The 114,934-nt window shown below is 69.9% G+C and carries 101 protein-coding genes (2 of these 101 running past the window's edge); 60 read left to right on the top strand and 41 right to left on the bottom strand.

Features of this window, described 5'->3' with window-relative positions; all coding sequences use genetic code 11:
* Positions 1–847 carry the 5' portion of an acyl-CoA carboxylase subunit beta gene (locus AB0I81_RS27810; RefSeq protein WP_360662204.1) on the bottom strand. 740 nt of this gene lie to the left of the window's left edge, so only the first 847 of its 1,587 coding nucleotides appear in the window; the start codon lies at positions 845–847; its stop codon lies off the left edge, out of view.
* 36 nt (positions 848–883) lie between these two features.
* Here AB0I81_RS27810 and AB0I81_RS27805 point away from each other — a divergent pair, with 36 nt between their 5' ends.
* The 5 genes from AB0I81_RS27805 (at position 884) to AB0I81_RS27785 (ending at position 8,031) form a co-directional block, all read left to right on the top strand.
* Positions 884–1,657, top strand: coding sequence for an ABC transporter ATP-binding protein (locus AB0I81_RS27805; RefSeq protein WP_360662201.1), 774 nt, complete (start codon positions 884–886; stop codon positions 1,655–1,657).
* Positions 1,654–3,222: a hypothetical protein gene (locus AB0I81_RS27800; RefSeq protein ID WP_360662198.1), complete on the top strand. Its 1,569-nt coding sequence runs from the start codon at positions 1,654–1,656 to the stop codon at positions 3,220–3,222. The genes AB0I81_RS27805 and AB0I81_RS27800 overlap by 4 nt, the downstream gene beginning before the upstream one ends.
* A 68-nt stretch (positions 3,223–3,290) precedes the next feature.
* Positions 3,291–5,912 (top strand): phosphoenolpyruvate carboxylase, encoded by a 2,622-nt coding sequence (locus AB0I81_RS27795; RefSeq protein WP_360662195.1) that lies wholly within the window; start codon positions 3,291–3,293, stop codon positions 5,910–5,912.
* An 89-nt stretch (positions 5,913–6,001) separates the two neighbouring features.
* Positions 6,002–7,276: an AAA family ATPase gene (locus AB0I81_RS27790; RefSeq protein WP_360662193.1), complete on the top strand. Its 1,275-nt coding sequence runs from the start codon at positions 6,002–6,004 to the stop codon at positions 7,274–7,276.
* Entirely contained in the window at positions 7,273–8,031 is a 759-nt protein-coding gene (locus tag AB0I81_RS27785; RefSeq protein ID WP_360662190.1) for an HNH endonuclease, read from the top strand. The genes AB0I81_RS27790 and AB0I81_RS27785 overlap by 4 nt, the downstream gene beginning before the upstream one ends.
* On the opposite strand, the gene AB0I81_RS27780 is transcribed toward AB0I81_RS27785, so the two are convergent.
* Complete coding sequence (locus AB0I81_RS27780) at positions 7,994–9,073, bottom strand: epoxide hydrolase family protein (RefSeq protein WP_360662187.1); 1,080 nt, start codon at positions 9,071–9,073, stop codon at positions 7,994–7,996. The genes AB0I81_RS27785 and AB0I81_RS27780 overlap by 38 nt on opposite strands.
* Positions 9,074–9,190: 117 nt before the next feature.
* On the opposite strand from AB0I81_RS27780, the gene AB0I81_RS27775 reads away from it, so the two are divergent.
* The 6 genes from AB0I81_RS27775 to bfr all read left to right on the top strand — a co-directional run bounded on the left by AB0I81_RS27775 (position 9,191) and on the right by bfr (position 13,181).
* Positions 9,191–10,012 (top strand): biotin--[acetyl-CoA-carboxylase] ligase, encoded by an 822-nt coding sequence (locus tag AB0I81_RS27775; RefSeq protein WP_360662184.1) that lies wholly within the window; start codon positions 9,191–9,193, stop codon positions 10,010–10,012.
* 60 nt (positions 10,013–10,072) lie between these two features.
* Positions 10,073–10,585: a PH domain-containing protein gene (locus tag AB0I81_RS27770; RefSeq protein WP_360662181.1), complete on the top strand. Its 513-nt coding sequence runs from the start codon at positions 10,073–10,075 to the stop codon at positions 10,583–10,585.
* A gap of 68 nt (positions 10,586–10,653) precedes the next feature.
* Positions 10,654–11,739, top strand: coding sequence for an S-(hydroxymethyl)mycothiol dehydrogenase (locus AB0I81_RS27765; RefSeq protein WP_360662178.1), 1,086 nt, complete (start codon positions 10,654–10,656; stop codon positions 11,737–11,739).
* Positions 11,736–12,356 carry an MBL fold metallo-hydrolase gene (locus AB0I81_RS27760; RefSeq protein WP_360662175.1) on the top strand — a complete coding sequence of 207 codons (621 nt, stop codon included), beginning with the start codon at positions 11,736–11,738 and terminating at the stop codon, positions 12,354–12,356. Before AB0I81_RS27765 ends, AB0I81_RS27760 begins: the two co-directional genes overlap by 4 nt.
* A gap of 101 nt (positions 12,357–12,457) precedes the next feature.
* Complete coding sequence (locus AB0I81_RS27755) at positions 12,458–12,670, top strand: (2Fe-2S)-binding protein (protein ID WP_360662172.1); 213 nt, start codon at positions 12,458–12,460, stop codon at positions 12,668–12,670.
* Between the two features lie 25 nt (positions 12,671–12,695).
* A complete protein-coding gene (gene bfr, locus AB0I81_RS27750) occupies positions 12,696–13,181 on the top strand; it encodes a bacterioferritin (RefSeq protein WP_360662170.1) in 486 nt (161 codons plus the stop codon).
* On the opposite strand, the gene AB0I81_RS27745 is transcribed toward bfr, so the two are convergent.
* On the bottom strand, positions 13,151–13,834 hold the full coding sequence (locus AB0I81_RS27745; RefSeq protein WP_360662168.1) for a GNAT family N-acetyltransferase: 684 nt from the start codon (positions 13,832–13,834) through the stop codon (positions 13,151–13,153). The two genes, bfr and AB0I81_RS27745, sit on opposite strands and share 31 nt — an antisense overlap.
* A gap of 312 nt (positions 13,835–14,146) precedes the next feature.
* Here AB0I81_RS27745 and AB0I81_RS27740 point away from each other — a divergent pair, with 312 nt between their 5' ends.
* Positions 14,147–14,815: a response regulator transcription factor gene (locus AB0I81_RS27740; RefSeq protein WP_043620820.1), complete on the top strand. Its 669-nt coding sequence runs from the start codon at positions 14,147–14,149 to the stop codon at positions 14,813–14,815.
* Positions 14,816–16,114 carry an ATP-binding protein gene (locus tag AB0I81_RS27735; RefSeq protein ID WP_360662164.1) on the top strand — a complete coding sequence of 433 codons (1,299 nt, stop codon included), beginning with the start codon at positions 14,816–14,818 and terminating at the stop codon, positions 16,112–16,114.
* On the opposite strand, the gene AB0I81_RS27730 is transcribed toward AB0I81_RS27735, so the two are convergent.
* Positions 16,098–16,580: a GtrA family protein gene (locus AB0I81_RS27730; RefSeq protein WP_360662161.1), complete on the bottom strand. Its 483-nt coding sequence runs from the start codon at positions 16,578–16,580 to the stop codon at positions 16,098–16,100. The two genes, AB0I81_RS27735 and AB0I81_RS27730, sit on opposite strands and share 17 nt — an antisense overlap.
* A gap of 300 nt (positions 16,581–16,880) precedes the next feature.
* On the opposite strand from AB0I81_RS27730, the gene AB0I81_RS27725 reads away from it, so the two are divergent.
* The 3 genes from AB0I81_RS27725 to AB0I81_RS27715 are packed head-to-tail and all read left to right on the top strand — an operon-like array spanning position 16,881 to position 19,458.
* A complete protein-coding gene (locus AB0I81_RS27725; protein WP_360662158.1) occupies positions 16,881–18,029 on the top strand; it encodes a 5-(carboxyamino)imidazole ribonucleotide synthase in 1,149 nt (382 codons plus the stop codon).
* Between the two features lie 14 nt (positions 18,030–18,043).
* A complete protein-coding gene (gene purE, locus AB0I81_RS27720; protein WP_360662787.1) occupies positions 18,044–18,520 on the top strand; it encodes a 5-(carboxyamino)imidazole ribonucleotide mutase in 477 nt (158 codons plus the stop codon).
* Between the two features lie 38 nt (positions 18,521–18,558).
* Complete coding sequence (locus tag AB0I81_RS27715) at positions 18,559–19,458, top strand: GNAT family N-acetyltransferase (protein ID WP_360662155.1); 900 nt, start codon at positions 18,559–18,561, stop codon at positions 19,456–19,458.
* Between the two features lie 181 nt (positions 19,459–19,639).
* On the opposite strand, the gene AB0I81_RS27710 is transcribed toward AB0I81_RS27715, so the two are convergent.
* On the bottom strand, positions 19,640–20,953 hold the full coding sequence (locus AB0I81_RS27710) for a UDP-glucose/GDP-mannose dehydrogenase family protein (RefSeq protein WP_360662152.1): 1,314 nt from the start codon (positions 20,951–20,953) through the stop codon (positions 19,640–19,642).
* Positions 20,954–21,078: 125 nt separating this feature from the next.
* Between AB0I81_RS27710 and AB0I81_RS27705 the strand changes: the two genes are divergently transcribed.
* A complete protein-coding gene (locus AB0I81_RS27705) occupies positions 21,079–22,242 on the top strand; it encodes an acyl-CoA dehydrogenase family protein (RefSeq protein WP_360662149.1) in 1,164 nt (387 codons plus the stop codon).
* A 1,050-nt stretch (positions 22,243–23,292) separates the two neighbouring features.
* Here the strand turns inward: AB0I81_RS27705 and AB0I81_RS27700 are convergent.
* Both AB0I81_RS27700 and AB0I81_RS27695 read right to left on the bottom strand, forming a co-directional pair.
* Positions 23,293–24,489, bottom strand: coding sequence for a helix-turn-helix transcriptional regulator (locus AB0I81_RS27700; protein WP_360662785.1), 1,197 nt, complete (start codon positions 24,487–24,489; stop codon positions 23,293–23,295).
* A 2-nt stretch (positions 24,490–24,491) separates the two neighbouring features.
* The gene (locus AB0I81_RS27695; RefSeq protein ID WP_360662146.1) at positions 24,492–24,800 is read right to left on the bottom strand and encodes an antibiotic biosynthesis monooxygenase; all 309 of its coding nucleotides are present in this window, start codon (positions 24,798–24,800) and stop codon (positions 24,492–24,494) included.
* A gap of 175 nt (positions 24,801–24,975) precedes the next feature.
* On the opposite strand from AB0I81_RS27695, the gene AB0I81_RS27690 reads away from it, so the two are divergent.
* Complete coding sequence (locus AB0I81_RS27690) at positions 24,976–25,395, top strand: ATP-binding protein (protein ID WP_360662143.1); 420 nt, start codon at positions 24,976–24,978, stop codon at positions 25,393–25,395.
* A 378-nt stretch (positions 25,396–25,773) separates the two neighbouring features.
* Here AB0I81_RS27690 and AB0I81_RS27685 read toward each other — a convergent pair whose 3' ends face one another.
* Both AB0I81_RS27685 and AB0I81_RS27680 read right to left on the bottom strand, forming a co-directional pair.
* A complete protein-coding gene (locus AB0I81_RS27685; RefSeq protein ID WP_360662140.1) occupies positions 25,774–26,388 on the bottom strand; it encodes a hypothetical protein in 615 nt (204 codons plus the stop codon).
* Between the two features lie 54 nt (positions 26,389–26,442).
* Positions 26,443–27,003, bottom strand: coding sequence for a cysteine hydrolase (locus AB0I81_RS27680; RefSeq protein WP_360662138.1), 561 nt, complete (start codon positions 27,001–27,003; stop codon positions 26,443–26,445).
* Positions 27,004–27,282: 279 nt separating this feature from the next.
* On the opposite strand from AB0I81_RS27680, the gene AB0I81_RS27675 reads away from it, so the two are divergent.
* The 3 genes from AB0I81_RS27675 (at position 27,283) to sigJ (ending at position 30,218) form a co-directional block, all read left to right on the top strand.
* A complete protein-coding gene (locus AB0I81_RS27675; protein WP_360662136.1) occupies positions 27,283–28,248 on the top strand; it encodes a haloalkane dehalogenase in 966 nt (321 codons plus the stop codon).
* A 103-nt stretch (positions 28,249–28,351) separates the two neighbouring features.
* A complete protein-coding gene (locus AB0I81_RS27670) occupies positions 28,352–29,299 on the top strand; it encodes an NAD(P)H-binding protein (protein WP_360662134.1) in 948 nt (315 codons plus the stop codon).
* A gap of 22 nt (positions 29,300–29,321) precedes the next feature.
* Positions 29,322–30,218: an RNA polymerase sigma factor SigJ gene (sigJ, locus tag AB0I81_RS27665; protein WP_360662131.1), complete on the top strand. Its 897-nt coding sequence runs from the start codon at positions 29,322–29,324 to the stop codon at positions 30,216–30,218.
* Between the two features lie 121 nt (positions 30,219–30,339).
* Here sigJ and AB0I81_RS27660 read toward each other — a convergent pair whose 3' ends face one another.
* Positions 30,340–32,415: a P-loop NTPase fold protein gene (locus tag AB0I81_RS27660; protein ID WP_360662128.1), complete on the bottom strand. Its 2,076-nt coding sequence runs from the start codon at positions 32,413–32,415 to the stop codon at positions 30,340–30,342.
* Positions 32,416–32,672: 257 nt separating this feature from the next.
* On the opposite strand from AB0I81_RS27660, the gene AB0I81_RS27655 reads away from it, so the two are divergent.
* Complete coding sequence (locus AB0I81_RS27655) at positions 32,673–34,673, top strand: hypothetical protein (RefSeq protein WP_360662125.1); 2,001 nt, start codon at positions 32,673–32,675, stop codon at positions 34,671–34,673.
* 52 nt (positions 34,674–34,725) lie between these two features.
* Here the strand turns inward: AB0I81_RS27655 and fxsA are convergent, their stop codons facing one another.
* A complete protein-coding gene (fxsA, locus tag AB0I81_RS27650) occupies positions 34,726–34,914 on the bottom strand; it encodes an FxSxx-COOH cyclophane-containing RiPP peptide (protein ID WP_360662122.1) in 189 nt (62 codons plus the stop codon).
* 258 nt (positions 34,915–35,172) lie between these two features.
* Between fxsA and fxsT the strand changes: the two genes are divergently transcribed.
* Positions 35,173–37,719, top strand: a complete 2,547-nt coding sequence (gene fxsT / locus AB0I81_RS27645) for an FxSxx-COOH system tetratricopeptide repeat protein (protein WP_360662119.1) — start codon at positions 35,173–35,175, stop codon at positions 37,717–37,719.
* A gap of 106 nt (positions 37,720–37,825) precedes the next feature.
* On the opposite strand, the gene AB0I81_RS27640 is transcribed toward fxsT, so the two are convergent.
* The gene (locus AB0I81_RS27640) at positions 37,826–39,151 is read right to left on the bottom strand and encodes an HEXXH motif domain-containing protein (protein ID WP_360662116.1); all 1,326 of its coding nucleotides are present in this window, start codon (positions 39,149–39,151) and stop codon (positions 37,826–37,828) included.
* Positions 39,148–40,434 carry an FxsB family cyclophane-forming radical SAM/SPASM peptide maturase gene (locus tag AB0I81_RS27635; protein ID WP_360662113.1) on the bottom strand — a complete coding sequence of 429 codons (1,287 nt, stop codon included), beginning with the start codon at positions 40,432–40,434 and terminating at the stop codon, positions 39,148–39,150. Before AB0I81_RS27635 ends, AB0I81_RS27640 begins: the two co-directional genes overlap by 4 nt.
* A 411-nt stretch (positions 40,435–40,845) precedes the next feature.
* Between AB0I81_RS27635 and AB0I81_RS27630 the strand changes: the two genes are divergently transcribed.
* Both AB0I81_RS27630 and AB0I81_RS27625 read left to right on the top strand, forming a co-directional pair.
* Complete coding sequence (locus AB0I81_RS27630; protein ID WP_360662110.1) at positions 40,846–41,895, top strand: PP2C family protein-serine/threonine phosphatase; 1,050 nt, start codon at positions 40,846–40,848, stop codon at positions 41,893–41,895.
* 134 nt (positions 41,896–42,029) lie between these two features.
* Positions 42,030–42,854, top strand: a complete 825-nt coding sequence (locus AB0I81_RS27625; protein ID WP_360662107.1) for a hypothetical protein — start codon at positions 42,030–42,032, stop codon at positions 42,852–42,854.
* 84 nt (positions 42,855–42,938) lie between these two features.
* Here the strand turns inward: AB0I81_RS27625 and AB0I81_RS27620 are convergent, their stop codons facing one another.
* The 5 genes from AB0I81_RS27620 to AB0I81_RS27600 form a co-directional block, all read right to left on the bottom strand.
* Positions 42,939–43,664 carry a DUF4097 family beta strand repeat-containing protein gene (locus AB0I81_RS27620; protein ID WP_360662104.1) on the bottom strand — a complete coding sequence of 242 codons (726 nt, stop codon included), beginning with the start codon at positions 43,662–43,664 and terminating at the stop codon, positions 42,939–42,941.
* Positions 43,665–43,753: 89 nt separating this feature from the next.
* The gene (locus AB0I81_RS27615) at positions 43,754–44,587 is read right to left on the bottom strand and encodes an LLM class flavin-dependent oxidoreductase (protein WP_360662101.1); all 834 of its coding nucleotides are present in this window, start codon (positions 44,585–44,587) and stop codon (positions 43,754–43,756) included.
* On the bottom strand, positions 44,584–45,414 hold the full coding sequence (locus AB0I81_RS27610; RefSeq protein ID WP_360662098.1) for a GNAT family N-acetyltransferase: 831 nt from the start codon (positions 45,412–45,414) through the stop codon (positions 44,584–44,586). Before AB0I81_RS27610 ends, AB0I81_RS27615 begins: the two co-directional genes overlap by 4 nt.
* Positions 45,415–45,540: 126 nt before the next feature.
* Positions 45,541–45,888, bottom strand: coding sequence for an STAS domain-containing protein (locus AB0I81_RS27605; RefSeq protein WP_360662095.1), 348 nt, complete (start codon positions 45,886–45,888; stop codon positions 45,541–45,543).
* Between the two features lie 34 nt (positions 45,889–45,922).
* Positions 45,923–47,365 carry an LCP family protein gene (locus tag AB0I81_RS27600; protein WP_360662093.1) on the bottom strand — a complete coding sequence of 481 codons (1,443 nt, stop codon included), beginning with the start codon at positions 47,363–47,365 and terminating at the stop codon, positions 45,923–45,925.
* An 80-nt stretch (positions 47,366–47,445) separates the two neighbouring features.
* Here AB0I81_RS27600 and AB0I81_RS27595 point away from each other — a divergent pair, with 80 nt between their 5' ends.
* Positions 47,446–48,465, top strand: coding sequence for a glycosyltransferase family 2 protein (locus tag AB0I81_RS27595; RefSeq protein WP_360662090.1), 1,020 nt, complete (start codon positions 47,446–47,448; stop codon positions 48,463–48,465).
* On the opposite strand, the gene AB0I81_RS27590 is transcribed toward AB0I81_RS27595, so the two are convergent.
* Both AB0I81_RS27590 and AB0I81_RS27585 read right to left on the bottom strand, forming a co-directional pair.
* Positions 48,459–50,198 carry a CDP-glycerol glycerophosphotransferase family protein gene (locus tag AB0I81_RS27590; RefSeq protein WP_360662087.1) on the bottom strand — a complete coding sequence of 580 codons (1,740 nt, stop codon included), beginning with the start codon at positions 50,196–50,198 and terminating at the stop codon, positions 48,459–48,461. The genes AB0I81_RS27595 and AB0I81_RS27590 overlap by 7 nt on opposite strands.
* A gap of 26 nt (positions 50,199–50,224) precedes the next feature.
* Positions 50,225–51,499 carry a bifunctional cytidylyltransferase/SDR family oxidoreductase gene (locus tag AB0I81_RS27585; RefSeq protein WP_360662084.1) on the bottom strand — a complete coding sequence of 425 codons (1,275 nt, stop codon included), beginning with the start codon at positions 51,497–51,499 and terminating at the stop codon, positions 50,225–50,227.
* 110 nt (positions 51,500–51,609) lie between these two features.
* On the opposite strand from AB0I81_RS27585, the gene AB0I81_RS27580 reads away from it, so the two are divergent.
* From AB0I81_RS27580 to AB0I81_RS27555, 6 genes are all read left to right on the top strand, one after another.
* Complete coding sequence (locus tag AB0I81_RS27580) at positions 51,610–53,028, top strand: CDP-alcohol phosphatidyltransferase family protein (protein WP_360662081.1); 1,419 nt, start codon at positions 51,610–51,612, stop codon at positions 53,026–53,028.
* Positions 53,029–53,039: 11 nt separating this feature from the next.
* Positions 53,040–53,648, top strand: a complete 609-nt coding sequence (locus tag AB0I81_RS27575) for a DUF5941 domain-containing protein (RefSeq protein ID WP_360662078.1) — start codon at positions 53,040–53,042, stop codon at positions 53,646–53,648.
* A 77-nt stretch (positions 53,649–53,725) separates the two neighbouring features.
* Positions 53,726–54,460: a phosphocholine cytidylyltransferase family protein gene (locus AB0I81_RS27570; RefSeq protein ID WP_360662076.1), complete on the top strand. Its 735-nt coding sequence runs from the start codon at positions 53,726–53,728 to the stop codon at positions 54,458–54,460.
* Between the two features lie 28 nt (positions 54,461–54,488).
* Complete coding sequence (locus tag AB0I81_RS27565) at positions 54,489–55,529, top strand: iron-containing alcohol dehydrogenase family protein (protein ID WP_360662783.1); 1,041 nt, start codon at positions 54,489–54,491, stop codon at positions 55,527–55,529.
* On the top strand, positions 55,507–56,274 hold the full coding sequence (locus AB0I81_RS27560) for a CDP-alcohol phosphatidyltransferase family protein (RefSeq protein WP_360662073.1): 768 nt from the start codon (positions 55,507–55,509) through the stop codon (positions 56,272–56,274). Before AB0I81_RS27565 ends, AB0I81_RS27560 begins: the two co-directional genes overlap by 23 nt.
* 184 nt (positions 56,275–56,458) lie before the next feature.
* The gene (locus tag AB0I81_RS27555) at positions 56,459–57,343 is read left to right on the top strand and encodes a glycosyltransferase (RefSeq protein WP_360662070.1); all 885 of its coding nucleotides are present in this window, start codon (positions 56,459–56,461) and stop codon (positions 57,341–57,343) included.
* Between the two features lie 3 nt (positions 57,344–57,346).
* On the opposite strand, the gene AB0I81_RS27550 is transcribed toward AB0I81_RS27555, so the two are convergent.
* The 5 genes from AB0I81_RS27550 to AB0I81_RS27530 all read right to left on the bottom strand — a co-directional run bounded on the left by AB0I81_RS27550 (position 57,347) and on the right by AB0I81_RS27530 (position 63,920).
* Positions 57,347–58,060, bottom strand: coding sequence for an acetoacetate decarboxylase family protein (locus AB0I81_RS27550; RefSeq protein ID WP_360662068.1), 714 nt, complete (start codon positions 58,058–58,060; stop codon positions 57,347–57,349).
* Positions 58,061–58,131: 71 nt separating this feature from the next.
* Positions 58,132–59,094: a glycosyltransferase gene (locus AB0I81_RS27545; RefSeq protein ID WP_360662065.1), complete on the bottom strand. Its 963-nt coding sequence runs from the start codon at positions 59,092–59,094 to the stop codon at positions 58,132–58,134.
* 56 nt (positions 59,095–59,150) lie between these two features.
* A complete protein-coding gene (locus tag AB0I81_RS27540) occupies positions 59,151–60,299 on the bottom strand; it encodes an acyltransferase family protein (RefSeq protein ID WP_360662062.1) in 1,149 nt (382 codons plus the stop codon).
* Positions 60,300–60,561: 262 nt separating this feature from the next.
* A complete protein-coding gene (locus AB0I81_RS27535; protein ID WP_360662060.1) occupies positions 60,562–62,136 on the bottom strand; it encodes an LCP family protein in 1,575 nt (524 codons plus the stop codon).
* A 257-nt stretch (positions 62,137–62,393) separates the two neighbouring features.
* The gene (locus AB0I81_RS27530; protein WP_360662057.1) at positions 62,394–63,920 is read right to left on the bottom strand and encodes a hypothetical protein; all 1,527 of its coding nucleotides are present in this window, start codon (positions 63,918–63,920) and stop codon (positions 62,394–62,396) included.
* A gap of 67 nt (positions 63,921–63,987) precedes the next feature.
* Here AB0I81_RS27530 and AB0I81_RS27525 point away from each other — a divergent pair, with 67 nt between their 5' ends.
* The 3 genes from AB0I81_RS27525 to AB0I81_RS27515 all read left to right on the top strand — a co-directional run bounded on the left by AB0I81_RS27525 (position 63,988) and on the right by AB0I81_RS27515 (position 68,097).
* A complete protein-coding gene (locus tag AB0I81_RS27525) occupies positions 63,988–66,009 on the top strand; it encodes a glycosyltransferase family 39 protein (RefSeq protein WP_360662054.1) in 2,022 nt (673 codons plus the stop codon).
* Between the two features lie 94 nt (positions 66,010–66,103).
* Complete coding sequence (locus tag AB0I81_RS27520; RefSeq protein ID WP_360662051.1) at positions 66,104–67,033, top strand: glycosyltransferase family 2 protein; 930 nt, start codon at positions 66,104–66,106, stop codon at positions 67,031–67,033.
* 2 nt (positions 67,034–67,035) lie between these two features.
* Complete coding sequence (locus AB0I81_RS27515) at positions 67,036–68,097, top strand: glycosyltransferase family 4 protein (RefSeq protein ID WP_360662048.1); 1,062 nt, start codon at positions 67,036–67,038, stop codon at positions 68,095–68,097.
* On the opposite strand, the gene AB0I81_RS27510 is transcribed toward AB0I81_RS27515, so the two are convergent.
* Genes AB0I81_RS27510 through AB0I81_RS27500 form a run of 3 tightly spaced genes read right to left on the bottom strand, consistent with a single transcriptional unit; the run spans position 67,998 to position 71,198 of the window.
* Positions 67,998–68,957, bottom strand: coding sequence for a lysylphosphatidylglycerol synthase transmembrane domain-containing protein (locus AB0I81_RS27510; protein WP_360662045.1), 960 nt, complete (start codon positions 68,955–68,957; stop codon positions 67,998–68,000). The two genes, AB0I81_RS27515 and AB0I81_RS27510, sit on opposite strands and share 100 nt — an antisense overlap.
* A gap of 9 nt (positions 68,958–68,966) precedes the next feature.
* The gene (locus tag AB0I81_RS27505) at positions 68,967–70,046 is read right to left on the bottom strand and encodes a hypothetical protein (RefSeq protein ID WP_360662042.1); all 1,080 of its coding nucleotides are present in this window, start codon (positions 70,044–70,046) and stop codon (positions 68,967–68,969) included.
* A 15-nt stretch (positions 70,047–70,061) separates the two neighbouring features.
* The gene (locus AB0I81_RS27500) at positions 70,062–71,198 is read right to left on the bottom strand and encodes an SPFH domain-containing protein (protein ID WP_360662040.1); all 1,137 of its coding nucleotides are present in this window, start codon (positions 71,196–71,198) and stop codon (positions 70,062–70,064) included.
* A gap of 94 nt (positions 71,199–71,292) precedes the next feature.
* Between AB0I81_RS27500 and AB0I81_RS27495 the strand changes: the two genes are divergently transcribed.
* The 7 genes from AB0I81_RS27495 (at position 71,293) to AB0I81_RS27465 (ending at position 80,850) form a co-directional block, all read left to right on the top strand.
* Positions 71,293–72,120, top strand: a complete 828-nt coding sequence (locus AB0I81_RS27495) for a methyltransferase domain-containing protein (protein ID WP_360662038.1) — start codon at positions 71,293–71,295, stop codon at positions 72,118–72,120.
* A 17-nt stretch (positions 72,121–72,137) separates the two neighbouring features.
* Complete coding sequence (locus AB0I81_RS27490) at positions 72,138–73,052, top strand: lysylphosphatidylglycerol synthase domain-containing protein (protein WP_360662036.1); 915 nt, start codon at positions 72,138–72,140, stop codon at positions 73,050–73,052.
* Between the two features lie 95 nt (positions 73,053–73,147).
* On the top strand, positions 73,148–74,263 hold the full coding sequence (locus AB0I81_RS27485) for a glycosyltransferase family 1 protein (RefSeq protein WP_360662034.1): 1,116 nt from the start codon (positions 73,148–73,150) through the stop codon (positions 74,261–74,263).
* Between the two features lie 20 nt (positions 74,264–74,283).
* The gene (locus AB0I81_RS27480) at positions 74,284–75,375 is read left to right on the top strand and encodes an NDP-sugar synthase (RefSeq protein WP_360662031.1); all 1,092 of its coding nucleotides are present in this window, start codon (positions 74,284–74,286) and stop codon (positions 75,373–75,375) included.
* Between the two features lie 152 nt (positions 75,376–75,527).
* The gene (locus tag AB0I81_RS27475) at positions 75,528–76,424 is read left to right on the top strand and encodes a DNA-3-methyladenine glycosylase 2 family protein (protein ID WP_360662028.1); all 897 of its coding nucleotides are present in this window, start codon (positions 75,528–75,530) and stop codon (positions 76,422–76,424) included.
* A gap of 48 nt (positions 76,425–76,472) precedes the next feature.
* Positions 76,473–79,019, top strand: a complete 2,547-nt coding sequence (locus tag AB0I81_RS27470) for a bifunctional FO biosynthesis protein CofGH (protein ID WP_360662026.1) — start codon at positions 76,473–76,475, stop codon at positions 79,017–79,019.
* Between the two features lie 82 nt (positions 79,020–79,101).
* Complete coding sequence (locus AB0I81_RS27465; protein WP_360662023.1) at positions 79,102–80,850, top strand: substrate-binding and VWA domain-containing protein; 1,749 nt, start codon at positions 79,102–79,104, stop codon at positions 80,848–80,850.
* Positions 80,851–80,884: 34 nt separating this feature from the next.
* On the opposite strand, the gene AB0I81_RS27460 is transcribed toward AB0I81_RS27465, so the two are convergent.
* The 3 genes from AB0I81_RS27460 to cofD form a co-directional block, all read right to left on the bottom strand.
* Entirely contained in the window at positions 80,885–81,604 is a 720-nt protein-coding gene (locus tag AB0I81_RS27460; protein WP_360662020.1) for a lytic polysaccharide monooxygenase, read from the bottom strand.
* 68 nt (positions 81,605–81,672) lie between these two features.
* Positions 81,673–83,055 (bottom strand): coenzyme F420-0:L-glutamate ligase, encoded by a 1,383-nt coding sequence (locus AB0I81_RS27455; protein ID WP_360662017.1) that lies wholly within the window; start codon positions 83,053–83,055, stop codon positions 81,673–81,675.
* A complete protein-coding gene (gene cofD, locus AB0I81_RS27450; RefSeq protein WP_360662014.1) occupies positions 83,052–83,990 on the bottom strand; it encodes a 2-phospho-L-lactate transferase in 939 nt (312 codons plus the stop codon). Before cofD ends, AB0I81_RS27455 begins: the two co-directional genes overlap by 4 nt.
* A gap of 181 nt (positions 83,991–84,171) precedes the next feature.
* Here cofD and AB0I81_RS27445 point away from each other — a divergent pair, with 181 nt between their 5' ends.
* From AB0I81_RS27445 to AB0I81_RS27430, 4 genes are all read left to right on the top strand, one after another.
* Positions 84,172–86,277, top strand: coding sequence for a hypothetical protein (locus AB0I81_RS27445; RefSeq protein WP_360662011.1), 2,106 nt, complete (start codon positions 84,172–84,174; stop codon positions 86,275–86,277).
* Positions 86,278–86,596: 319 nt separating this feature from the next.
* Positions 86,597–86,863 (top strand): WhiB family transcriptional regulator, encoded by a 267-nt coding sequence (locus AB0I81_RS27440; RefSeq protein WP_360662008.1) that lies wholly within the window; start codon positions 86,597–86,599, stop codon positions 86,861–86,863.
* A gap of 133 nt (positions 86,864–86,996) precedes the next feature.
* Positions 86,997–89,834, top strand: a complete 2,838-nt coding sequence (locus AB0I81_RS27435) for a glycosyltransferase family 2 protein (RefSeq protein ID WP_360662006.1) — start codon at positions 86,997–86,999, stop codon at positions 89,832–89,834.
* A 128-nt stretch (positions 89,835–89,962) separates the two neighbouring features.
* Positions 89,963–91,270 (top strand): DUF5719 family protein, encoded by a 1,308-nt coding sequence (locus AB0I81_RS27430; protein WP_360662003.1) that lies wholly within the window; start codon positions 89,963–89,965, stop codon positions 91,268–91,270.
* Positions 91,271–91,291: 21 nt separating this feature from the next.
* On the opposite strand, the gene AB0I81_RS27425 is transcribed toward AB0I81_RS27430, so the two are convergent.
* Positions 91,292–91,678, bottom strand: a complete 387-nt coding sequence (locus AB0I81_RS27425; protein ID WP_360662000.1) for a tautomerase family protein — start codon at positions 91,676–91,678, stop codon at positions 91,292–91,294.
* Between the two features lie 236 nt (positions 91,679–91,914).
* On the opposite strand from AB0I81_RS27425, the gene AB0I81_RS27420 reads away from it, so the two are divergent.
* Positions 91,915–92,262 carry a DoxX family protein gene (locus tag AB0I81_RS27420; protein WP_360661997.1) on the top strand — a complete coding sequence of 116 codons (348 nt, stop codon included), beginning with the start codon at positions 91,915–91,917 and terminating at the stop codon, positions 92,260–92,262.
* A gap of 353 nt (positions 92,263–92,615) precedes the next feature.
* Here the strand turns inward: AB0I81_RS27420 and AB0I81_RS27415 are convergent, their stop codons facing one another.
* On the bottom strand, positions 92,616–93,065 hold the full coding sequence (locus AB0I81_RS27415) for a metallopeptidase family protein (RefSeq protein ID WP_360662781.1): 450 nt from the start codon (positions 93,063–93,065) through the stop codon (positions 92,616–92,618).
* A gap of 257 nt (positions 93,066–93,322) precedes the next feature.
* Here AB0I81_RS27415 and AB0I81_RS27410 point away from each other — a divergent pair, with 257 nt between their 5' ends.
* From AB0I81_RS27410 to AB0I81_RS27390, 5 genes are read left to right on the top strand one after another with little or no spacing between them, the layout of a single operon-like run.
* On the top strand, positions 93,323–93,691 hold the full coding sequence (locus AB0I81_RS27410; protein WP_360661994.1) for a DUF3499 domain-containing protein: 369 nt from the start codon (positions 93,323–93,325) through the stop codon (positions 93,689–93,691).
* Positions 93,692–93,738: 47 nt separating this feature from the next.
* A complete protein-coding gene (locus AB0I81_RS27405) occupies positions 93,739–95,088 on the top strand; it encodes a phosphomannomutase/phosphoglucomutase (RefSeq protein ID WP_360661991.1) in 1,350 nt (449 codons plus the stop codon).
* Complete coding sequence (locus AB0I81_RS27400; protein WP_360661988.1) at positions 95,085–95,252, top strand: Trm112 family protein; 168 nt, start codon at positions 95,085–95,087, stop codon at positions 95,250–95,252. Before AB0I81_RS27405 ends, AB0I81_RS27400 begins: the two co-directional genes overlap by 4 nt.
* Positions 95,249–96,355 carry an SIS domain-containing protein gene (locus tag AB0I81_RS27395; protein ID WP_360661985.1) on the top strand — a complete coding sequence of 369 codons (1,107 nt, stop codon included), beginning with the start codon at positions 95,249–95,251 and terminating at the stop codon, positions 96,353–96,355. Before AB0I81_RS27400 ends, AB0I81_RS27395 begins: the two co-directional genes overlap by 4 nt.
* Positions 96,356–96,405: 50 nt before the next feature.
* Positions 96,406–97,332, top strand: coding sequence for a cation diffusion facilitator family transporter (locus AB0I81_RS27390; protein WP_360661982.1), 927 nt, complete (start codon positions 96,406–96,408; stop codon positions 97,330–97,332).
* A 12-nt stretch (positions 97,333–97,344) separates the two neighbouring features.
* Here the strand turns inward: AB0I81_RS27390 and AB0I81_RS27385 are convergent, their stop codons facing one another.
* Positions 97,345–97,677: a MerR family DNA-binding transcriptional regulator gene (locus AB0I81_RS27385; RefSeq protein WP_360661979.1), complete on the bottom strand. Its 333-nt coding sequence runs from the start codon at positions 97,675–97,677 to the stop codon at positions 97,345–97,347.
* Positions 97,678–97,781: 104 nt separating this feature from the next.
* Between AB0I81_RS27385 and ahcY the strand changes: the two genes are divergently transcribed.
* On the top strand, positions 97,782–99,209 hold the full coding sequence (gene ahcY / locus AB0I81_RS27380; RefSeq protein WP_360661976.1) for an adenosylhomocysteinase: 1,428 nt from the start codon (positions 97,782–97,784) through the stop codon (positions 99,207–99,209).
* A 146-nt stretch (positions 99,210–99,355) separates the two neighbouring features.
* Complete coding sequence (locus tag AB0I81_RS27375) at positions 99,356–100,591, top strand: adenosylhomocysteinase (protein ID WP_360661974.1); 1,236 nt, start codon at positions 99,356–99,358, stop codon at positions 100,589–100,591.
* Between the two features lie 126 nt (positions 100,592–100,717).
* On the opposite strand, the gene AB0I81_RS27370 is transcribed toward AB0I81_RS27375, so the two are convergent.
* A complete protein-coding gene (locus tag AB0I81_RS27370; protein WP_360661971.1) occupies positions 100,718–101,365 on the bottom strand; it encodes a DUF305 domain-containing protein in 648 nt (215 codons plus the stop codon).
* A gap of 167 nt (positions 101,366–101,532) precedes the next feature.
* Here AB0I81_RS27370 and AB0I81_RS27365 point away from each other — a divergent pair, with 167 nt between their 5' ends.
* Positions 101,533–102,936 carry a hypothetical protein gene (locus tag AB0I81_RS27365; protein WP_360661969.1) on the top strand — a complete coding sequence of 468 codons (1,404 nt, stop codon included), beginning with the start codon at positions 101,533–101,535 and terminating at the stop codon, positions 102,934–102,936.
* Between the two features lie 98 nt (positions 102,937–103,034).
* Positions 103,035–104,417, top strand: coding sequence for a hypothetical protein (locus AB0I81_RS27360; RefSeq protein WP_360661966.1), 1,383 nt, complete (start codon positions 103,035–103,037; stop codon positions 104,415–104,417).
* A gap of 45 nt (positions 104,418–104,462) precedes the next feature.
* Here the strand turns inward: AB0I81_RS27360 and AB0I81_RS27355 are convergent, their stop codons facing one another.
* Entirely contained in the window at positions 104,463–105,389 is a 927-nt protein-coding gene (locus AB0I81_RS27355; RefSeq protein WP_360661963.1) for an RDD family protein, read from the bottom strand.
* Positions 105,390–105,440: 51 nt separating this feature from the next.
* On the opposite strand from AB0I81_RS27355, the gene AB0I81_RS27350 reads away from it, so the two are divergent.
* The gene (locus AB0I81_RS27350; protein WP_360661961.1) at positions 105,441–106,433 is read left to right on the top strand and encodes a stage II sporulation protein M; all 993 of its coding nucleotides are present in this window, start codon (positions 105,441–105,443) and stop codon (positions 106,431–106,433) included.
* A gap of 73 nt (positions 106,434–106,506) precedes the next feature.
* On the opposite strand, the gene AB0I81_RS27345 is transcribed toward AB0I81_RS27350, so the two are convergent.
* The 5 genes from AB0I81_RS27345 to AB0I81_RS27325 all read right to left on the bottom strand — a co-directional run bounded on the left by AB0I81_RS27345 (position 106,507) and on the right by AB0I81_RS27325 (position 112,119).
* Positions 106,507–107,880, bottom strand: coding sequence for a DUF58 domain-containing protein (locus AB0I81_RS27345; protein ID WP_360661958.1), 1,374 nt, complete (start codon positions 107,878–107,880; stop codon positions 106,507–106,509).
* Positions 107,881–108,019: 139 nt separating this feature from the next.
* Positions 108,020–109,003 (bottom strand): MoxR family ATPase, encoded by a 984-nt coding sequence (locus AB0I81_RS27340; protein ID WP_360661955.1) that lies wholly within the window; start codon positions 109,001–109,003, stop codon positions 108,020–108,022.
* Positions 108,990–110,186 (bottom strand): DUF4350 domain-containing protein, encoded by a 1,197-nt coding sequence (locus AB0I81_RS27335; RefSeq protein WP_360661952.1) that lies wholly within the window; start codon positions 110,184–110,186, stop codon positions 108,990–108,992. Before AB0I81_RS27335 ends, AB0I81_RS27340 begins: the two co-directional genes overlap by 14 nt.
* Positions 110,183–110,854: a DUF4129 domain-containing protein gene (locus AB0I81_RS27330; RefSeq protein WP_360661949.1), complete on the bottom strand. Its 672-nt coding sequence runs from the start codon at positions 110,852–110,854 to the stop codon at positions 110,183–110,185. Before AB0I81_RS27330 ends, AB0I81_RS27335 begins: the two co-directional genes overlap by 4 nt.
* Positions 110,851–112,119 (bottom strand): glycerophosphoryl diester phosphodiesterase membrane domain-containing protein, encoded by a 1,269-nt coding sequence (locus AB0I81_RS27325; protein ID WP_360661947.1) that lies wholly within the window; start codon positions 112,117–112,119, stop codon positions 110,851–110,853. Before AB0I81_RS27325 ends, AB0I81_RS27330 begins: the two co-directional genes overlap by 4 nt.
* A 268-nt stretch (positions 112,120–112,387) precedes the next feature.
* Between AB0I81_RS27325 and mtrA the strand changes: the two genes are divergently transcribed.
* The 3 genes in view from mtrA to AB0I81_RS27310 are tightly spaced (at most 17 nt apart) and all read left to right on the top strand, a layout consistent with a single transcriptional unit that may run on beyond the window.
* On the top strand, positions 112,388–113,065 hold the full coding sequence (gene mtrA / locus AB0I81_RS27320) for an MtrAB system response regulator MtrA (RefSeq protein ID WP_106236674.1): 678 nt from the start codon (positions 112,388–112,390) through the stop codon (positions 113,063–113,065).
* A 17-nt stretch (positions 113,066–113,082) separates the two neighbouring features.
* Positions 113,083–114,855, top strand: a complete 1,773-nt coding sequence (gene mtrB, locus AB0I81_RS27315) for an MtrAB system histidine kinase MtrB (protein WP_360661943.1) — start codon at positions 113,083–113,085, stop codon at positions 114,853–114,855.
* Positions 114,842–114,934: the 5' portion of an LpqB family beta-propeller domain-containing protein gene (locus tag AB0I81_RS27310; RefSeq protein WP_360661941.1), read on the top strand. Its footprint extends 1,653 nt past the window's final position; 93 of the gene's 1,746 nt are visible here — the first part of the coding sequence; it begins with the start codon at positions 114,842–114,844; its stop codon lies off the right edge, out of view. Before mtrB ends, AB0I81_RS27310 begins: the two co-directional genes overlap by 14 nt.

The raw sequence follows: 114,934 nt of genomic DNA, 5'->3' as shown, positions 1-114,934 counted from the left end.
GCTCGGCGTCCGGCTCCAGGTCCGTGGCGGGCGCGTACACCGGGGCCTCGTCCAGGTTGTTCGACGGCAGGTAGGACAGCAGCGCCTTGACGTAGTCGAGCGCGTCGGTCTCGTCGGCGGCCTGGTAGTGCGCCACGCCGGACTTGGTGTTGTGCGCGTGCGCCCCGCCGAGCTCCTCGAACGTGACCTCCTCGCCGGTCACCGTCTTGATCACGTCCGGCCCGGTGATGAACATGTGCGAGGTCTGGTCCACCATCACCACGAAGTCGGTCAGCGCGGGGGAGTAGACGTGGCCCCCGGCCGCGGCACCCATGATCAACGAGATCTGCGGGATCACGCCCGAGGCGTGCACGTTGCGCTTGAAGATCTCCGCGTACAGGCCGAGCGCGACCACACCCTCCTGGATGCGCGCGCCGCCGCCCTCGTTGATGCCGATGATCGGGCAGCCGGTCTTGATCGCCAGGTCGAGCACCTTGACGATCTTCTCGCCGTACACCTCGCCGAGCGAGCCGCCGAACACCGTCACGTCCTGCGAGAACACGCACACCTGCCGGCCGTCCACCGTGCCGTGCCCGGTGATGACGCCGTCGCCGTACGGCCGCCGCTGCTCCAGCCCGAACATCGTGGAGCGGTGCCTGGCGAACTCGTCGAACTCCACGAACGAACCCTCGTCCAGCAGCGCCAGCACCCGCTCCCTGGCCGTCATCTTGCCTCTGGCATGCTGCTTGTCCACCGCCGCGGCCGAGCCCGCGTGCACGGCCTCGTCGAGTCGCCGCTCCAGATCGGCGATCTTCCCTGCGGTGGTGTGTATGTCCGGCTCTTCCGGCATCGCCTCGGCAGTGCTCATGCGCGCAAGGCTAGCCCCTCTGCCTAGAGTGGATCCATGACGGATGCGGTTCGCACCCAGGGTCTGCTCAAGCGATACGGACAGCAGGTCGCGGTCGCGGGAGTCGATCTCGTCGTCCCCGCGGGCAGCTTCGCGGGCCTGGTCGGCCCCAACGGCGCGGGCAAGACGACCACCCTCAGCATGATCACCGGATTGATCCGCCCGGACGGCGGCTCCGCCGAGGTGGACGGCTTCCACGTCTGGCGTGACCCCATCGAGGTCAAGGCGCGCATCGGCGTACTGCCCGAGGGGCTGCGGCTGTTCGAGCGGCTGTCGGGCCGCGAGCTGCTCATCTACAACGGACGGCTGCGCGGCATCCCCAAGGCCGACGTCGAGCGACGCGCGGGCGAACTGCTGGCCGTCATGGACCTGACCGCCGCCGCCGACAAGCTGGTCGTCGACTACTCCACCGGCATGCGCAAGAAGATCGGCCTGGCCGCCGCGCTGCTGCACAACCCGTCGGTGCTCTTCCTGGACGAGCCGTTCGAGGGCGTCGACCCGGTCAGCGCCAACACGCTGACCGAGGTGCTGCGCCGCTACACCGCCTCCGGCTCCACCGTCATCTTCTCCAGCCACGTGATGGACCTGGTCGAGCGGCTGTGTGACTGGGTGTCGGTGATGAGCGGGGGTCATATCGTGGCGCAGGGGCCATTAGCGGACGTACGCGGTGAGCGCAGCCTCAACCAGGCATTCCTCGACCTGGTCGGCCACTCCGCGGGCGGCGGCGACTCGGACCTGAGCTGGCTCGGCGCCAAAGCCAAGGATCAATGATGTCGACCGTCGCCCTGTTCGCGCAGCTCAAGCTGCGCCTGCTGGCCGGCAACCTGCGCGGTGACCTGGCCCGCAAGGCCGGCTTCATCCTCACCCTCGTCGCCGCCACCGGCCTGGCCGCCCTCGGCTTCTTCCTCATGAGCCTGCTCCGCCTGGCGCCGCAGGACATCACCTTCTCCCTCGTGACCGTCTTCTTCGCGGCCTTCTGGTTCGCCTGGATGGTCGTGCCGCTGATGGCGTTCGGCCTGGACGACACGCTCGACCCGGCCAAGCTGTCGCTCTTCCCGCTGAGCACGCGCCGCCTGGCGATCGGCATGTTCACCGCGTCCGTGACCGGCGTCTGGCCGGCGGCGATGCTGATCGTCACGTTCGGCGCCCTGGTCGGGCTGGCCTCCAACGCCGGTGGCTGGCTGCTCGGGGTGCCGGCCGTGCTGCTGCAGTTCGCGCTCTGCGTGGTGACCTCCCGGCTGATCACCACCTCGTTGTCCAGCGCGCTGCGCACCCGGCGCGGCCGTGACGTGCTGGCCGGGGCCGCGCTACTCGTCGTGCTGCTCACTCAGCTGCCCAACCTGGTCATGAACTCCGGCTTCGCCGACCCGACGGCCATGTTGCACCAGATGGCGGGCCTGCTGCGCTGGACCCCGCCCGGCATGATGGCCCACGCGATCTCCGAGGGCGGCCTGGCGGGCCTGGCCGAGGTGGTCTTCGTGGCGCTGCTCGTCGTGGCGCTGGCCTGGTTGTGGATCAAGGCGCTGAGCCGGGCCCTGGTCACGCCCGACTCCTCCACCCAGGCGGCCGACGTACGCAGGGAGAGCGGCCTGGTCGACAGGTACCTGCCGGACGGGCCGCTGGCGGCGGTGGTGACCAAGGAGCTGAAGTACTTCAGGCGCGAGCCCCGCTACCGGCTGGGCTGGTTCAGCGCCGTCCTGGTCACGGTCGTGTTGTCGTTCTCGCTGAGCAGGACGGTCGAGGGCGGCGGCGGGTTCGGGATACCGATCGTCCTGGCCGCGGCGGGCGCCCTGATGATCGCCCTGCAGTCCGGCAACGCGTTCGGCATCGACGGCCGCTCGGTCTGGATGAACGCCGTCGCCTTCGGCTCCCCGCGCGCCCTGGCCACCGACCTGGCCGGGCGTCACCTGGCCAACGCGCTGGTCGCCGTGCCGATGCTGGCCGTGATCGCCGTCGTGGCCGGGTTGGTGCTCGGTCAGCCGGGCGCGATCCTGCCCGCCATGCTGGTGGGCTGGGGCACGCTCGGGGTCGGGCTGGGCGTCGGGTCGGTGACGAGCGTGGTGCTGCCGTACACGGTGCCGGAACGCATGAACGCCTTCAGCGGCGCCGCGCCCGGCCAGGGCGGGCTGGCGCTGGCCTCGTCCATGGGGGCGATGGTGGGCGTCGGGCTGCTCGCCCTGCCGTTCCTCGTGCCGATGTTGTTCGGGCTCTACTGGATCACCGCGCTGGCGCCGTTCTACGGGCTGCTGGCGGAGGTGCTCGGGCGGCGGCTGGGCGCGGGCATCGGCTTCGCCCGTACGCCGGAGTTGCTCGCGGCGGTGTCAAAGCCCACTTGAGCAGTGGTCTAGTCCAATAACTGAGACCGGCCTGCGGCGTCATTTATCGACTCTGTACCCTTCAAAACATGATTGACCAGGGGCTCGAGCGTCGCAGTGTCGCCGTAACCGAGATGCCGGACGAGCTACGCCACGATGTGCGTATGCTCGGCAAACTGCTCGGCCAGGTGCTGGCCGAGCAGGGCGGAGAAGACCTGCTGGCCGACGTCGAACGGTTGCGCAAGGCGGTCATCGCCGCGCGCAGAAATGAGATCTCGGCCGACGTGATCACCGAGATGGTCGCCGAATGGGAGATCGAGCGGGCCGTGGCCGTGGCCCGCGCGTTCACCTGCTACTTCCACCTGGCCAACCTGGCCGAGGAGCACTACCGCATCCGCACGCTGCGGGAGCGGGACACCGAGGGCAGGGTCCAGCGCGAGTCGCTGGCGCAGGCCGTACACGAACTGGGGCATGAACGCGTCGGCGAGTTGCTGGAGGGCCTGGAGCTGCATCCGGTGCTCACCGCGCATCCCACCGAGGCGCGCAGGCGCGCGGTCGTCACCGCCATCCAGCGGGTCAGCGGCCAGCTCACCGAGTACAACGCGCCGGGCCGCGGCGCCTCCGAGCGCGCCGAGAGCAAGCGGCGCATGCTGGAGGAGATCGACCTGCTGTGGCGCACGGCCCAGCTCCGTTCCACCAAGCTCGACCCGCTCGACGAGGTGCGCACGGCCATGGCCGCCTTCGACGAGACGTTGTTCCGCATGGTTCCGCAGGTCTACCGCGCGCTGGACGCGGCGCTCGACGAGCGCACCGGCACCCGGCCGCCGCAGGCCAGACCCTTCATCCGGTACGGGAGCTGGATCGGCGGCGACCGCGACGGCAACCCGAACGTCACCTCCAAGATCACCCGCGAGACCATCCAGATCCAGTCCGAGCACGTGCTGACGGCCCTGGAGACCGCCTGCTCGCGCATCGCCCGCACGCTCACGTCCTCCGGCCAGTTCGTGCCCCCCTCCGACCGGCTGAGGTCGGCACTGGCGGCGGCCGTGGACGCCCACCCCGACGTCGTCTCCGAGCTGGCCACCCGCTCGCCGCGCGAGCCGCACCGCCAGTGGTTGCTGTTCGTCGCCGCGCGCATCGCCGCCACCCACCGCCGCGACCTCGACCTGGCCTACCGCTCGCCCGCCGAGCTGCTGGCCGACCTCCGGCTGGCGCAGGAGTCGCTGGCCGCCTCGGCGCCGCGGCAGGCGTACGGGGAACTGCAGCACCTCATCTGGCAGGTGGAGACGTTCGGCTTCCACCTGGCCGAGCTGGAGGTGCGCCAGCACTCCCAGGTGCACGCGGCGGCCCTGGAGGAGCTGCGGGCCGGCGGCGAGCCGTCCGAGCGCACCGAGGAGGTCCTGGCCACGATCCGGGTGATCGGCTGGATCCAGGAGCGCTTCGGCGTCACCGCCTGCTCCCGCTACGTGGTCTCCTTCACCCGCACCGCCGAGGACATCGCGGCCGTGTACGAGCTGGCCAGGCACGCACTCGGCGACCGCGCGCCGGTGCTCGACGTGGTGCCCCTGTTCGAGTCCGGCCAGGACCTGGCCAACTCGCCGCGGGTACTGGCCGGCATGCTCGACATCCCCGAGGTGCGGCGGCGTCTGGCGGACACCGGGCGGCGCATGGAGATCATGCTCGGCTACTCCGACTCGGCCAAGGAACTCGGCCCGGCCGCCGCCACGCTCCGGCTCTACGAGGCTCAGGAGGAGCTGACCGCCTGGGCCGCCGCGAACGACGTACAGCTGCGCATGTTCCACGGCCGCGGCGGCGCGCTCGGCCGCGGCGGCGGCCCGGCCAACCGCGCGGTGCTGGCGCAGGCCCCCGGCTCGGTCGCGGGCCGCTTCAAGGTCACCGAGCAGGGCGAGGTCATCTTCGCCCGCTACGGCCACATCGCCATCGCCCGCCGCCACCTGGAGCAGGTGGCCAACGCCGTCCTGCTGGCCTCCTCACCCACGGTCGGGGCCCGCACCGCGACCGCGGCCGAACGTTTCCGCGGCCTGGCCGAGCAGGTGGCCACCGCCTCGGAGCAGGCCTACCGCGGACTGACCGAGGCTCCGGGCTTCCCCGAGTGGTTCGGCCTGGTCAGCCCGCTGGAGGAGATCGGCTCCCTGCGCCTCGGCTCCCGCCCGGCCCGCCGCGGCCTCGGCGCCCCCCGCTCCCTCGACGACCTGCGCGCGATCCCGTGGGTCTTCGCCTGGGCCCAGACCCGGGTCAACCTGCCCGGCTGGTACGGCCTGGGCACCGGCCTGGCCGCGGTGGACTCCCTGGACGAGCTGCGGGCGGCGTACGCGGAGTGGCCGCTGTTCAACGTGATGCTGGACAACGCGGAGATGTCCCTGGCCAAGACCGACCGCTCGATCGCCAAGCGCTACCTGGCGCTGGGCGGCAGGGAGGACTTCGCCCGGCAGGTGCTGGAGGAGTACGACCGGACCAGGGAGCTGGTGCTGCGGGTCACGGGGCACACGCGGCTGCTGGAGAACCGCAAGGTCCTCTCGCGCGCCGTCCAGCTCCGGGACCCGTACGTGGACGCCCTGTCCCACCTCCAGCTCCGCGCGCTGCGCGCCCTGCGCACGGAAACCCTCTCGGACCAGGAACGCGACCGCCTCTCCACGTTGTTGCTGCTGTCGGTGAACGGCGTGGCAGCGGGCCTGCAGAACACCGGCTGAGGTTTGTCTTCGAGCGGGAGGCGACCATGCGGGGCCTCCCGCTCTTGGCATGATGGCTTCGGGTAAGACGGGCCGACTCGGAGGCATCCATGTACGTCAGCAGGATCCAGGTCTCCGGCATACGCGGATTTTTCGGGAAACGCGCAGTTGATCTGCGCTTGACCCGGCCGGACGGCTCGCATGCCGGATGGACCGTGCTGGCGGGACGCAACGGGTCCGGGAAGACGACGCTGTTGCGTGCGATCGCCTTGGCAGTGAGCGGGCCCGTCGTCGCTCAGAGTCTCATCTCAGGCTTGTCTGGCTGGCTCTCCGCCGGCGCGGAGGAAGGGCGCGTAGAAGCGGAAGTGCTCTCCGACCCGGCCTGGGACAGGGAGTCGATGGCCGAGGTTCACATCGCCGAGATGCGTTGGTTCAGCGAAGAACACGAGGTGGTCCTCGCTGACAACCCGATGAAGGCGATGTGGAGGAGCAAGGCCAACGGCTGGTTCGTCGCCGGATACGGGCCTTTCCGCCGGTTGTCCGGAGGCTCGGCGGAGAGTCAGCGCCTCATGCAGACCACCGGACGTGTCGCCCATCTGGCGAGTCTGTTTCACGAGGATGCCTCGCTGGCCGAGAGCGTGAGCTGGTTGATCGAGCTTCATCTGCGGAGGCTGGAGAAGCGGCCAGGTGCGGAGGACCTGCTGCGGTTCGTGATCGAACTGCTCAACGACGGCCTGTTGCCCGACGGGTTCCAGATCGAGAAAGTCGACAGCGACGGTCTCTGGGTCACCAGAGATGGCCGATCCATGGCCTTGCGGGAACTGAGCGACGGCTACCGGACGGTTACGGCGCTCGTTCTCGACCTGGTGCGAAAAATGGATCACGTCTATCCCCTCGCCGAAGCAGATGGCGCCACGGTGACCGCGCCCGGAGTGGTGCTCATCGACGAGATTGACGCGCATCTCCACGTGAGCTGGCAGAAGAAGATCGGCGGCTGGCTGACCGACCACTTCCCGCAGGTGCAGTTCATCGTCACCTCGCACAGCCCGTACATCTGCCAGAGCGCCGACCCCGGCGGCCTGATCCGGCTCGCGGGCCTGGACGAGGACGCTCCCCCCAGGGTGGTCGAGGAGGACCTGTACCGGCGGATCGTCAACGGCAGCGGCGACGATGCCCTGCTCACCGACCTCTTCGGCGTGGACTCGCTCTACTCGGACGAGGCGGAGCGAAACCGGCACCGGCTCGTCGTTCTGGAACGAGCGATCATGAGCGGCACCGCGACCTCCGAGGAGGAGCAGGAGTACCGAACCCTGCGCGACCAGCTCAAGAGCACCATGACGACCCGGGTGAGCGAGGTCGCCGCGCGGATCGTTGAGCCCTCGTGATCCGCGTGCACCGGCATGCGCTGCCCGCCGGCCTCGGGCAGAAGCTGCGTGTCGCGACCGAGAAGCTGCATGCGGAAGCGGCGGACACACAGCTGGCCCGGACCAGGTGGAAGGCGGCGAAGAGCATCCAGCAGGGGGTTCGCACGCACCTCTCGGACATGGTGCTGGGCATCAAGTCCTGCATGTACTGCGGCGACCACTTGAGTACGGACATCGACCACTTCGAACCCCTCGCCGAGACGCCGCTGCGAGCTTTCGACTGGCTCAACCACTTCCTGGCCTGCTCCCACTGCAACAGCCACGAGAAGCGTGACCGCTTTCCCAGGGACGAAGCCGGCGTCCCGCTGCTCGTGGATCCCTCCGGCGAGGACCCGCACGATCATCTGATGCTGGCTCTGGCAGCAGGCCGCTACGAGTCGCTGACCTCCCGTGGCAGCGCCACCATCGACGTCTTCGGCCTCAACCGCCAAGACCTCGTGGACGCCCGGATCGCCGCCTTCGACTGCATGTGCGCCGTCTTACGCGACCGCAGAAGGCTGCTCAGGGCCGGTGACGCCGCCAAGGCCGGCAGGCTGGCGAAGTCCCTGTTCGACCAGCCCTTCATCGACGTGCTCTACACGATGTTGCGGGTCCGCCACCACTCGCGGGCCGCGCTCATTCTGGACGGCCCGGAGGTGGTGGAGGCCCTCGCCGATCCGGCGCTCGACCTGTGGTCGGCTACAGGCTCTGGAAGAAGCGGATCATGTCCGAGGTGAGGGCTTCGGTGGCGGTGTGGGCCGTGTAGTGGCCGTGGGCCGGGGCCGGGAGGGTTTTCCAGGAGGCGATGTTGGCGTGGTCGCGGTCGGCGAAGCGGCGGATCGACTTGAAGTCGCCCTCTCCCATGGCCAGCGCGATCGGTACGGTCGTCGGCTCCTTGGGTGCCTCGGCCCGCGCGTTCTCCCAGTACAGCCGCAGCGCCGAGCCCGCCGTGCCGGTGAACCAGTGGATCGCCGCGTTGGCCAGCACGAAGTCGTCGTCCAGGTCCTCGTCGAGGAGTTGGGCGAGCCAGCCCACCAGCCCGGCCGGGGAGTCGGTGATCGCGTGGGCGAGCGTCTGCGGTTGCTGTGACTGCAGCACGTTGAAGGAGCCCTTCTCCTTCCAGAACCAGTCGAGCACGGCCAGCCCCGCCTGGTCCTCCTCGCTCAGGTCCGCGAACTCGGCCGGGTCGCCCGAGGGGAAGGAGAAGATCTGGGTGACGTGCACCCCCGCCACGTGCTCCGGGTCGATCCTGCCGATCTCCGGGGAGATCATCGAGCCGCCGTCGTTGCCGGCCGCGCCGTAGCGCTCGTAGCCGAGCCTGGCCATCAGCTCGGCCCACGCCCTGGCGATGCGCTGGTTGTTCCAGCCCAGCTCGCGGGTCGGGCCGGAGAAGCCGTAGCCGGGCAGGGACGGGATGACCAGGTGGAAGTGGCGCGACAGGGGCTCGATGGCGCGCAGGTACTCGGCGATCGAGCCGGGCCAGCCGTGGGTGAGGATCAGGGGCAGCGCGTCGGGGTTGTCGGAGCGTACATGCAGGAAGTGGATGTTCTGGCCGTCGATCTCGGTCGTGAACTGCGGGTAGGCGTTGAGCCTGGCCTCCAGCGCGCGCCAGTCGAACCCGTCGCGCCAGTGGCCGACCAGGCGCCTGACCCGCTCGACGCTGACGCCCTGCTCGGCGCCGGGGATCTCGTCGGTGAAGCGGGTCAGCGCGAGGCGGGCCTGGAGGTCATCGAGGTCGGACTGCGGGATGTCGACGCGGAAGGGGGTGATGGTGCTCATGCCGGAACCTCCAGAAGCGGATCGGAATGCTTCGTTCTGTAAAAGAATAGCAGAACGGAATGATTCATTCCATAGTTGGGCGGAGACGGGTTCCCCGGCATCGGCCAAGATAGTGGGATGGCCGCATCCCGCTACTCCGACCTCGACCGCCCTCCGCTGTCCGAGGCGGCACTCAACCGCGCCCTGGTCCATCCGGGCTCGCTGTGGACGGGCGTCACCGTCGTCGACAGCACCGGCTCCACCAACGCCGACCTGGCGCGGGCCGCCAGGGAAGGCGCCGAGGAAGGCACGGTGCTGGTCGCGGAGGTGCAGAGCGCGGGCCGCGGGCGCCTGGGCCGCACCTGGACGGCGCCGCCCCGCGCGGGCCTGACGTTCTCGATCGTGTTGCGGCCCGGCGTGCCGGTCGCCGCGCAGGGCTGGCTGTCCCTCCTGTACGGCGTCGCCGCCGCCTCGGCCGCCCGCCGCCTGGCCGAGGTGGACGTGCGCCTCAAGTGGCCCAACGACCTGCTGATCGGCGAGCGCAAGCTGGCCGGCGTGCTGGCCGAGCGGGTGGACGACGCCATCGTCATCGGCATGGGCATGAACGTCACGCTCAAGCAGGAGGAGTTGCCCGTCGAGACGGCCACCTCGCTGGCCATCGAGAAGGCCGCCTGCCTCGACCGCGACCCGCTGCTGCGGGCCGTGCTCAGGGAGATCGAGACCCACTACCGCGACTGGATCGAGGCCAAGGGCGACGCGGAGGCGTCCGGGCTGCGTTCGGCCTATCTGGCCGCCAGCGCCACGATCGGGCGGCGGGTACGGGTGGAACTGCCCGAGAAGCAGGCGCTGACCGGGCAGGCGGTCGGGGTGGACCACTTCGGGCACCTGCAGGTGGAGTCGGACGGCGAGCGCTACACGCTCAGCGCGGGCGACGTCGTGCACGTCAGGGCCGTCGGCTGAGCCGGACCGGTTGCGCCATGGGCGTGGCAGCCGGGCGGCGATGGTGGCACGATTTGGCCCATGACCCTTCCCGACCACCATCTGACGCAGGGTGAGCGGCGCGTACGATCCTTCCATCCCCATTGGAAGCGGCTCGTCGTCCCCCTCATCGCGCTGATCCTCATCGCCGCTGCCTCGGGTGCGGCGCTGTACTTCATCCCCGCCGACTTCGAGTACGCGACCTACGCCAGGATCGCGGTCGCCGTCATCGGTCTCATCCTGCTGACGATCTGGTCCTTCGTGCCGTACCTGCAGTGGAAGAACACCGGTTACGTGCTCACCACCCACCGCTTCACGATCAGCACGGGCGTGCTCAACAAGTCGACCGACGAGATCCCGATCACCAAGGTCAACACGGTGAGCTCCGACCAGACCTTCGCCGAGCGGCTGCTGGGCTGCGGCACGCTGACGGTGGAGTCGGCGGGGGACCGCGGCGAGATCGTGCTGCGCGACATCCCGAGGATCCAGGACGTCCGCACCGACCTGTTCCGGCTGGTCGAGGACGCCTCCGATGGGGAGATCGACGGCCGCTGAGCCGAGGGGTCGGCGTGGTGCGCCGTTATGTCTTGCGGAGATCATCCTCCTGGCACAAGATGACTGGCATGCCGTACGAAGTGCAGGGCGTCATCGCCCAGGGCAAGGGCCAGGAAGTTTCCCTCGAGACGGTGCTCGTGCCGGACCCGGGTCCGGGCGAGGCGGTGGTGAACGTGCAGGCCTGCGGGGTGTGCCACACCGACCTGCACTATCGGGAGGGCGGGATCAACGACGAGTTCCCGTTCCTGCTGGGGCATGAGGCGGCCGGCGTCGTCGAGGCGGTCGGCGAAGGGGTCACCGAGGTGGCGCCCGGCGACTTCGTGATCCTCAACTGGCGCGCGGTGTGCGGCCAGTGCCGGGCCTGCCTGCGCGGCCGGCCGTGGTACTGCTTCGCCACCCACAACGCCAAGCAGAAGATGACGCTCAAGGACGGCACCGAACTGTCGCCCGCGCTGGGCATCGGCGCTTTCCTGGAGAAGACGCTGGTCGCGGCCGGTCAGTGCACGAAGGTCTCGGCCGAGGCGCCGGCGCAGGTGGCGGGCCTGCTGGGCTGCGGCGTCATGGCGGGCATCGGCGCGGCCATCAACACCGGCGGGGTCACCCGGGGCGACAGCGTGGCGGTCATCGGCTGCGGCGGCGTCGGCGACGCGGCCGTGCTGGGCGCCTCGCTGGCGGGCGCGTCCAGGATCATCGCGGTGGACGTGGACGACCGCAAACTGGAGTGGGCGCGCGGCTTCGGCGCCACGCACACCGTCAATTCGCGGGAGAACGATCCGGTCGAGGCGATCCGCGACCTGACCGGCGGCAACGGCGCGGACGTGGTGATCGAGGCGGTGGGCCGGCCCGAGACGTACGAGCAGGCGTTCTACGCCCGCGACCTGGCCGGCACGGTCGTGCTGGTCGGCGTGCCGACCCCGGACATGCGCATCGACCTGCCGCTGCTGGAGGTGTTCGGCCGTGGCGGCGCGCTCAAGTCGTCCTGGTACGGCGACTGCCTGCCGAGCCGCGACTTCCCCATGCTGATCGACCTGTTCCTGCAGAACCGCCTGCCGCTGGACAAGTTCGTCTCCGAGACGATCGCCCTCGACCAGGTCGAGGAGTCGTTCGCGAAGATGCACCGCGGCGAGGTGCTGCGCTCGGTGGTGGTCCTGTGATCGACAAGGTCATCACCTCGGGCACGTTCTCCCTGGACGGCGGCACCTGGGACGTCGACAACAACGTCTGGCTGGTCGGCGATGCCCGCGAGGTCGTGATCATCGACGCCGCCCACGACGCCGCGCCGATCGCCGAGCGGGTGGGCGGGCGCGCGGTCAGGGCCATCCTGTGCACGCACGCGCACAACGACCACATCAACGCGGCCAGGGACCTGGCCGGGCTGACCGGGGCGCCGATCCGGCTGCATCCGCTCGACCAGGTGTTGTGGGAGCAGGTGTACGGGACGGAGGTGACGTACGAGCCTCTGGAGGACGGCGAGAAGCTGACCGTCGGCGGGCACGTCCTGGAGATCCGGCACACGCCGGGGCACTCGCCGGGGGCGGTCTGCGCGTACGCGCCGGAGCTGGGCGCGGTGTTCAGCGGCGACACGTTGTTCAAGGGCGGCCCGGGAGCGACGGGACGCTCGTACAGCTCCTTCGACACGATCATCGACTCGATCAGGGAGCGGCTGCTGACGCTCCCGCCGGAGACGGTCGTGCACACTGGGCACGGTGATTCGACCTCGATCGGCGCGGAGGCGCCGCACCTGGAGGAGTGGCTCGCGAGAGGGCACTGACCAGCGAGGATAGGGGACTGTGACCGGTCCATAGGGGACTGTGACCCACCCAACGTAGGCAAGCCTAACCAAAGTGGGTTACCTTAGGTGTGCCTAACCTTATGGCGCCCACCCCTTGGCGAGAGGTCTGTCCCCGGATGTACGTGTGCGTTTGTCGTGCGGTTACCGAGAATGAGGTACACGACTGCATCGCCTCCGGGGCCAAGAGCGCGAAACAGATTCGCGACACTACCGGGGCTGGTGGGGACTGTGCCCGTTGTGTACGGAAGATCTGTGCGATCCTGAAACGGTCTGAAGAACTGACGACCGCATAGCCGGATAGCGACGAGGGGCCCGTTCATGCAGGGCGACAAGCAGATCATCGAGTTGCTCAACGAACAGCTGACCGCGGAGCTCACCGCGATCAACCAGTACTTCCTGCACGCGAAGATGCAGGAGAACTGGGGATACACCAAGCTCGCCGAGCACACCCGCTACGAGTCGATCGACGAGATGCGCCACGCCGAGCGCCTCACGGACCGCATCCTCTTCCTGGAGGGCCTGCCCAACTACCAGCGCCTGGGCACCCTGCACATCGGTCAGACCGTGGAGGAGCAGTTGCGGGCCGATCTGGAGGTGGAGATGTCGGTCGTGGAGCGGTTGCGCCCCGGGATCGCGCTCATGCGCGAGAAGGGCGACATCACCTCGGCCAACATCTTCGAGGACATCCTGAAGGACGAGGAAGAGCACATCGACTACCTGGAGACGGAGTTGGGGCTGATCAACAGCCTCGGCATACAGCTCTACCTGGCCCGCTACGCCGAGCCGCCGTCCACCGACGACTGATCCGCCGACACCGCGCCGGGACCGCCAGAGGTGAGGCGGGCACTGAGCCGTGCGCCGGGGCCGTCAGGGGCGAGGTGGACACTGAGTTGCCCGCCGTGCTCGCGAAAGCCCAGGGCTCTGGCGACCCGGCGCGACGCCTCGGGGCGGGCCCGCCACTGCGGCAGCAGCCCGCGGGCCAGCGCGTCCGCCACCGCCGCCGAGGCGACGACGCGGGCCAGCCCGCGTCCCCGGTGCGTGGCGGCGGTCAGGAGACTGACGTGCGCCGTGCTCTCCGGCCAGGCCGTGTACGCCGACGCCGCGACCACCTCGTGCCCGTCGCGCAGCACGTACACCGATGAGGTCACCTCGTCCAGCCCGCACTCCCGCGCGTCCGCCTCGGACACGCCGGCCAGCAGCGCCATGACGTCGCCGTGCCCCGGTGGCAGGCTCTCCGCCCCCGCGTGAGCAGGGACGAAGTCCGCCTCGTCGAGGTAGGCCAGCACCGCGGGCCCCAGCGCCTCCCGCGCGTCCCGGGCCAGGGCCGCGAGGTCGGGCATGGGCTCGGTGAAGCGCCCGGCCAGGCCCGCTTCGGGCACGGTGACCAGGGTTCCGCCGCCCAGTGACACGACGCCGGCCCATCCCGGCGGGCACAGCCGCGACTCCGGCGAAACCACGACCCGCACCTCCCCGCGCCCCGGGAACGTGACAGGGGCACAAGTCAGGCGCGCCCACATCTTCCGGGCGCGTTCGAGGGCACTCGGCGGCATCCCGCAATGATCCCAGCCGACACGATGAAAATCATTCGGATTGATCCCGCGCCCGGCCGGGCATGATCATCCGATGAATTGAGCCCCGAAAACGACGGTGCTTTAATCACGACCTACCGTATTTTATCTGTGTTTGCCCAGGTCAATGGATAGGTCAACGACGAGTCAAACCGCGCGCTGCGCCCGGGAAACGATCGCCTAAGGTCCTACGATCGCTTCATGACCTGCGTACTTCTCGCCGAGGATGACACCTCGATCTCAGAGCCACTCGCGCGCGCCCTGCGCCGTGAGGGCTATCAGGTCGAGGTGAGTCCCGACGGCCCGCAGGCCCTGGAGAGGGCCTTGTCGGGCGGCATCGATCTGATCGTTCTTGACCTTGGTCTTCCAGAGATGGACGGTCTGGAGGTCGCCCGCCGAATCAGGGCCGAGGGCCACGGCACCCCGGTACTGATTCTCACCGCACGCGTGGACGAGGTGGACACCGTCGTCGGACTCGACGCCGGCGCCGACGACTACGTGACCAAACCGTTCCGGCTCGCCGAACTGCTCGCCAGAGTGCGCGCACTGCTGCGCCGTGGCACGTCCGAGACCCCGGTGGTCCAGGGCGTGCGCATCGACGCGGACTCGCGGCGCGCCTGGATGGGAGAGAAGGAGCTGCATCTGACCACCAAGGAGTTCGACCTGCTGCGGGTCCTGGTCCGCGACGCCGGCAAGGTCGTCACCCGCGAGCAGATCATGCGCGAGGTGTGGGACACCAACTGGTGGGGTTCGACCAAGACACTCGACATGCACATCTCGTGGCTGCGCCGCAAACTGGGCGACGACGCGGCCAAGCCGCGCTACATCACGACGGTCCGGGGGGTCGGCTTCCGGTTCGAGCGCGAGTAGATGCGCCGCCGACTGCTCTCCTCCACCCTGGTGGTCGCGGTAATCGCGGTCCTGTTGCTGGGGGTCCCCCTGGGCGTCGTCGTCAGCCGCCTGATCGTCGATGAGGCGGCCCAGGAGCTCGGGGCGGAGGCCAAGCGTCTCGTGGGAGAGGTGGAGTACGCCCGCGTCCAGGAGACACCGCTCGATCCCCAGCAACTGGAGCAGAAGTACCCCGGTAGATTCATCCAGATCTGGGAGCGCGGAACCCCCCTCAACGTGACCGTCGTCGGCGACCCCCCGCCGTCCGGTCATCTGATGACTGAGGACGCCCAGACCAACACCGGTGTGTACGTACGGATCAGCCGCGACCGCGACCAGGTCGAGCAGGACGTACGGGCCCGCCTGCTGCTCATCGTGGCCCTGGCCATCGCCGCGCTGGCGGTGGCCGTGAGCCTGGCCGTCGTGCAGTCGCGCCGGCTGACGCTGCCCCTGCAGGACCTGGCGAAGATCGCCGATCGGCTGGGTTCGGGGGACGCGCGCCCGAGCAAACACCGCTACGGCATCCCCGAGCTGGACCGCGTGGCCCAGGTGCTCGACCGCAGCGCCACCCGCATCTCCGACCTGCTCACCCGCGAGCGCGAGTTCGCCACGGACGCCTCTCACCAGCTCCGCACCCCGCTGACGGGGCTGACCATGCGCCTGGAGGAGATCGTGGCCTCCGCCGGCGAGCCCGAAGTCGTACGCGAGGAAGGGGAGGCGGCGATCGTACAGGCCGAGCGGCTCACTGCGGTGATCGACGAACTGCTGGCCGCGGCGCGCAGGCAGCGCCACGCCCAGGCCGAGCCGGTCGCGGTCGATGAGGTGCTCATTCAGCAGATCACCGAGTGGGAGCACGTCTTCCGCGAGGCCGGCCGCACGCTGCGGCTCGAAGGCACGCGCGGTCTGAAGGCGATGGCCACCACGGGCGGCTTCGGCCAGGTCATCGCCTCGCTGCTGGAGAACTCGCTGCGCCACGGCGGCGGCGCGGTGACCGTCACCACCACCAGCGGCGACAACTACGTGGTGATCGAGGTGTCGGACGAGGGCCCCGGCATCGCCGACGAGATCGCTCCCAAGATCTTCGAGCGGAACGTCAGCGGCGGTGGCGGCACCGGCCTCGGGCTGACGCTGGCCCGCGCGCTGGCCGCCGCCGACGGCGGCAGATTGGAGCTGGTACGCCGCAGGCCCGCCACGTTCGCCATCTTCCTGCGCCCCGCCGAGGACGACGGAAGATCCGCCGGGGAAGACGGAAGGAACAGGGTGGTCAGCGGTCCTGCCTGACGCCGCCCTCGGGCAGTTCGACCGGCATCGGGTCGGTGGCCTCCAGGAACACCCATCTCTTGTACGACCAGTAGCGGAACAACGTGCCGAGCCCCACGCCGACGATGTTGGCGATGTTGAAGCTGAGCGTGTCCGTCAGGCCGAGCGTGTAGGTGGTGAAGCCGATCGTCAACATGCCGAACAGCAGTGCGATTCCGTTGAGCAGGAAGAACAGGAAATATTCGCGGCGCAGCCCGCTCTGCTCGCGGTGCCGGAAGGTCCAGTACCGGTTGCCCAGATAGGCGAACGTGGTGGAGACCGTCGTGGCGGCGACCTTCGAGGTCAGCGGCCCGAGATCGAGGATGACGTTGCAGAAGTTGAGCAGGCCCGTGTCAATGACGAACGCGATGGCGCCGATGCTGCCGAACTTGGCCAGCTCGTGCACGAGAGAGGAGAACCGCTGGTAGAGGCGTTTGGCGAAGTCCACGTCTCTGCTCGGTCCCTTCCCTTGCTGTGCCCGTCAGCACCAGCGTACCGGTCGCGTTGTAGCGCGGGTGTCAGACGGGTGAACAAACCCTACAAACAGCTTGTTTTAGAAAAATCCCGCTATTCCGGGCGTGGCTGGCATGCCGGGATTACGCTGCGTGGTGCGAGCCGGGCGGCGCGCGGAACGCTGGACGGTCGTGCCCCACGGGCAACTCGGAACGGCCGTCCAGCCCGCACATGCGGTGGACGGTCACGGGGCGGGTTCGGGGGAAGTCGTTCCGTCCCGGTAAGCTCACCTGGCGTGAGTTCATACAGCCCCATTGGACCGGTCGTCGGCATCGTCGGCGCGGGCCAGCTGGCCAGGATGTCGCAGCCGCCCGCCATCGCGCTGGGCGTCGAGCTGCGGGTGCTGGCCAACAACTCCGAGGAGAGCGCCGCCAGGGTCATCGTTGACACGCGCATCGGAGACTACCGCGATCTTGGTGACCTCCGCGAGTTCGCCAAGGGCTGCGACGTGATCACGTTCGACCACGAGCACGTGCCCACCGAGCACATCAGGGCCCTGTCCGCCAACGGCTACGTCGTGCATCCCGGTGCGGAGGCTCTCGTACACGCCCAGGACAAGGCGGTCATGCGCGAGCGGCTGACCTCGATCGGCGCGCCCTGCCCCGCCTGGGCGCGGGTGTCGTCCGAGGAGGACGTGGCCCGCTTCGGCGGCGAGCACGGCTGGCCGGTGGTGCTGAAGGCGGTGCGCGGCGGCTACGACGGGCGCGGCGTGTGGGTGTGCCGCTCGGCCGAGGACGTGGCCGAGGCGTTCGCGACCGGCGTGGAGCTCATGGCCGAGGCGTTCGTGCCGTTCGAGCGGGAGGTGGCGGTGCTGGTGGCCCGCTCGCCGCACGGGCAGGGAGTGAGCTACCCGGTCGTGGAGACCGTGCAGGAGGACGGCATCTGCGTCGAGGTCGTCGCGCCCGCGCCCCGGCTCGACCCGGAGACGTCCGCGCAGGCCCAGCGCATCGCCCTGAAGATCGCCCACGAGCTCGAAGTGACCGGGCTGCTGGCGGTGGAGATGTTCCAGACGGAGAACGGGCTGGTGGTCAACGAACTGGCCATGCGCCCGCACAACAGCGGCCACTGGACGATCGAGGGCTCGACCACCTCGCAGTTCGAGCAGCACCTGCGGGCCGTGCTGGACCTGCCGCTCGGCTCGCCCAGGATGACCGCCCAGCACGTCGTCATGGTCAATTTGCTCGGCGGCGACGATCCCGACCTGTTCAAGCGCTACGAGCACGTGATGGCCCACGATCCGGGCGTCAAGCTGCACTTCTACGGCAAGGAGGTGCGCCCCGGCCGTAAGATCGGCCACGTGACGGCCCTCGGCTCCAACCTGGATGAGGTACGCGCCCGCGCCCGCCACGCCGCCGTCTACCTCACGACCGGGGAGTACACGTGACCGTTGGCATCGTCATGGGGAGCGACTCCGACTGGCCGGTCATGAAGGCCGCCGCGGAGGCGGTTGCCGAGTTCGGGGTGCCGTTCGAGGCCGACGTCGTGTCGGCGCACCGCATGCCGGACGAGATGATCGACTACGGCCGTCAGGCGGCCTCCCGCGGTCTGCAAGTGATCATCGCCGGCGCCGGCGGGGCCGCGCACCTGCCCGGGATGCTGGCCTCGGTCACGCCGCTGCCGGTGATCGGGGTGCCGGTGCCGCTGAAATATCTCGACGGGATGGACTCGTTGTTGTCGATCGTCCAGATGCCGGCCGGGGTGCCGGTCGCGACGATGGCGGTCGGCGGCGCTCGGAACGCGGGGCTGCTGGCCGTGCGCATTCTGGCCGTCTCGGATGCCGGGCTGCGGGGGCGGATGGAGGAGTTCCAGGTCCGGTTGAAGGAGCAGGCGTACGCGAAGGGCGAGAAACTCCGCGCGGAGGCCGCGGGGCTCTGACCTTTTTTCATGGGGTTTCGGGCGGTTAGTGTGCCCGCATGGATGATCTGAGCAGAGGTCACGCGGCGCGCGTGTACGCGGCGGATCCGCTCCTCGCCGGTCAGGACGAGTTGCCCGCCAAGGGTGATCTGCTCGAAGTGCGCGACGCCGCCGGGCGTGCCACGGTGGACCGGCTCGATCCGGGCAGCCTGCAGGCGTGCTGGTCGCCGCTGGTCGTACACCGGCTTCAGGCCCGCGTGGGCGGGGCCGAGCCGGTGGCCGCGTTCGGGGCGCTGCTCGATCGGTGGCTGGCCTGTCCAAGGTCGGACGAGCCTGGGCAGGCGATGAGCGTGTCGTGGCCGAGCCTCGACACCGGCCCTGTCAGGGCGCTGGCGGTGCGCGGCTTCGGCCCCATCACGGTGGTGGCCGCCCGCCGCATCCAACCGGACCCGGCTTCCAGCGCCGCCGCAACCTCCCGCAGCGGTATCGCCCTCCGTCCGGCCGTTGTGGGTGACCTGGCGGTGATGGCGTCGATGTATGAGCGGCTGGTGGCCTATGACGCGCAGTACGGCTGGGTGACGGTCCGGGCGTCCACCGGGGAGCTTCTGCGCGCGTACCTGGCCGAGGAGGCGTTGCCGCTGGAGTGGTGCTGGCTGGCCGAGCTGGACGGCCGGGTGGCGGGGCTCGCCATCGTGCAGCCGCCGGCGCGGTCCGGCTGGATCGGCGGGATGGTGAACGACGCGCCGGCGGCGTACCTGGGGACCATGTACGTCGAGCCCTGGGCTCGCGGCCTGGGGGTGGGCGCGGTGCTCGCCGAGGTGGCCCACGGCCGGGCAGCGGCCGAGGGCGTGTCCGTCATGCTGCTGCACCACGCGCTGCCGAACCCGCTCTCGACCCCTTTCTGGGCCCGCCGCGGCTACCGCCCCCTGGTCACGCAGTGGGTCCGCCACCTGCTGTAACGGGGCGCGCTGCGTGACAACGGGCGGCCGTGGGGCTGACAGGGACTACGGGCGGCGGCTGTAGCCCTCCTGAGAGGGCTGAGCGGGACTTCGGGCGCGGCTGAGGGGGCTGAGCGGGACTTCGGGCGCGGCTGAGGGGGCTGGGCGGGGCTACGGGCGCGGCTGAGGGGGCTGGGCGGGGCTACGGGCGGCCCAGGGCGCGGTAGTGCCAGCCCGCCGACCGCCACATCTCCGCATTCAGCGCATTACGCCCGTCCACGATGCGCCGGGCGGCCACCTCCGCCCCCAACTCCACCGGATCCAGCTTCACGAACTCCTGCCACTCCGTGAGCAGCAGCACCACATGCGCCCCGCGAACCGCCTCGATGGCCGACCCGCCATAGTTCAGCTCGGGATGCGCCTTACGGGCGTTGTCGAGCGCGATCGGGTCGTAAACGGTGACCTGCCCGCCCTGGTCCCCGATCGTGACGGCCACGTCGAGCGCGGGCGAGTCGCGGATGTCGTCGGAGTTCGGCTTGAACGCGGCCCCCAGCACCCCCACGGTGCACCCGTGGAAGGAACCGCCGGCCAGCTCCCTGGCCAGGTCGACCATGCGGGCCCGCCGCCGCATGTTGATGGCGTCCACCTCGCGCAGGAACGTCAGCGCCTGGTCGGCCCCGAGCTCGCCGGCCCGCGCCATGAACGCCCTGATGTCCTTGGGCAGGCAGCCGCCGCCGAACCCGAGCCCGGCGTTGAGGTAACGGCCGCCGATGCGGTCGTCGTACGACAGGGCCCTCGACAGCAGTTCGACGTCGGCGTGCGCGGCCTCGCAGACCTCGGCCATCGCGTTGATGAAGGAGATCTTGGTGGCCAGGAACGCGTTGGCGGCCGTCTTGACCAGCTCGGCCGTGGCGAAGTCGGCGACCACGATCGGGATCTCGCCGAGCGGCTCGTACAACTCGCGCAACATCTTCTCCGCCCGCTCGCTGCGTACGCCGAGGACGATGCGATCGGGGTGCATGGTGTCCTGGACGGCGAAGCCCTCCCGCAGAAACTCGGGGTTCCAGGCCAGCTCGGCCTGGCTGCCGGCGGGGGCGAGCCGCGCCATCTTGTCGGCGAGCCGCTCGGCGGTGCCGACGGGCACGGTGGACTTGCCGATGACCAGGCACTCGCGATCGAGGAGCGGGGCGAGGGACTCGATGGCGTTGTCCATGTACGTGACGTCCGCGGCGTACTCGCCCCGCTTCTGCGGGGTTCCGACGCAGACGAAGTGCATGTCGCCGAAGGCGGCGATCTCCTCGTAGGAGGTGGTGAAGCGGAGCCGGCCGGAGTCGAGGCCGCGGCGGAGTACGGGTTGGAGGCCGGGTTCGTGGATGGGGAGCTCGCCAGCGTTGAGTCGACGGATCTTGTCAGCGTCGATGTCGAGGCCCAGGACTTCGTACCCGAGATCAGCCATGCAGGCCGCATGGGTGATGCCCAGATATCCGGTCCCGATCACCGTGAGGCGATATGGCACGAGGGAGCTCCTTTCGATCGCGCAGGCATGCTACCGGCCCCCGCTACCTCCTACGTGCCACCTGCACCTATTCGCAAACCGTACCGGCTGGTAACAAGATGGTCGGACGTCCTAGTATTTGACGCATGAGCTTCCCGCTGTACGCGCCCGCCGAAGAGCACGACATGCTCAGGGAGACGGTTCGCGCCCTCGCTGACGACAAGATCGCCCCGCACGCCGCCGAGATCGACGAGACCGAGGAGTTCTCCTGGGAGGTCTACAAGGCGCTCGTGGCGGCGGACCTGCATGCCGTACACGTGCCTGAGCAGTACGGGGGCGCCGGGGCGGACGCCCTGGCCACGGTGATCGTCATCGAGGAGGTGGCCCGCGCCTGCGCGTCGTCCTCCCTCATCCCCGCCGTCAACAAGCTCGGCACCGTCCCGCTCCTGCTCTCGGCCTCGGAGGAGGTGAAGGCTCGCTACCTGGCCCCGGTGGCGAGGGGAGAGGCGATGTTCTCGTACGCGCTGTCGGAGCCTGAGGCGGGCTCGGACGCGGCGGCCATGAAGACGCGGGCAGTGGCGGACGGCGACTCGTACGTGCTCAACGGCACCAAGATGTGGATCACCAACGCCGGAGTCTCCGAGTTCTACACCCTGATGGCGGTGACGGACCCGTCGGCCGGCGGACGCGGCATCTCGGCATTCGTCGTGGAGAAATCGGACGAGGGCGTCTCATTCGGCCCCAAGGAGAAGAAGCTCGGCATCAAGGGCTCACCCACCCGCCAGGTCATCCTGGACAACGTCCGCATCCCCGCCGACCGCCTGATCGGCGCCCCCGGCACCGGCTTCAAAACCGCCCTCGCCACCCTGGACCACACCCGCATCACCATCGCCGCCCAGGCCCTCGGCATCGCACAGGGCGCCCTGGACTTCGCGATCGGCTACGTGAAGGAACGCAAGCAGTTCGGCCGCCCCGTGGCCGACTTCCAGGGCCTGCAATTCATGATCGCCGACATGTCCATGCAGCTGGAAGCGGCCCGCCAACTCACCTACCACGCCGCCGCCAAGTCCGACCGCGCAATGCACGGCACCCCCCAGAAAGACCTCACATACCTCTCAAGCGCCGCAAAATGCGCAGCCTCGGACGCCGCCATGAACATCACCACAGACGCGGTACAACTCCTGGGCGGCTACGGCTACACCAGAGACTTCCCGGTAGAACGCATGATGCGCGACGCCAAAATCACCCAAATCTACGAGGGCACCAACCAAATCCAGCGCCTGGTAATGGCCCGCCAACTCCTCAAATAGCCTCCAAGCACGGTCCTCACAACAGAGCGCTTCGCGCCATGGGGTTCGGGCAGTGACATTGGGGGGCACAGCCCCCCAAACCCCCAGCTCAAAACCCGCTTCGCCACCTTGCCGGCCAAGGCGCTACCTCGAAGCTGCTTGCCTGGCGAGATACTCAAGTGCTCACCCACCCCGGCCGAGAAAAGGTGTCGTCAGGGTTTCGCAGCGCGAAGACGAATCGACGCGGGAGACGCTCTATCTGATGGCGTCCCCGGCCAACCGCAGACGATTGTCAGAGGCGGTCACCCGCCTGGAGGCCGGAGACGGCGCCGTCCACGAACCGGCCGACGAGGACGGCCCCACCTCGTGAATATCCCGCTGGCCCAGCGGCACGAGCGATGCCGGCGGAACACGAATACTGGACCAGCGACTGCCTGTCTGCCGAAACCCGCAGCCGGGGTTGCGAGCGCATCGTTCGACTCGCGGCCGTCAAAGAGCCGCGACTCAAGAAGCTCCTGTGGATTTGCCACTGAGATGCACGAAGTGTGGACAGCGGGCGGCCATGCCTTCTCCGCCGACGGTCTGTCGCAGAGTGCTCTAGGCTGCCTCACGTGCGGGATCCGCGGCGGAGCTACAGATACGTGGGACCGGCCGACTTGAAGGCTGCGGTTCGTCCCAGCAGTGAAGGCCCCCCCATCGCCCGGACATCACCTCGTGGTCGGCGGTCGCGGAAGCTCTGGACCGGGCGGGTCTGGGGCACCCGCCCGGTTTCACGCAGGAGGTGGTGTTCCGGCGCTGCCTCACCTGTCAGGAGCACAACATCGTCCGGGAGGACGACTTCGTCTGCGTCTTCTGCGGAAGCGACCTGCCCGCGCTGTGGAACGTGGACCCATTTGATGAGCGCTCATGAACGAGCCAATTGTCAGGAGCGCTGCCAACCGTCGGTGATACAGGGCTTCTCGCAGGCCCACCAGCTTCCGTCTGGCCTCGCCCCGGCGGCGCCTTGATCGGCCCGAGGCCAGTGTCGCTACGCCACCACGATAGCCCGGTGACTACCTACTTGGCGCGGCACTAACACCCGACCCGACCAGCAAGCTCACGCAGCTCAGCCGACGCCGGATCCTGCATCGACAGCAGATCGGACACCAACTGCCGCACAACCCGATGATTACGGACCTGCTCAGGAGTGATGCTTTCGGCCTCCAGCAGTCGCGCCACCGCCTCGTCCACCTGACGCCGCTGCGCATGCGCCCGAGCGAGATCCACGGCCAGCCGGCCCCGTCGTTCCACCGACAGCGTCGATGCGTCCACGGCGGCTCCGACCCGCAACGCGTGCCCGGCGTCGCCCACCTCCACCGCCACAGCTACCTCGTGTACCGCGACGTTGGCCGGCCCGAACTCGGTGTTGTAGTCGTTGCGCCCCTCACCGACCCGCGCCGCCATCTCACGCGCTCGCGACAAGTGCTCGTAGGCGATCTCAGCCTGGTTGAGCTGCGAAGCGGCCACTGCCCGCTGAAGGGCAAGCCCACCCCACAACGACATCGCCGTCACGTCGCCCTCATCGACCCGGACACTCAGCGCCTCAGAGGCCGTGCGCGCCGACTCCTCAACTTGATCAAAATGGCGTGCCCGCAGGAAGACGAGCCCCAGCCGGAAGAAGCCGGCCGCCATCATCAGCGGATCGCCCGCCCGCTCGGCCGCACCGATGGCCCGATCAGCCGCTATCCACGCGGCTTCCGGCTCATCCAGCTTGGCCAGCGCCGCCGAACACGCCTGATACGTCACCGCCAGCAACTCGAACAACTCGGCCCGCCGATCGGTGGGCGCCGCCCGTACCGCATTCTCCAGGGAGGGCACCAGTGCGCGCAGCAACTCCGTCAGCTCGACATAACGGCCCTGGTGCGTCAGCTCCCATGCCTGATCCACCTTCGACCGGAGCTCTCCGGGGTCCGGTGCCGGAGCGGGGCGCAACATGGCCTGCAGGGAGTGGGCGCCGGACAGCACCAGGCGTAGCCCACCCGCACCAGGCAGGTCGTCGGTAGCGGCGGCAACCACGGGTGCCTCCGGGGCCAGCTCTGACAGTGGCATATCCAGCGTCTCGGCGACCTTCTCCAGCACGGACATACGATCGACCTTGCGCACACCTCGCTCAACCTGCGAGATCCACGCCACTGACCGATCCACCAGCCGGGCCAGTTCGACCTGCGACAGCCCGCGCCGCTTACGTTCTTGGGCGATACGCCGTCCGAGCGCCCGCTGATACTCCATGCTCACGGCGTCGTGCCCTTCCCTCTCTGCAGTTCCAGCCAGTCGACTTCCACCGAGGCCAGCAGTTCTTCCCTGGCCGACAGGAAGCGCCTGGTGTGCTCGGTCTGCTCGTGGGCGTCGAAGGCGTCGCGGTCCCGGTACAGCTCGTAGAAGATCCGCTGGAGCGGCTGACCGTCCACCAGATGTGAGGCGTACACGATCGTTCCCGGCTCGTGCCGCCGGATCGCCTCGATTGTCTCACTGACGAGGGCGTCGAACGCCGCCGCGCTCTCCTCGTCCTTGCAGGTAAATCGCACTACTAGTCCGAACATGTACGCCTCCTGTGGGTCGCTGTGACGAGCTGGGGTCACGGGGTCCTTACTCGACCAGTACTTATTGTGCGGCGCAAGTACATCAAGTCGCTTGTACTTGGAGTATAGCGCTAGTACTTTTAGTACGAGTGATTGGCCGCAGGGTGTTGACCTGCTTGAACGCAAGGAAACGGCGATGTCCTCAACGCTGAACGGCCGCCAAGAGATCCACCGCTGGTGTCGCAACTTTCCCGGCACCAAGACCCAAATCGGCGAAGCACGCCGATTCGTCAACAACTACCTGGGCGACCGCCCCGCGACCTACACCGCCGAACTCGTCGTCTCCGAACTCGCCACCAACGCCATCCACCACACCCGCAGCGGCCAGTCCGGCGGCCGGTTCGGCGTCACCCTCCACGCGGGCACCACCCAGCTGATCCTCGCAGTCCACGACGAAGGCGGCCCCTCAACCCCACACCTGCGCCAAGCCGAGAACACGGACCAAAGCGGCCGAGGGCTGCACCTGGTGGAGAGCCTGACAACGAAATGGGGCATCCACGGTGACGAAGGCGGGCGTACGGTATGGGCGCTCATCCCGCTCGGTCGGATTGCATGAGCGACTGCTTGTCCCCACACTTCTCTGAGCCAGAGCCAAACCACAAGCGGCTGACATGGTTCAAAGCCGGCAAGGACTCCCGACGGGGAACGCTCGCCCGGACCTGCCACTGCGATGTGCTCCTCCATGAGCTGTGCACCGCAGGCGGACAGTCCTTCCTACGCCGCACAGACCGCGCCGCCGACCGGGGTTTGTGGACCTTTGTTCTCCCCGTTGTCCCCGTGCGGCAGCGTCAGCTACGCGAGGAGCTCGCCGCCTGCGTGGGCCGCGGCGATCGCTGACCCCGCCATCTGCCCATGCTTGGGAGGGCGGGGTTCCGTCGCTTGATGAGCTTCGGCCTTCGGCAGGACTACAGGAGGCGGCCCCCGCCGTGCACCCTCAGTGGTTCGAGATGAGTGAGGACAGTTCGTCTGCTCGGCGGAGGTCCTTGGGGCGGCCTATGGCGCGGCGCATTTGGATCAGGTCTGGTCGGGAGATGTAGTGGACTTTGAGGCCGCTCGGGTCGACTGTGGTGATCGCGCGGTTGAGGAAGTCTCCGACTTGGAGGTTGCCCCAGGGGAGTGCGGGGGTGCAGCAGTCGCCGCTGGCGCCGGGGGAGGTGAACTGCACCTTGGGGCGGAGGAAGGAGTCTGGGTGCGTCGGTACGGGGTTGCCTGTTTCGTCGCTTAGTTGGGCGTTGATGGCGGTGAAGGCGGCCGCCAGGGCTGGGGCGTGGGTTAGGGAGCCGTCCCAGAGCAGGTCGAGATCGCCGGTCAGTTCGGTGGAGCCGTGCATGATGCCGGCGACCTGGCCGATCACTATGGTTCGGGCGCCGTTGTGATGGAGGGCTTCGAGTAGAGGGAACGGGTCGAAGTCGCGGGCGGCGTCCGTGGCGATCGTGCCGAGGGTGTCGTCGGCGTTCTCGTGGCTCAGGCCGGTGGCCGTCCGGTTCCTGGCCAGTTCACGGGTGCGTTGGGCGGCGGCGCGGAGTCGTTCCAGCGGCTTGTCGATCATTTGATTCATGGAACACCCGGGCGCGCTCACGGCGCATCTCAATAATCGCTGGGGTTACAGGTGGGCGATCCACTCGTGGCTGGTGAGGACGTTGGCGCCCCTGGCCGGGAAGACTCGGTTGATCAAGAAGTCGTGTACGTCCGGTTCGCCGTCGGCGCAGGCGTCGCTGAGCACGGTCAGGCGGTAGTCGCGGTCGGCGGCGTCGTAGAGGGTGGCGGCGACCATGGCGGCGGTCGCGACGCCGGTCAGCACGAGCGAGTCGATGCGCTGGGCGCGCAGGATCAGGTCGAGGTCGGTCGCCGCGAAAGCGCTGGCGCGGTGTTTGAGGATGACGGCCTCGCCCGGCAGTGGCTTGATGCTCGGGTGTACGAGTGTTTCGGGGGAATCCTCGTGGAATAGCCTGCCTGCTCCGTGCAGGCCGGTGATCACCGGGTTTCCCGTTGACACGTCGAGGCCCGAGGCTCGGAGGCCGAAACGGATGAAGATCACCGGGATTCCGGCGGCTCTGGCTGCGGGGATGACCCTTTCCATGACTGGGATCACGCCGGCGGCGAAGGGATAGTTGTCCACGATGCCCGCTTGCAGGTCCCCGACGATGAGCGCGGTGGTGGTCATGCGGTTTCCCTGTTCGTACGGCGCGTCACGGACATCCTCCATGGTCGGCATTTCCAGTACGACCATAGTGGGGCGGTTTGGCGTATAGGCCATCGGTCGTGCACGGCTTTGTACTGCTGGCGGCCCGGAGCGCCGTGAGTTCATCGCGGCCCTGGCTAGGCGAGGCGGTGGTGCGTTCGGTTTGGGTGCCGGTGATCGGGATTGGGTCGGCGGCAGGCTGGAAGGACGGATCTCTGCCGGGGATGTCACACTTCGCTCCGGCGGTGCCTCTCAGGGGGCATGACCAAGACCGACACCATCGCCACGCAAGACCTGCAGGTGCTGCGCACCCCGCAAGCGCGCTTCGCGAACCTGCCGGACTACCCGTTCGCACCGCACTACGTCGCAGTCGAAGAGGGACGGCTGCGGATGCACTACCTGGACGAGCGGCCCGCCCGCCCATCGGGGGAGACCGTACTGCTGTTGCACGGGAACCCCTCGTGGAGCTACCTCTATCGGCACGTCATCCCGCCCCTGGTCGAGGCCGGGCATCGGTGCGTCGCCGTCGATCTGATCGGGTTCGGCAGGTCGGACAAGCTCGCCGACCGTCACGCCTACACCTATGACCGGCATCTGTCCTGGTTGAGTGAGGCCGTGCTGGAACGGCTGGATCTGCGCGAGATGACGATGCTCTGCCATGACTGGGGAGGCGCGCTGGGGCTGCCGTTGCTGGCCGCGCATCCGGAACGGTTCCGCCGGGTGGTGGCGGCCAACACCGGTCTGAGCACGGGGGATGAGGATCTGGGGGAGGGCTGGCCGATGCTGGCGCAGTGGCTGCAGTCCAGCCAGCGCACCCGCCCGTTCCTGCCGTCGGCGATCGTGAACGCGATGACCGTCACCGAACTGGACCCGGCGGAGCTGGCCGCCTACGACGCGCCCTATCCGGATGAGGCGTACCTGACGGGTGTCAGGCAGTTTCCGCTGCTCATCCCGATCTCGCCGCACGACGAGTACACGCCGGCGCTGCGGGCGGCCTGGGAGGTGCTGGAGACGCTGGACCTGCCGTTTCTGTGCGCGTTCAGCGATCAGGACCATGTTTCGCGCGGTGATCACGCTGCTCTCAGCGGGCGTATCCCGGGGGCGCGGCGTCTGTCGCATCCCACCATCCACGGCGCCGGCCACTTCCTGCAGGAGGACGCGGGGCAGGCGCTCGCGGCCGTCGTCGATGACTTCATCCGCGCCACCAGTGAGGAGTGCCCGGCATGACCGTCACGTCCCGCAATCAAGGAGCGCTCGGCATGAACGTCACGTCCCGCAATCAAGGAGCGCTCGGCATGAACGTCCGTCCCGTCGTCAAGGAGTGCTCGGCATGACCGTTCTCATCACCGGGGCGACCGGCGCCTTCGGGCGGCTCGTCATCGCGCAACTTCTCGCTGCGGGCGCTGCGGTACGTGCTGTGAGCCGTTCCACGCAGCGATCCGGTCTGCCGGACGAGGTGGAGTTGGCGGTGGGGGACCCGTCCCAGCCGGGCACGATGGCCGCCTGCTTCGACGGCGTCGAGGCCGTCTTCCTGCACCCGCGTACCTTTGGCGGCTCCGCCGACCGGCTGTTGTCGGTTGCCGCCGAGCAGGGGGTTCGCAGGGTGGTGGCGCTGTCGGCGATGAACATCGGCGATCCGTACGAGCTGCAACCCTCCCGCTGGCGCGGCGACCGCAACAAGGAGGCGGAGGAGGCCGCCGTGGCCAGTGGCCTGGCGTGGACCAGCCTGCGGGCGAGCAGCTTCGCCGCCAACACCGCGCAGGCGTGGGGCGCCCAGATCCGCGCCGGCGACGTCGTCCGCTACGTGCACGCCGGCTTCCGGGAGTCCGTACTGGATGAGCGGGACCTGGCCGAGGTCGCGGCCCGAGCGCTGCTCACCGGCGATCGGGCTGAGGCCGGGGTCGCGGCCCGTATGTCGCCCGCCGGGGACCTGGCTGGGCGAGGGCTGGAAACCACCGGCGACCTGACTGGGCGGAGGCTGGAGCTCACCGGGCCGCAGTCGTTGTCGCATGAGGAGATGGTGGCCGTGATCGCCGCAGCGCTGGGCAGGCCGCTGCGCTTTGAGGAGGTTCCGCCGCAGGTAGTCGCCGCGCATCTGACCGCCAACGGGCTGCCCGAGGCTTTCGTACGTGCCCTGCTGGCCCGCTACGAGCGCTACCTCGACCGCGAACAGAACCCGGTGACCGGCGAGGTGGACAGGATCCTCGGCCGTCCGGCCCGGACCTACGCCGACTGGGTGGCCGACCACCTCGCCGCCTTCGGCGACGTGACACGCTGATCGTCATAGGAGCGAGCCCACGATGAACGACCTGCCCACGGCCGAGGCCGCCACGGCGTTCGCCGATCACCGCGAACTGCTGTTCTCGATCGTCTACAACATGCTCGGCACCGTAGGCGACACCGAGGACGTGCTCCAGGAGACCTGGCTGGCCTGGTCGGGGCGTGACCTGAGCACGATCGGCAACCCGCGCGCCTACCTGGTGCGCGTGGCGGTGAACCAGGCCCTGGCCCACCAGAGCGCGTTGCGCCGGCGCAAGGAGACCTACCTCGGGCCCTGGCTGCCGGAGCCGCTGATCACCGGTCCCGACGCGGCCGAACCCGCCGTTCGTGCGGAGTCGGTGTCGATCGCGTTGCTGGTCGTGCTGGAGACGCTCACGCCGCTGGAGCGGGCGGTGTTCGTGCTGCACGAGGTGTTCGCGTACCAGCACACGGAGATCGCCGCGATGCTGGACCGCAGTCCGGCCTCGGTCCGGCAGGTCGCTCATCGGGCGCGGGAGCACGTACAGGCGCGGCGTCCGCGCGCCCGCGTTGACCGGCGTATCCATCGGAAGGTGACCGAGCGCTTCGTCGAGGCCGCTTTCGGCGGCGACCTGGGCGCGCTGATGGAGATGCTCGCACCCGACGTCACCCTCTGGCCCGACGGCGGCGGCAAGTCGGCGGCGGGCGGGCCCCGGCCGATCCATGGTCGCGACCGGGTCGCCAGGACGCTCGTGTCCACTGCCGGCGGCAACCGCGATGTGGACGTTCAGTACCGGCAGGTCAACGGGGATCCGTCGGTGGTGATCTTCGCCCAGGAGGCGCCGTTCGCGGTGATGGTGCTCGACCTCGACGCCGCCGGCGAGCAGGTGCGCGACGTGTACGTGGTCAGCAACCCCGACAAGCTCACCACCATCGACGGCCACGGCACCGGCTCGTAGGTTCCGACCCAAGCCAACCGAAGTCAACCGAAGCCAAATCAAGCCGACCGAAGCCAACTCAAGCCGACCCAAGTCGCGACACACGCCAAAGCACGCCGCGACGCAAGCCGACGCTGCGTGATCAGCCTGACGCGCACGCCGCCGCGCAGGCGTCAACCGCGCGCTGCACCCTGCGCTCGATCTCTCGCGGATGCCGCCCGAGCGCCGAGCGCGCCTCCGCCAGCGCCGTGACCGCCCTGTTCATCGCCTCGGTCTGCCAGGTCGCCGACTCGTTCGCCACCGAGAACAGCCGCTCGCAGAGCGCGGCGATCCGCGCGTACGGGGCCAGGGTCGCGGCCGGCTGGGCCTCCGCGGCCACCGCACCCGTGATCGGTGGGAACTCGGCGGCCTCGACCAGGTCGTGCAGGCTCGCAGGAGAGTCCTCCAGCGACTCCTGGAACGCCAGGACCCGATCCAGCATCGCCTTCGTGAGCTCGTCGCTCTCGCCGCGCAGCTTCTCCACGGTCGCGTCCACGACCTCGCGCAGGTCCCTGCGCAGCACCAGCCGGGACAGCAGGGTGATGGTGGCCTCCTCGCCGTCCTTGAGATCGCGCTTGAGGTCCACGCACGACCGTGCGGTCCTGATGAGGTCGCGGGCGTGGCCGCCGGACCAGGCGTGGCAGAACAGCACGAACACCCTGGAGAAGTCGCGCGCCCGCCGGGAGATGAGCGTCTGTGACTCCTCCAGCGCGAGCGGGCCGACCGGGATGATGGTGTCGAACGCCGAGTCGAAGACGTCCCGTACCGGAACCCCCCGCGCCGCGAAGCTGTGCATGGCGTCGGTGGACACGGACAGGACGAAGTGGGCCTTGGCGATGTGGAACAGGTCCTTGAGGCCGTTTATCGCGTTGACGGCCTCGTCCGGCTTCGCCAGTTTGTCCAGCTCGTCCACGCAGATGACGACGGGTTTGTCGCTGAGGGCGAGCAGTTGGTCAACGAACTGCCGCAGCGCCTGGACCGACTCGGCATGGGTGACCTCGCGTTCGGTACGGGAGAGCTTGCCGCCGCCCTGGAAGCCGGAGCCGGTGACCTTGAGCGCGGTGCTCGCGCTTCGCTCCACCGTCGTTGACCAGCGCAGGAACTCCAGCTGTTGCAGGCAGAGCTCACGCGTCGTCTGCGGCGTGACCATCAGCCTCGTCTGGCCCTGGGAGAGGGCCCAGCCCCGGCTGAGCACGAACCCGATGAACAGCGCGCCCAGTCCGACGGCGGCGAAACCCGTCCAGCCGAGGTTGGACGGGTTCGGCGCGGGACGGTTCTTGTCGTAGATCCACAAGATGATCAGGAGGAGCACCACCGCCGACGCGAGGAGCGTCCGCAACACCATCCGCAGGGCCGGCCCCGCCATGCGGTTGCGGATGAGGTTCGCCTCGCCCGGCTTCAGGCCGACCTGTGCCAGTTCGCCGTGGATGAGGCGGGTGAACTCCACGGCGGAGTACTGCACCGGCGCGCTGACCAGGGCGATATGGCAGTCGAAGCCCTCGTCCAGCCGCAGTTGCCGCATCAGGGTGGTCTTGCCGGAGCCGCGGACGCCGGCGAGCCCGGTCGCGGAGGACTCGTGTTCGTCGATGAAGCTCCGCAGCCGCTCGTAGTTGCGGGAGGTGATGGTGTCCTGCAGGTTGAGCTCGACCAGCGCGGGAGCCTCTGAGGTGCGCAGCGTGCCGGACCAGCGCACCTCGTCCCCCTGGAACCTGCTGATGATGAGGCGGATCAGGGAGCGCAGCGGCGGCATCAGGGCCGTCCGGAGCTCGCGGGAGGCGATCAGGCGCCGCCGCTGGATCGTGCTCCACCGCTTCAGCACGGCGAACAATCCCAGCATCACCAGGCCGAACGCGAACGCGGTGTTGGCCGCGGTCACCGAAAAAGGGATCGCGCTGCCCAGGAGAACGAATCCGAGGACGAAAGCGGACACGATGAAGAGCGCCAGGATGACGGTGGCCCAGAGCAGCCGCCAGGAGTCGCGCGCCTCATCGACCGCCGCGGTCTCTTCACTGAGCAGAAGGAAAAGCTGATCGGATTCCTGCCGGAAATTTCGCAATATATCGGGATGAATCGCCGGGTCGCACTTCAGTTCGGCGTCGTTCTTCAGCAGTTCGAGCGCGATCTCCTCCAGCTCTCCGGAGGACAGGCGACCGATCTTTCCGCGTGCCTTCATCATCATCGCCGTTCCGGCCGATTTGGGCCGCCGTAAATAGGGCTGTGAGTCAGGAGGAAAAAGAGGCTGTTGTTTGTCGATGAATTTCGCCCGGAAGGGCTACTGGCGCTCGACATAGCATGATAGAAGACTTCTTTAGTTGATTGCGGAATTACTCGCACCGGATATCACGCCAGGTCGCATCATGGGGGGTGCGCGATCGGGCGGCAACGGGTACGGGAGATCATGATGCGACAGGTGGCGCTGCCGGCGGGAGCCCCTTCGTGACCGCGTACGGCCCCGACCCGTGGGTCGGCCTGCGGCCGTTCGGCAGGGATGACGCGGCCAGGTTCTTCGGCCGCTACATGGAGGCCCGCGCGGTGGCCGGGCTCTGGCAGGAACATCGGGTGACGCTGCTGGTCGGGGACTCGGGTGTGGGTAAGACGTCCCTGCTGCATGCCGGGATGACCCGCCACCTGGACAGCAACAGGGCGCGGGTGGTGCCCGTCGGCGACCTGAGCTACCGCAGGACCCTGCCCGCTCCGCTGATCCCGGCCCGTGGCCGCCCCCTCTTCGCGCTCCTGTCCTCGTGGCAGCCCACGGCGGACCCCGCCCGCAGCGTCGGCCTGACGATCTCGGACTTCTTCCGGCGGCACAGCGCCACCGCGCCGTCCGGCAGACCGACTCTGGTGGCGATCGACGGCGCCGAAGACGTGTTCCGCCGTACTGCCGCTCCGAAGTCGGAGAAGCAGGAGAAGCAGGAGAAGCCGGAGAAGCAGGAGTACAGGCGCTTCCGTGAGGAGTTGGAAGTCGCGTTACGGGCCTTTCCCCATGTGCGTCTGTTGTTGTCGATCAGGCCGGAGTGCGTCGAGGAGGCGCACGACTTCGGCCGGATGCTGGGCGAGGTCCCGGCCCGCTACGACCTGCTGCCTCTGGACCGGGCGTCCGCGGACGAGGCGCTGACAGGCCCGCTGCTGGGCAACACCCAGCAGTTCGAGCCCGGCATGTCCGCCCGGCTCGTGGACGCGCTGTCGATCACGCACGGCACACCGGGCGTCGCCCGCGTGGAGCCTGCCCTCCTGCAGGTGTTGTGCACCGAACTCTGGGCGGGCGTGTGCAGCGGCGGCGGGACGTTGTCCGTACTCGCCGAGAAGGCGCTCGGCGACATGGACGGGCTGCTGGCCGAGTTCTGCACCCGCACGTTGTTCACGCTGACCAGCGACCACGGCCTGCCCACCTGCGAGATCGGCGGCTGGATGCGCCGGACCTTCACCAGGGCGCCGGACGCGACCTCGCCGCACGAGGCCAGGCCCGCGCTCCGGAGCGAACGTCCGAAAGAGATCACCGACACCGTCGCCCGCGCCGCGGAGGACCGGCGGCTGCTGAAGTTCAGCCGGCTGCCGGACGGGGAGGGCTTCCAGCTTCAACATCCGAGACTGGCGAGCGCGCTCCAGCGCCTCGGGGAAGTGCCGGCGGCACGGCCGAAACCCACGGCCGGTGACCTGCTGCGCGAGGCGGAGCAGGCGATGTCCGCGGGCAACCTGGAGATCGCCGAGAAGTACGCGCAAGCCGTACTGAAGATGAAAGACAGTAAGGACGTCGAATTCCACGCCTCCGCCTGGTGCATCAGGGGCGACATCGCCTATGCGCGGGCAGAACACGCGGCGGCGCTGAACGCGTACGAGAGTGCGCTGACGCTGGAAGTGGGCACGGACAGCAAGTCTTCCGCGGTCGCGTACCTGTGGGCCGCGAAGGCGCGCGTCTATCTCCTCCAGGGAGACACGGAGAACGCGCTCGGCGACGCGCGGTCCGCCCGGGTCCATCGGGCGGGCGGGACGATCGCCCTGCTGGAGAGCGCGCAGGCCCAGTGGTGCGCGAAGCGGCATCAGGCGGCGGTCAGGGATCTGAACTCGGTGCTGGAACGGGAGCCACGGCACGCCGAGGCCCTGCGCGTTCGCGGCGAGATCTACGCGGACTGGGGAGAGCGGTCGCAGCAGGCCATGGCCGACCTGGACAGTGTCGCCGTCGCCGCCCCGCCATCGGCCCGCGCGGCCTTCATCCTGGCGGCGAGTCCCGAGGTCCCCGTCTCGCGGCGGGAGGTCGAGGAGCTTCGCGAGGAGGGGCGGAATCACGGCCTGGTCCTGCTGTATCTCGCCCGGTCGTTGCAGGGCCAGGGAGATCGTGACCTGGCCGCGGAAATTGCCGGCGAGGCCCTCCGGGCGGGAAATCCGCGCCTGTCGCAGCACCATCGAGAACAGGCCGACAGAATCGCGCGAGGACAGTGACACGCGGGAAGCGGTTAAGGAGGGGACTTATGCCTGTTTGTGGCGGTACCGCTCAGTCTTCGGTGAAATGTCCAACGGAGTTGCTGAATCCGGCGATGGCTTCGGTATCCCGCCGGTCGGGCGCTATCAAGCTCCGCAGTGCGTGGGCGAATGCCGAGCCGTCGAGTTCATCCAGGTCGTGGAGGGACAGACCGGAACAATCAGGCAGTTGACCTGCCAATTCGCTCTCCTGTTGCTCCATGATCCACTCCCGAGCCTGATACATCCCAGTCCAGTGTCCGAAACAGCATACAAGCTGGGTGTCGCCTCCGATACTGGGACGGGGCCACTAAGCTACTTGGAAGGCTGGTCAACGTGATACATGATTGGCCGACCAACGCGTTTACCCTGAAAGGCTTGGATCGGATCCCTTATTCTTGTGCTGGCGTTTGGTTATGACATGACCGTATCGGAGCGTTGTTCAATTTTGTGACTCGAACTACGATTCGGAGGTGGCCTCGTGACCGATGCGCAGCCGGGTGAAGTACGACGGTCAGCGGCTCCCGCGGTGTGGGGCAAGGTTCCGCCCAGGAACAAGAACTTCACCGGCAGGAAAGAGCTCCTCGAGAAACTGCGCTCGGGAATGACCGCCGGGAACACCGGTCAGGTCACGGTGGTCCTGCCCCAGGTTCTTCCGCACGCCCTCCACGGCCTGGGAGGCGTCGGGAAGACGCAGATGGCGGTGGAGTACGCCTACAAATACGGCAACGAGTACGACCTCGTCTGGTGGATCTCCGCCGACCAGCGGGTGCTCATCCGCTCGTCGCTGGCCGCGCTGGCGCCCTATCTCGACCTCCCGTCCGCTGCGGCGATCGGTGTCGAGGACGCCGCCAACGCCGCGCTGGACGCGCTGCGGCGCGGCAAGCCGTACGAGCGCTGGTTGCTCATCTTCGACAACGCCGACGAGCCGGAGGAGATCCGGGACGTCATCCCGGACGGGCCCGGCCACGTCCTGATCACTTCGCGCAACCACCGATGGGAGGACGTCGTCGAGGCCGTCCCCGTCGACGTCTTCAACAGGGCGGAGAGCGTGGCGTTCCTGACCAAGCGCGTCCGCAGGGCGATTGCTCCGGAGGACGCCGACCGGCTCGCCGAGCAGCTCGGAGATCTTCCTCTGGCGCTCGAACAGGCCGGCGCCCTGCAGGCCGAGACGGGCATGACCGTCGATGAGTACATCGACCTGCTGAACGAGCACGCCAGCCAGCTCCTGGACGAGGGCAAGCCGACGGAGTACCCGATCTCGATGACGGCGGCCTGGAACCTCTCGGTCAGCAGGCTGAGCGAGCGGCGGCCGGAGTCGATCGACCTGCTGCGCTGCTGCGCGTTCTTCGGCCCTGAGCCGATCCCGCGCGACGTGTTCAGCCAGCGTGTCAGCGGCCTCAGCCCACGGCTGACCGAACTGCTCGGCAATCCGATCAAACTGAGCCGGTCGGTGGGTGAGCTCGGCCGTTTCGCCCTCGCGCGCATCGACCCGAGCAGCCGGACCATCCAGGTGCACCGGCTGATCCAGGCGCTCGTACGCGACGAGCTCGACCCCGAGGAGCGGGCCTCGCACCTCGGGGACGTGCACCGCCTGCTGACCGGCCTGCAACTGGGCAATCCCGAAGAGTCCGTCAACTGGGGCCGTTACGGCGGCATCCTGGGACACATCGTGCCCGCCCGGCTCCAGGACAGCCGGGACGTGGCGGTGCGCGATTTCGCGCTGGATCTGGCGCGCTATCTGTTCATGTCCGGCGACGCGTTCGCCCAGGAGTTCGTCAACCTTTTCATCGACCAATGGGAGCGGGATTCGGGGCCCGACGATTTCCACGTGCTCAAGGCATATCGCGAGCAGGGCAACATTCTGCGTCAGTTAGGCCAGTACAACGAGGTCTACGAACTCAACCAGCGGACCCTCGGCAAGATGCGCCGCGTGGGCACGCCCGACGACGAGCTGCTGCTCCTCGTCAGCGGCATCGGCGCCGACCTGCGCGCGCGGGGAGACTTCGCCGCGGCGCTGGAACACGACGTGGATTCGGTACGACGGCACGAGCGGGCCTTCGGCCCGGACGACCCCAGAACCCTGCGCGCGAAGAACAACCTGGCCCTGGACTACTGCCTCACGAGCCGTTTTCAGCAGGCCAGGGAATTGCACGAGACCGCCTTCATCGGGCTGCAGGATGTGCAGGCGGGTGCCGCGACCGTCCTGGTCCACTGGAACGCGCTCGCCCGTGCGGTCCGCCTGTCCGGTGACTACGCCGAGGCCTGCGACCTGGGTGAAGAGGCTCTCGCGTACGGTCAGGAATATCTGGGTCGTGAGCACCCCGCCTACCTCCTGACGGCCAAGGACCTCTCCATCGCCTGGCGCAGGTTCGGCGAACTCGGCCGGGCATTGGAGATGTGCACGGACGTGCATGGCCGCTATGTCCGCAGGTACGGCCTCGACCACCCCGACACGCTGGCCGCCGCCATGTCCCTGGCCAACGTGCAGCGCAACAACGGTGAGGAGCAGGAGGGCCTGGAACTGGCGGCCGACACCGTCAAGCGGTATCCGCGGATCTACGGCGCCGACCATCCGTACCATCTGGCCTGCACGGGAAACCTGGCGCTGCTGCATCGCACCTGCCGGGACCCGGTCAAGGCCCGCGAGCTGAACGAGGAGACGCTGCGCAACATCGAGCGACGGCTGGGGCGCGACCACCACTACTACCTGACCGTGGCGACCAACGCGGCCAGCGACCTGGCGGCGCTGGGGCAGTACGACATCGCCGTGGAGCGAGGCCGCGAAACCCACCGTCGGATGATGACTCTCGTCGGCCAGAGCCATCCGATGACCCTCGCCTGCGCCGCCAACCTCGCGTCCGACCTCAAGCACCTCGGTACGGCAGAGGCCGTCGAAGAGGCGGAGAACCTGCGCGAGGAGACCCGCGGCGGGTACGCACGCAGGCTCAACCTGGAGCATCCCGACGCGATCGCCTTCCTGGAGGAACGCCACCTGGACCTCGACTTCGACCCACCACCGATCTAGCCGAGGAACCCACCACCGATTTAGCCGAGGAACCCACCGCCGATCTTGACGAGCGGCCCCACCACCGATCTAGGCGAGCGGTTCCACTGCCGACCTAGGCGTACAACTAGGCGAGCGACGGCAACTGGTTGGCCGGCGGTTCGCCGTTGCGGTCGCGCCAGCCGGCCACGTGCCGGCCGGCCGAGATGCCCGCCCGGCGGGTGGCCTCGGCCGGGACCTCCTCGGCGCACATCGCGGCCATCGTGCCCGCCATCTCGGCGGTGAACAACTCGCCCTCGGCGGTGAGCCGGCCGCTTGCCCGCAGCGTACGGATCGCCGCCGCCGTGCCGTCGCGCCACTGCGCGAACTCCGTGTGCGCACGCAGCAGCAGGTCTGCCGCATGCGGCTGCCGCCGTTCCACCCTCCAGAACGCCGCGATGCCCATGTGCGCGTACGCGCCCTGCAACAGGCCGCCCAGCGGCCGCGGGTCGTCGCGCCACGGCGCGTAGTACCGGCCGCCGTCGTCCGGCTGGGCCAGCGGGATCAGGTCCAGCAGGCCGCTCAGCTTCGCGTGCTGGGACTCGTGCGCCAGGGTGACCGCGAAGGAGTGCGGGTCGGGCGGCGTGGAGAGCCCGATGTTGCCGAAGGCCAGCTTGGACGTGGCGCTGGAGGTGCCGTTCTCCGGCCCGACCAGCGGTGTCAGCACCGTGACGATGGCGCTGACCTCCTCGGCGACCTCACGGTGCCGGTCGACGAGGATCTCCCAGCCGGGCTGGAGCGTCGAGGCCCACCGGTACAGTTCTGCCTCACTCAACCGGCCCTCGGTACGCCGCGCGCCCGGCATCCGCCCCGGGTCGAGATCATCGACGACGAACTCGACCGCGACGCCGCGGTGCGAGGCACGGATGTGGCGCAGCCCTTCCCACGAAGGATCCTTCCCGACCCGTACGGTGACCCCGCCCGCGTGGATCTCGGCCTCGCCGTCCCCGGTGCTCACGGTGGCGAATGGGCCGTCTCCGGGGACGATCGCCCGGCCCAGCGACGGGAGCACGACCGTGCCGTCCATCACGGGCACCTCGATCCGCTCGCTGCGCCCGGACCGGATCGCCGCGACGGCCGCCAGCGACGCCATGACGGCCGGAGTCGCCCAAGGGTCGGCAGGCGTCTGGCCGCTGAGCGCGTGGAGCGTGCGCAACCCCCAGGATCCGACGGTCGGATAGCGCAGCACCGCCCGGGTGACCTCGGGTGCGGCGTCCTGTACGTCGGCGAGCAGGTCGAAGGCGTGCCGAACGCGCGGGGCGTCGTCCGTGGCCAGGTCGCGGACCCCGCGCAGGAGCAGCAGGCGTTTGCTGTCCTGCGCCGTCCACAGGTGCTCGGCGGCGTCACGGCCGCCCCCGCCCGTGGCGAGGTCGAGGAACACCCTTTTCGGCAGCAGGTGCGGTGTCAGCGTCATGACGTGAGGGTGCCTCTCTGCGGATCGGTGACCTCTGCGGAGGCGAGACGACGCCGGCTGCGGTCGCGTACCGCGGCAAGGTCGTCGTTCACCGCGTGCTGGATGTGTTTGATTAGCCGGAAGAGGTCACGGCAGTAAACGCTGGGATTGGCGAATCCGGTGCCGGGACGATAGCGGTGCGGGTAGAGCCCCGCGCCGCAGACGCGCCGTATCTCGCAGGATTGGCACTGTGGTGACAGCGCGCGCTCACCGATCTGCCGGGCGGCGATCGAGGGCAGCATGAGGGCGGCGTCGAAGGCGTGCTCGCCGACGTTCAGCGGCGTACGGGTGGCTCCTTCGTAGGCCGACTTGAGGCTGTCCACCTGTTCGATGCCGCCGTCGGTCTCGACCACGACGACGGCGACCGCGGAGAGCCCGACGGCCTCGCTGCGCGAGGGGCGGCCAAGCAGGAGCCGCATGATCTCCTCGAACAGGCGGACCCGGGTCTCACGCCGGGGCGCGTGGTACCAGCGGTCGAAGATGGCCACGAGCCAGTCGCCGTACGGGCTGTCCGCGCTGTCGGGCAGGCGGCCGGGCGGGGGCGTCTCCCAGGTGCCGTGCGGCAGCAGGAAGTCCATCGTCGGCGGGTTGTGGGACAGGAGCGCCTCGTACGTGCCGACGGGGTCGTTGCCCAGGTCTATCGTGCAGAGCAGCCCGTTGAACAGGTGCCGGAAGGCGGGCGAGGTGAGCTCGGCCAGTCCGGCGTGCACCCGGTCGAAGCTGCCCTGCCCTGCGGGTCCGCGGCGGTGGCGGTCGTTGGCCTCGCGATCGCCGTCGAGGCTGACCGAGACGAGGACGCCGAGTTCGTCGAACAGATTGAGGAAGACGGAGTCCAGGAGCACGCCGTTGGTCTGCACCTGGACGTTCACCGTCACGCCGGGATCGACCGCGGCGCGTACGGCGTTCACCGTGTAGCGGATGTGGTCGGCGCCGGCGAGCAGCGGCTCCCCGCCGTGCAGGATCACCTCCACCTGGGACAGGCGGTTCACGCGCGCGTGCTCGGCGATGCGCGCCGCGACGGAGTCGGTCGTCGCCTGCGACATCCGCCGGGGCTGGCGGCGCCAGCCCTGGTCGGCCATCTCGTACATGTAGCAGTAGGTGCAGGCGAGGTTGCACCTACTGTGGATCTTGAGTACGAACTCCTGAAAGGGCGTGGGACGCCAGCCGTTTTCCAGCAGGGCGTTGAGATCCAGGTCCATGGGCCATTCGAGGCGCGGCGTGGCCTCTGCGTACTCCGAACTCACGCCCACTCCCGACATATTCATCGGCGTTTCGGACAAATAAGGGATATTTGCCTAAATAAGGGTTATGTGCCATTGGTGGCGGCCCAAGATCCTTGATTCAACGGCACTTCCGCGATCTTATCGCCAATTAAACGGCCTACGAAGGCACATTGACGCAGTAACAAGGTGGCGATCGTGTTGCCGCTCCGGCGAAGCGAGCACGAAGAGTGCTCATATTTTCACTTTGGGTTACAAAAGCCGGTCGTCTGGTGCAGACTGCACCTTGAACGACAGTGACGGATCGGCAGCCCGTCCTCATTCGGGCGAGCAGACGACCATGTCCCGGTGTCGCCCGGAAGGAGCCCTCCCATCAGCCGGCGAACCACGCTCCGGTCCCGGCGCTGGCTACTGCCGTTGGTCCTACTGGCCGAAATGGCCGTCGCCCTGGCCGATGAGGCCGTCGTCGCCGTCTCGTTGTCCGGGTTCCTGCTGATCGGCCCGTTCGCCGTGGCCCATTACCTGTTCAACCCCAGGCTCACCTCCCTGACCGCCGGCCTGGCCCTGCTCCTGGCTCTGCTGCTGCCCGTCGGCGGCATGGACGCCGCTTCGCCCGCGATCCCCGACCACCTGATCCGCGTGCTCATCGTGGCGACCGGCGGGCTGTGGGCCGTGCTGACGGCCCGTACCCATCAGGAGCACCGCATCGCGCTGAAACGCCTGGCCAGGCTCGCCAAGACCAGTCAGCAGGCGATCAGTCCGCCGTTGCCGCCGGAACTGGGCGGCCTGCACCTGGCCACCCGCATCCGCTCCGCCACCCCCGGCGCGCGTCTGGGCGGGGACCTGCACGAGGCCATCACGACCCCCACCGGCGTACGGCTGATCATCGGGGACGCCAAGGGGCACGGCATCGACGCCCTCAGCCACGCCGCCGCCGTGCTGGCCGCCTTCCGTCAGACCGCGGCCACCGCCCCCGACCTGGCCCGCCTGGCGTATCTCCTCGACCACCGCCTGGCCGGGGACCTGGGCGTGGAGGACTTCGTCACCGTCCTGCTGGCCGAGGTCGCCCGCGACCACGTCACGCTCGTCAACTGCGGTCACCCTCCGCCGATCCGCATCGGCTCCTCCCTGGACGTCCTGGACCTGCGCCGGCCCTCCCCGCCGCTGGGCCTGGCGCCCGATCCGCGCCCGCAGCGGGCCCGGCTCCTGCCCACCGACCGCCTGCTGCTCTACACCGACGGCCTGAGCGAGGCCCGCACACCCGGCGGCGACATGTTCCCCCTCGACGAACGCCTGCACGCCACGCTGGCCGCCCCCACCCTCGACCAGGCCCTGGACGGCCTGCTCGGCCTCCTCGACCGGCACACCGCCGCCAACCTCACCACCGACGACCTGACCCTCATCCTGGCCCAGCCCACCCCATCCATGCTGCCCGGCCCGCACACGGTCCAGCAGCTTCCCGGCAGCCGGCGCACTTCGGCGTGACCGTAGGGCCTGTCCATGAGCGAAGAGCCGGTTTCCGGGCGGTGCGCGGGGCGGCTCTGCGGGTGGTCGGCGAGGGCTGTTAAGGTCGTCCCTCATCCCCTCGAACAAGTAAAAGATCCTGCATGGGAGAGTAATTGCGGACCGCAGGGAAGATCACGATTGTCACATCCGCGCTCGCCATCGCCGCCGTCCCGATGGCGGCGATGGCGCCGGCCGCCGGGGCACAGGCGGCGCCGGCCTGGTACGCCTACCACGGGCAGACGGCCGAGCAGAGTGTCAAGCAGGTCACCAGGCTCAAGGACCAGGGCTACCGTCCGGTCACGGTGAACGTCTCCGACGGTGAGCGGTACGCGGCCGTCTGGGTCAAGGGTGGCTCGTCGAACAACTGGGGCATCTGGCAGGGCATGTCGGCCGACGGGTTCCAGAAGCGGTTCGACGCCGCGAAGAAGGAGGGCGCGCAGCCGACCTCCGTCTCCGCCACCGGACCCGCCGACTCGCCGGTGTACACCGCCATCTTCGAGAAGAAGAGCGGCGCCTACCTCAGCAGGTCGGACCTCACCCCCGCGGCCTTCGCCGCCCTCAACAAGCAGGCCGAGGCCAAGGGGCTGGCGCTGACCTCCGTGGACGCCTACGGCACCCCGGACGACGTCCGGTACGTCGGCGTGTGGAGCGCCAACACCGGCGGCGCCTGGTACTACACCTACGGCAAGTCCATCAAGCAGCACGAGGCCGAGGTCTACGCCAAGAAGGACAAGGGCTTCCGGCCGGTCAAGGTGGCGGTGGCGCCCGACGGCACGTACGCGGCCGTGTGGCGCAAGGACGGGGTCAAGTCCTGGGCGCACTACGTGGACATGAACGCTTCGGGCTACCAGAAGCGCTTCAACGCCCTCAAGAACAAGGGGCTCGCGCCCGTGCAGGTCAACGCCGAGAACGGTAAGTACGCCGCCATCTGGCAGTAGCGGGATTAGCTGGGCATCCGGGTGCGGTTGTGGTCTTCACCGCCGGATCACGTAGCGGAACCGCACCTCCCACCGCACTACCCGTTATTTCGCCAATATCCGGACGTCGCCCGTTGTGCTGCGGGCGGTGATCTTCCGGGTGCTCTTACGGTCGTTCCTGACCTCGGAGCGCTCGTTCCCGTCCGTGCTCCGCACCGTCACCGCGTACGCGCCGGAGGGCACCCTGGCCGTCACCCTGCCGTCGCGGGACTGCAGGTCGAGGTTGTCGGGCGGGTCGGTGAAGGCCAGGTCGATGGCCCCGTCAGAGGTGCGTCCCCTGACATGTGCGGACTTGAGCCCTTCGCCGTCGATCGCGCCCTCGCTGCGCAGCCGCAGCCGTCCCGAGGCGCCCGTGACCTGGATGCGCTCCCGGCTGGAGGCGTCCACGTCCTGGGTGAGGCCGTTCAGGATGATGCCGTCCGCCGCGTCCACCGACAGTCGTACCCCGGGCGGGACCTTGACGTGGTAGCGGGCGCCGCAGTCGCCGAAGACCATGTTGCAGTTGGCGCTCAGGCGCAGGGCGCCGTCGCGCAGCGACCAGGCGGGCTCCTCGGCCGCCTTGCCGCGCACCCACCTTTCCACCTGGACGGCGCCGCCGGTGCCGGGCAGCACGCGTACGCCGCCCAGCGAAGCGCTGATCTTCAGGTCCGTTCCCGTGAAGGGGAAGGAATGAGTGGCGTGGACCTCTTCGGCCTCCAGGTCCACGCCGCAACCGCCGGTCGCCGCCACCAGGAGCGCCGCACATGCCGCAATTGCCGCCGTGTGTCTCATGGTCACGATCGTGGCCGAGCGCGCCGTCCCGGCCATCGACCGTCCGGCCGAATGGGCCGGCACTCACATCGGCCATTCGGCCAGTACGTCTACAGGGCCGACAACAACGCGTTCACCTGGCCCAGCGGGTCGGCGCCGATCGGCCGGACCGCCACGGACCCGGCCCCGGCCTTCCACAGGCTCTTGACGTGCGCCGCCGCCTGCTCGGGTGTGCCGGACGCCATTGACACCTCCTCGGGAGAGACCCCCAGGAAGCCGGCCTGACCCTCCACCATGGCCCGGGTCGCCTCGGCGGCCCCGAGCCGCAGGAAGGTGAACACGACCAGTTCGTGGTCCGCGCCGCCGCCGATCTGCTCGACGATCCCGGGCAGCTGGGCGGGCCCGATCCCCTCGGGGATGATCGTGCCCTGGGCGGTGCGGCCGGACAGCGCCAGCGAGCGCGGGCCCTTCACCCCGGCCAGCACGGGCGGCGGCTCGGCCGGCGGGTGCACCAGCGAGACGCCGTCCAGGTGCACGGACCTGCCGTGCAGGGTGACCGTCTCGCCGCGCAGCAGCGCGCTCACCGAGGTGATCGTCTCCTCCAGCAGCGCCAGCGGCGACTGCGGGGCGGCGCCCACCTGGTGTATCCACTCCTGTACGCCGTGCCCGATCCCGGCCGCCAGCCGCCCCGGATGCACCCGCGCCAGGTTGCCCAGCTCCATCGCCAGCAGCGCGGGATTGCGCAGCGGCGCGGGGGCGATGCCGAGGCCGACGCGCAGCCGGGAGGTGACGGCCAGCGCGGTGGCGGCCGAGGAGATGCCGCCCGTCCAGCCCAGGTCCTCCACCACCCACAGGTCGTCCACGGTCGTCTCGTCGAGCGCCTTGGCGAACGGGATGAGCTGCTCGGGGGGCAGACCCCGGTCGAACATGACTCCAAGTCTCACGATGCCCTCCAGTAATAGCGGAACAACCGGCCGACCTCCGAGTATCCGGCACGCAGGAACGCCTGCGCGGTGGGGACGTTCGCGACGTCCGTGGCGGCCACGATGCGCTGCACGCCGGCCTCGGAGAGTGTGCGGGTGCCGAAGGCCAGCAGGTCGTTGACGTAGCCCTTGCCGCGGTGCTCGGGGACCACGCCGATGTAGGCGATGGAGTGGTCATCGGGGGCCACCAGGCCGACGGGCTTGTCGCCCAGGTGCGCGATGACGAACCAGTTGGGCTTGGCCTTGCGGTTCATCAGGTCGTCGTACATCCATCGGGCCTCCGTCTCCGCGCCCGACGTGGCCACCTCGATCCGTGTGTCGTGGTCGAGCGAGCCCTCGGAGATGCGTACGAGGACGCCGATCACGTCGTCGGGGTCCATGCGGCGCGCGGGCCGGTAGGTCAGCCTGCCGGGATCGTCCGGCAGGTCGCTGCCCGCCGCCCACTCCAGCAGCAGCCGCTCCACCTCCATCGTGAACCCGGCCTCGATCAGCGCCTCGTGCTCGACGGCACGATCGACGGCGGGGTCGAGTCCGGGCTGGAGGGGGATGTCGTGGATCACTTTGCTCAGGCCCATCGTGCCGAGGCTGCGGCGCAGCAGGCCGGCGGCGGCGACGGGGTCGGGTCCAGGGTCGAACTGCCAGACGATCGCCGGCTCCGAGTCGGGGAAGGGCGCCCAGTAGGCCAGGCGGGCCTGCCCCTCCGCGAAACACCACTCAGGCCGCGTCCTGCCCTCGTCGAAGGCGGAGCGCAACTGCGAGCGCGCGGGCTCGGGGAACTGGTCGAACAACGTGAAAGCCTCCGCACGTGAGGGGGCTCTCCCGCGACCGCAGGTACGTCGTGGGGAGGTGTGCCCGGTGACATGACCATGTTCTCGCACACCTCTTACCGATTGGGCCCCCTCAGGCCACTCCGGTCAGGCGGCTGTCTCCAGCGCCGCGCGGGCCTCGGTGAGGGAATGGCTGGTCTCGAAATGCCGGTCGAGATTGGTGATCGTCAGCAGATGGCGGATCATTCCGGGAGCGAGCACCAGAATCATGCGGCCATTCATGTGCCGGACGTGATTGAGCGCCGCCACGAGCACTCCGAGTCCCACGGAATCGCAGAATGGCACCTCGGTCAGGTCCATGACGACATTGAGCGGATCGGCGGCTGCCAATGCCTGTTCGAGCTCCGCCCGCAGGCGGGGTGCGCCCGCCACGTCGAGGTCCCCTGCGACGTGCACAACCGTACAGGGCCCCTCTCGCCAGTTCCTGACCACCATGGGCCTCACCTGCCCGACGTTGAGATAATTATGCCTATTTCTTACATATGTTCTCCATTGCCGTTTTAGTGCTTGGTGTAACACTCGGCTTGCTACTTGGGGTGGCGGCCGACTTCTGTTGCTTGACTTTCGGCTGGTCGCTGCCGAGGATCAGCTCGATGCCGTCGATGTCCACCTTGCGAAGCTGCGCGCCGGGCATGGCGGCGGCCACGACCTTCGCCTGGGCCTCCAGGCCCTCGCCGTATCGGATGAAGGTCTGCTTGTAGTCCTTCTTCGTGGTGTTGCCCGGCTTGCCGGGGACCTTGAAGCCGTAGGCGACCAGCGACTCCTTGACCCGTGCCGCCAGTCCGGTGATGAGCGTGCCGTTCTTGACCTCAAGCGTGACCTCGTCCGGCGCGATCGCGGACGGCTTGACCGACGGCTTGGCCGAGGGGGAGGCGGTCGGCTTGGCCGGGTCCTGATCCGCGTTGATCTTGGCGAACAGGTCCTTGGCCGCCTGCTTGTCCCACAACACCGCCGACTCGCCGGTGGGCGACTTGAAGTTCACGTCGGACAGCGGCACCTCGGCGAACTTCACGTCGTCCAGCGAGACGTCCTGCATCTGGGTGGCCAGCCCGATCAGGCCGTCGTCGGGATCGACCTTGACCGTGCTCAGCGTGGAGCGTACGAACGCGGCCAGCTTGGCGGGGTTGGCCAGCGTGTCGGCGCTCAGCGCCCGGTTGAGCAGGGCCGAGATGACCTGCTGCTGGCGGTCGATCCGGTCGAGGTCGGACCGGGCGGTGGCCCGGGTGCGGGCGTAGCCGAGCGCCCGCACGCCGTCGAGCTGGTGGGTGCCGGCCGGCAGGTTCAGTGCGATCTTGGTGTCGTTGATCGGCTCGGGCGTGCACACGGTGACCCCGCCGAGGGAGTCGACGACGTCGATGAAGCCCAGGATGTTGACCTCGATGTAGCGGTTGATCTGCAGCCCGGTGGCCGCCTCCACGGTCTGCCTGGCCAGCTTGGGGCCGCCGAACTGGTACGCGGAGTTGATCTTGTGCTCGCCCTTGCCGGGGATCGTCGTCCAGGTGTCGCGCGGCAGGCTCACCACGGTGACCTTGCTGTGGTCCTCCGACAGATGGATGACCATCATGGTGTCGGTGCGCTGGCCGGACTCGCGGCCCAGCTTGAGGCGGTTCTGCTCCTGGCGGGTGAGGTCGTCGCGCTTGTCCACGCCGACCAGCAGGATGTTCTCGGCCCCGCGGGACGCCGCCGCGGTCACGCCCGCGTCCACGGTGCCGATCTGCCGCGGCGTGGCCCACACTATCCCCGTCGTGACCAGCACGCCCGTGGACATCAGGCCGGCGATCAGCACGTTGCGGCGGCGGGCCTTGGCGCTCCTGCGCGGTTTGCGAGGGCGGACCGGTGCGAGCTTGACTCCGCCGTAGGCGTCGCCGCCCACGAGCACACCGCCGTCGTCCTCCTCGCCCGGGTCGCGCATCCGGTCCCCCTTTTGTCACCCCGGAGGTTGGGCTATCGATTGCCCTCCTCCCGTCGTCGTACAGTAGCGTGAGCCCCGCCATGAAGCAGTTCCCCGACTCGCCGCACGCGCCCGCGGAGACGCGCGGCTGGCCCCCCATCTCCGTCGTCATGCCGGTCCTCAACGAGGAGCGGCACCTCCGCGAGGCCGTCGAGCAGGTCCTCGCCCAGAGCTACCCCGGTGAGATCGAGGTCGTTCTCGCCGTGGGTCCGTCCCAGGACCGCACCCAGGAGGTCGCCGACGCCATCGCGGCGGCCGACAAGCGGGTGACGGTGGTGCCCAACCCGACGGGCCGCACCCCCAACGCACTCAACGCGGCCATCGCCGCCGCACGCAACGGCATCATCGCCAGGGTGGACGGGCACGCCATGTTGCCCTCCGACTACCTGCGCGTGGCCGTCGAGACGCTGGAAGAGACCGGCGCCGACAACGTGGGCGGCATCATGGCGGCCGAGGGGATCACGCCCTTCGAGCAGGCCGTGGCCTGCGCCATGACCTCCAAGATCGGCGTGGGCGCCGCCGCCTTCCACGTGGGCGGCACCCAGGGCCCGGCCGACACCGTCTACCTGGGCGTCTTCCGCCGCTCGGCGCTCGACCGGGTGGGCGGCTACGACGAACACTTCCAGCGCGCCCAGGACTGGGAGATGAACCACCGCATCCGCCAGACCGGCGGCCTGGTCTGGTTCCAGCCCCGGATGCGCGTCTCCTACCGGCCGAGACCCAACGCCAAGGCGCTGGCCAAGCAGTACTTCCACTACGGCAGGTGGCGGCGGGTGGTCGCGCGCACCCACGAGGGCACGATCAACCTGCGTTACCTGGCGCCGCCCGCCGCCGTGCTGGCGATGTTGCTCGGCCTGGTCCTGTCGCCGCTCGTCCCGCTCACGCTGATCGTGCCCGGCGGGTACGCGCTCGCCATCGTGGCCGGGTCGGCGCTGACCTCGGGCGGGCTGCCGGCGAAGGCCAGGCTGCGGTTGCCGCTCGTGTACGCCACCATGCACTGCTCCTGGGGCTGGGGCTTCCTGACCAGCCCGAAGAAGTTGTCCAGACCCCCGGTTCAGTAGCCGCCCGAGAAGACCCGCTCGACGGCCGCGTCGAAGCGGGTCATCGCGTCCGGATACTCCGGCCCGAACAGGTAACCGCGCAGCTTGATCCTGGCCCGCGCCAGGGTGTCCTCCCCGTCCAGGAACTCGGCGAGCCCCGAAAGGTGCTCGCCGAGCAGCACCCCGGCCTCGGTGCTGGGATAGCGCTCGTGGAAGGCGCCTTCGGGCAGGCCCGCCACGTTCGTGACGGCGTACGGCTTCTCGCTGGCCAGGAAGTCGGCCACCACGCTGGAGATGTCGCTGATCAGCAGGTCGCACTGGTTGAAGCAGTCGTACAGGTGCGGCTGGGGGCCGGTGACCACCAGGTGCCGGATGCGCGGCTCCGCGCCGGCCGCCGTCGAAGGGTGCCTGGCCTTCGACTTGGCCAGCTCCGCCGCCTCGATCATGGCCACGATCTTCTTGTGCGCCCGCGTGGCGCTCTTGTCGCGGTGGCCGGTGAGCGGGTGCGGCTTGTAGATCACGCGCAGCGGCGGGTCGTGGTCGAGCAGCGCCCGCACGATGCGCGGGCCCATGGTGATCAGCGAGGTGTGGAACAGGTCGTCGTTCCAGCCCTCCCAGGTGGGGGCGTACAGGACGGTCCGGTACGGCAGCCCGGGACCCTCCGGCGAGATGCCTTCGAGCTGCGGCCTGCCGACCTCGTGGATGTTCTCGTCCCTGACGCCCACCTTGGCCCTGCGGTAGCGGTCGCGGCCGGCCGGCCCGGCCACCCACACCTCGTCGTAGACCCGCGAGAACGGGTTGAACGACGCCTCCTTGTCGCTGTCGCCGTGGTTGAGGAACGCGCTGCGCAGGGTCGGGATGCGCAACATGTGGACGTTCCTGCCGACGTTGGAGACGTACAGGCAGAGCCTGGCGCCGGCCAGCGCGCGGAAGCTCATCAGGTCGGCCGACGACGGGATGCACACCATCGGCAGCGTCGTGGACTCCAGGTGCCTGGCCATGCCGCGCTCGCGCAGGACGACGATGGCCCGCCTGGGCAGGCGTTCCAGCGTGGGCAGCCACATCCTGGCCTGGTAGGCGGCCGCGGTGGCGCCGGAGAAGTACAGGATGACCTCGGGGCGGTACTTCGCGACCTGCTCGCCCACGACCCGCAGCACCTTCGCCCCGTCGGTGAGCGGGGCGGCGCGGCGCACGTACGGGACGAGGGCGAGCGTGCCCGCCAGCCCCGCCACGAGCGCCAGGCCCGCGCCGAGCGTCGCGGGAACGGCCCCCAGGACCGCGCCCAGCACCGGCAGCGCGTCCAGGTAGAGGAAGGGCAGGCTGCGGGAGTCGCGCAGCCGCGCGGGCGGCATCCTGGGCACGCGCAGCGCGGAGACGTCGAGGTTGCGGGTGGTCACCGGCATGCTGCTGAGCATCTGCCGCAGCCGCAGCGCCAGGCCCGTGTGCAGGGCCCGCACCGCGTGGATCGCGAGCACGCCGGCCGCCAGCGCGGCGAACCACGGCGAGTCGGCGCCGGTCGTGCGCGCCACCAGCAGCAGCGCCATGGTCTCGCGCGCGGCGAAGCGCAGCGTGATCCCGAGGTGCACCTTGGACAGCAGCTCGGGCAGCGGCCGGGCGGCGCGGGTGGCGACGTACTCGACGGCGTACGAGGCCGCCGCGGCCACCCCGAACACCACCGGCGCCGGCCACAGCGCCGAGACCAGCAGCACAGGGTAACAGCCGAGCAGCGCCGCGATCACGATGAGTCTCCTCATGTGATCGCACGGTAACAACTGCCAGGTCAAGCGCCGTCCACGCGGACGTCTACGACCTGACCTGATTGGCCGGAGATGAGGACGTCCAGCGAGGTCTGCGCGACGACGAGCGGAGAGGCGCCGGTATTGACGCAGTTGACCCGGATGCCGTCGGCGGCCCATTCGCGGGCCAGCGCCCTGGTCAGCGCGGCCACCGCCGCCGCGCCCGGCTCGTGCAGCGCGCCGGAGCCCGGCGGGACCTGGAACAGCAGGCCGCCCCGCCTCGGCAGCAGGTGAGGGCGGGCGGCGCGGGCCACGTTGAGCGCGCCCAGGTGCCCGGCGGCGACCGCGTCGGCGACGGTCTCGTCGCTCGCCCGCGCCAGGTCGCCGCTCTGGCCGGCGCCCGCCGCGAGCACCACGTGGTCGGCGGGCCCCACACCGTCCAGCGCCTTGGCCACCGAGTCGTAGTCCTCGGCCCGCACGCCGTCGGCCCGGGTCAGCACGCGCACCCTGGCGCCATGGGAGGCGGCCTGTTCGGCCGCCGGGGAGTCGCCGAGCACCACCACGACCTGCCCCGCCAGCGCGTCCCTGTCGCCCGCCGGCACGGGGGCGGGCAGCCGGAAGAGCAGGTCCGCGATGTGCAGGTCGGCCGGGTGGGTGACCTTGATGTTGTGCTCGCTGCCCCGGACCAGGTGGATCGGCACCTCGGGCAGGTAACGCAGAACCACGCCGCAGTCGTCGGTCGCGGGCAGACCGGCGAAGCCCGGGTCGGCCATCGCCCGCTCGTACGCCTTCCTGATCACCGAGAGCCGGAAACACTGCGGGGTCTGGCTGCGCCGCAACCGCGACCGGTCCAGCACCTCCTCGATCACCTCGCCCGGAGAGGCCACCAGGACGGTGTCGGAGCTCGGAATGGCCACGTTGACGGCCTCGTGGGACTCCAGTGCCCTGACACACTCCGTGATGATCCGGGGCTCCAGGAGGGGGCGTACGGCATCGTGCAGCAGCACATTGCACTCTTCCGCGCCGAGCGCCTGAAGAGCCCGCCATGTGCTCTCCGTACGGCTCGCGCCACCGTCCACAACCTTGCTGACCTTGCGATATCCGCCCCTGGCCACGATCTCGCGCACCCGGTCGGCGTATCCGGGCGTCATGAGCACCACGACCTCGTCGATCTCGGGCACCTTTTCGAACACGGCCATCGAATGCTCGATGATCGTCTTTCCCGCCACCTCGATGAGCTGCTTGGGCGTGTCCCGCCCGACCCGCTGTCCCACACCGCCCGCGAGGAGCACCCCGACCGAACGCAGCCGTGAATTCATGCCTGCAGCGTAACGGTGCTGTTCCGTGATATCGCGATGACCGGTCGCTACGCTGTGTCTACGCACCCCCGAGTTAACGTGCTCCACCCCGATCGGGAGGAGACGGCACTTTGCCCGACTCTTTGATTCGCGAAAGCACGACCACGTCGGTCGTGCTGCTCGCCACGACGCCCGCGTGCAGGCTCCTGAGCGGAGACGGCACGCTGCTCGACCGGCTCGGCGACCAGCTCGCCGCGCTGCCCGTGCGCGAGGTCCAGATACTCAACGCCGGCGGCGGCCTGGGGGCCGACCTGCGCGGCGTGGCCAAGATCGCGCGCACCACGACGGGCACGGTGGCGCTGCTGCCCGCCGACCTGATCACGCACACCGAGGCGCTGGCGGTGCTGCTTGAGCATCCCGCCCACGGCACCGGCGCGCTCATCTCGCACGACGCGACCGGCGGCCCGCTGCGGCCGCCCGTCCGGGTCGAAGGCGGCCGGATCGTCGCGGCGGGCAGCTCCTTCCACCTCGTCCCCGAGGCGAACGCCACGTTCAGGGGCGTGCTGCAGGTGGGGGAGGCCGACCTGGCCTCGCTGGCCGACGTCGCCGAGGAGCTGGCCGACCTGGCCGAGACGGGCAAGCTCGGCCCCGTCACGCCCGTGGAGGCGGTGGACCTGCTGCTGGTCGGGCTGGTCAGGTCGGGCGTGACCGTGCGCGCGGCCGCGATCGGACTGCTCCACGCCGACCGCGTGACCGGCCAGAACTCCGCCGACGCGGCCGTGATCAGGCTCGCGGAGGTGGACGAGGCCAAGGTCAGGCTCGACACCTCCGTCAAGGAGGACGACGGCTTCTTCGCCACCTTCTTCGTCTCCTCCTGGACCCGCCACCTCATCAAGCCCGCCGTACGGCTCAAACTGACCCCCAACACGGTCACCGGCATCTCGGCCGGCCTGGCCCTGCTGGCCGCCGTCTGGTTCTCGGCCGGCACCCCCGTCGGGCGCCTGTCCGGGGCCGTGCTGCTCTACCTGTCCTTCGCGCTCGACTGCCTCGACGGGCAGATCGCCCGCTACACGCGCACCTTCTCCCCGCTGGGGGCCTGGGCCGACGGCATGTCCGACCGGCTCAAGGAATACGCCGTCTACGTCGGCCTGGCCTTCGGCTTCGGCGGCCCCGACATCTGGCACCTGGCCGTGGCCGCGATGATCGCGCAGGTCGTACGGCACGCCATCGACTACACCTACGGCGGGGCCGTGGCCGACGCCGCCCGCGTGGGAGCCATGTGGGGCCGCCCGGCGCGCTCGCTGCTGGAGTCGCAGGACCTGCGGCGCGCCCCGGGCGGCGTGCTGAGGTTCGCCCAGCGGCTGGAGCGCGACACGATCGCGCGCTGGCTGAAGAAGATCATCGTGCTGCCCATCGGGGAGCGGATGGCGCTGATCGCCGTCACCGCCGCCTTCTGGAACGCCCGGGTCACATTCCTGTCGCTGCTCTGCTGGGGCGGCGTGGCGGCCCTCTACCAGCTCGCCGGACGGATCGCGAGGTCTTCGAGGTGATTTCGGTCCACATGACGCCCGTCCCCAACAGCACGGTCGTGGCCTACCGCGACGACGGGCCGCTCTCACGCGCCATGGGCCTGCTCGTGGCCGGCCAGCTCCCGCCGCTGCCGCCGGTGCTGGCCGGCACGTTCGTCACGGGCGTGCTGCTGATGCTCGGCGTGGCCGGCACCGACGGGCTGGCGGTGTTCGCCCCCGCCGTGACGCTGCTGCTGGCCGGTCCTGGCAGCACCCATCCGCACGACGGCAGGTTCGACTGGCTCGTGCCGCCGATCCTGCGGCTCATCGAGTACACCTTCATCGCCGCCGTCGGCTTCGCCCACGACGTGCACCCCGTGCTGATCTTCCTGCTTCTCGGCAGCCTGGGATTCCACCATTACGATCTGGTCTACCGGCTTCGCCAGCACGTCTACCCGCCGCCGTGGCTGGCCACGTTCGGGCTCGGCTGGGACGGGCGGATGATGCTGATTTCCCTGGTCGCGCTGTCAGACTGGCTGACCGGCGGTTACGTGCTGCTCGCGGTCTACCTGTGGGGCCTGTTCGGCTGGGAGAGCCTGACCTGCTGGCTGGCGGCGCCCCGATCTGGGGTGGATGCGGCTGATATGGGAACGCAAGACTAACGCCGGATTACCCGCACGGGGGCCAAAGACGAATACTCTTTGGGCCATCGGAGTCATGCCTGACTGAGGAGTGCACGTTGCTGGGAATGGTTCTGGCCGCTGGAGCCGGACGACGCCTGCGGCCGTACACCGACACGCTGCCCAAGGCGCTCGTGCCGGTCGACGGCGAAACCACGATCATGGACATCTCGCTGCGCAATCTCGCCGAGGTGGGCCTGCGGGACGTCGTGGTCGTCGTCGGTTACGCGGCGCAGGCCGTACACGAGCGCAAGGAGGACCTGGAGCGGCGGCACGGGGTCAAGCTGACCCTCGTGCACAACGACAAGGCCGAGGAGTGGAACAACGCCTACTCCATGTGGTGCGCCCGTGACCTCTTCGCCCAGGGCGTGCTGATGGTCAACGGCGACACCGTGCACCCGGTCTCGGTCGAGAAGACGCTGTTGTCGGCCCCCGAGACCAGCGACATCCTGCTGGCGGTCGATGACGTCAAGAAGCTGGCCGACGAGGAGATGAAGGTGACGCTCTCGCCCGAGGGGGCGCTGCGCCGCATCACCAAGCTCATGGACCCGGCCGAGGCGTACGGCGAGTACATCGGCGCCACCCTCATCAGGCCCGGCGCGGCCGAGCGGCTGGCCGACGCGCTGAAGACGACGTTCGAGCGCGACCCGCAGCTCTACTACGAGGACGGTTACCAGGAGATGGTGGATCGCGGCGAGCTGATCCACGTCGCGCCCATCGGTGAGGTCGACTGGGTCGAGGTGGACAACCACGACGACCTGGCCAAGGCCCGCACCATAGCCGTTCGTTACTGAGGGGGCGCGGATGCCGCTTCTCGCGAGGATGTTGCCGGCGCCCCTGACCATGGACGTGCGGCGGGGCGCGGTGGCAGAGCTCGGCGCCCTCCTGGCCGACAGCCGCGTGGCTACCTCCGGCAGGGTCGCCGTGGCCGTCGGCATGGGCCAGGGCGATCATATCGAGAGCCTCATCGCGCCCACGCTGGGCGAGGCGGAGGTGTTCAGGGTGGCCGACGGGTCGGTCGACGCGGCGGTGTCGCTCGGCGCCGACCTGCGCAAGGCGGCCTACGAGGTCGTGGTCGGCGTCGGCGGCGGCAAGACGATCGACGTGACGAAATACGCCGCCTCGCTGGCCGGCATCCCGATGGTCGCCGTCGCCACCAACCTGTCCCACGACGGCATCTGCTCGCCCACGGCCTCCCTCGTGTACGAGGGCGGCAAGGGCTCCTTCGGCGTGCCGATGCCGCTGGCCATCCTGGTCGACCTCGATTTCGTGCACAACGCGCCGGAGTCGCTGGTCCGGGCGGGCGTGGGCGACGTGGTGAGCAACCTGTCGGCCATCGAGGACTGGCAACTCGGCAACGTCGAGCGCGGCGAGCCCATCGACGGGCTGGCCTGCTCGATGTCCCGCACCGCCGCCGAGGCGCTCATCGGGCGCAGGGACTCCATCGAGTCCGACGCGTTCCTCACCGTGCTCGCCGAATCGTTGATCCTTTCTGGCATGTCGATGGTCGTCGCGGGGTCCTCCCGGCCCGCGAGTGGTGGAGATCATGAGATCCTTCATGCCGTGGATCAGCTTTTCCCCGGCACCTCCAACCACGGCGAGCTCGCCGGGATCGGTGCCGCCTTCTGCTTCTTCCTCCGGGAGGACGACGCTCGTGTCAAGCAGGTGGTCGAGTGCCTGCGCCGGCACGAGCTGCCCGTCGTGCCCGCCGACATCGGGCTGAACGCCGAGCAGTTCGCCGAGGTCATCGCGCTGGCCCCGGCCACGCGACCCGGCCGTTACACGATCCTGGAACATCTGCGCATGCAGGACTCGGAGATCCGCGATCGGGTGGGGGACTATGTCCGGGCCTTCGGTAGCTGAACTGCGTCAGGTGGCCCAGCCCCCGGGCCACCTGGAGCGCAGGAACGGCGAGCACTGGGCGGGCGTGCTCTACATGCGCCGCCTGTCCATCTACGTCACCTGGATGATGACCAAGACCTCCGTCACGCCCAACCAGCTCACCTGGGTGATGACGGTGGCGGGGGTCGCGGCGGGGTTCGTGCTGGCCCTGCCGGGGTTGTGGGCCGCCGTGCTCGCCGCCCTGCTCATCCAGATCTACCTGCTGCTCGACTGCTCCGACGGCGAGCTGGCCCGCTGGACGGGCCGCACCTCGATGGCCGGCGTCTACCTCGACCGGGTCGGCGCCTACTTCGCCGAGGCGGCCGTGCTGGCCGGGCTGGGCTGGCGCGCCTCGGCCGTGCTGCCCGACTGGTACACCGTGCTCGGCTTCGCCGCCGCGCTCGGCGCCATCCTCATCAAGGCGGAGAGCGACCTGGTGGAGGTGGCCAGGGCCAAGGGCGGGCTGGGGTCCGCGAGCGACGCCTCGGCGGGGCAGTTCCGCTCCGGGCTGCTGGGGCTGGGGCGGCGGGTGCTGGCGGCGACGCAATTCCACCGGATCGTGCAGCCGATCGAGCTGTCGCTGCTGGCGCTGGGCACCGCGGTGATCGACGCCGCGGCCGGGAACATGACGGCCACGCGGGTGCTGGTCGTGGCCTGCGCGATCGCCGCCGCGGTGCAGACCGTGCTGCATCTGATCAGCATCATGGCCTCGAAAAGACTTGCTTGATTCATGTCGGAACCGGAGGAGCCCTTCGTCCGTCGTATTGATCGGACGTCCGCCGTTCGGTGGGGGTTCATTGCCGGTTCCGATACTCTTAGCTTCACCATTCCCAGACCATGCAGACCAGCAGACTCGGTGATCATGAAAGAATGCTCCGCTCGTGCTCTCAACGCGTCAGGACGATGATTCGTTGAAGATCTCGTGCGTCATCCTCACCATGGGCAACCGGGTCGCGGAGCTGAACCGGGCGGTCGAGTCCGCGCTCAACCAGGTCGACGGCGACGTCGAGGTGGTGATCGTGGGCAACGGATTCGACGTGCCCGAGGTGTCGGCGACGCCACCCGAGGGATCGGCCGCGGTCGTGAAATCGATCCGGCTCGACCAGAACACGGGCATCCCCGCCGGCCGTAACCGGGGCGTCGAGGAGTGCTCGGGAGACGTCGTGCTGTTCCTCGACGACGACGGCTGGTATGCCAATCCGAAGGTCGTCGCGCATGTGCGCGACCGGTTCGCCACCGAGCCCGACCTCGCGGTGATCTCCTTCCGGATCATGGACCCCGAGGGCGGCATCGGCCAGCGCCGCCATGTGCCGCGCCTGCGCGCGGGCGACCCTCAGCGCTCCTCCCCGGTCACCACGTTCCTCGGTGGCGCATCGGCGATCAGGCGTTCGGCCTTCCTCCAGGTGGGCGGCCTGCCCGAGCGCTTCTTCTACGCGCACGAGGAGACCGACCTGGCCTGGCGGCTGCTGGGTGAGGGCTACCGGATCGAGTACGACGCCGAGACGGTGATGTACCACCCGCAGGTCCCGCCGACCAGGCACGCCGAGTTCCACCGGCTCAACGCGCGCAACCGGGTCTGGCTGGCCCGCCGCAACCTGCCGTGGCCGCTGGCGGTCCTCTACCTGACCAACTGGGTCGTGCTCACCGTGTTGCGCGAGCGCGGCGCCTCGGGCGCGCTCAAGGCGTGGTTCGCCGGCTTCTTCGAGGGCCTGCGCAGCCCGGCGGGCGAGCGCCGGCCCATGGCCTGGCGGACGGCCTGGCGGATGGTCAAACTGGGCCGCCCCCCGATCGTCTGAGCGTCAGACCTCCCGCGCCTCACCGAAGCTCATCGCGGCGTGCGAGATCGTCGTGCTGAACAGGGCCCGCTTGGGCAGCCCCAGCTCGCTCAGCTCCTTGGCGATGGGATGGTTGCCCAGACGGATCAGCGCGCCGCTGGGGCGCATCCTGGCGCCGCGGGCGCGTACCGTCCAGGGGGTGCGCCGCGTCACCCCGTCGCGATGCGTGTAGGCCGCGAGCGGCGCCATGGCGCCCGCGCCGGGAACGGGCACCCCCGGCTTGATGAGCATGTCGAGCACGAGCCGGCCGTCCTTGCGCAGAATGCACCGCTTGTACGGCGAGGAGAGCCGCAACTCGATGTCGGCCAGCTCCTTGGGGAACCCCCACAAGGTCCGCCCGGCCTCCAGCGTGAACGGCTGGTCCACCGGCAACCAGTGCACGAACACCCCGGCCTGCCGCAACTCCGCCGGACCGGGGGAGCCGGACGAGCCGGGCGGGCGTACCAGGAATGCCATGCCGAACTCGTGGTAGGTGTCGAGGTCGCCGTCGCGGTAGTCGACGAACACCAGCATGCAGACGGCCTTGCCGGGCAGGACCTCCGCCACGTCGAGGCCGGAGTAGGCGATCACCGCCCTGGCGGCGTCGGCGCGGACCGGGTAGAGGGCGCTGCACACCTCGGCGTCCCGCACGCGCACTGGCATGTCCACCGTCCGGCCTTGGATCAGATGTGATGCCATGCCTCCCAGTACATCAACCCGCCGCCCCCGCCGCCATTCCCACTCCGGTGGGTTGATGTGGACCACTCCGGCTAGACCGCGAGCGCGTGCGTGGTCACGCCCGCCCACGACTCCGCCTGCCGCACGAACGCCGCGGAGTGATCCGGCCAGTGGTGGCGCAGGCGCGCCTGCGCGTGCCCCTGCGCGCCGAGCTTGGCCCGCCGCCCTGGGTTCTCCTTCAGGTCCAGTACGGCGTTCAGCACCGCGTCCACGTCCAGGGGCACCACGAGCCCGCAGCCGGCCTCCTCGACCATCGAGGCGCCCTGCGGGGTCGTGATCACCGGCAGCCCGCGGCCCATGTAGTCCATGATCTTCGTGGGCGGCGTGCGGACCGTGTCGTCGGCCAGTGACAGGCCGGCCAGCGCGCCCTCGGCCATGCGCAGGGCGTGCCGGTTGGGGACGTACCCGAACCAGTCGAGCAGGCCCACCCGCTGCGCGTCCCGCAGCAGCGGACGCACGTCGGGGGCCGCGGCGCCGATCAGGTCCATCCTGATGCCGTGCGGGACCAGCCGTTCGGCCAGCCCGATCAGCTCCGTCACGCCGCGGTCCGCCGACAGCCGGCCGATGTGCACGACCCTGGTGTCGCCAGGAGGGGGAGGACTGGCCGACACCAGGGTCGCTTCCGGGACCACGGCGGGCGTGATCACGCGGTGCCGCCGCTGGGCGCGGGCGAGCCGCTTGGGCGAGACCTGCTCGCGTACGTCCCAGACGACAGGAGGGCGCCGGTAAGGCAGCGCGCGCAACAACCGGTGGTCGTGCACGAGCAGCAGGTCCGCGCCCTTCACGCCGCGTCTGAGCGCCGCGCGGGCCCGGCCGAGCGCGGCGTGGTGCCCCACGTCCACCGCGGTCAGGCCCATGGCGGGCGTCACGTTGAAATGGCTGAACGGCGCGACGTAGGTCACCTCGTGGCCCGCGTCGAGCAGGGCCCGGATCTGGCGGTGCATGATCCGGGCGTCCTCGGGGTGATGGACGGTCGTGGCGACACATGCGCGCATGTGTTGATGCTCCGCGCTTACCAGGTCAATGGCGTTAATGCGGGAGGAACGGCCGCTTAACTTCGGGAGGGGCGCCGATAGAGCCAGACGAGGCGGGGCTCAAGAACCCACTTGAATACCGTCCTGGTCTCCGGCAGGCACAGGATGATGGCCAGCGCGAAGCAGCTCGTGCTGATCGCCAGCACGCCCAGCGGCCCGTACAGCCACGGGAACTCCAGCCAGCCCATCTCCTTGGCGATCAGGACCGGGATGCCGTGCAGCAGGTAGCAGTAGAGCGTGCGGGTGCCGAGGTCGGTGTACCAGGTCTCCTTCCTGGGCACCAGCGCCAGCACGGCGGCGCACATGGCAAGCGCGCACACCAGCAGGCCGATGCGCAGGCCGAGGCCCATGTACCAGGACAGGCCGAGGTCCTGGTAGCTGCTCTTGTAGTAGAACGGGCCGAGCTTGGCCATGGGCGCGATGAAGATGGCCACCGCCGCCGCGGCGAGCACGACGAACACCGAGACGATCTTGACCCAGCGCCGGTTGAGCATCTCGAAGTGCTCGGGCTGCAGCACCAGGCCGATCACGAAGAAGGGCAGCAGGCCGAAGAACCGGTCCATGCTGAAATCGCCCGAGATCTGGGAGAACCCGGCGAACAGGTAGATCGCGATCGCCACCGGCACCGGATACTTCATCCGCTTCCACACCGGTGTGGACAACCGCCAGAACAGCAGCGCCAGCAGGTACCAGTTGAGCCACGCCGGATCGATGATCGTCAAGCTCCACTTCTGCCCGAGGGAGAAGCGCAGCGCGGCGTAGCCGACCTCGACGATCACGTACGGGACCAGGAACGTGTCGACCAGCTTGTTGGTCTTCGCGTTGGAGTTCCAGAAATTTCTGGACAGGTAGCCGCTGATCACCACGAACAGCGGCATGTGGAAGACATAGATGAAGATGTACGCCGCCCGCGCCGAGTCGGCGGCCAGCGTGGGCACCAGCGAGTGCCCGATCGGCACCAGCGCGATCAGGATGAACTTGACGTTGTCCAGGTACGGATCGCGCTTGCGCTTGGCCGGCTCGGCCTGCCGCTGCGGCTCCGGCCGCTCCTGAGGCCGCTCACCGGACGCCGGTGCCTCGGTCACCGCGGCCTGCGGCGCGGTCCGCTCGCCCGGCTGCACGCCGTGCGGATCGGTGGCCTCGCTCCAGAAGGCCTCCTCCGGCAACGGCCACCGGGCCCCCGTGTTGGCGGGCCCTTGCTCCTCTGGGCTCCGCTGGGGAGTGGCCGATCTGGAGGAGAATCTGGAGTCAGACACAGGGCAGTCGCTCAACTTCGCTCGGGTCCGGGGAAGGTGACGGCAAGCCGGTCGGGAACCTGGCGGGCTCCGTGTCGCGCTGCGTCGCCGACCCACAACAGACTAACGCGCCCTCGCGGGTGCTGTCTCTCGCGCGGCATCAGATGCCCGGTTACACAGCGAACTTGGAGCCTCAGGTGCACACGTTCTTCTGCTCGGACGCGGTGATGGTGTCCCTGTTGACGCTGTCGGGGAGCTTGGTCACCTTGACCGAGTCGAAGTCCTCGCCGACCAGGAGCTGGACGATCGGCGTGCCCTTCGTCGCGCCGCCGCCCGTCGTCGCGGGGGCGGTCGCGGACGTGTACGGCTGCGCGCCGACGGCCTTCACCTTCCCCGCCGCGGGCTGCGGCTTGGGCAGGACGGAACCGGCCAGCGCGTCGGCGTAGTCGGGCGCCGTGTCCATCGACTTGGCGTAGTGGACCTCGCTCTTGGGCAGGCTCGCACCTCCGGCGGCCTCGTAGTTGCCCACCCCGACCACGTTGAAGCCCTGCTTGGCCAGCTCGTCGGCGACCTCACGGGCCTTGCCGAAGGTCTTGGTGCCGTTGAGCACCTGCACCCTGACCTGCTCGGGCTTGAGGTCCACCTTGGGCTTGGCGCTCGTGCTGGCGCTCGGCTCGGGGGCCGTGGGCTCGGTGTCGGTCTTGATCGAGGTGAACAACTCACCGGCGTCCGGCTGCTTCCAGACCACGCGGTTCGGGTCGTTGGGGTCGGGCCCCCACGGCACCGTGGTGAACTTGACGCCGCCCGCGGTCATCTCCTTGGCGCTCACCGCGATCTGGATGAGCTGCTCGGTGTCGTTGGCCAGCTCGGGGTCCATGGTGACCGAGCCCGCCGCCGCCGCGATGAAGTCCCGCAGCCGGCCCACGTCGGTGAGCAGTTCGCTGCTGGTGGCCTTGGACACGACCTTGCTCAGGAAGATCTGCTGGCGCTTGATGCGCTGGATGTCGCTGCCGTCGCCGTACTTGCGCAGGCGTACGTAGCCCAGTGCCTTCTCGCCGTTCAGCAGGCTCTTGCCGGGCGGCAGCACCAGCTTGGAGTCCTTGTCGTTGACGCCGGACTTCAGGCAGATCTCGATGCCGCCCAGGGCGTCCACGATGTTCTTGAAGCCGCTGAAGTCCACCTCGACGAAGTGGTTGATGCGGATGCCGGTCAGCGTCTCAAGGGTGGACATCGTGCAGGCGATGCCCCCCGAGTTGTACGCCGAGTTGATCATGTCCCGGCGCGGGGGCATCTCCTGCTTGGTCGCCTCGTTCTTGCAACGGGGGATGTCCACCATGGAGTCCCGCGGGAAGCTGATCAGGCGGGCCTTGTCCCTGTCGGGGGACAGATGCATGAGGATGATCGTGTCGGTGCGCTTGCCGCCCGCGTCGGCCTCCCTGGCCAGTTTCTGGCCGTACCTGGCGTTGCCGTCGCCCGCGCGCGTGTCGGAGCCGACGAGCAGCACGTTGAGCGCGCCCGTGTCCGGAGGGCGCGGGTTGATGATGTCTTCCTTGACGCTCTTCTCGTTGATGTTGCCGAAGGCGTCGCGGTAGGCGGTGTAGGCCGTCAGCGCGCCCGCGACCATGGCCGTCGTGACGCCGATGCTGATCCAGGCCAGCACGCGCATCTTGGTCTGGCCGTCGTTGCCGTCGCCAGAGCGGTGGCTGCGCGGGGGCCGGTCGTCGGGCGGTGGCGGCGGGGGCGCCTCGGCGGCCGCTCTGCGGGCCATCCTGCTGCCGGGCTGTGTGACGGCGGTTCGGCGGTCGTGCGCGGAATCGACTACCGGTCCACTCCTGTAGTCACTCATACGTCCCCCAGCCTCACTCCTCGCGCCGCCGGCTCGGTCGCTGCGCGGCACGAGACTAGGTCACGCGCCGAGCGTCCCGAGCCATGATCGCGGGGAACGGCCGTGACCCAGGCGTGATGTTTCCGCGGCAAAGCATACTCAGACCCGGACATTGGGTGGAATATCATCGCCAAATTCTTCTAGCTCCCTGACTGTCCTCGCAGGTCAGGCCTGATGCTCTGGGCTGCCGCCAAACAGGCCAGGGGTACGGCCGGCAACACGTACCGGTAGTCGAACTCGGCCGCCGCGGCCGGTGTGACCAGCAGCACAACGGCCACTGACCAGGGCACCAGCCAGGCCGGAGCCCCCGCGAGACGCTGTCCTCTGCGCCTGCGGATCAACGCCGCGGCCGGTGGCAGGAGCAGTAGCCCCAGGAGCACCAGGCCGGGCAGTCGCACCATGCTCTGGTAGGCCCGCAACCATCCGGCGTACGGCTCGACGATCTCCGTGCCGATCGCACCCTGCTCGTAGAGCTTGGCATACTCGGCGCCGACCTGTGCGGGATAGCGGCCAGGAGGTCCCGGCGCGGTCCCGGGAAACTGGTAATACCCGTAGATCTCGGCGTCGGGATAGATCGGCCGGTCCCACCTGAACGAGCGGCCGAACTCCTCCAGCACCGAGGCGGCGTAGTCGAGCGGCTGGCTGGTGATCGCCAGCATCGCGAACCTGGCCGCCAGGTCGTCGTTCTCCTTCGAGAACGTGATGTCCGGCAGCAGCACCAGCGGCGAGTCCTTGGCCCAGATGTACTCCTGGGAGGGCGGGCGTCGGTCAGGCGGGCGCGGGTCGCACAGGACCTTCAGGTCGGCCGGCGGGTCCATCTTTTCGCAGTCGGCGAAGGACATCGTGCGGGCGTACAGGAAGACGCCGTTCGCGCCGACCAGGCCGACGCGCTGGTAGGTGGCGTGGAACCAGGCCCCGTACGCCAGGATCGGCACCAGCGCCGCGGCCACCAGCAGGCCGGTCCACCTGAGCCGCCCGCGCAGCACGAACCAGGCGGCCAGCACGACGATCAGCGGCTGGCCCACGGTCCTGGTCAGCGTGGCGGTGGCCAGCAGCAGCCCGATGGCCACGACGGTGGCGGGCCGGCGGGTGGTGCACAGGGCCACCGCCGCCACGACCAGGAACATGAACAGGGTGTCCGAGACGAGCAGGTGCTCCAGCTGGACCTGGTACGCGTCGAGCAGCACCGGCACCGTGGCCAGCGTCGCCACCCACCTGGGGGCCTTTCGCGCGGCCCGGTAGATCAGCACGCCCGTGGCCAGGCCCAGCAGGTGCTGGACCACCGTGACCGCGGCGAAGGCGTGCAGGGGCTCCAGCAGCTTGAGGAATATCGAGTAGCCGGCCGGGCGGACCAGGTCGGGGCGGGGTTTGAAGACGGTGACGATGTAGGTGTAGGAGTCGGGGAACCACAGGGCGGGCCGGTAGCCCAGCATCGCCAGGGCCCGCAGGACCGTTCCCAGCGCCAGGACGGCCAGGAACCACTTGTGCCGCAGCACCCAGTGCCCCCGGACCTGGTCCGGCTGCCGTCGCGTTCCCGGGCTCGCGGCGCGTGCCAGGCGAGCGATCCAGCGGCGCGGGTCGCGCGGCAGGCGGCGTCGGCCGGTCGTCGCGGGTTTCCCGGCGTGAGTCTCCGACCCCACCCGCTTGTCCTCCTGCTCTCCCGGCACGTCGAGTCACGCTACCGGCGATCGCGCGGAACCCGTGCCTCCACAGGACCGATACGCTCGCTCGACGATGGAACTTGATCGACCCGGCCGGGTGCTCGCCGCATTGTCCGTGTTGCCCGCGCTGGCGGTGGCGGGCTGGTTGCTCGCGGGGCTGCCCCTGCTGCTGCTCGGCCGGTTCGCGCCGATGCCGGCCGCGCTGCTCGGCGTACCCCTGGCGGCGCTGCTGTGCTGGGCGGGCACGCGGCGCCTGGGCGGCGGCGAGGCGCTCAGGGGTCTGCCGGGCACGCCGGGCGCGTGGCAGGTCGTCGGCGTCGCCGGGGTGGCCGTCGCGTCGGGTGTCCTCAACGCGATCATGCACAGCGAGCAGGTCGCCGTCAGACGCGATCCGGCGACCTACTTCCAGTACGCCACCTGGATCGCCGGCCACGGCTCGTTGCCCATCCCCGACCAGGCCGAGGCGTTCGGCGGCCCCGACCCCGCGCTGACCTTCGCCAGCGTCGGGTTCTTCGCCGTGGACGGCGGGGTGACGCCCCAGTTCATGCCCGGTCCGCCGCTGCTGTTCGCGATCGGCCACTGGCTGGGCGCGCCGTTCGCGGTCCCGGCCGTGCTGGGCGCGCTGGCCGTGCTGACGCTGGCCGGGGTGGTGGCCCGGCTGGCCGGTACGCGCTGGGCGCTGGTGGCCGCCACGGCCTTCGCCGTCAGCATGCCGATCCTGTACACCTCCCGCACCACGTTCAGCGAGATCCCGTCGCTGATCCTGCTGTTCGGCGGCCTGGCGCTGACCTACGACGCGCTGGACAGGCCAACCTGGCGGCGGGGCCTGCCGGCGGGGCTGGTGTTCGGGCTGGCCGTGCTGGTCAGGGTGGACGGGCTGCGCGACGTGCTGCCGGTGCTGGCCTTCGCGGGACTGCTGATCGCGATGCGCCGCTTCCGCAGGCCCGAGGGCGCGGTGGGGCCAGGACTGCTGGCGGGGCTGGTCGTCGGGGCCGGGATCGGGATGCTGGCGGCGTACCTGCTGGCTCGTCCATACCTTTCTTATTTGTCCGGTTCGGTGAATCCGCTGCTGGTCATCTGCGCCGCCGTGCTCGTGCTCACCCTCGTCGGCACGGCCGCCGCGCCCGCGCTGGCCAGGCTCCGCCTGCCGGCGTGGGCGCCGGGGGCGGGGGCGGGGCTGGTCGTGCTGCTGATGGCGGCCCTGTGGGCGCGTCCGTGGTTCCAGACCGTGACCCGGGTGCCCGCCAGTCCCGAGGACGTCCGTACGGCCGAGATGATCGAGCAGATCCAGCGCGCCAACGGCATGCCCGTGGACGGCACCCGGCTCTACTTCGAGAACTCCCTGCACTGGGTGAGCTGGTACATCGGCTTCCCGGCGATCGTGCTGGCCACCGTCGCCGCCGCTCTGCTGGTCCGCAGGATGTTGCGCGACGGGGCGTCGTTCCAGTGGCTGCTGCCCCTCGCGGTCATCGGCTGGACCACCGTCACGACGTTGTTGCGGCCCGAGATCACCCCTGACCACCCGTGGGCCGCCCGCCGGCTGGTGCCCGTGGTGATTCCCGGGCTGATCCTGCTGGCCGCGTACGGGCTGGCCCGGCTGCGCCGGCTCAACGACCGGCACGGCCCGCTCGTGCTGCGCTGGGGGATGGTGGCGGCGGTGCTGCTCGTGCTCGTGCCGCCGGCCGTGACCTCGATCGGGACCGCGTTCACGCCGGTCGAGCGGGGCGAGGCCGCGGCGGTGGCGGCGATGTGCGCGAAGATCCCGGCCAACGCCTCGGTGCTGACCGTGGAGCGGGTCACGGGCGAGCGGTTCGTCCAGGCCGTCAGGGGCATGTGCGGCAGGCCCGCGGCGCAGGTGGGCCGGCCTCAGGGCTCGGACGTGGCCTCGGAGACCGAGGTGCGCCGCCTGGTCGAGCGGGTGCGCGCGGCCGGCCGGGTGCCGGTCGTGCTGGGGGCCGAGCAGGGGCAGGTGTCGCCCTACGGGCCCGCCTCGCAGGTGGTGGAGCTGGTCACCCGCCAGGACGAGCGCTCGCTCGTCGAGGCGCCGAACGGCGCGTGGTCGCTGCGGATGAACGTTTGGATGGCGGTCGCCTGATGCGTCAGACTGGAAGAAGTGATCCCGGAATCGGGAGCTCCCGCTGGTGCGATGTGGACTCGCCGTTCAGCGGGGCAGAGTACCCTCGACCCCCGTGAGCACGCTTGAGACCCCCAAGAGTGGAATTGCCGTGGAAGAAGCGCCGTACGTCACGATCGTCCTGCCCTGCTACAACGAGCAGGATCACGTCCTCGACGAGGTGGAGCGCATCACCAAGGCGATGGACTCGAGCGGCTACACCTACGAGCTGGTCGCCGTGGACGACTGCTCGACCGACTCGACGCTGGCCAAGCTGCGCGAGGCCGCGCCCGACTACCCCCACCTGCGCATCCGCGCCTTCCACCGCAACGGCGGCGCGGGCACCGTGCGGCGCATCGGCTCGCAGGAGGCCAAGGGCGAGATCGTCGTCTGGACCGACGCCGACATGTCCTACGCCAACGAGCGCATCCCCGAGCTGGTGCAGATCCTGGAGAAGGACGCGGCCATCGACATGGTGGTCGGCGCCCGTACCAGCGAGGAGGGCTCGCACAAGCTGCTGCGCGTGCCGGCCAAGTGGGTGATCCGCAAGGTGGCCGAGAAGCTGGCCGGGCAGAAGATCCCCGACCTCAACTCGGGGCTGCGGGCCTTCCGCAGGTCGGTGGCCCGGCCCTACCTGCGGCTGCTGCCTCCCGGGTTCTCCTGCGTCACGACGATCACGCTGTCGTTCCTGTCGAACCAGCACGACGTCTACTACCTGCCCACCGAGTACGCCAAGCGGGCCGGCAAGTCGAAGTTCAGCTTCGTCTCCGACGCCTACCGCTACATCCTGCAAGTGCTGCGGATGATCATGTACTTCAACCCGCTCAAGGTGCTCATGCCGCCCGCGTTGTGGCTGGTGGGCATCGGGTTCGTCAAGGGCGTCTGGGACATGATCCAGCACCCGTTCTACTTCCCGGCCAACACCGTCATGATCTTCCTGTCGGGCATGCTGATCGGGTCCGTGGCGCTGCTCGCCGACCTGATCGTGCGCTCGCGGGGAGAGTGACGTTGCGGATCGCGATCGTCGGGCCGACGTATCCGTACAAGGGGGGCGGGGCGCAGCATACCACCGAGCTGGCGCACCGGCTTTCGGCGCTCGGCCACGACGTGGTGATCGAGTCGTGGCGGGCGCAGTACCCGTCCTTCCTCTATCCGGGGCAGCAGACGATCTCCGCGCCCGAGGGCACGCCCTACGACAGGACCGTGCGGCGGCTGGACTGGCGGCGGCCCGACGGGTGGCTGGCCGCCGGCCGGCGGCTGCGGTCGGCGGACCTGGTGGTGCTGGCGGTGCTGAGCCCGGTGCAGGTGCCCGCGTACCTGGGCATCCTGTACGGGATCGGGCGGAAGACCAGGACCGTCGCCCTGTGCCACAACGTGTTGCCGCACGAGCGCAAGCCCTACGACGAGCCGCTGATGAAGGCGCTGCTCAAGCGGGTGGACGGCGTGCTGGCCCATTCCGAGGAGCAGGCCGGGCTGGCCCGTGGGCTCACGACCGGGCCGGTCGGCGTGGCGGGGCTGCCGCCGCACCTGCCCTCCACCTCCGGCGAGCGGTCCGCCGAGGTGCACCGCAGGCTGCTGTTCTTCGGCATGGTGCGGCCGTACAAGGGGCTGGACCTGCTGTTGCGGGCGCTGCCCGAGGGGGTCGGGCTGACGGTCGCGGGCGAGTTCTGGGGCGGGCTCGACGAGACGAAGGCGTTGATCGCGGAGCTGGGCCTGGGCGAGCGCGTGGACCTGCGGCCGGGATACGTGGCGGCCGATGAGGTGCCGAAGTTGTTCGCCGCTGCCGACGCGCTCGTGCTGCCCTACCGCAACGCCACGGCCAGCCAGAACGTCTGGCTCGCGCACGAGCACGGCGTGCCGGTGATCGCCACCCGCGTCGGCGCGCTGGCCGACCACGTCACCGACGGCGTGGACGGGCTGCTGGTGGAGCCGGGCGACGCCGGGGCGCTGCGCGCGGCGATCGAGCGCTTCTACGTCTCAGGGGAGCCGGAGAGGTTGCGGTCGGGCGTCAAGGCGGTCGATCCCGAGCCCTTCTGGTCGGCGTACGCGGAGAGGCTGCTCGGCGTCTGACGGCCCAGCAGGAACGCGATCCCCGCCGCCGCCGCGTCGGCCAGCGTGAACGCCAGCCGCGACACGATCGCCACGGCGAGCGCGGCGGGCGTGCCGATGACCGGGCCGAGCACCAGCACCAGGGCTCCCTCCCTGACGCCGACCCCGGCGGGCACGACCACGGTCAGGATCCCGGTCGCCCAGGCGAAGGCGTAGGCGCCCGTCGCGATGACGTACAGGTCGGGGCGGCCCGCGACGAGCCAGATGTGCAGGCCGTACACCATCCAGCCCAGCGCCGTCCACGCCACCGCGACCACCACCGTGCGGCCGGGCAGCACGCTCTCCAGCGGCTCCTTGCGCGCGATGCGCAACGCCAGGTTGAGGCCCCAGGTGAGCACCTTGGGGTGCAGGCACACGATGATCACCGGCACGAGCAGCACCAGGTACCAGGCCTCGCGCACCGCGTCCAGGGTGCCGAGCGTGGCGGCGGCGATTGAGATCGCCACGCCGAGGTTGATCACCAGCCCCAGCGAGATCGTCGCGAACGTGCGCCGCGGCGGGCTGCCGTGGTCGCGGCCCAGGTCCATCATCGCCGCGTACGCCCACACCGCCCCCGGGATGTACTTCCCGAGTTGCCCCACGAACATGATCCGCCCGGCGATCCGCACCGGCACCCGCGTGCCGAGCCCGGAAAGGATCTCCCGCCAGGCCACCAGCATGCAGAACTGGCCCACGAGCACCGCGAGGAACGCCCCGAGCACCGCCCACGGCGACATCGCGGCCACGGCGGAAGTGGTGTCGTCCCAGTTCACGGCCAGTCCGTAGCCCAGGAAACCGAGCGCGACAAGGGCCAGCACGATGCGCAGCAGGCGGCGGAGCATTGGCTCAGGTTACGCGCCGTATCTCTGGTAAAGCCAGAAGCCCGCGCCCGCGAGCACCACGACCGCCGCCAGCACCGCCGCCACGATCTTCAGCACGCTGTACGGCCGGTCGCCCTGGACCTCGCCGTTCGCCCCGTTGATCAGCACCTGGTACGTCTTGCCGCCGAACAGGTAGTTGCCGGCCCAGACCGGCAGCAACACCAGCTTGAACGTGACGTCCGAGTAGCTCGTGTCCACCGAGTGCACGCGCTGCGCGTCGCCGCCGATGTCCCTGCGGCAGTCGTCGTGGATGACCTCGGCCATGACCTGCTTGGCCAGGTCCAGGCCGGCCTGCGGCTCGATGTCGTAACGCAGGCTGTGGTGGCCGGTCACGTAACGGGCGTCGAACGGCCGCGCGTGTCCCAGCGGCCAGGGCTGCAACGCGGTCAGCCGCTCGAAGGAGACCTGCCGGGTCGCGGCCACCAGCACGTCGTCGAACCCGCGCGACACCCTGCCGCCGGCCGGATACCAGCGGGTACGCCGCTCCCTGCGGGTCTTGCGGTTGCCGTTGGAGTCGGTGTGCGTCGTGGTGACGTAATAGTGCTCGCCGCGCTGGCCGGTGTAGTCGGAGACGGTGTGGGCGTCGTACGTCCAGTGCGGCAGGTACGTGCTCTTCATCGTCTCCGCCTCGCTGACCTTCTTGAGGCGGTTCGGGGCGAACCAGCGGCTCTTCACCCAGGCGCGCAGTGCCTGCCTGGCGCCGTCGCGGTCCAGCGCGAACGGGAGCACCGCCTCGGGGGCGATCTGGCTGTCGTCGCCCACGTCGGCCACCAGCGGGGTGCCGCAGAACTGGCAGGCCCTGGACAGCGCGTCGCTCTCGGTCCTGGCGCCGCAGCCAGGACAGCTGAACCGGTGCGGGGCCAGGGTCTGGACTCGGGGCTTGGCCAGGAACGCGTCGAAGGAGAACTCGCGGACGTGCTGCCGGACCGGCGGGCCGATCTGCTGTTCGAGACCGCAGTAGGGGCAGCGCATGACGGTTGTCCCCGGGGCGAACGCCACGCTCGCGCCGCAGCCGGTGCAGGGGTGGGCGGGGGACTGGGTGGACGTCATCGGGGGGTCCTCGGGTTACGCGGGTGGGAGCGGGGGCGGGGTGTCGCGCAGGAGTGCGGCCAGTTCCGGGACGTCGCGGGCGGGGATCCACTGGGGCATTCCGGACCGCCACACCAGGACGTCCGGGGCGAGTCCGGCGGCGGGCAACTGTCCCTCGTCGAACGGCCCCCGCTGCTCGCCGTCCACCCCGAGGAACCATCGCTCGGGCTCGGGAAGAGGCGGCGGTCCCTCCTGCGGGCCGGGTCCGGGGTGTGGGTTCGGGCCGGGCTGCGGGCCGGGCTGCGGGCCGGGCTGGGCGGTGGGCTGCTGGTGTGGGGCGAGGGCGGCGGCCATGTGCCGGCCGGCGGCGATGCCCATGCCCAGCCCCATGCCCTCGGAGGCCCCGCCCGCGTTCCCCAGCGCCTCGGCCGCCTGGAAGCGCGCGTAGTCCCCCAGGTCCCCGACGATCCCCATCTGCGAGCGTTTGTCCAGCGCCCGCTCCACCTCGGGCGGCAGCGAGATGTTCTCGATCGTGAAGGTGGGGATCGCGATGCCCACCCCGGCCAGGTCGGCCGTCAGCACCTGGGCCAGCCGCTGCCCCATCCCGTGCTGGTTCGCGGCCAGGTCCAGCAGCGGCACGCCGGCGGTCGCGAGGGCGTGCGCGAGCCGGCCCACGACCATCTGGCGCAGGTAGCCCTCCACCTCCTCGGTACGGAACCGCGGGTCGGTCCCCGCCAGCTCCCGCAGCAGCGCCGGCGCGTCGGTCACCCTGGCCGCGTACGCGCCGAACGCCCGCAGCCGCACCGGCCCGAACTCCGCGTCGCGCACCATGACCGGGTTCTGCGTGCCCCACTTGAAGTCGGTGAACTGCCGGGTGCTGACGAAGTACACCTCGGCCTTGAACGGCGACTGGAAGCCGTACTTCCAGCCTTTCAGCGTGGACAGGATCGGCAGGTTCCGGGTCTCCAGCGTGTACGTCCCGGGCCCGAACGCGTCGGCGATCTGCCCCTCGTTCACGAAGACGGCGACCTGCGACTCGCGCACCACGAGCCGGGCGCCCATCTTGATCTCGTTCTCGTACCGTGGGAAGCGCCAGACGAGGGTGTCGCGGCTGTCGTCGAGCCATTCGACGATGTCGACGAACTCGCCCCGGATCTTGTCGAATAGCGCCACTTCGTCCCCGTCCGTCCGTGTCTCGCCAGGTCGGCCACCGTACCAAAGCCCGTTTGACGTCAGATTGGCGCAGAGGTCGGTACGGTGGGGAACCGTGGGTAAGCAACGGGTCGCGCAGCTCGAATATTCGGAGTTCCAGTCCGCCATGCTCGACGAGGCGAAGCGGCGGCGGAAGGCGGCGAAGATCATCGCCGTGCTGGAGCACTTCCACGGGCCGCTCGCCGGGCTGACGGTGGGCGACGTGGGCTGCTCCGCCGGGTTCATCGCCGACGAGCTGGCGCTGGCCGGCGCCAAGCACACGCTGGGCATCGACATCGACGTGCCGGGGCTGCGCAAGGCGGCCGACAGGTTCGGCGAGCGGGTGGCGTTCGTCTGTGGTGACGGCACGGCGCTGCCGTTCCCCGACGGCTCGATCGACGTGCTGGTGTTCAACCACATCTACGAGCACGTGGTGGACCCCGACGCGGTGGTGGCGGAGATGCACCGGGTGTTGTCCGACGACGGGACGCTGTATCTCGGGCTCGGCAACCGGCTCGGCGTCATGGAGCCGCACTACAAGCTGCCGTTCCTGTCCTATCTGCCGCCGGCGCTGGCCGACCGCTACGTGCGCGCGTTCGGGCGGGCCGACCACTATTACGAGCGGTTCAGGACGCGGCGCGGGCTGCGCAAGATGCTCCGCGCCTTCCACGTCTGGGACTACACCTTCCCCGTGCTGGCCACGCCGACGCGGTTCGCGGGGGGAGAGCTGTTCCCCGGGGCGCTGGGCAAGGTGGTCAGCGCCGTGCTGGCGCGGATGCCGCGCGAGCTGCTCAGGCTGCTGCTGCCGGTCGTGCCGACGTACCTGTGGGTGGCCACCAAGACCGCGCGGCGGCCGGCGGGCGCGCCGCTGCCCCAGCCGCCCGAGCGGGTGCGCCCCCTGTGAACACCGGAGAACCCGCCGTGGACGAGAAGCCCGCGGAACCCTCCCCGGAGGCGGTGGTGCCGCGGCGTTCCCTGGCTCGCCGTTTGGTCAGGTACGGCTTCCTGGCGGTCGCGCTCGCCTTCGGCGCCTACTTCGTGACCAAGCAGTGGGACGCCGTGGTGGCCGGGTTCGCCGAGCTGTCCTGGCAGGCGCTGCTCGGCTCGCTGGTCGCGGTGGTCGCGGCGCTGCTCGGCGCGATGCTCACCTGGCGCACGCTGCTGGCCGACCTGGGCTCGCCGCTGAGGGCCCGCCCGGCGGCCAAGGTGTTTTTCGTCGGCCAACTCGGCAAGTACATCCCCGGCGCCGTCTGGCCGATGCTCGCCCAGATGGAGATGGGCCGCGACCTGGGCGTGCCGCGCTCGCGCAGCGCGGCGGCGTTCTTCCTGATGATGCCCATCCAGATCGCCACCGGCCTGCTGGTCACGCTGGTCACGCTCGGCTGGGACCGCTTCGGCTGGCTGCTGCTGATCGTCCCGGTGCTGCTGGTCCTGCTCGAACCCAAGGTCATCAACGCCCTCATCGGGTACGCCCTGCGCAAACTCAGGCGTGAGCCCCTCGAACGCCCCCTCACCAGGCGCGGCATGCTGACCGCGCTCGGCTGGGCGCTGGCCGGCTGGGTCGCCTACGGCGTTCACCTCTACTTTGTCGCCCCCCAGGGCGGCCTGCTCTTCGCGGTCGGGGCCTTCGCGCTGTCGTGGTGCCTGGGCATCGTGACGTTCGTCATCCCGGCGGGGGCCGGCGTCAGGGAATTCGCCATGGTGGCGGTGCTCGCGCCGCATCTCGATCAGGGCGCCGCAATTGCGGTGGCCCTTTCATCCCGCATTGTCATCATCGCGGGGGATCTGATCTGCGCCGGACTGGCGGGAATTGCGGCGCGTCGCGACTCGGTGTGATTTGGCCCACGATTTAGGGGAGGCTGGTCATAAGCTGAACTTCGAAGAGGGGGACGAACAGTCCCGCGTTGATCTTGAGGGGAGAAGATCTTCGTATGCCTCGAGTGCTCGTCGATGCGGTGGCGGTCCCCGCGGACCGCGGCGCGTTGATCAGATACGTTGACGGGCTCGTGGCCGCGCTCGATCGGGCCGGCGCGGACCTGGCGGTGGTCTGCCAGCGTGCGGAAGCCGAACGATACCGGCGCCTGGCGCCATCGGCCCGGGTCATCGCCGGGCCCGTAGCCATCACCAACCGGGCCGCCAGGCTGACGTGGGAGCAGACCGGACTGCCCTTACTCGCCCGCCAGGCCGGCGCCGACGTGATCCACGCCCCCTACTACTCCATTCCGCTCGGCTCGGGCCTGCCGACCGTCGTGACGGTGCACGACGCGACCTGGTTCACCGAGCAGGACCTGCTCAGCCCGCGCGCCGCGTTCATCCGCGGGGCCACCCGCTCGGCCGTACGCCATGCCAAGCGCGTGATCGTGCCGTCCAAGGCGACCAGGGACGAGCTCGTCCGGGTGTTGTCCGCCGATCCCACCCGCATCGACGTCGCCTATCACGGCGTCGATATGGCGCACTTCTATCCGCCGAACGAGGTGGAGGTCCGCCGGGCCGCCATGAGATGCGGGCTGCACGGCCAGCCTTATGTGGCCTTCCTGGGCGCGCTCGACCCCCGGAAGAACGTGCCCAACCTCATCCGCGGCTTCGCCGCCGCCGTCAAGCGGCTGGACAAGCCGCCCGCGCTGGTGCTCGGGGGTGGCGTGCACGAGATCGACGTGGACGCCGCCTGCCGCGAGGTCGAGGCCACCGTCAGGGTCATCAGGCCCGGCTACCTCGGCGCGGGCGACCTGCCGGGCTTCCTCGGCGGGGCGGTCGTGGTGGCCTTCCCCTCGCGCGGTGAGGGGTTCGGGCTGCCGGTGCTGGAGGCCATGGCCTGCGGCGCCCCGGTCCTGACCACGCACCGCACCTCGCTGCCCGAGGTGGGCGGCGACGCCGTGGCCTACACCGAGCCGGACGCCGACAGCATCGCCACCGCGCTGGGCCAGCTGCTGGCCTCTCCCCAGCGCAGAGAGCAGTTGCAGGCGGCGGGCCTGGCGCGGGCCCGGGAATTCACCTGGGAGGCCTCCGCGGAGGCGCATCTCAGCTCTTATCAACGCGCGATCGAATAGTTCGGTAACCTCACGGAGTGATGGGAAGCTCTTTGCCAGACCTCGAGGCGATCCTCCTGGTCGGGGGGCAGGGCACGCGCCTGCGTCCGCTGACACTGGGCACGCCGAAGCCGCTGCTGCCGACCGCCGGGGTGCCGTTCCTGGCCCACCAACTGGCCCGTGCGCGGGCGTTCGGCGTGCGCCGGATCGTGTTCGCGACGTCGTACAAGGCGGCGATGTTCGAGCCCGCCTTCGGGGACGGGGCGGCCTTCGGCCTCTCGCTCGAATACATGACCGAGGAGACGCCGCTGGGCACCGGTGGAGCGATCCGCAACGCCGCGCAGGCGCTGTCGGCGGGGCCGGACGATCCCGTGCTCATCCTCAACGGGGACATCCTGTCCGGCCACGACATCGGCGAGCAGATCCGCATGCATCGCGCGAAGCAGGCGGCTGTAACGCTCCATTTGACGGAAGTGGACGATCCCTCCCGGTTCGGATGCGTGCCGACGGATGAGGCGGGGCGGGTCACCGCGTTCCTGGAGAAGACGCCCAATCCGGTGACCAACCGGATCAACGCCGGCTGCTACGTCTTCAAGCGCTCGGTGATCGACTCGATCCCGCGTGACGAGGTGGTCTCGGTCGAGCGCGAGACGTTCCCCGGGCTGATCGAGTCCGGGGAGCTCGTGCTGGGCTTCGCCGACCGCACCTACTGGCTCGATGTCGGCACGCCCGCCGCGTTCGTACGCGGCTCGCGCGACCTGGTGCTGGGCAGGCTGCACTCGCCCGTGGTGCCTGGGCCGACCGGGGAATACCTGCTGCTCGAAGGGGCCAGGGTCGAGCCCGAGGCCAAGGTGCTGGGCGGTACGGCGGTCGGCGCGCGGGCCGTGGTCGAGGCGGGGGCCTCGGTGATCGGATCGGTGCTGAGCGACGACTGCGTCATCGAGGCGGGGGCCGTCGTGACCGACTCCGTGGTGGGGCAGGGGGCGCGGGTCTGCGCGGGCACAGTGGTGCGCGACGCGGTGATCGGCGACGGCGCCATCGTGGGGCCGGGCAACGAACTGCAGAACGGCGTGCGCATCTGGCCCGGTATCGAGCTGCCCGAGCGCGCGCTGCGTTACTCCAGCGACGTCTGACTCATCCCGGCGCCGCGCCGGGTCCGGGCAGGGTCGCCAAGTCCGAGCAGTGCTGCCGGGTCCGGGCAGGGTCGCCAAGTCCGAGCAGTGCTGCTGGATCCGGGCAGGGCCGCCGGGTTCGAGCAGGGGAGGATCGGCGGCAGACTGGATGGGTGAAGGAGCGCAGGTGGGTGCCGGGATGGCCGCTGGACCTGGGGCTGGCGATGCAGCCGCACAAGCGCGGCAGCGGGGATCCCACCTGGCGCCAGACCGCTGACGGAGCCGTGTGGCGCACGTCGAGGACGCCCGAGGGCCCCTGCACGCTGCGGGTGAGCGTCAAGGGCGGTGACGTGTACGGGCACGCCTGGGGCCCGGGGGCCGGCTGGGCACTGGAGACGCTGCCCGCGCTGCTGGGGGCCGACGACGACGTTTCCGGTTTCCGGGTCGAGCACGAGGTGCTGGCCGAGGCCGCCAGACGGCATCCCGGCCTGCGGATCGGGCGGACGGGCCGGGTGATGGAGGCCCTCGTACCGGCCGTGCTGGAGCAGAAGGTGATCGGGCGGGAGGCGTGGCGGGCCTGGCGATGGCTGCTCGGCCGGTACGGCGAGCCCGCCCACGGGCCGGCCCCCGAAGGCATGCGGGTGGTGCCCGAGCCCGAGGTGTGGCGGCAGATCCCGACCTGGCACTGGCACCGCGCGGGCGCCGAGGCCGTCCGCGCCAGGACGATCGCCACCGCCGCCTGGCACGCCGCCAAGCTGGAGGCCGCCGCCACGACGCAGGAGCTCGACCGGTTGTTGCGGGCGCTGCCGGGGATCGGAGTGTGGACGTCTGCCGAGGTGCGTCAGCGCGCCTTCGGCGATCCCGACGCGGTCAGCGTGGGCGACTTCCATCTGGCCAAGCTCGTCGGCTACGCGCTGACGGGGGAGAAGACCGACGATCCCGGGATGATGCGGCTGCTGGAGCCGTACACCGGGCATCGGCACCGCGCCACGGTGCTCGTCTGGCTCAGCGGCCTGCGCCCGCCCGCGCGGGGGCCCCGGATGGCGGTGCGCGACTACCGGTCGTTCTGAACCGCCCTGGGTGCGTACGGCGAACTCAGCCCGACGTACTGTGCCTCTATGAGTTCTGATTCCGCACTGCGCCGCGCCCTGGCCCGCGCCAGGGACGGCAAGACCCTTGACCTCACCGAGGCGACCGTCCTCCTGCACGCCAGGGACGGGCATCTCGACACGCTTCTCGACCACGCCTCCCGGGTGCGTGACGCCGGGCTGCGCGCCGTCGGCCGTGAGGGGATCATCACCTACAGCAGGAAGGTGTTCATCCCGTTGACCCGGCTGTGCCGGGACCGCTGTGGATATTGCACGTTCGCGACCGCGCCGCACAAGCTGCCCGCGCCGTTCCTGAGCCCCGACGAGGTGCTGGAGATCGCCGGGCAAGGGGCGGCGATGGGGTGCAAGGAGGCGCTGTTCACGCTGGGGGACCGGCCGGAGGACCGCTGGCACCAGGCCAGAGAGTGGCTCGACGCGCACGGCTATGACGACACGCTGTCCTATGTGCGCGCGATGGCGATCAGGGTGCTGGAGGAGACCGGGTTGTTGCCGCACCTCAACCCGGGGGTGCTGAGCTGGCGTGACTTCCAGCGGCTCAAGCCGGTGGCGCCGTCGATGGGCATGATGCTGGAGACGACGTCGCGCCGGTTGTTCGAGGAGAAGGGGCAGGCGCACTACGGCTCGCCGGACAAGGATCCGGCCGTGCGGCTGCGGGTGCTGGAGGACGCGGGGCGCACCAACGTGCCGTTCACCACGGGCGTGCTGATCGGCATCGGCGAGACCATCGAGGACCGGGCCGAGTCGATCTTCGCGATCCGGCGGGTGGCCAGGGAGTACGGCGGCGTGCAGGAGGTGATCGTGCAGAACTTCCGCGCCAAGCCCGACACCGCCATGCGCGGCCTGCCGGACGCCGACCTCCAGGAGCTGGCCGCGACCATCGCGGTGGCCCGCCTCGTGCTCGGCCCCCGCGTACGCCTGCAGGCCCCGCCCAACCTGGTGGACTCCGAGTACGAGCTGATGATCCGGGCCGGCATCGACGACTGGGGCGGCGTCTCGCCGCTCACCCCCGACCACGTCAACCCCGAGCGCCCGTGGCCGCAGATCGACGACCTGGCGGCCCGTACGGAGGAGGCCGGGTTCCGGCTCCGGGAACGTCTGACGATATATCCGGAATATGTGCGGGCCGGCGAGCCCTGGCTGGACCCCCGCCTGATCGCCCACGTCGAAGCCCTGGCCGACCCCGACACCGGCCTGGCCCGCGAGGACGCCGTGCTGGTGGGCCGTCCCTGGCAGGAGCCCGACGGCGGGTTCACCACGTCGGGACGGGTGGACCTGCACGTCGAGGTGGACACCACCGGCCGCACGAACGACCGGCGCGACGACTTCGACCACGTCTACGGCGACTGGGACGCCCTGCGCGAACGCCTCGGCACGGTGGCCGCCGCCGCCCCGAGCGACGTGCGCCAGGCGCTCAAGCGCGCCGAGGCCGACCCGGCGGGCCTGACCGACGCCGAGGCCGTCGCCCTGCTCGGCGCAGAGGGGGAGGAACTGGACGCGCTGGCCGCCATCGCCGACGCGCTGCGCAAGGAGGCGGTCGGCGACGAGGTCACCTACGTCGTCAACCGCAACATCAACTTCACCAACGTCTGCTACACCGGCTGCCGCTTCTGCGCCTTCGCCCAGCGCAGGACCGACGCCGACGCCTACACGCTCAGCGTCGACCAGGTCGCCGACCGGGCCGAGGAGGCGTGGGCGGCCGGCGCGACCGAGGTCTGCATGCAGGGCGGCATCCACCCCGACCTGCCCGGCAGCGCGTACTTCGACATTGCCAGGGCGGTCAAGGCCAGGACCCCCGGCATGCACGTGCACGCCTTCTCCCCGATGGAGGTCATCAACGGCGCCAGCAGGATGAACCTGTCCATCCGCGACTGGCTGGCGGCGGCCAAGGAGGCCGGCGTGGACTCGCTGCCGGGCACGGCGGCCGAGATCCTCGACGACGACGTGCGCTGGGTGCTGACCAAGGGCAAGTTGCCGGCCAAGGAGTGGATCGAGGTCATCACCACGGCCCACGAGGTCGGCATCCCGACGACCTCCACCATGATGTACGGGCACGTGGACAACCACCTGCACTGGGTCAGGCACATCAAGCTCATCAGGTCGCTGCAGGAGCGGACCGGCGGCTTCTCGGAGTTCGTGCTGCTGCCGTTCGTGCACACCAGCGCCCCCATCTACCTGGCGGGGGTGGCCAGGCCGGGGCCGACCGCGTCGGAGAACCGGGCCGTGCACGCGCTGGCCAGGATCCTGCTGCACGGCGCGATCAAGAACATCCAGTGCTCCTGGGTCAAGCTCCAGGACGACCTGTGCCGCCAGGTGCTCCAGGGCGGGGTGAACGACCTCGGCGGCACGCTGATGGAGGAGACGATCAGCAGGATGGCCGGGTCGGAGAACGGGTCGTACAAGACGATCAGCGAGCTGCGCGAGATGGTCGAGGTCACCGGCCGGCCGGTCAGGCAGCGCACCACCGAGTACGGCCTGCCGACCGACGAGCGGCTGGCGGCCTCGGCGGCCAGCGACGGGGTCTGCCAGAGCGTCAGGCGGGTGCTGCCGCTGGCCTAGTTGTAACGTGTTCTAACAAGCACTTGCGCCCGCACCGTGAGGCGCTGCGAGAATCGTCACTCCCCCGGGAGAGAGGTTCACCGTGCGGTTGGGTCGACATCGCGCCGCGCTGCCCCCCGAGCAGCGGCGCAGGAAGGCGCTCCAACGCGGGATCCTGGCGGGGCTGACGGCCGTGGCCATCGTCGCGGCCGGCCTCGTCGTGATCCTCGGCGGCGGTGGCCTGCTGTGCACCACACGAGAGCCTGTTCTGGTCAATGTGGCGGCCGCGGTGGACGTGGCTCCGGCGGTGATGCGGGCGGCGGACCGGTTCAACGAGTCGAAGACGGCCGTGGGCGGCCGGTGTGTGCTGGTCCAGGTGACCGAGCAGCCGCCCGCCACGGTCCTGCGCACGCTGATCGGCGACCGGGCGGGCGTGCTGAGCGAGCGCCCCGACGGGTGGATCTCCGACTCGTCCGCCTGGATCAGGCTGGCCCGCCAGCAGGGCGCCAGCGCGCTGCCCGCCGGGGAGAGCGTGGTGGCCACCTCGCCGCTGGTCTTCGCCACCAGGTCGTCGCTGGCCCGGCGCTTCTCCGTGGGGCAGACGGAGATGAACTGGCGGATGGTCTTCCCCTCGACCGTGCGCGGGCGGCTGACCCCCAACGAGGACGAGCCGGACGTCGTACGCGTGCCCGATCCGTCTCTCGCCGGGGCCGGCATCGCCACCGTGGCCGCCGCCAGGGACGTCGTGGGCACCGGGCCCGACGCCGACAAGGCGCTGACCGCGTTCGTCCGGTGGGCGCAGGCGGGCTCGGCCCCCGACTACCGCAGCATGCTGACCGCCGTGGACGACCGCACGTTCTGGCAGCGCCCGGTCGTCATCGTCCCCGAGCAGTCGGTGCGCAACCACAACCTGCGGCCCTCCGCCGACCCGGTCGTGGCCCTGCATCCGCGCGAGGGCACGATCAACCTCGACTACCCGTACGTCGTCACCGCCACCGACCCGGACATCGCCGAGGCCTCCACCGCCTTCGCCGGCTGGCTGAAGGGCCCGCAGGCGCAGGAGATCGTACGGCGGGCGGGGTTCAGATCAGGCGACGGCGCGCAGGCCCCGATCTCGCCGGGCCCGCAGATCCCCGCCGCCGCGCCCAGGACCAGGACGTCGGTGTCGCCGCAGGACATCGACGCGGCGCTGCGCGCATGGAGCAGGCTGGCCCCGCCGACCAACATCCTCGTGCTGGCCGACACCTCCAAGCACATGGCCGAGCCGCTGAACGGCAGGACCAGGGTGAACGTGGCACTGGACGCGGCCAAGATCGGCCTGCAGCTCTTCCCCGAGACCACGCACATGGGGTTGTGGGAGTTCGCGGACAAGGTGGGCGGCATCAGGGGCTACCGCCAGCACGTCGGGCTCGGCCCGATCACCGAGCCGGAGAGCGGGCAGGTGATCCGCAAGAGCCGCCTGGAGGAGCTGACCGGCACGATCACCGCCCATCCCGGGCGGGACAGCTCGCTCTACGACGCGGTGCTCAGCGGCTTCGGCAAGGTGAGCAGCGAGTACCGCGAGGAGATGAACAACGCGCTGCTGGTCATCACGGCGGGCAAGGACGACGGCGCGGGCTCGGACCTCCCCCAGGTCCTGGACCGGCTGCGGCGCGAGTGGAACCCGGACAAGCCCGTACAGATCATCGTCATCGCGTTCGGCAAGGGCGTGGACAGGGCGAGCCTGTCGCAGATCACGGCCGCCACGAACGGCTCGCTGCACGAGGCGGAGGAGCCAGGAGAGATCATCGACGTCTTCCTGGCCGCCCTGGCCCGCCGTCTGTGCCACCCCACCTGCAAGCCGACGGCGTGAGGGGACGCCCCCGTGGAGAGGCGTCCCCTGTCTGTCACGCGCGTGCCCAGAGCGCGGGCACGTTCGGCGGCTCCCACCCGGTGAGGGCGGTGTGCGCCTGGAGGCACCGGTAGGTGGCGCCGTTGTAGGTGACCGTGTTGCCGGGGGTGTACGCCGTGCCGGCCTTCCAGGTGCCGGAGGGCGTCGTCGGGGTGACGGTGGGCGTCGGGGTCGGCGTGATGGTCGGGGTCGGGTTGCCGCCTCCGCCGCCTACGTTCAGGTCGATGCAGGAGTAGAAGGCGTTGGAGGTGTCGCCGATGTTCCACACGGCCAGCACCTTCTGCCGGCCCGAGAAGCCGGAGAGGCTGACCGGGTGCGAGACCGTGGGCGGCGGTTGCTGGTTTCTGCCGTCGAACGTGGCCACCCGCGTGTTGCCGATGTAGTACTCGAAGTTGGCCGTGCGGTGCTGGACGGTGAAGGTCCAGGTGAAGGTCACCGAGCTGCCGACCGAGGCGACGGGCCACGCCTTGCTCTCGTCACTGAGCTGCGCGAACTGCCCCAGATTGGCGTGGCAGCTACGCAGTCCCTTCGGTCCTTCCACGCTCTGCGGCTCGTAGATGATGTTGCCGCAGCCGGAGACCTTGCCCTGCGCGCAGTTGGCCTGGCGGGAGGGCGGCGTAAGCACGTAGCCGTGCGCGAACGCCGGCGTGGTGTTGAACACCGTGGTGGCGACCGCGATCACCACCACGGCGACTAACGTGAGCGTCCTTCTCATGAAGAGGCTCCTTTACATGGGGGGTTGGCCCAAATGTAAAGGAAACTTTCCTAACGGTAAATGGCGGTCTACCGGGTGACGATGAAGTCCCCAGGATCGCGTGGCGCCCGCTCGCGCGGCGGCGCGGCGGCGTGACCGACGGCCACGCAGCCCATCGGATCCCAGGAATCGGGCAGGTCGAGCACCTCGCGCACCACCGGCCGGCAGAACATCGTGGACGACACCCACGCCGAGCCCAGCCCCTCGACGGCGAGCTGGATCAGGAGGTTCTCCACCCCCGCGCCGGTCGCCACGGTGAACATCTCCCGCTCCGCGGCATTGCGGCGCTCGTCCCTGTAGGTGTGCGAGCCCTCCATCACCAGGCATGGCACCACCAGGTAGGGCGCGTTACGCAGCACGTCGCCGCGCCTGACCCGCTTGGCGATCGACTCCTCGGTGAACCCGTCGCCGCGCAGGTCCTCGATCCACGCCTCCCGCATGGCGTCCAGCAGCTTCGTCCTGACCTCGGGCGACTCCAGCAGCACGAACCGCCACGGCGTCGTGTGGTGCGGCGCGGGCGCCGCGATGCCCGCCGCGACCGCCCTGCGCACCGCCTCGGGATCGACGGGCTTCCCGGAGAACTCCCTGATGGTACGGCGGGCGAACACGACGTCCCGCGACCCGTAACGGAACAGGTCCTCGTCGGCCGGCCGGATCAGCGGGGCCACCCCCGGCCCGTCGTCCTCGGTCACCAGGTGGGCCAGCCCGCGCACGATCGCCACGGGAACCCCGTCGAGCTTGCCCTTGACCAGCTCGGCCGCGGCCGCGATCTCGTCGGCCAGCGCCGTGACCGTCGCGCTGAGCTGGTTTCCGTAGGAGTCGGCGGTGCCACGGAAGTCGTCGAGCGGGCGCACCCCTGCCGCGCCGATGGCCACGTCGGTGAGCCCGTTGCGCCACGGCCGCCCGAACGTGTCGGACACGATCACCCCGACGTTCACCCCGACGTTCACCCCGGAGTTCTGCGCGGTGCTCTCCCCGGAGTTCTGCGCGGTGCTCTTCCCGGTGCTCTTCCCGGTGTTCGCACCTGCCCGCGCCCCCGCGTTCTCTCTCAGTTTCGCCCTGATCAGCCTGGCCGAGGCATCGGGGTCCTCGGGCAGCAGCAGCACGGTGCCGGGCTCGGTGTTGGAGGCGTCCACCCCGGCGGCGGCCATGACGAAGCCGTGCCGGGTCTGGGAGATCACGGTGTCGCCACGCCTGGCGACCACGCGCTCGGTCTCCTCCTCGATGGCCCGCATGCGGTCGGGCGCGTGCCGCACCCGGCCCTCCGCCTTGCTCACGATCTTGGAGGTGATCACCACGATGTCGCCGTCCCGCAGCCCGGCGCCGGACAGCAGCGCCGCGATGTCGTCGCCGGGCCGCACCTCCCCGATGCCTGTGACGGGGATCACCTGAAAGCCGGTCGGAGTGGTCATCGGGCGAGCTCCAGGGCGAGGTCGAGGGTGGCGCGGGCGATGTCGGCCGCGGCTTCCGCGTCGTGCATGAGGATGGGCCTGGCGCTCACGCGGACGTCGCCGAGCGCGACCCCCGCGTCCTCCTCGGCCACCAGCCAGCCGTCGATCAGCTCCGCGCCGTACAGCTCCAGCACGGCCTGCGCGGTCGTCTCCACCCCGATGGCCGTCAGGCAGGCGTCGGCCATGCCGCGCACCGGCGCGCCGCCGATGATCGGCGAGACGCCCACCACGGTCTTGGGCAGCAGGGCCTCGCGGATGCCCGGGACCTGGAGGATCGTGCCGATGCTCACGACCGGGTTGGACGGCGGCAGGATCACCACGTCGGCCTGCTCGATGGCCTCCAGCACGCCCGGGGCCGGTTTGGCGGTGTCGACTCCCACCAGCGCGAACGACTGCGCGGGGACGGAGGCGCGCAGGCGTACCCACCACTCCTGGAAGTGGATCGCGCGCTTGCCGTGCTCGTCCTCGACCACGACGTGGGTCTCGCAGCGGTCGTCGCTCATCGGCAGCAGCCGCACGCCCGGCTGCCAGCGCGCGCAGAGCGCCTCGGTGATCTGGGAGAGCGGATAGCCGGCCTCCAGCATCTGCGAGCGCACGATGTGGGTGGCGAAGTCGCGGTCGCCGAGCCCGAACCACTGCGGCTCGACGCCGTACGCGGCCAGCTCCTCCTTGACGACGTGGGACTCCTTGGCCCGGCCCCAGCCCTGCTCCTCGTCGATGCCGTTGCCCAGGGTGTACATCACGGTGTCGAGGTCGGGGCAGACCCGCAGGCCGAAGAGGGTGATGTCGTCGCCCGTGTTGCCGATCACGGTGATCGAGGCGTCGGGTGCGGCGGCACGCAGGCCGCGCAGGAAACGGGCGCCGCCGATGCCGCCGGCGAGTGACACGATGTGCATGCGGACCAGTCTTTCACCGGGTCCTGACAACCCCGTCGCGGGACCTGTTTTGTGCCATTTGTCACCCGCGTACTTCCAGGTATTGGGGGGTTTGGTATGGAAGAGGTTCTTGGGACGCCCGGCGGTCGGGTCGGTGATGTGGCAAACTCCCTTCGGGCTAAAGGGTCCGATGGGGGTACTTGTGAGCAAATTTGACGTCGCCCGGCTGAAGGAGCCGGCCGCCTGGATCATGCTCGTCACCGGAGTGATGAACGTGCTGCTGGCGACCGGGCGCATTCTGATCGGCTCGTCCGAGACACTCTCCTTCACCGAACGCGCGGCCTCGAACTTCTCGGGCGTGACGAGCCCCGTGCTGACCGCGCTGCTGCTCGGCGCCGTGCTGCTGGTCACCAAGGTCGGCGAGCCGTCGCAGAAGGCCAAGCCGATCCTGTACGGCGCCGCCGCCGGGCTGCTCCTGTCCGCCGTGTTCGGCATGCTGGCGCTGCTGGCCGGCCTGTTCAGCGGCTTCGGAGCCCGGACCACGATCGAGTACGGCCTCCTCGGCGTGCCCACGCTCGCGCTGACCGCCATCGCGCTGGTCTATCTGCTTCCGCAGGTGCTGCCCGAGCGGCCGGCCGCGCAGGTCTACCACGGCCAGTTCGGCGCGCAGCCCGGCCCCGGTTTCTTCGGTGACCAGCCGCAGCAGTACGGCCCCCAAGGACAGCCCCAGGCGGGCCCCGGCGGACCCGGTCCCCAGGGGCCCGGTTACGGTCAGCCCGGTTTCGGCCAGCAGCAGCCCGGCTTCGGCGGCCCCCAGGACCCGCAGCAGGCCGCCTACGGCCCTCAGGACCCGCAGCAGGCCGCCTACGCCCAGCAGGCCCCGTCGGGTCAGCAGCCCGGTTATGGCCAGCCCGCCGCCGAGCAGCAGCAGGGCGGCTACGGCCAGCAGCCGATGCCGGGTCAGCAGGACCCGCAGCAGGCCGCCGCCTACGCCCAGCAGGCTCCCTCCGGCCAGCAGCCCCCCATGGGTCAGCAGCCCCCGGCCGGTCAGCCCGGTTACGGTCAGCAGCCACCCTCGGCCGCCGGTTATGGGCAGCAGCCCCCGGCGGCTTCCGGTTACGGTCAGCAGCCTCCGACGGCTTCGGGTTACGGCCAGCAGCCGTCCTCGGCCGCCGATCACGGCCAGCCTCCCCAACCGGCCCCGGGCTACGGCCAGCAGACTCCCGACTATGGCCAGCAGGCTCCCGACTATGGCCAGCCCTCTGGTTATGGCCAGCAGTCCGCTTCGACTCCGGGCTACGGGCAACAGCCTCCCTCGACTCCGGGCTACAGCCAGGAGCCGGCCACCCCCGGCTACGGTCAGCAGCCGCCCAGCTTCGGCGGCCAGCCCGAGCAGCCGGAGCCCCAGGCCCCGGTCTACCAGCAGCAGCCGCAGATCAGGGGCGCCCTGCCCGCCGCCCCCTCGGACCAGCAGCAGCCCGAGCAGCCCGATCCGTTCGCCCCGCAGCCCTACGCCCCGGCCGACACGACCCCGACGGGCGCGCCGAGCACGGACTACTCCACCCCGCCCGCCGGCGAGTACACCCCGGCCCCGTACGTCCCGGCCGACAGCCAGCCGAACGTCTACGGCCAGCAGGCCAGCCAGAACCCGTACGCGCCGCCCGCGAACGACCAGGTGAACCCCTACGCGCCGCCGGCGGAGCAGCCGAATCCGTACGCGCCCCCGTCCGAACAGCCCTACTCGGGCGGCGAGACCACGCCGAACGTGCAGTACCCGCAGGGCGGCGAGTCCCAGTTCGGCCAGCAGCAGTCGTACTTCGGCCAGAGCGCCTTCGACCAGCAGCAGCCGGGCCAGCCCTTCACGGGATACTCGGGTCACGAGTACGCCACCCCGCCCGCCTACCAGGAGCCCGACCCGCCCGTGGACCCGCGCTCCCAGCAGCTGATGGACGCCTACCAGCAGGCGGAGACGTACCAGTCGAGCGCGGGCCAGCCCGAATACGGCACGCAGCCCGGCGGCAGGCAGCAGCAGTACGACGACCCGTTCGGCCACCCGCAGCAGCCCCAGCACGGCGGCGGCTATGAGCCGCAGCAGGGCCAGTACCAGCCGGGACACGGGGCTCCGCAGCAACCGCAGCAGCAGGGCCAGGCCCCGGGCTGGCCGGAGCCGCACGGCGGCGAGTCGACGATGCGTCTGGACCCCACGCAGATCCCGGGCGGGAGCTCCGGCTTCGGCGATCAGCGCCGTCCCGGGGACGACCCGATCGACCCAACGGCCATATACACCCCCAATGAGCCACGCAGGTAACGGACCGGCAATGAAGGGCTAGAGAGAAGGTGGGCCACGGGCGGGCGTCCAGTCCGCCCTGGTACGGTTCCGACCGCTGACAGCGTTGCACGGGCCAGGCCAAAGCCACGCACGTAGGGCATCGGCCGGGGCTCGAACATCACATGCAGAGCACACCGGGGCGAGATCTGGTCTTTCCCCGGATACCTGCATGCCGCTTGACGCCACGTACGGCACACGCGTGTAATTACAACCATGTTGTTACGCCTTCCCTTGGGTGGGTACTAAGGAAGGCGTCCATGGGGGGCTCCATTGCGGGCGGGCGGCAGGGAGGTGTGCAGTGACCGATCCGGTCATCGCACAGGATCAGCTTGACGACGACGCTGAGGAACTCGGCTGGCAGGAGCGCGCGTTGTGCGCGCAGACGGATCCGGAGGCGTTCTTCCCGGAGAAGGGCGGTTCCACCAGGGAGGCCAAGAAGGTCTGCCGATCGTGTGAAGTCCGTGCCGAGTGTCTGGAATACGCACTCGAGCACGATGAGCGGTTCGGCATCTGGGGTGGGCTGTCCGAGCGGGAGCGCAGACGGATCAAGCGCCAAGCGGTGTGAGTGATAAGGGGGGAAGGGGTCACACGGGTAGCCGTGTGACCCTTTTCGCGTCTCCTGCAGCGGCTTGCGCATGTATCGTGGGGCCGCCTGATCATCCTCACAGGCTGATGATCTCCACAGGAGTCACTCACCCATGTCCCGTCCCTACGTCACCGCGATCGTCGTAGCCCACGACGGCGCCCGCTGGCTGGGGGAGACGCTGCGCGCCCTGGTCAACCAGAGCCGCAGGCCGGACCGGGTAGCCGGCGCCGACAACGGCAGCAGGGACGGCTCGGCCGACCTGCTGGCCCAGGCGTTCGGCCCCGGCAACCTGATCTCCCTGCCCCGCTCCACCGGTTTCGGCGAGTCCGTCGCCGAGGTGCTCGCGAAGCTGCCGCCCGCCGGCCGCGACGAATGGATCTGGCTGCTCCACGACGACTGCGCCCCCGACAGGCGCGCGCTGGAGGTGCTGCTCGGCGCGGCGGGACAGGATTCCAAGGCGGCCGTGCTCGGTCCCAAGCTGCGCGACTGGATCGACCGCAGGCGGCTGCTGGAGATCGGCGTGACCGTGGGACGTACCGGGCGCAGGGACACGGGGCTGGAGCCGCGCGAGTTCGACCAGGGGCAGCACGACGGGACCAGGGACGTGCTCTCCGTGTCCACGGCCGGGATGCTGATCAGGCGCGAGGTGTGGGAGGAGGTCGGCGGGCTAGATCCGTTCTTCCCGCTGTTCCGCGACGACCTCGACCTGTGCTGGCGGGTGCGCAACGCCGGCCACAAGGTGCTGAACGTGACCTCCGCCGTGGCCTGGCACGCCGAGGCGGCCGGGCGCAGGCGGCGGCGCATCGCGGTCAGCGGAGACCATCCGCGCCGCCTCGACCGCCGCAACGCGATCTTCGTGGTCATGGCGAACCTGCCGTTCCCGGCCATGGTGTGGGCCCTGCTGCGGAACGTGATCGGCTCGGTCTTACGCACGCTGGTGTTCATCGTCAGCAAGCAGCCCGGGAACGCGCTGGACGAGGTCGTGGCGATGGGCTCGATCCTGGCGCACCCCTTACGGTTGTTACGGGCGCGGCGACAACGCCGCCACGGCCGCAAGAAGGGATATATCCGCGTAAAGCGGCTTATGACCCCTCGGGGCGCCGCCTATCGGCGCCTCACCGACATGCTGCAGAGCTTCCTCGCCGGTCAGGCCCCCGTCGACTCGACCGGCCGGCACCACCACGTTTCAGAAGAGGACCCGGACGCCGCCGTACCGCCGTCCGACTCCGGCGCCTTCCAGCGCTTCATCGGCCGCCCCGGAGTCATCCTCATGTTCGCCCTGACCGTCGTCTCGCTGGTCGCCGAGCGGTCCCTCCTCGGCGGCGAACGGCTCGGCGGGGGCGCGCTCGTACCGGTGACGGGCGGCGCCACCGACCTCTGGACCTTCTACACCGAGGGCTTCCACGACGTGGGGCTCGGCTCGACCGCCTGGACGCCGCCGTACGTGGCCGTGCTCGCCGTGCTGTCCACGCTCGCGTTCGGCAAGACGTGGGTGGCGGTCTCCGTGCTGCTGCTGGGGTCGGTGCCGCTGGCCGGCGCCACGGCCTACCTGGCCACGCGGCACCTCATCCCGTCCGTGCCCGCACGGGCCTGGGCGGCGGGGACGTACGCGCTGCTGCCGGTCGCCACCGGGGCCGTCGCGGGCGGGCGGCTGGGGACGGCGGTGGTGTTCGTCCTCATCCCGGTCTACGCCTGGCTGCTCGGGATCATCCTGCTCTCGCCCGATCGGCGGCGTGCCCGCCGGGGGGCCTGGGGGCTGGGATTGGGGCTTGCGGTGGGGATGGCGTTCGTGCCGCTGGTGTATCCGCTGGTCGCGGTGCTGGGGGTGCTGGGTGCCTGGGTGGTCGGACGCGGTGCCCGGCGGGGCAGCGGCTCTTCGGGCCGTTCCGGTACGGGTGGGGTGATGGTGTCCGTGGCCATCGCGCTCGTCGTGCCGCCGGTGCTCCTGATGCCCTGGACGGCCGGTCTCGTCATGGACCCCGGCAGGTTGCTCCTGGAGGCGGGGCTGCACGATCCGGCCCTGGCGGATCCGTCCCTCGGCCCGGAATCGCTGCTCGCGCTCAGCCCGGGAGGGCCGGGGCTGCCCCCGTTCTGGGTGACGGCGGGCCTGGTGGCGGTCGCGCTGGCCGCGCTGCTCATGCGACGCCAGCGCCTGATCGTCGCGGTCGGCTGGGCGGTGGCGCTCTACGGGGTGCTGGCGGGCGTCCTGGTCAGCCGCATCCCCGTCGAGGGTACGCGGGCGTGGCCGGGAGTGCCGCTGGCCATCGCCGGGACCGGGCTGGTGGTCCTCGTGGGCCTGACCGCCCACCGCCTGGCCGGACTGCGCGCCCGTGGCGGGTTGCGGCGGCTGGGGGCCATGATGGTGGCCGCGGTGGCGTTCAGCACGCCGCTGCTGGCCGCCGGTCACTGGATGGTGGTGGGGGTACGCGGGCCGCTCGTCGGCGACGCCCCCGATGTGCTGCCCGCGCTCGCTGCCGCCCGTACCACCCAGGGGGAAAGGACCCTGGTGATCAAGGGGTCCTCGTTCACGGTCCTGCACGGGCGTGCCCCGCTGATCGGCGAGGCGGAGTTGCCCGTCGCCTCCGGGGCGCGCACGCGGGTCGGCGCGGCGGCCGAAGGTCTCGTCGGCGGTCGCGGCGGGGACGCGGCCACGCTGGCCCGGCAGGGCATCGCGATGGTGGCCGTGGCGCCGCCGGTCTCGCCCGAACTGGCCAGGACCCTCGATTCGCAGCCGTCGTTGCAGCGCATGAGCCTGTCGGAAGTGGGCGGGCTCTGGCGGCTGGCCGAGCCGGTCACCCGCGTACCTGTCCAGCCGGTGAGCGTCCTGCACACGCCGTGGTTGTGGGCGCAGGGCGGGCTCGTGCTGGTGGTGGCCCTGCTGGCGTCACCCGGCAGACGCCGGCCGGAGGTCGCGGAGACACCCGCGGTGGCGCTGGCGGGCGCGCGATGAGAGGGCCACGAACGGGCAAGGGCCGGCGGCGGGCGGAGGGTAGCGCGGACGAGCGTGGCCGGAGTGGCGAGGAGGGGGCACGGACGGGCAAGGGCCGGCGGCGGGATGAGGGTGCTGGCCGAGGGGCGATGAGAGGGCTCGTGGAGAACCGGTTCGGGCTGCCGGCGCTGGTCATCGTGTCCCTGGCCGCCATGTACGGCATCGCGTACGTCACCAGGCCCGCCCCCATCCCGCCCCCGCCCGCCACCCCGCGCAAGGTGGCCGTGGAGTCGGTCACCGCGGTCTGCCCCGGCACCAAGGACGAGCAGGTCAACGTCTACCTGACGGGCAAGCTGAACGCCGACACCATGAAGGACGGCAAGCCGTACGTGACCAACGGCCCCGGCGGCCTGGAGGCCGGCTACCTCGCGCGTGCCACCAAGGGCGCGGACCGCGGCCTGGCCGGAGTGCGCTGCACCGAGCCCGCCGCGGAGACCTGGCTGATCGGCCCGGGCCCGGCGAACGCGGCCGTGAGCCTGCACCTCACGAACGCCGACAAGGCCCCGGCGCTGGTGGACGTACAGGTGTACGCGGCGGAGGGCCCGATCTCCGGCGATGCCGGCACCGGCCTGGACATCGCGCCGGGGGAGCACAGGGAGATCGACCTCAGGACGCTGGCCCCTTCGGCCGACGTGATGGCCGTCAGCGTCACCACCGCCTTCGGCCGCGTGGCGGTCGCCGCCAGGGCCACCATGGAGACGGGCGGCGTGGATTGGCTGCCGTCGGCCGCCCCGCCGTCCACCCGCGTCGTCGTACCCGCCATCCCCGGAGGCGGCGGCCTGCGCCGGCTCCTGGTGGCGACCCCCGGCGAGACGGACGCCGCCGTGCAGATCAAGGCGGTGAGCGAGGAGGCCGAGTACGCGATGAAGGGCCGCGAATCGCTGGACGTGCCGGCGGGCGGCGTGGCCGCGCTGGACATCACCACAGGCATAACCGGTTCCCCCGCCGCCCTGGTGCTCACCTCACCCACCCCGATCATCGCCGGCGTCGTGTCCACCGGCACCGGCACCAGCCCGGACGTCACCTTCACCGCCGGCACCCCTTCCCTGGAACTGGGCAGCGCGGTGGCCCGCAACACCACCGGCTCCCACCTCCTGCTGACGGCACCCGGCACCCGGCCAGGAAAGGTAAGAGTGCAGGTGATGCCTCCGAAAGGTCCGGCGGAGACCCCGTTCGACGTGGAGATCCCTGCGGGCCGTACCCGGAACGTGAAACTGAAGACGAAGGGCGACTTCGCCGTGGTGGTCACGCCTGTGACGGGCGAGGTGTACGGCGGCCGGGTGGTCGAGGAACCCCAGAAGTCAGGCACCCTTCTCACCACCCAACCCCTCTCCCCGGCCAGAACCTGGACCCTCCTCCCGCCCCTGACCGACACCCCGACGGTGGTCCTGCCCTGAGGCACATCCCCGAACGGGCGGCTAGCCGTCTACGATCACCCCTCCTACGGCGGTGCGGCCGGCCGGGGTGGCGACAAGTTCGACCGTGATGGTGTCGCGCAAGTGCGCCCCGAGGACGTCGGCGACGGCGTCGGTGACGTTTCGTACGAGCCTGGCGATGAGTTCCTCGCTGTCGGGACGGGTGAACGCCCCCGCGCGGATGCCGAACGTGATCGCGGGCGCGGCCTCGTCCACCGGCTTGCCCCGCAGGCCCCACCGCCCGGCGGGTACCCCGTCGAGGTGGATGACCGCGACTTCGCGCGCCCACTCGCCGTACACGCTGACCACCGCGTCGGTCAGCGCGGCAATAAGAGCCGATTCGTTCCCCTGAAGCTGCGGCTCCATGACCCGGACCGTGAGATGCGGCATTTCTACTCCCATTTGCTGGCAAATTATCTTTGCCAGCAAACATAATGGCGTCTTCCCGGGGGGTCAACAGCAAGGAGGAGGGCGTCCGGAACCCGACCAAGGGCGGCCGTGACTCTCGGCGCCACCGCCGCCTATGTGCGCTACGACAGCCCGTGCATCGTGGACGCATCGCGGAAGTATCAACCGGGCCTCGCAAGATTGGTGTCACAAGCAAGACACCAGCTAGGGAGTCCCAAATGTCCACCGCTGCAACCATCGTCACCGTCCTGGCCGCCCTCTGGGTGGGCTTCTCCGCCTACTCCCTGCTCCGCCGCGCCGAATGGGTCACCAAGCCGCTGACGGACTACGGCGTCCCCCGCTCGTGGTGGGCCTGGCTCGGCGCGGCCAAGGCCGCAGGAGCCTTGGGGCTGCTGGTCGGCCTGTTCGTGCCGGTCATCGGAATCGCGGCCGGGGTCGGCCTGGTGCTGTACTTCACCGGAGCGGTCGTCACCGTGCTGCGGGCGCGCTCGTACTCGACCGTCGTCTATCCGATCCTGTACCTCGTGCCGGTGATCGCCGCCCTCGGGCTCGGGTACGTCGCCTGACCGCGGTTCGGATCGGCGACCGCCGCAATCGGAGCGGCGACTCGCATCCATCCCTGCACGAATGCCACCATCAGCACGATTCCCGGCGCCGTCCACCGGCGCATGGCGGACTGTTGCGTGTACCGCCAGCGTGGTTGATCGAAGGCCGTCATCGGTTCAAGGGCCGGAGGTTCTCAACCGGTGACTGCATTGCCTGGACGGGCGGGGCCCAGGGCCGGGGAGCGGGAGGGGCCGGCAGGCCCCTCGCCGGGGGTGTGGGGGCTTGCCCCCACTGGGCACGGCCTGACCCTCTTCGCGCGAAGCGCGCCTGTCGGGAAGACCTTGCAGTTGATTTCGGAGCTCGGTGGTGGGGGTCAGGCGCGGTCGTCGTAGCCGGGGTCTACGGCTTCGGGGGCCAGGCCCAGGAGGGTGGCGACCTGTTCCACCACCGTGTCATGGACCATCGCGCCCAAAGTGTCCCTGTCTCTGGCGCGGGCCTCCAGTGGGCGCCGGTACACCACGACGGAGGCGGGGGAGGTGCCGGTGGCGGCGTCGGCGCGGCCGAAGGGGATGGGGTCGGTGTTGAGGCCGGGGCCGTCGCCGAGTTCGCTCAGTGGCGGCACCTCTTCCACGGCGAACTCCACCGCCGACAGTTGGCTCTCCCATCGTGGTCTGAGCCGGTCCACCGCGTCGAGCACCAGGTCGTCGAAGCGTTCGCTGCGGGCCTTGGCCATGGGGATGTGGGAGGGGGCGAGCGGGCCGCGGAGCCCGCGACCATGGCGATCGCGCCGTCTGGGACCGCGCTTCTGAGTCACGTCAGCCAGTGTACGGGGCCGCCCCCTCGATCTTCGGGACGGGCGTTTCCCGGATGGCGGGCGAAAAAGGCAAGGGCGAGGGAGGCGAGGGGAGGGTTGGGTCGGCTGGGGGGTGGGGAAGCCGGACAGGGGAGTGCGGGGGAGGTGCGGGTGTCTTTGGGGCATGTTGGTGGAAAGGCTGCCGCAGGTGTCCGAATTGTGGCGACACGCTCGTTAAGAGCGCTCAGGTAGTGGCGCCTCGCACTCTTACCAGATACGGTCCCTCCGTGAGCCCCGTCCGTCGCTGTTCCCGCACCGCCTGCAGCCAGCCTGCCGTCTTCACGCTCACGTACGTATACGCCGACTCGACCGCTGTTCTCGGCCCTCTGGCGACGTACGCGGAGCCACACTGCTATGACCTGTGCGCCGAACACGCAGAGCGGCTTACCGCCCCCCGCGGCTGGGAGGTGGTACGGCTGCCGACGGACGGCGCCTCACCCAGTTCCGATGATCTGGAGGCGCTGGCCAACGCCGTCAGGGAGGCGGCGCGGCCGACGTCGTCCGCCGGTGGCGAACCGGTCGGGCAGGGCGTCGAGGTCGGCCGGCGTGGGCACCTGCGCGTTCTGAGATCGGCCCAGCAGCATCGCGACCGGTAGGCTCCTGGTGTAAGGCGGAAACGACCTACTAGGGGCGGAGCTGGAGAGTGGGCGATCTCGCCAAGATCTTCAAAGCGTACGACGTTCGCGGGGTAGTGCCCGACGAACTGGACGAGCCGACCGCCGAGGCCGTGGGGGCGGCCTTCGTCGAGGTGACGGGGGCCGAATCGGTCGTGGTCGCGCACGACATGCGTGAGTCTTCGCCGCCGCTGGCCGAGGCGTTCATCCGGGGAGCCCGTTCGCGTGGCGCCGATGTCGTACATGCCGGGCTGGGCTCGACGGACCTGCTCTACTACGCCAGCGGCAGCCTGGGGCTGCCCGGCGTGATGTTCACCGCCAGCCACAACCCCGCCCGTTACAACGGCATGAAGATGTGCCGGTCCGGCGCGGTGCCGATCGGCGGCGACTCGGGGCTGACGGAGATCCGCGACAGGGCGGCCGAGCTGGTCGGAGCGACCGCCGCGCCCGGCGGATCCGTGATCGAGAAGGACCTGCTCACGGGATATGCCGACCACCTGCGCACGCTGGTCGACCTGCGCGGCATCAGGCCGCTGAAGGTGGTCGTGGACGCGGGCAACGGGATGGGCGGGCACACGGTCCCCGCCGTGTTCGAGGGCCTGCCGATCGACCTGCTGCCGCTCTACTTCGAGCTGGACGGGAGCTTTCCCAACCACGAGGCCAACCCGCTGGAGCCGCAGAACCTCGTCGACCTGCAGCGCGCGGTCGTCGACAACGACGCCGACCTCGGGCTGGCCTTCGACGGTGACGCCGACCGCTGCTGGGTGATCGACGAGCGGGGCGAGTCGGTCTCGCCTTCGGCGGTCACGGCGCTGGTGGCGGTGCGGGAGCTGGCCAAGTACCCCGGCGCGACGATCATTCACAATCTGATCACGTCGCTGGGCGTGCCGGAGATCGTACGCGAGCACGGCGGCGTCCCGGAGCGCACGCGGGTCGGGCACTCCTTCATCAAGGCCGAGATGGCGCGGACCGGGGCCGTCTTCGGCGGCGAGCACTCGGCCCACTACTACTTCAGGGATTTCTGGTTCGCCGACTCAGGGATGCTGGCCGCCATGCACGTGCTGGCCGCGTTGGGTGAGCAGGAGCGGCCGCTGTCGGAGGTCGTCGAGGTCTACTCGCGCTACCACGCCTCCGGCGAGGTCAACAGCGCGGTGTCCGACCAGGCCGAGGCGCTGCGGCGGGTACGCGAGGCGTTCGCCGGGCGCGGGGAGTTCGACGAGCTCGACGGGCTGACCGTGAGCGGGCCCGACTGGTGGTTCAACCTGCGTGCCTCCAACACCGAGCCGCTGCTGCGGCTGAACGCCGAGGCGGCCGACGAGAGCAAGATGACGGCGATCAGGGACGAGGTCCTCGCCATTGTGGGAAAGGTGTCAGAGTGAAGATCGACGACTGGCTGCTTGAGATCCTGGCCTGCCCCGCGTGCAAGGCCCCGCTGCGGGCCGAGGACGAGGCCGAGGAGCTGGTCTGCACGGGTTGCGGGCTGATCTATCCGGTCAGGGATGACATTCCCGTCCTGCTCGTCGATGAGGCCAGGAAGCCGTGACCTGGGAGCCGGAGCGGCTCGACGACCAGCGTCACCTCAGTGAGGGCGATCCCGGGGGCATGTTGCCCGCGGTCGCCGCTTCCGCGGCGCACGTACGCACCGGCTATCGCAACGCCGTCGAGGCCCGCGTCGAACGCCTGGCCGACCAGGGGCGCCCCCGCGCCATCGTGGTCGCGGGCATGGGCGGCTCGGGCATCGCGGGCGACATCCTGGCGGCCGTTGTCGGCAACGGCGCGCCGCTGCCGATCGTGACGGTGCGCTCCTACCAGCTTCCCGGCTGGGTGGGCGCGACCGACCTGGTCATCGCCGTCTCCGGCTCCGGCGACACGGAGGAGACGCTGGCGATCGCCACCCAGGCCGTGCGGCGCGGCTGCACGCTGATGGGCGTCGGCGCTCCCGGCTCCACGCTGGAGGCCATCGCCACGCAGGCGGGCGCCGTCTACGTGCCGGTGCCGATCGTCGGGCAGTCCAGGGCGAACCTGTGGTTGCTGGCCGCTCCCCTGATCGTGGCGGCGGCGGCGCTGCGGCTGGTGCCGGCGGACGCGGACCTGTTCGAGAGAGTGGCTCGGTCGCTGGAGGACATGGCGAACCGGTGCAGGCCCTCCAGTGAGTCGTTCATCAATCCGGGCAAGTCGCTGGCGATGGATCTGGCCGAGAGCGTGCCGATGATCTGGGGGTCGTCGCAGGCCGCGTCGGTGGCGGCGTACCGGCTGGCCTGCCAGCTTGGTGCGAACGCGAAATATCCCGCCATCTGCGGTGAGCTGCCCGAGGCCGATCACCACCAGGTGGCGGCCTTCGACGGGCCGATGGCCGAGCGCGACATCTTCGCCGACGCCGCCGGCCGTACGCTCAGGCTCGTGGTCCTGCGTGACACCGAGGAGCACCCCCAGGTGACGCGGCGGCGGGAGGCGTCGCTGCGGCTGGCGCGGGAGCGGGACGTGCCGGTCACCGAGCTCGCGGCCGAGGGCGTGCATCCGCTGGAGCGGATGGCCTGCCTCATCGGGCTCGGCGACTACGCCAGCACCTATCTGGCGCTGGGTTATGGCATCGATCCGACCCCGGTGTCAGCGATCACTGAGCTGAAGGCAAGAATTTCGCAATAGTATCCCCTCCTAGCCTTTAAGTAAGTGATCTTCATGACTGGAGAAGACCAGTGAGCGCGAGCGGCGGAACAAAAGCGATCGTTGCGGCACTGACCGCGAATCTGGCCATCGCCGTGGCGAAGTTCGTGGCCGCCGCCTTCACCGGATCCTCCTCGATGCTGGCCGAGGGCATCCACTCGGTCGCCGACTCGGGCAACCAGGTGCTGCTGCTGGTCGGCGGCAAGCGGGCGGCCAGGGCCAGTACGAAGGAGCATCCGTTCGGCTACGGGCGCGAGCGCTACTTCTACGCCTTCGTGGTGGCCGTGGTGCTGTTCACGATCGGCGCCGCCTTCTCGCTCTACGAGGGCATTCACAAGATCTCCGACCCGCACAAGGTCGAGGCGCCGATCTGGGCGTTCGGAGTGCTGATCTTCGCGATCATCGCGGAGACGTTCTCCTTCCGTACGGCGATCATCGAGTCGAACGCGGTACGCGGCAAGCAGTCGTGGGTGTCCTTCATCCGCCGCTCCAAGTCGCCCGAGCTGCCCGTCATCCTGCTGGAGGACCTCGGCGCGCTGCTCGGCCTGATCTTCGCGCTGTTCGGCGTGACGATGGCGGTCATCACCGGCGACGGCGTCTGGGACGGCATCGGCACCCTGATGATCGGCGTGCTGCTGGCCGTGATCGCGGTCGTGCTGGCCATCGAGACCAAGTCGCTGCTCGTCGGCGAGGGTGCCTCGCCGGAGGCGGAGAGCCGGATTCGCGCCGCGCTGGAGAACGCCCCCGAGGTGACGCGGGTCATCCACATGCGCACGCTGCACCTGGGTCCCGAGGAGCTGCTGGTGGCCGCGAAGATCGCGGTGCAGCATGACGACACCGCGGCCGAGGTGGCCCGCGGCATCGACGAGGCGGAGCGGCGCATCCGTGAGGCGGAGCCGATCGCCCGGGTGATCTACCTTGAGCCGGACCTCGACCGTCAGAGCGCCACCACCAGCTGAGGCCGGGATGGATCAACGGTGCCGTAGCAGGCGCAGGGCCTTCTCCTTCTCGAAGTCCAGGGCCCTGCGGGGCACCTGGATGCGCCCGATTCGCACCCCGAGGTCGCGTACCGCCGCCGCAACGGCGGGTTCGCTCAGCGCCCGCAGCGCGAAGGCCAGCTCCGCCGGAGAGACGTCGAACATCTTCTCCAGCTCCACCCCCTGAGCCACGGCGGCCAGCTCGTCGGGCCCGAACCGCCGGTGCGCCCCCTGCTCGCGCACCGGCGGCAGCAGGCCGAGTGCCTCCCGGTATCGGAGCATTCGCGGGGACATGCCGAGCCGTCTGGCGGCTTCCGTGATGCGCATTCTTACATTCTTACGTCAGATTCACCGTGCGCGAGGTGCGTCCCCGTACGAGGGCCACCTAGACTCATCCGCGACAAACCATCCGTGACTCGAGGGGAAACCCGATGGACTTCAAGGTCGCAGACCTTTCACTTGCCGACTTCGGCCGTAAGGAAATCCGGCTCGCCGAGCACGAGATGCCCGGCCTCATGGCGGTCCGCAAGGAATATGCGGCCTCCCAGCCCCTGCGCGGCGCGAAGATCATGGGCTCCCTGCACATGACCATCCAGACGGCCGTCCTCATCGAGACGCTGGTCGCCCTCGGCGCCGAGGTGCGCTGGGTGAGCTGCAACATCTTCTCCACGCAGGACCACGCCGCCGCCGCGGTCGTCGTCGGCCCCAACGGCACCGTGGACGACCCGCAGGGCGTGCCGGTGTTCGCCTGGAAGGGCGAGACGCTGGAGGAGTACTGGTGGTGCACCGAGCAGGCGCTCACCTGGCCCGGCGGTGACGCCCCGAACATGATCCTCGACGACGGCGGCGACGCGACCCTCCTGGTGCACAAGGGCGCCGAGTACGAGAAGGCCGGCGCCGTGCCCGCGGCCACCGCCGAGGACCCGGAGGAGTGGCACGTCATCATCGACCTGCTCACCCGCACGGTCGGCGCGGACAAGCGGTGGACCACGATCGCCGAGAGCATCAAGGGCGTCACCGAGGAGACCACGACCGGCGTGCACCGTCTCTACGAGATGCACAAGAACGGCCAGCTCCTCTTCCCGGCGATCAACGTCAACGACTCGGTCACCAAGTCGAAGTTCGACAACAAGTACGGCTGCCGCCACTCCGTGATCGACGGCCTCAACCGCGCCACCGACGTGCTGATCGGCGGCAAGGTGGCTGTGGTCGCCGGCTACGGCGACGTCGGCAAGGGCTGCGCCGACGCGCTGCGCGGCCAGGGCGCCCGCGTGATCGTGACCGAGATCGACCCGATCTGCGCGCTCCAGGCGGCCATGGACGGCTTCCAGGTGACCACGCTGGAGGAGGTCGTCGGCATCGCCGACATCTTCGTCACCACCACCGGCAACTTCAACATCATCACCGCCGACCACATGTCGCGGATGAAGCACCAGGCGATCGTGTCCAACATCGGCCACTTCGACAACGAGATCGACATGGCCGGCCTGGCCAAGCTGCCCGGCATCGTGAAGAACAACATCAAGCCGCAGGTCGACGAGTGGGTGTTCGAGGACGGGCACTCGATCCTCGTGCTCGCCGAGGGCCGCCTGATGAACCTGGGCTGCGCGACCGGCCACCCCAGCTTCGTGATGTCCAACTCGTTCACCAACCAGGTGATCGCGCAGATCGAGCTGTTCGCCAAGACCTCCGAGTACCCGATCGGGGTCTACACGCTGCCCAAGCACCTGGACGAGAAGGTCGCCCGCCTGCACCTGGACGCTCTGGGCGTGAAGCTCACCGAACTCACCAAGGAGCAGGCCGCCTACATCGGCGTCCACGTCGAGGGCCCCTACAAGTCCGACCACTACCGCTACTAGAAAATCTCCTTCATCCTTTACGGCGGGCCAGGTCACCCGCACGCGCCGTAGCCCCTTCCCGTCCGTCATGGCCGGTCGTGAAGGCTCACGGGCTGGGCGCCGTGACGAGCGTGACCTGGGCCGTGTTCTTCGCTTCGAGGTTGGCCATGGATCTCAGTGACAGCGGTGAGCGGCAGATCTCCTGGGCCGCTCGTTCGATGCCGGTGCTTACCGCCATCGGTGAGCGGTTCGCGCTCGAACGGCCGCTCGACGGGCTGAAGATCGCGGCCTGTCTGCATGTCACCGCCGAGACGGCCGTGCTCATGGGGGCGTTGAAGGCGGGTGGCGCCGAGATCGCGCTGGCCGCCTCCAACCCCCTGTCCACGCAGGACGACGTGGCCGAGGCGCTCCGTGCGTATGGGATCTCGGTGCACGCGCGGGCCGGGGTGGATCGGGCGACCTACTACCGGCACATTCACCAGGCGCTCGACCTCGGGCCCGATCTGGTGCTCGACGACGGGTGTGATCTGGTGAACATCCTGCACACCGAGCGCCGTGACCTGCTCGAAGGGGTCAGTGGCGGGTGTGAGGAGACCACGACCGGGATCATCAGGCTGCGTCAGATGGCGGCCGAGGAGGCGTTGCGGTTTCCGGTCGTGGCCGTGAACGACACCCGTACCAAGCGCATGTTCGACAACCGTTACGGGACCGGCCAGTCCACGCTGGACGGCATCATGCGGGCCACCAACACGATGCTGGCCGGGCGGACCGTGGTCGTGGCCGGGTTCGGGTTCTGCGGGCGGGGGGTGGCCGAGCGGGCCAAGGGGTTCGGCGCGCGGGTGATCGTGACCGAGATCGACGCCGTGAAGGCGCTCGACGCGACCTTGCAGGGTTACGAGGTGCGGCCGATGGCGCAGGCCGCGCTGCTCGGGGACCTGTTCATCACCGTGACGGGCAACCGGGACGTGATCAGGGCCGAGCACCTGGCGGTGATGAAGGATGGGGCGATCCTGGCCAACGCCGGGCATTTCGATGTGGAGATCGACGTGCGGGCGCTGGACGAGATGGCCTCCGACGTGTACCGGGGCGTGCGGCCCAGCACCGACGAGTACGTGCTGCCCGACGGGCGGCGGCTGTTGTTGCTGGCCGAGGGGCGGCTGGTCAACCTGACCGCCGCGGAGGGGCATCCGGCGGCCGTCATGGACATGTCGTTCTCCGCCCAGGCCCTGGCGGTGGTGTGGCTGGCCGGCGAGCGCGCGAACCTCGCGCCCGGCGTCTATGACGTGCCCGAGGAGATCGACCACGAGGTGGCCCGGCTCAAGCTGGCCGCCGCCGGGATCGGAATCGACCTGCTGACCGCCGAGCAGGAGGACTACCTGCACTCCTGGCGCCTGGGCTCCTAAAGCCGAGCTCCGGAGAGACGCCGAGCTCCGGAGAGACGCTGGGCGCCTGGGAAGGCTGGGCTCCGGAGGGTGGCTGGGTGCCTGGGAAAGCTGGGCGTCTGGGAAGGCTGGCCTCCCAGACGGCGTTCAGAGTGCGGACTGCATTTCCTGCATGCGGCGGATCTCCGTGGTCTGCTCCACGCTGACGTCGTTGGCCAGTTCCTCGATCTTGATGTGCGACCCACCGGTGAGCACCTGCTCCGACATCTTGATCGCGCCCAGATGATGGTTGATCATCAACTGCAGGAACATCCGGTCGAAGTCCTTGCCCTTGGCGGCTTTCAGCCCCGCCAGCTGCTCCGGCGTGGCCATCCCCGGCATGCCCTCGTGCCGCCCGTGATGATCGGGCACCGCCTGCTCCTGCTCCCGCAGCCACGTGGTCATGTACTGGATCTCCGGCCCCTGGACGTCCTGGATCCGGTCCGCCAGGCTCTTGAGCTTGACCGATTCCGCCCGGCTGGGGGCGAGCAGCGCCATGTCCACGGCCTGCCGGTGATGGGTGATCATGTCCTGGACGTACTTGACGTCCGCCGCGTTGGCCGTCGCCGCGGGCACGGCCGTGGCGGCCTCGGCCGGTGACAACGTCTTGGCCTGCTCGCCAGGCCGGCCGGGCGCGATCACGGGCGCCGTCGAGTCGGCCCGCGGAGCCTGCGGCTTGGCGTCGGAGCTGCAGCCGGAGAGGGCGCCGGAGAGGGCGACGGCCAGGCCCACGATGACGACGAGCGCAGCGCGCACTCAGCCTCCTGAACTGACTTCGGTACGGAATGCGCACTCTAGGTGCTGAGCAGACGGAAGAAAAGAGGTCGAATCGCAACAAACTTTGACACGTTGGACGCTGGCCTGCGAAGCCAAGACAGGTGAGGATTACTAGGATTTATGCCCCCTTTATAGGAGGTCCCCGAGTGTTAGCCCCCCGCAGAGCCCTCATCCTGGTCGCGGCCCTGGTCGCGCTGGCGGGCGTGATGGCGCCGGCGCAGGCTGCGGACATCCCGGCTCCCGGCGAGATCGTCATGAGCCCCAACATCAAGCACGTCACCAACGTGCCCAAGCCGCCGGCCCTGGCCGACATCCACACGGACATGGCCTTCCAGGGCGACTACGCCTATGTTGGCAACTACTACGGCTTCTCCATTTACAACATCAGGAACCCGAAGAGGACCTCGCTGGTCAGCTCGGTCGTCTGCCCCGGCGGCCAGATGGACGTGTCCGTCTACGGGAACCTGCTGTTCGGGTCCGTCGACTCCTCCCGCAACAACGACTCGTGCTCCAGCACCGGGCAGAGCGCCACGGTCAAGGAATCGTGGGAGGGCATCCGGATCTTCGACGTCTCGAACAAGTCCGCCCCGACGTACATCAAGTCGGTCGAGACGAACTGCGGCTCGCACACGCACACGCTGGTGCCCGACCGCAGGAAGCAGAACGTCTACATCTACATCTCCTCCTACAGCCCGAATGACACCTTCCCGGACTGCAAGACGCCGCACGACCTCATCTCCATCGTCAAGGTGCCGCTGAGGAACCCGGCGGCGGCCACGGTGATCTCCACGCCGAACCTGTTCCCCGACGGTGGGAACCCGGGCGTGCAGCTTCCCTATCCGGACGGCAAGTCGGCCACGACCGGCTGCCACGACATCACGGCCTACCCGGAGAAGGGCATCGCGGCGGGCGCCTGCATGGGTGACGGCATCCTGCTCGACATCCGCAACCCCGAGCAGCCCCGGGTCACCGCGACCGTGCGCGACGAGACGAACTTCGCCTTCTGGCACTCGGCCACCTTCAACAACGAGGGCACGAAGGTCATCTTCACCGACGAGCTGGGCGGCGGCACCAGGGCGACCTGCAACGAGGCCATCGGGCCGAACCGGGGGGCCAACGCCTACTACGACATCACGCGCCGTGGGCAGCTCCAGTTCAGGAGCTACTTCAAGATCGCCCGGCACCAGGACGACTCCGAGAACTGCGTGGCCCACAACGGCTCGCTGATCCCGGTCAAGGGCCGCGACATCATGGTGCAGGCGTGGTACCAGGGCGGGATCTCGGTGGTCGACTTCACCGACTCCGCGAACCCGCGCGAGATCGCCTTCTTCGAACGCGGTCCCGACAGCACGGCACCGGCGCTGGCCGGCGGCATCTGGTCGGCCTACTGGTACAACGGCTACATCTACGGCTCGGACTTCAACCTGGGCCTCGACGTGCTGAAGCTCGACGACTGGCGCACGAACAAGGCCAACGGCGTCAGGATGCGCTCGCTGAACGCGCAGACGCAAGCGTCCTACCCCGAATGGGGATGGGGCCACGACCACTGATCGACCAGGCGGCGGGGACTCCGACCGAGGCCCCGCCGCCTTCGCCTTTGCCCGCATCCGGCACCCGCCTTACCCACAGGTCCCAAGGAGGCACCCGAGTGACCCTTTCGCGCCGTTCCATCGTCGTCGCAGCGGTGGCCACCGTCTTAGCGCTGGCCGGAATGCCCGCTTCGGCCGCCGACATCCCGCCACCGGACACCGTGGTCACCAGCCCCAACGTGACCCACGTGCTGAACGTCCCCAAGCCCGCCCCGATCGCCGACGCCATCAACACCGACATCGCCTTCCAGGGCGACTACGCCTACGTCGGCAACTACGGCGGCTTCTCGATCTACGACATCAGGAACCCCAGGAAGGCCAGGGCCGTCAGCTCCGTCGTCTGCCCGGGTGGCCAGATGGACGTCAGCGTGTACGGCGACCTGCTGTTCGCCGCCGTGGACGCCTCGCGCAACAACGACTCGTGCGCCAGCACCGGGCAGAGCGCCACGATCAAGGAGTCGTGGGAGGGCGTACGCATCTTCGACATCTCCGACAAGGCGAACCCGCGCTACGTCAAGTCGGTCGAGACCAACTGCGGCTCCCACACGCTGACCCTGGTTCCCGGCAAGGGACGCGACCGGCACCGGAACGTCTACGTCTACGTCTCGTCGTACCAGCCGTCCTCGACCTTCCCCGACTGCCTGCCGCCGCACGACAAGCTGTCGATCATCAAGGTGCCGCTGCGTGACCCGGCCGCCGCCGAGGTCGCGGCCACCCCGGTCGTCTTCCCCGACGGCGGCAACGAGACCCAGCCGGGCCTGCTCCTGCCGACCAGCGGCTGCCACGACATCACCACCTTCGCCGAGAAGGACATCGCGGCGGGCGCCTGCATGGGCGACGGCGTGTTGTTCGACATCTCCGACCGGCTGAACCCCAGGATCACCGCCAGGACGACCGACCCGAACTTCGCGTTCTGGCACTCGGCCACGTTCAGCAACGACGCCAGGAAGGTCGTCTTCACCGACGAGCTCGGCGGCGGCGGGGCGGCGACCTGCAACGAGGCCACCGGGCCGAACCGCGGGGCCGACGCCATCTACGAGATCGTGCGCGGGCAGCTCGTCTTCAAGAGCTACTTCAAGATCTCCCGGCACCAGGCCGACAGCGAGAACTGCGTGGCGCACAACGGCTCGCTGATCCCGGTCAAGGGCCGCGACATCATGGTGCAGGCGTGGTACATGGGCGGGGTCTCCATCTGGGACTTCACCGACGCCTCCCGCCCGAGGGAGATCGGCTACTTCGATCGTGGCCCCCGCTCGGACGGTGGTGGCGGCGGCATCTGGTCCGCCTACTACTACAACGGCTACATCTACGGGGCCGACTTCCACGAGGGCCTCGACGTCATCAAGATCAACGATCGGCTCACGGACAGCGCCAGGAACGTCCGTACCGACCGGTTGAACGTCCAGACGCAGGAGTCGTACCGCAACCGGGGCCACGGCTGACGGCACGCTCCCGTCGCTGACGGCTCGCCCGCCCGATGACCGCGCTCATTGAGGCGGGGCGAACCCGCCCGGAGTCGCCTGAGGCGGCTCCGGAGCGGGTGCGGGACCGGGCGGCGGCCCGTAAGGGCCCTGCTGGGAGTACGGAAGCGGCTGCGGATTGATCGGAGGCGGCGGCTGCGGGCCCGGCTGAGGTGCGTACGGGCCGGGCTGGGGCAGGCCGTTGCCCATCCGCTTGGCGAAGCGCTCCTCCTCCCGCCGTCCGCGCTCGGCCAGGATGGCGCTCAGGTACGCGTGCGCCGGCACCCCCGGCGGAGCCGCCGGCGAGACGAAGGACGCCGCCTGGGTCGCGATGCGTACCCCCATCTCGTGCCGGACCTGGGGCGACAGGTCGTGCCAGCGCATCAGGTACTGCCTGGCGGCGTCCATCACCTGGTCGGGCAGCTGGGAGAGCTCCAGCGTGGACGCCCAGGCCGCGAGCTGCGGCGGCATCATGATGGCCACCCTGCGGTCGCGCGGCGCCCGGTCGGAGATCACGATGGTGCCGGCGAACACGTCGCCGATCCGCTTGCCCCGCTTCGAGGCCAGCGACGCGATCAACGCCCCCGCCCCGAACGTCCCCCACAGCTCCAGCACCCCGGCCAGCCCGCGGAACAACGACTGCCTGAAGCGCACCGGGCTGCCGTCGTCGCCGACCACCCGCAGGCCGAGCGCCAGCTTGCCGAGGCTGCGCCCTCTGGTGAAGGTCTCGAACATCACCGGGTAGCCGACCATGATCAGCGCGTCCATCACGATCGTGACGGCCATGAACATGGCGAAGTCGGAGATGGCCGCGAATGCGCCTAAAAGCGTGTTGACCGCGAACATCACGAGGAACAGCAGGAACATGTCGATGACGATCGCCACGGCCCGGGAGCCGAACTGCGCCACCCGTACCTCGACGACGACGGCGTCACCGGTCACAACCTCTGACATATGTGGAGCCTAACGGCTATGTCTCGGTGATTGAGCGGCCAGAATGTTCGGGTGGACATTGATGCGTTCGTCAAAGCACACCGCCCCGTGTGGGATCGGCTCGACCACCTCGTCAAGAACCGCTCGTCGCTGACCGGCGCCGAGGTGGACGAACTGGTCGAGCTGTACCAGCGGGTTGCCACGCACCTGTCCATGGTCCGCTCATCCTCCAGGGACCCGATGCTGGTCGGGCGGCTGTCGGCGCTGGTGGCCAGGGCCAGGTCCGCCGTCACCGGCGCGCACACCCCGGCCTGGCGGGAGCTGACCCGCTTCTTCACGGTGACCTTCCCCGTGGTGGCCTACCGGGCGCGGTGGTGGTGGCTGGGGAGCACCGTGGCGTTCCTGGTGGTGGCGACGGTGATGGCCACGTGGGTGGCGGGCAATCCGGACGTGCAGGCGTCGATCGCCAGTCCCGAGCAGATCACCCAGCTCGTCAACGAGGACTTCGCCAACTACTACTCCGAGCACCCGGCCGCCTCTTTCGCCAGCCAGGTGTGGATCAACAACGCGTGGGTGGCGGCCCAGATGATCCTGTACGCGGCGGTGCTGGGGCTGCCGATCCCGTACGTGCTCTACGCCAACGCCGAGAACGTCGCCGTCTCCGCCGGTTTGATGGCCTCCCGCGACAAGCTGGACGTCTTCTTCGGCCTGATCCTGCCGCACGGCCTGCTGGAGCTGACCGCCGTGTTCCTGGCGGCGGGCGTCGGCATGCGGCTGGGCTGGACGGTCATCTCCCCCGGCCCGCGCAGGCGGGTGGAGGCGCTGGCCGAGCAGGGCCGGGCGGTGATGAGCGTGGCGATGGGGCTGGTCGTGGTGCTGTTCGTGTCGGGGCTGATCGAGGCGTTCGTGACGCCGTCCGGGCTGCCGACGTGGGCGCGGGTGGGCATCGGGGTGCTCGCCGAGCTGGTCTTCCTCGGGTACGTGATCGCCTTCGGCCACCGCGCGCTACGCCGGAACGAGACCGGCGACATCGAACGCGCCCCCGACGTCGCCCCCACCGCCTGAAGCCCGACCGCCCTCGCGCCTGCCGGCCTCGCGCACTGGCTGCCTGACGAGCCGCCCGTCCAGAGCGGTCCGTCTAGAGGCGTCCTGCGGCCTTCAGCGCCAGGTACGCGTCCGCCAGCGCCGGTGCGATGTTCTCCGGTGACGCGTCCACCACCTCCACCCCGTGCCGCCGCAGCCTGGCCGTGATCCGCCTGCGCCCGAGCTGTGCCTGCTCGGCCGCCGCCGCGTCGTACACCTCCTCGGCCGTGCCCCGGCGACCCGCCATGGCCGCCACCGCCGGGTCGGACACCCCGGCCACCAGCACCAGGTGCCGCGAGGAGAGCTGCGGCAGCACCGGCATCAGGCCCTCGTCCATGGCGGCCGAGTTCAGGTCCGTGAGCAGCACGACCAGGCAGCGCCGCTTGGCCCGCGCGAGGATGGCGGCGGCCATGCCCTGCGCGTCGGCCTCGATCAGCTCGGCCTCGATCGGCGCCATCACGTTGACCAGCGACGACAGCAGCTCGGTCCGCGACGCCCCGCCCACCCAGGCGCGTACGGCCCGGTCGTAGGCCAGGAAGTCCACCTGGTCGCCCGCCCTGGCGGCCAGCGCGGCCAGCAGCAGCGCGGCGTCCATCGACCAGTCCAGGCGCGGCCAGCCGGGCGCCGGACGGGAGTCGGGGCGTACCAGGAGGCCGCCGCCGCCCGCCTGCTCACCGGCCAGATGGATCGGCGCGGCGCCCACCCGGCCCGCCGAGGTGCGGCCGGTGTCCAGCACGATCAGCACGCGGCGGTCGCGTTCCGGACGCCAGGTGCGTACGACCACGTCGTGGCGGCGCGCCGTGGCCCGCCAGTCGATGGAACGCACGTCGTCGCCCACCACGTACTCGCGCAACGAGTCGAACTCGGTGCCCTGCCCGCGCACCAGCGCCGGATGCTGGCCGTCGAGCTCGCGGAGCCTGGCCAGCCTGGAGGGCAGGTGTTTGCGCGACAGGAACGGCGGCAACACGCGTACCGTCCACGGCGAACGGTGGCTGCCCTGGCGGGCGGCCAGGCCCAGCGGGCCGACCGAGCGGACCGTGATCGCCACGGAGGAGCGGTCGCCGCGCCTGGTCGGGGTGAGCAGGACGACGAGCTTGCGTCGCTCCCCGGCGGGCACGTCCAGCTTGGCCACCCGCGGGTGTATGCCCGCGGAGGGCGGCCAGGCGTCCCTCAGCAGGCCGCGTACGCGCCTGCCGCCCGGGTTCTCCACCACCAGCTCCACCTCGGCGGCCTGGCCGAGCCGGACCAGCGTGTCACCGGACCGGTGAAAGCGCAGCGGCCGCACGGAACCGGCGACGGTCAGGTCCACCACGATCCCGGCGGCCAGCAGCAGGCAGACCCCGGCCAGCGCGGGCCCGGGCTGCGGCGCGAACAACACCACCACGATCCCGATCGCCGCGACCAGCCCGGCACGTCCCGTAAGAGCCATCAGCGCATCACCGCGATCCCGGCAGGTCCTGCAAGAGCCTTCCCCGTGACGCCGGCACGTCCCGCGAGAGCAATCGCCGCGACGCCGGCACGTCCTGCGAGAGCAATCGCCGCGATCCCGGCGCGTCCCGTAAGAGCCATCAGCGCGGGACCTGGACGGAGGCCAGGATGCCGTCGAGCAGGCCGTCCGCGGTCGCCCCTTCCAGCTCGGCCTCGGGCCGGAGCTGGACGCGGTGCCGCAGCGCGGGCCTGGCCAGCGCCTTCACGTCGTCGGGCGTGACGTACTGCCGCCCCGACAACCACGCCCACGCCCGCGAGGCGGCCAGCAGCGCCGTCGCGCCACGCGGGGAGACGCCGAGCTGCAGCGAGGGGGAGTTCCTGGTGGCACGGGCCACGTCCACGATGTATCCGAGCACCTCGGGCGCCACGTGCACCTGCGCGACCGCTTCCCGCCCCGCCGCCAGGTCCGCGGCCGAGGCGACGGCCTTGATCTCCGACAGGTCACGCGGGTCGAAGCCGCGCGCGTGCCGGTCGAGCACCGAGATCTCCTGGTCGCGCGGCGGCAGCGGCACGGTCAGTTTGAGCTGGAAGCGGTCGAGCTGGGCCTCGGGAAGCTGATAGGTGCCCTCGTACTCGACGGGGTTCTGCGTCGCGCACACCACGAACGGGTCGGGCAGCTCCCTGGCCGTACCCTCCACGCTGACCTGCCGCTCCTCCATCGCCTCCAGCAGCGCCGCCTGCGTCTTCGGCGGGGTGCGGTTGATCTCGTCGGCGAGCAGCAGGTTCGTGAAGACCGGTCCCTCGCGGAACTCGAACTGCGCGGTCTTCGTGTCATAGATCAACGACCCGGTCACGTCGCCCGGCATCAGGTCGGGCGTGAACTGCACCCGCTTGAAGTCCAGCGACAGCGCCGCCGACAGCGTACGGACCATCAACGTCTTGGCCACGCCAGGCACGCCTTCGAGCAGCACGTGCCCCCGGCACAACAGCGCGATGACCATCCCCGTCACCACCGCGTCCTGCCCGACCACGGCCTTGGACACCTCGGCGCGCAGCGCGCCCAGCGCCTCTCTGGCCGAGTCGCCCGCGTTCGTCGTCACGCGGTAGCTCTCATCGAAGTTCACTGATCTGCCTCTCCATCAAGTCCAGATATCCGGCCAGCCCGACGAGCCCCGCGTCATCCGCCGGCGGCGGGCCGTACAGTGCGGTGCCGACCGCCTGCGGATTCTCTCCCGTACGGGCCGCGATCGCCGCGACGACCTCGTGTTGCCCCGCGCCCGAGTCGAGCCCCAGCCGCGGCGTGAGCCGGTCGATCGTGCCCGCGCGCAGCGAGCCGGCCGCGCGGTCCCTGGCGCGTCTAGCCCGGTAGAGCCGGCCGCGCCCTTCGACGGTCTCCGAGGCCCTGACGATGACTGGCAGCTTCTCCGTCACCACCGGCCCCAGCCGCCTGCCGCGCCAGAACGCGGTGACGGCCAGGGCGATGATCGCCATGTAGATGCCCCAGCGGATGCTGCCGGGCATCAGGTCGTGCATGGACAGGCCCGCGTCGCCCGGGTTGATCAGGGGCGGCGGATCCTGCGGGCGTACCAGCCAGGTGACGGTCCTGCCGGTGCCGACGAGGTTGAGCGCGAGCGCCGCGTTGCCGTCCTCGGCCAGGCGCTGGTTGGTCAGGAAGTCGCCGGCGCCGACCACCGTGGTGACGCCGCCCGCGTGCGAGTAGGTGATCAGCGCGTGCCCGTCGCGGCCCACCGGATAGCAGCCGGTCGTGCCCGACGGGCCGCGCAGCGCGGCGCCGCCCATGAACGCGCTTCCCGCGGCGGTGGCGGCGGGCAACCCGCACGAGGGCTCGCGGGAGCGCGTGCGGGCCGGCACCGGGGCGGCCCGGGCCTCGGGGGCGAGGTCGTGCAGCACCATGGACGGAACGCCGACGATCAGGCGGTCGCCGGGGATCTCGGCCAGGGCGTCCCTGTCCTGGTACGTGGTGTCCGTGATCAGCAGCAGGTGGTCGCCCGCGGCGGCGTTGGCGTTGGCGGCGGCGGCCTCGGCGGAGTCGGTCCGCTTGACGGTGACGCCGCGGTCGCGCAGGAGTTCGGCGATCGCCTTGGAGCCGGACAGGGAGGTGTCGTCGGGGTCGAGATAGCGCTCCGGACCCTGAGCGGGCCGCAGCATGACGACCAGGAGGCCGATGAGCACGAGGGCGACGCCCATCAGCACGATCATCCGGCCGGAGCGCCAGATGGTGCGGGCGGTGGGGGAGGTCGGACGCGACTCTTCGAGCCCGGCCTCCGCGGGCGTGACGACGCTCATGACCCCACCCCGCCGACTCCGCCCGCAAAACCTCCGCCGGCAGGACCTCCGCCCGCAGGGGTGGTGAGCGGGATCGGGCGCGCCTGGCGCAGGCGCTCGTCGAGGGAGGCCATCGTCTCGTAAGCCTGCCGCGTCCCCATCACCCCGCCGTACGTCACGTCGTCGAACGACCGGGCGGCGGCCACCAGCTCATCGGCGAACGCGGGCAGCGCCACCGCCGCCTCGGCCGCCAGTTCGTGCGCCGTGCGTCCGGGCATGCCGTCCACCAGCGCTCGTTCCTCCAGGTCACGCGCGATGGCCCGGAGCCGCTCCTGGATGGCCTGCGTCCACTGCCCCTCCGCGGCCAGCCGTACGGCGGCCTGCCGGTGCTCGGCCGCGGACATCGCCTGCTTCCCGAACAGCGTGCCCGGGGCCATCGCCCTGTCGCGGGAGGTCCTGCGCAGCCGCCACGCGATCAGCGCGACCACCCCGAGAAGAATCAGCGTGATCACGATGGCCGCGATGATCCCGCCCGCCGAGCCGCCCCCGGTGCCGGCGTCCATGAGGTCGCCGAGGAACTGCATGATCCGCCGGTAGATCAGGTCGACCAGCGGTTCCTTCTCGTAGGCGGGATTGAGGAGCTCTTCCGCGGCCTTGCCCGCGCCCTCCGCCCTGTCGACCGGGCTCACGACCTGGCCGAGTTGGACGGGTCCCAGAGGTCGTCGGCCGAGGAGTGCACCCAGCCCTGGCGCTGCTGCTCGATGGCCGCGGTCTGCAACACGAGGTCGAAGGCCTCACTGCGCATGCGGCGGTCGGCGTACAGCAGACCGGCGACGCCGGCCTCGAACGGGTAGGTGATCATCGCGCCCAGCGTGGCGCCGATCGCGATCAGCACGGCCACCACGACCATCATGCCCGCTGAGCTCGGCCCGAACATGCCGAGTGCCGTGCCCACGAGCGTGAACGGCACGGTCAGGATGCCCCCGACCAGGCCGACGAGGATCATGGTGAGCAGCAGGATGCCGAGCACCCGCCAGAAGTCGCCGGTCACCAGGTTCCAGGAGCGGCGCATGGCGTCGATCGGGCCGCGTCCCTCCAGGACCACGGCCGCCGGGGCGAAGGCGAATCGGGTCTTGAAGAACAGGTAGTAGGCGATGTAGGCGATGATGAACAGGAACGTCAGCCCGAGGACCCAGCCGAGGTCCCCTGCGGTGATGTTCGTCGCGATCACCACCATGAGCAGCACGTAGAGGACCACCGGCACCAGCATGATGGCCGACATCAGCGCCACCACGCCGAACAGCGCCGGGGACCGGCCCTTGACGAGTCGCCAGGCCTCGCCCGCGCCGAGGTTGCCGCCGAAGACGGCCCGGCCGAGTATGCGGGTCAGCACGCCGGTCAGCAGGGTGACGACGACGAACTGGATCGCGGCGGAGATCAGGCTGCCGCCGTACTGGCCGAGGATGCCGTACAGGCTGGTGAGTTCGGTGCCGGCGGAGGCCGGGTCGGTGTAGAGGGCGGCGGAGGATTGGAGCAGGAAGGTCTGGCCCACGGCCAGGGGGATGGCGGCGAGCAGGGCGGTCACGGCCGACAGGCCGAGCACCGATTTGGGGTTGGACCGGATCAGCTTGATCGTGCCGTCCAGAATGTCGCCGAGGCCGAGTGGGCGCAGCGGGATTATGCCCGGCCGGAGCGCCGGCGGAGGCGGACCGTAACCGTATCCGGGCTGTTGTCCTGGATAAGGCGGATATGGTTGCTGGGCCTTGGGCCCGTAGGGCGGTTGCGGAGGTTGCTGGGGCGGAGGCTGCTGTCCGTAGGGCACCTGCTGCTGCGAGCCAGGCGCGGTCCACGGGGAGGCCTGCGGGGCGCTGTAGGGCGGGGGCTGTTCGGCCGACCAGCCTGATGGCGTCTCGGGCGATGGCGTCTCGGGCGTGGGACCGTGACCGTCTGACATATCCCAATCCTGGCATGCTGAGCGGGGCATTGGTGTCGCCGAGTGGATTCGCGGTGGCATCTTGCCCGCATTCACGGATGAATCGGGGCGAGGTTCGCGTCCAGGGATGGCCGAAAGTCGCTCTGTTACCGCAGACTGAGATTGCGTCGCGGGGGTGGACCTAAAATTCGCCTTTTGTAGGGCTCAAGTCACACTCATGGGCCGACCAAGGGTAACCTTCAGCGATCGTGCGGGTATGTCCCACAATGCGTAGAACGAATGAGGGGCCATGAAAGGTCGCGTGCTGGTCGTCGACGACGACGCCGCTCTCGCCGAGATGCTGGGGATCGTGTTGCGAGGGGAAGGCTTCGAACCGTCATTTGTCTCCGACGGCGACAAGGCCCTCGACGCGTTCCGGGATACACGCCCGGACCTGGTGCTGCTCGACCTGATGCTGCCTGGAGCAGACGGCATCGACGTCGCGCGCAGGATCAGGGCTGAGTCGGGGGTCCCCATCGTCATGCTCACGGCCAAGAGCGACACGATCGACATCGTGCTCGGGCTGGAGTCGGGTGCGGACGACTACATCGTCAAGCCGTTCAAGCCGAAGGAACTGGTGGCCAGGGTGCGGGCGCGGCTGCGCCGTACCGATGAGCCGACCCCCGAGATCCTGCAGATCGGTGACATCACCATCGACGTGGCGGGACACTCGGTCAAGCGCGGTGAGGAGACCATCAACCTCACGCCGCTGGAGTTCGACCTGCTGGTCGCGCTGGCCCGCAAGCCGCGCCAGGTCTTCACCCGCGAGGTCCTGCTGGAGCAGGTATGGGGCTACCGGCACGCGGCCGACACGCGGCTGGTCAACGTGCACGTGCAGCGGCTCAGGGCCAAGATCGAGAAGGATCCCGAGCACCCGGAGATCGTCGTCACCGTTCGCGGAGTGGGCTACAAAGCCGGCCCCGCCTGACGCCCGTCCGCCCCGCCATGCCCCCGACGAAGAAGAAGAGATTCCGCAGACGGACGCTGCGCCAGATTCTCGGCGGCGTCCGCCGGCGGCTTCGTCGTGCGGCGGGCAGGACGCGCCGCGTGTGGCGGCGCTCGCTGCAGCTCCAGGTGGTCACCAGCACGCTGGTGATCTCGGTGATCGTGGTGGTGGTGCTGGGCACGTTCCTGTTCGGTGAGATCAACAGGTCGGTCGTGGACAGCAGCCGGCGCTCGAACGCCAGCGAGGCCGCCGCCGACCGGCTGCAGATCGCCGACGCGCTGACCCCCGAGACCGACGACCCCGCCAAGGCAGCCGACGGCCGCGAGCAGAGCTCGGGCAACGTGCTCGACGAGGTCATGGACACCATCACCGGCTCGGGCGAGAACGGCTCCAGGAAGCGCTACGAAGTGCTGGTGCTCAACCTGAAGACACCCGGCCAGTCGCGGGCGTCGGGCAGCGTGGTGCCGGCCAACGTGCCCAAGCAGCTCAGGTCGAACCTGGAACGCAGCGTCCGCGAGTACGACTACGACAAGCCCGTCGGAGCCATCCAGCCGATCCAGTTCCCCGGCGAGGGCCAGGCCACACTGAAGTACGTGGTCGGCGGCATCGTGAACCTGCCGACCAACGGCCAGAACTACGAGGTCTATCACTTCTTCCCCTTCGACGAGGAAGAGGAACTGCTCTACAACGTCCGGCTGGCCATCGTGGTGGTGGGACTCGGGCTGGTGATGTTGCTGGCCGCCATCGCGTACCTGGTCGCCCGCCAGGTCGTCACCCCCGTACGGCTGGCGCGGCAGGCGGCCGAGCGGCTGGCGTCGGGCAACCTCGACGAGCGGCTCAGGGTGCGCGGCGAGGACGACCTGGCCCGGCTGGCGAACTCGTTCAACGAGATGGCCGTCAACCTGGCGCTCAAGATCCACCAGCTGGAGGAGCTCTCGCAGGTCCAGCGGCAGTTCGTCTCCGACGTCTCGCACGAGTTGCGCACGCCGCTGACGACCGTGCGCATGGCCGCCGACCTGCTGTACGACGCCCGCGAGGACTTCGAGCCGATGGCCGCCCGCTCGGCCGAGCTCATGCAGGCCCAGCTCGAACGGTTCGAGTCGATGCTGGCCGACCTGCTGGAGATCAGCCGCTACGACGCCGGCGCCGCCACGCTCGACCTCGAACCCGTGGACGTCCGCGACGTCGTGTTGCGCGCCATCGGCGACTCCGAGGCGCTGGCCGAGCGGCAGGCCACCCGTTTCGAGCTCAGGCTGCCCAACGAGCCCTGCATGGCCGAGATCGACAACCGGCGGGTCGAGCGGATCCTGCGCAACCTGCTGTTCAACGCGATCGAGCACGGAGAGGGCAGGGACATCGTGGTCACCGTGGGCGCCGACAGGGACGCGGTGGCCGTCGCCGTACGCGACCACGGGATCGGGCTCAAGAACGGGGAGGACACCATGGTCTTCGACCGGTTCTGGCGGGCCGACCCCTCACGGGCCAGGACCATCGGCGGCACCGGGCTCGGGCTGGCCATCTCCCGCGAGGACGCCTCGCTGCACGGCGGCTGGCTGCAGGCGTGGGGGCAGCCAGGCGAAGGCTCCCAGTTCAGGCTCACGCTGCCCAGGACGGCCGGCGCCGATCTGAAGGGTTCGCCGCTGTCGCTGGTGCCGCCCGAGATCGAGATGCGCCGTACGTGGCGTGCCATGACGCCCGTGCTGCTGCCGGCCTCCGGAGACGGAGCTGGTTATGACGGCGTGGACTATGGGGCGGACTATGAGGAGGACTAGAGCTGTCGCGCGGCTCGGCGCCGTGGCCGCGATCGTGGCCGCCGTGGCGCTGGCGAGCTCCGGCTGCACCGTCATCCAG

It is taken from the genome of Nonomuraea sp. NPDC050404 (genome assembly GCF_040655495.1).
Lineage (GTDB): Bacteria > Actinomycetota > Actinomycetes > Streptosporangiales > Streptosporangiaceae > Nonomuraea.
This window is presented reverse-complemented; position numbering and strand designations above follow the sequence as displayed.

What these genes read in the sequence shown, in the direction of transcription:
- AB0I81_RS27805 (WP_360662201.1), top strand. Translation starts at nt 884, where the DNA reads ATGACGGATGCGGTTCGCACCCAGGGTCTGCTCAAGCGATACGGACAG.
- AB0I81_RS27800 (WP_360662198.1), top strand. Translation starts at nt 1,654, where the DNA reads ATGATGTCGACCGTCGCCCTGTTCGCGCAGCTCAAGCTGCGCCTGCTG.
- AB0I81_RS27795 (WP_360662195.1), top strand. Translation starts at nt 3,291, where the DNA reads ATGATTGACCAGGGGCTCGAGCGTCGCAGTGTCGCCGTAACCGAGATG.
- AB0I81_RS27790 (WP_360662193.1), top strand. Translation starts at nt 6,002, where the DNA reads ATGTACGTCAGCAGGATCCAGGTCTCCGGCATACGCGGATTTTTCGGG.
- AB0I81_RS27780 (WP_360662187.1), bottom strand. Translation starts at nt 9,073, where the DNA reads ATGAGCACCATCACCCCCTTCCGCGTCGACATCCCGCAGTCCGACCTC.
- AB0I81_RS27775 (WP_360662184.1), top strand. Translation starts at nt 9,191, where the DNA reads ATGGCCGCATCCCGCTACTCCGACCTCGACCGCCCTCCGCTGTCCGAG.
- AB0I81_RS27770 (WP_360662181.1), top strand. Translation starts at nt 10,073, where the DNA reads ATGACCCTTCCCGACCACCATCTGACGCAGGGTGAGCGGCGCGTACGA.
- AB0I81_RS27765 (WP_360662178.1), top strand. Translation starts at nt 10,654, where the DNA reads ATGCCGTACGAAGTGCAGGGCGTCATCGCCCAGGGCAAGGGCCAGGAA.
- AB0I81_RS27755 (WP_360662172.1), top strand. Translation starts at nt 12,458, where the DNA reads ATGGCGCCCACCCCTTGGCGAGAGGTCTGTCCCCGGATGTACGTGTGC.
- bfr (WP_360662170.1), top strand. Translation starts at nt 12,696, where the DNA reads ATGCAGGGCGACAAGCAGATCATCGAGTTGCTCAACGAACAGCTGACC.
- AB0I81_RS27740 (WP_043620820.1), top strand. Translation starts at nt 14,147, where the DNA reads ATGACCTGCGTACTTCTCGCCGAGGATGACACCTCGATCTCAGAGCCA.
- AB0I81_RS27735 (WP_360662164.1), top strand. Translation starts at nt 14,816, where the DNA reads ATGCGCCGCCGACTGCTCTCCTCCACCCTGGTGGTCGCGGTAATCGCG.
- purE (WP_360662787.1), top strand. Translation starts at nt 18,044, where the DNA reads ATGGGGAGCGACTCCGACTGGCCGGTCATGAAGGCCGCCGCGGAGGCG.
- AB0I81_RS27715 (WP_360662155.1), top strand. Translation starts at nt 18,559, where the DNA reads ATGGATGATCTGAGCAGAGGTCACGCGGCGCGCGTGTACGCGGCGGAT.
- AB0I81_RS27705 (WP_360662149.1), top strand. Translation starts at nt 21,079, where the DNA reads ATGAGCTTCCCGCTGTACGCGCCCGCCGAAGAGCACGACATGCTCAGG.
- AB0I81_RS27700 (WP_360662785.1), bottom strand. Translation starts at nt 24,489, where the DNA reads ATGGAGTATCAGCGGGCGCTCGGACGGCGTATCGCCCAAGAACGTAAG.
- AB0I81_RS27695 (WP_360662146.1), bottom strand. Translation starts at nt 24,800, where the DNA reads ATGTTCGGACTAGTAGTGCGATTTACCTGCAAGGACGAGGAGAGCGCG.
- AB0I81_RS27690 (WP_360662143.1), top strand. Translation starts at nt 24,976, where the DNA reads ATGTCCTCAACGCTGAACGGCCGCCAAGAGATCCACCGCTGGTGTCGC.
- AB0I81_RS27685 (WP_360662140.1), bottom strand. Translation starts at nt 26,388, where the DNA reads ATGATCGACAAGCCGCTGGAACGACTCCGCGCCGCCGCCCAACGCACC.
- AB0I81_RS27680 (WP_360662138.1), bottom strand. Translation starts at nt 27,003, where the DNA reads ATGACCACCACCGCGCTCATCGTCGGGGACCTGCAAGCGGGCATCGTG.
- AB0I81_RS27675 (WP_360662136.1), top strand. Translation starts at nt 27,283, where the DNA reads ATGACCAAGACCGACACCATCGCCACGCAAGACCTGCAGGTGCTGCGC.
- AB0I81_RS27670 (WP_360662134.1), top strand. Translation starts at nt 28,352, where the DNA reads ATGACCGTTCTCATCACCGGGGCGACCGGCGCCTTCGGGCGGCTCGTC.
- sigJ (WP_360662131.1), top strand. Translation starts at nt 29,322, where the DNA reads ATGAACGACCTGCCCACGGCCGAGGCCGCCACGGCGTTCGCCGATCAC.
- AB0I81_RS27660 (WP_360662128.1), bottom strand. Translation starts at nt 32,415, where the DNA reads ATGATGATGAAGGCACGCGGAAAGATCGGTCGCCTGTCCTCCGGAGAG.
- fxsA (WP_360662122.1), bottom strand. Translation starts at nt 34,914, where the DNA reads ATGGAGCAACAGGAGAGCGAATTGGCAGGTCAACTGCCTGATTGTTCC.
- AB0I81_RS27640 (WP_360662116.1), bottom strand. Translation starts at nt 39,151, where the DNA reads ATGACGCTGACACCGCACCTGCTGCCGAAAAGGGTGTTCCTCGACCTC.
- AB0I81_RS27630 (WP_360662110.1), top strand. Translation starts at nt 40,846, where the DNA reads ATGGCCGTCGCCCTGGCCGATGAGGCCGTCGTCGCCGTCTCGTTGTCC.
- AB0I81_RS27620 (WP_360662104.1), bottom strand. Translation starts at nt 43,664, where the DNA reads ATGAGACACACGGCGGCAATTGCGGCATGTGCGGCGCTCCTGGTGGCG.
- AB0I81_RS27605 (WP_360662095.1), bottom strand. Translation starts at nt 45,888, where the DNA reads ATGGTGGTCAGGAACTGGCGAGAGGGGCCCTGTACGGTTGTGCACGTC.
- AB0I81_RS27600 (WP_360662093.1), bottom strand. Translation starts at nt 47,365, where the DNA reads ATGCGCGACCCGGGCGAGGAGGACGACGGCGGTGTGCTCGTGGGCGGC.
- AB0I81_RS27595 (WP_360662090.1), top strand. Translation starts at nt 47,446, where the DNA reads ATGAAGCAGTTCCCCGACTCGCCGCACGCGCCCGCGGAGACGCGCGGC.
- AB0I81_RS27590 (WP_360662087.1), bottom strand. Translation starts at nt 50,198, where the DNA reads ATGAGGAGACTCATCGTGATCGCGGCGCTGCTCGGCTGTTACCCTGTG.
- AB0I81_RS27585 (WP_360662084.1), bottom strand. Translation starts at nt 51,499, where the DNA reads ATGAATTCACGGCTGCGTTCGGTCGGGGTGCTCCTCGCGGGCGGTGTG.
- AB0I81_RS27575 (WP_360662078.1), top strand. Translation starts at nt 53,040, where the DNA reads ATGACGCCCGTCCCCAACAGCACGGTCGTGGCCTACCGCGACGACGGG.
- AB0I81_RS27565 (WP_360662783.1), top strand. Translation starts at nt 54,489, where the DNA reads ATGTTGCCGGCGCCCCTGACCATGGACGTGCGGCGGGGCGCGGTGGCA.
- AB0I81_RS27560 (WP_360662073.1), top strand. Translation starts at nt 55,507, where the DNA reads ATGTCCGGGCCTTCGGTAGCTGAACTGCGTCAGGTGGCCCAGCCCCCG.
- AB0I81_RS27550 (WP_360662068.1), bottom strand. Translation starts at nt 58,060, where the DNA reads ATGGCATCACATCTGATCCAAGGCCGGACGGTGGACATGCCAGTGCGC.
- AB0I81_RS27545 (WP_360662065.1), bottom strand. Translation starts at nt 59,094, where the DNA reads ATGCGCGCATGTGTCGCCACGACCGTCCATCACCCCGAGGACGCCCGG.
- AB0I81_RS27535 (WP_360662060.1), bottom strand. Translation starts at nt 62,136, where the DNA reads ATGGCCCGCAGAGCGGCCGCCGAGGCGCCCCCGCCGCCACCGCCCGAC.
- AB0I81_RS27525 (WP_360662054.1), top strand. Translation starts at nt 63,988, where the DNA reads ATGGAACTTGATCGACCCGGCCGGGTGCTCGCCGCATTGTCCGTGTTG.
- AB0I81_RS27510 (WP_360662045.1), bottom strand. Translation starts at nt 68,957, where the DNA reads ATGCTCCGCCGCCTGCTGCGCATCGTGCTGGCCCTTGTCGCGCTCGGT.
- AB0I81_RS27505 (WP_360662042.1), bottom strand. Translation starts at nt 70,046, where the DNA reads ATGACGTCCACCCAGTCCCCCGCCCACCCCTGCACCGGCTGCGGCGCG.
- AB0I81_RS27485 (WP_360662034.1), top strand. Translation starts at nt 73,148, where the DNA reads ATGCCTCGAGTGCTCGTCGATGCGGTGGCGGTCCCCGCGGACCGCGGC.
- AB0I81_RS27480 (WP_360662031.1), top strand. Translation starts at nt 74,284, where the DNA reads ATGGGAAGCTCTTTGCCAGACCTCGAGGCGATCCTCCTGGTCGGGGGG.
- AB0I81_RS27470 (WP_360662026.1), top strand. Translation starts at nt 76,473, where the DNA reads ATGAGTTCTGATTCCGCACTGCGCCGCGCCCTGGCCCGCGCCAGGGAC.
- AB0I81_RS27460 (WP_360662020.1), bottom strand. Translation starts at nt 81,604, where the DNA reads ATGAGAAGGACGCTCACGTTAGTCGCCGTGGTGGTGATCGCGGTCGCC.
- AB0I81_RS27455 (WP_360662017.1), bottom strand. Translation starts at nt 83,055, where the DNA reads ATGACCACTCCGACCGGCTTTCAGGTGATCCCCGTCACAGGCATCGGG.
- cofD (WP_360662014.1), bottom strand. Translation starts at nt 83,990, where the DNA reads ATGCACATCGTGTCACTCGCCGGCGGCATCGGCGGCGCCCGTTTCCTG.
- AB0I81_RS27435 (WP_360662006.1), top strand. Translation starts at nt 86,997, where the DNA reads ATGTCCCGTCCCTACGTCACCGCGATCGTCGTAGCCCACGACGGCGCC.
- AB0I81_RS27430 (WP_360662003.1), top strand. Translation starts at nt 89,963, where the DNA reads ATGAGAGGGCTCGTGGAGAACCGGTTCGGGCTGCCGGCGCTGGTCATC.
- AB0I81_RS27425 (WP_360662000.1), bottom strand. Translation starts at nt 91,678, where the DNA reads ATGCCGCATCTCACGGTCCGGGTCATGGAGCCGCAGCTTCAGGGGAAC.
- AB0I81_RS27420 (WP_360661997.1), top strand. Translation starts at nt 91,915, where the DNA reads ATGTCCACCGCTGCAACCATCGTCACCGTCCTGGCCGCCCTCTGGGTG.
- AB0I81_RS27385 (WP_360661979.1), bottom strand. Translation starts at nt 97,677, where the DNA reads ATGCGCATCACGGAAGCCGCCAGACGGCTCGGCATGTCCCCGCGAATG.
- ahcY (WP_360661976.1), top strand. Translation starts at nt 97,782, where the DNA reads ATGGACTTCAAGGTCGCAGACCTTTCACTTGCCGACTTCGGCCGTAAG.
- AB0I81_RS27375 (WP_360661974.1), top strand. Translation starts at nt 99,356, where the DNA reads ATGGATCTCAGTGACAGCGGTGAGCGGCAGATCTCCTGGGCCGCTCGT.
- AB0I81_RS27355 (WP_360661963.1), bottom strand. Translation starts at nt 105,389, where the DNA reads ATGTCAGAGGTTGTGACCGGTGACGCCGTCGTCGTCGAGGTACGGGTG.
- AB0I81_RS27345 (WP_360661958.1), bottom strand. Translation starts at nt 107,880, where the DNA reads ATGGCTCTTACGGGACGTGCCGGGCTGGTCGCGGCGATCGGGATCGTG.
- AB0I81_RS27335 (WP_360661952.1), bottom strand. Translation starts at nt 110,186, where the DNA reads ATGAGCGTCGTCACGCCCGCGGAGGCCGGGCTCGAAGAGTCGCGTCCG.
- AB0I81_RS27325 (WP_360661947.1), bottom strand. Translation starts at nt 112,119, where the DNA reads ATGTCAGACGGTCACGGTCCCACGCCCGAGACGCCATCGCCCGAGACG.
- mtrA (WP_106236674.1), top strand. Translation starts at nt 112,388, where the DNA reads ATGAAAGGTCGCGTGCTGGTCGTCGACGACGACGCCGCTCTCGCCGAG.
- mtrB (WP_360661943.1), top strand. Translation starts at nt 113,083, where the DNA reads ATGCCCCCGACGAAGAAGAAGAGATTCCGCAGACGGACGCTGCGCCAG.